Raw genomic sequence first — 115343 nt, 5'->3', positions numbered from 1 at the left:
TTTGTTCGTAATATTATTTGTGATATCGTTGGCTATGATAAGGTAGAAAAAGCTTCGGCAGACAAAGAAGAATTATATAAAGTAATCAAACCAGGATTAGATTATCTTAATGAAATCAAACCTTATTTATGGCAAGCAGGAAAAACCTATCCAACGACGACTGCAGAGTTAGATCAAATGTTTGCTGCGGGTCAAATTGATATGAGTTACAGCTATGCTCAAATGCATGTAGCTGAAAAACGTAGCGATAATGAATTCAACGACACAACCGAATCATTCTTATTTGATAAAGGTACAATCGCAAATCAGAGTTATTTAGCAATTGCCGATACGTCGAAAGTAAAAGCAGGAGCATTGTTATTAGTAAATGAGATGACTAGTGAATCAGCACAACTTAAAAAAGCGGAAGCAAAATATGGGTATAGTATCCCACCGTTTGATTCTGAAAAACTTTCTGATACGACTAATCAGAAACTGACGGATTTGTACAAAAATCAGGGGGTACTTTCATTAGAAGAAATGCAAGAAAAGCAAATACCCGAAGTGCAAGCAGAAAAAATTCCAGTCATTGAAGCTTTGTGGAAAGAACATGTGTTAAATGAATAAAAAACAGCTGTTGGTAGTTCCTTATTTATTATTGAACGGCGTTATAATTTGTGTAGCGCTGTTCAAAGGACTACAAGTAAGTTTTGGGTACTATCCGTTGATTGGATTGCGTGAGGTAACATTTAATTATTTCAAGCAGGTCTTAACGACCGCCTACTTTCAAAAGTCGTTAGGTTATAGTTGCTATCTAGCACTGACCGCGACTTTTTTGTCATTGGTCTTCGGAGTAGGACTGGCTTTTTTATTGCTGAACACGAATTCTAGTTTTCTACACAAAGTGATTAGTCTTCCCATTTCATTGCCGCACATTATTGTGGCATTGTTAGCCTTACAATTATTCAGCCAAACGGGTATTATTTCTCGTTTTTTTTATCAAATAGGTTGGATAAAGGAGATTGGCCAATTTCCGTTGCTAATTCATGATGTTAAAGGTTATGGAATACTATTTGTCTTTTTATATAAGGAAATACCGTATGTAGCAATTACGACTTTAGCTATTTTAAAGCAGCTCCAATTTGGCTATATTGATGTAGCCAAAAACTTAGGAGCATCGCACGTAAGAATTTTAACGACAATTATCTTACCGCTGATTCAAAAAACGGTTTGTTCGCTATTTGTTATTCTGTTTTGTTTTACATTCGCTTCATTTGAAGTGCCATTTTTATTAGGAAGTCCTAGCTATGAGACGGTTGCGATGACAGCATATGATTTATTTACACAAGCAGATCTAGCAACAAGACCGCAAGCATTTGCATTAAACCTCGTGATGTCTGGTGTTTGTCTACTCGTCAGCGTTTTGTTATTTGGGATCAGTCGTCTATTACCAGGAGGGAGAAGTACTCAATGAAAATGGGAAAAAGAATTTCTTTTATTTTCTTAGCTATCATTGCTTTACTGATTATTCTTCCGCTAAGTTTGTTGTTCTTTTGGTCATTTAATGGGAAATGGATGTATCCAACTGTATTTCCAGAACAATATACGTTAAAAGTATTGCATCAAATGATTTCAGAGACTAATTTTTTTCCAGCAATTTTAAATACACTAGTCATTGCGTTAGGAGCAACTATCGGTAGTTTGCTAATTGCATTACCAGCAGCTCGTTATTTTGCTTTTCAAAAAAAATGGTCGCAGCGCTTTGTGGAAATTTTGATCTACTTACCATTGATTTTACCAACCATTGCTATTACAACGTCAAGCCAAATTTTATTTTTGCGATTTCATTTGACGGGTAGTTTTAGCGGTATTATATTGATTCATATTTATTTTTGCTTACCATACGCCATGCAGATTTTGTTAGAAAGTTATCGGAAAATGGGGGAAGGGTATAGCATAACGGCATATACTTTAGGCGCTGGAAGTTTGCGAACTTTTAGGTTGGTAACCTGGCCGTTATTACGGCCAGGGATCATTACCTCAGCTTCATTAGTATTTATTGTGTCATGTAGCCAATATCTGCCAACCTTTTTTATTGGGGGTGGGCGAATCGTTACTTTACCATTGCTTCTTTTGCCTTATGCTAATAATGGTCGCTTAGGAATTGCTTCGGCATATAGCTTGATTTTTTTGGGTTGTACAATAGTCGGAGTCTTTATACTAAAAATGATGATTGGAGGAATGAATCATGGGCGTAAGTATTCGTAATCTATCACTTCATTACGGAAAAAAGGAGATTTTAAATAATTTGTCCTTTGATATTTTTGACGGAGAAGTTATCGCACTATTTGGTCCTTCAGGAGTAGGAAAGACTAGTTTGTTAAAAATGATTGCTGGGATCCAACCCGTAAAAAAAGGAACGATTCAATTTAATAATGATTGTGCACAGTCAGATGCAGTCTTAGTTTTCCAAGATTTTTGGTTATTTCCACATATGACAGTCAGTGAAAACATTGCTTTCGGATTGAAAGCACGTAAAATTTCAAAATCAGTGATTACTCAAAAAATTGCTCAAATGATGGGTGCTTTTGATTTACAAGGAGTAGAAAATCAATATCCAGATCAATTATCCGGGGGACAAAAACAACGCGTGGCACTCGCACGAGCGATTGCTTTAGAGCCCAAATTATTACTTTTAGATGAACCATTTGCCAATTTAGATAGTCACTTGAAAGATTCGATGCGGCAATATTTGATTGAATTAAAGAAGAAGTATCAATTTGGAATCATCATGGTGACCCATGATCGTGAAGAAGCTTTTCACTTAGCAGATCGGATGATTATGCTTTTAGATGGTCAGATTAAACAAGATGCCCCCCCTAAAGTAATCTATCGTTATCCTAAAAGCCAACAGATAGCAAACGCAATCGGAGAATATAATTTTGTTAAAGGAACTAGCAAAAATAATTCCTTCTATTTAAATGGTAAAGAAATAAAAGTCTTAAATCCAGAAGAAATCAGTGATCGATCAATGCTTTATATTCCTTCAAATACAAAAATAAAATTCGTGGAAGAAGGTATCTCCTGTAAAATAAATTCAATTGATTGGACACCCAATGGACAAAGAGTGTATGCAGAAATTGCAGGAATTGGATGTTTACTAACAAATTTTTCTTCGCAACCAATCTCAAAAGAAGTCGCAATTCAATTTGAAGAACCGCTTTTAGTGGTGAATCCATGATCTCAATTATTATTCCAACTTTAAATGAAGAAAAAACAATTGTACAACTACTCGATCAATTTGAAAGTATGACGACTTCAGTGCCTTATGAATTGATTATTGTTGATGGTGGAAGCACTGATCAAACTGTTTCGTTAGCGAAACAATACGGCCAAGTATATCAGTTGTTCAATGCAAATCGTGGTGCTCAACTTTCTTATGGGGTAACAAAAAGTTCTGGAGAGATCTTATGGTTTTTACATAGCGATAGTGTGATCGAATCAACGAAAGATCTATTAGCGATTATTGAAAAATGCTTTAGCGATTCAATTTATAGTGCAGCTTTTTTTAAGTTGAAATTTGATTCAGCTGAATTTTTTTATCGCTATTTAGCTGAGACATCTACTTTGAGAGCCCTTTTTTTAGGATTGATTTTTGGTGACCAGGGGTTAGTAACTACTCAGAAAAATTATGAAAAAGCAGGCGGCTTTGAACCTGTTCCCTTAATGGAAGATTGGCGATTTAGCCGTCGCTTAAGAAAAATCGGAAAGTTTAAGCTGCTTCCATTCACGATTCAAACATCGAGTCGGCGCTTTAGAAAAGGTAAATTACAGACACATTTAAAAATGCATCAAATAAAATTATTATATTTGTTTGGTGTATCGCCTAAAAAATTAGCCGAGCGTTATTACAGATAAAAGGAGAGCACGATGTTAGAAAAAATCCATATGTATTTAAAGGCCTATCATTTGCTTGAAAGATTTGAGCTTTGTGAACCGATTACGGTTGAGTTTTTAGCTCAGGGTGAATACAATCAAAATTTTTTGATTTCAGATCAAACAAGGAAATTTGTTTTTCGCTTGAATTACGGTAGCCAACTTCACTTGGATAATCAGGTCCAGTATGAATACCAAGCATTGAAATGGTTAGAACGAACGAAACGGACACCTAAAGTTTATTATGTGGACGATCATAAAAATTTTTTTGACCAAGGCTTATTGATTATGGAATATTTAGCAGGTTCCCCTTTAGATTATCGAAGTGATTTGTCAGAAGCGGCGAAAATATTTGGAAAAATCCATCAACAGCCATTAGACGAGACGGCTAATCGTTTATTTGTTAAGGAAACGCAATCGATTCTTTCAGCTCGTACGACTGAATGTGAACAATTACTTGATCCGGTTTTCAAAAGCAACTATATTTCTAAATTTGCCAAGCATCAATTCGACGAAGCTTTGGATTGGTGTAAGAATAATGTGAAGCAACAGCAATTCTTTATTGATTTAAATCAGTGGTGCGTGACGAATACGGAAGTAAATTCCCATAATTTTATTATCGGCCAGCAAAGTTTTTTGATCGATTGGGAAAAACCTGTCATTAGCCACGCAGTGCAAGATATATCGCAGTTTTTAGCATCGACCACTACTTTGTGGCGCAGTAATCTTATCTTGAGTCAAACAGAAAAGGAGCAATTTATTCAAGCGTATTTGAAAGACACCCATTTTGACAATGAAACCTTTAAAGAGGCTCTACATATATATCATCCGTATTTAATGCTCCGTGCATTGTCATGGTCAGCGATGGCGTATGATAGCTATCAAACAGATACGAAGGAATTACAAAATCAAGAAATTTTTGCAAAAGTAAAAAGTTATTTGCAAAAAGATTTCTTACAGCAAGCTTTAAAGGAGCAAATTTTTGAATAAAAAAGCGTATATATTGTTCACACGTATTCCCATTCCAAACAAAGTGAAAACACGACTACAAACAAAACTTACCGGAGAAGAAGCTGCTCAAATACAATTAGAACTTTTAAAAGATGGGTTTCTTAAATTTGAAGCGTTGAAAAACAAAGGAATTGATCTTTTTTTAGCCTATTCAGATGGAGCCAAATCAAAAAGTTTTTTTGAGATTATTCCAGATGGCTTTGAGTATTTTCCGCAGCTCGGCGATACGATCGGCGACCGGATGGATCACGCAATGAAGACAATTTTTGCTAAAGGATATGAAAAAGTCGTTTTGACGGGAAGTGATATCCCTAATCTAAATCAGAAAATCATACAAGATGCATTTGATAAAATGGAAGAAGTCGTGATTGGTCCGTCTTGTGACGGCGGATATTATTTGATTGGTTCAACTTACTCAATCGATTTATCGCCGATATTTCAAACAAATATTGGCTGGGGAAAACAAAATGTTCTGCAGGAGACAATAGCTCTGATAGCTAAAAGAAAGCTGTATGTATTACCAACGTTAAAAGATATTGATTACCCTGAGGATCTGGTAGAAGCTTTAAAGTACAGCGAAAAAGATAACTATTTTTTTAATCAATGGTTGAAAGAAAATCGAGGAAGAGTGAAATGAAAAAAGTAATTTTTGATTGTGATAATACTTTTGGCTTACCAAATCATGATGTCGATGATGGCTTGACGCTGCTTTATTTATTAGGCGTTGCGGAAATTGATTTATTAGGTGTTACTCTAACTTACGGCAATAGTAATCTGGAAGTTGTAAAAAAAATGACTCAGGAATTTTGTCAAAAGCTAAACCTTTCATTTGACTATTATGCAAGAAAGCAAGCTCAATTTTTAGTGGATCAAGTAAATCGTTATCCTGGTGAGATCAGTCTTTTAGCAACGGGGGCATTGACTAATTTGGCTCAAGCACAAACGATGGATCCTACTTTTTTTAGTAAAGTTAAGGAGATTGTTTTAATGGGTGGAGTGTTGAAGCCATTAAAAGTTAATCAAACATCAGTTAATGAATTAAATTTTTCTAGCGATGCTTGTGCCACAGAAAAGGTCCTTTTAAGTCAAGCAAATCTTACAATCATGAATGGACATATGACAGCACAAGCATTTTTTTCGAAAAGTGATCTAGCAAATTTTCTTACTAAGATAAATAAAATACACTCAGTGGACTCTAGTTGGGTCAAGTTGATCTTGGAGAATTGGATAAAATGGAATAAGGTACATTTTGATTTTGCTGGATTTTGCAATTGGGATATGACAACTGCGGTATATTTAGAGCATCCTGAGTTATTCAGTGCAGAAAATTATTACTTAGCACCAAAGCAACCTGAACTTAAACAAGGAAAAATAAATATCGTAGAACATTCAGCACATTTAGTTAAAATGCCTGATCAGTTAATGAACATCATTGAATTTAATCGATTAGCGATCGATCGAATGAGCAAAGGAATTGCTAAAGGAGAAAGGAGCAATCAATGAAAAAAATTGTGGGCTTTATTTTTTTGATAGTAGTCGTTTTATTTTTAGCCAATCAGTTAGGTTTCGTTAGGTTGTTGACAGATATCGAAAATTTGCGACATATTTTAGAGGATCTTGGATGGATCGGCTATCTTTTTTTTATTTCATTATCCGTAGTTGTAGCGGTCTTTTTATTGCCAGGTCAATTCTTAGCCATCGTCGGTGGCTTGGCTTATGGTGGATTAGTGGGAGGCTGTTTAACGATTATCGGCGCTTCTTTAGGTTGTACGATTTCATTTGTTATTGGAAAATTTCTTGCGAGGGATTATATCCTACAACGCTTTAAAAATGATGCAACTTTTCAAAAAATTGAAAAAGGTGTTCAAGAAAATGGCATTTCTTTTTTGATTTTCACACGCTTAGTTCCGATATTTCCATTTGCAATCCAAAGCTATGCCTATGCTTTAACACCGATGAGTGTAAAAAAATTTAGTTTGATTTCCTTTTTGGCGATGATGCCTGCTAGTTTTACATATACGTTTATGGCTTCGGAGATCGCTACTAAAGGGATTTCTTTTTCGCTATTAATTGAATTAGCAATTGCAGGAATCTTTCTATCATTATTATCCTATCTACCTAAAAAAATTAGTCGAAAGATCAATCGCTTAGATACTGAATATAATAAAATGAAATAGCCCACCTAGATAATTATCTTAGGTGGGCTATTTCTTAGTTAATAAAAAGATAAATGACAGAGTAAACATAATAAGCTAAAAGTAGAAGGGCAATAATGCAAGAAACTTGAATGAAAAAACCACTGCGTACTGGTTTAGTTACTTTCACTTTACGAGAATTTCTGCGGCTCATTTCAACAGGCGGTGTGTTCACTTCTGTCACTTTACGTTTTGGGTTTCTTAGAAAAACAATAGCAAGTAAATCTATAAACAGCATAGCTTGTAAAATGACACTGATAATCGAAACAACTTGATCATTTTTAATAATGCGAAAAGCTAATAATATCGCCATCAATAAATCAATTAGTATAGTTAATACAACGGGCATAATAACGCTCCTTTAAATAGGTTTGGTTAACACAAAGTATTATAGCATAGAAATAATCGGATATTTTCGAAATATTTGTGAAGGTCTTAAGTAAAATTATTTATTCTTTTTTAAAACATATAAAGTCCAATATAGCAAACTAGAGATAAGTGTAAGTAATAATAATAACCCCAAACCCAATGCTCCTTCTGCTGATTGAGCATGCGTATGATTGATTAATAAGTAGATACAAATAAAAGTAGGAATCAAAGAAAGGTATAGATGGACTAGGCGTTGATCATGTCTGAATAACCAAAAATAAATAATCGTCATAAATATAAAAATAGCATAAATAACAAATGATACTAGATAGCCGACATCCATATAGTTCACTCCTTTGAAAGTATTATAGCAAAATATTAATTAGTAATAAATAACGTTTTAAAAAATGATTTTATAGTTACTTTAATTTAAAACTAAAAGCTGTTCTGCACCGCTGTTTATTATTTTGATACAAGAAAATGAGTAACCGAAATTGTTAACGGTTTAATTTAGTCGTTTAAGGTTAAATAATCTTTACTTTTAGTTAAAATTTTGTTAATTTATAAAAAGAAATGATTAAATATTTTGTAAACTATTGATAATCGCGAGAGGGAGCCCAAATGAAATATAGAAATTTATTTTATGGAATGATGATTTTGAGTGGTTTTAGTGTAACTACAGTTGTAGCCCAAGGAGAAACAGCTGATGCCTCTAATTCAAACTCTTTAGTTACTTCACAAGCAGTATCAGATAGTGATAATAATGAAGATGCAGCTACTGGTACAAGTGAGGAAATAGATAAAGTGGAATATGATGCAAATGGTAATTTACAGTTTTACCATCCAACTAGATTTGAAGATTTTACAATAGAATTACCAGCGCTAAGAGCAGCTCGATCAACTATTACAACTCAACAAGCATTCATTGATCAAGTAGCACCGTCTGCTAAATCTTTAGCTAGTGCGAATAATTTATATGCATCGGTAATGATTGCGCAAGCTATTGTTGAAAGCGGTTGGGGAAGTAGTTCATTATCCCAATCACCTAATTACAATTTATTTGGGATAAAAGGTACTTATAACGGGCAGTCAGTAACATTACAAACTCAAGAATGGAGTTCTGAGAAGGGATGGTATTATATCAACGCCCAATTTAGAAAATATCCTTCTTATAAGGAATCCTTAGCCGATAATGTAGCTGTTCTAAAAAACACATCGTTCCAAACGGGTGTTTATTACTATGCAGGTGCTTGGAAAAGTAATACTAAATCTTATAAAGATGCAACGGCTTATTTAACTGGAAGATATGCTACAGCGCCAACGTATGCATCTACGTTGAACAGTATTATTGAAACTTATAATTTAACTCAATACGATACGACATCAAGTAATTCTGTAACAGTCAAAACAAACGCAATGTATCGTTTGTACAATCCAAATAGTGGAGAACACTTTTATACGGCTAATACGACCGAACGTGATACAGTAAAAAAAGCAGGTTGGAAATATGAGGGAATAGGCTGGCAAGCACCAACTAGTGGAACACCAGTTTACCGTCTATATAATCCGAATGCGGGGGATCATCATTATACAACTTATGCGTACGAGAAAGAGAATCTGGTAAAAGCAGGTTGGAAATACGAAGGTGTAAGTTGGTATTCTGGAGGAAGTCAACCGCTGTATCGACTTTATAACCCAAATGCTAAAGCTGGATCGCATCATTACACATTATTACAATCAGAACGTGACAATTTAATAAAAGTAGGTTGGAAATACGAAGGTATTGGTTGGTATGGTCAATAAAATAAAAACTTCCTCAATGAATTTTTTCATTGAGGAAGTTTTTTTATTCTACATCGGTGATTTCTGAAATGACAAAAAAATTGTGCAATGTTTCTAATGGATGTTCATATTTTTTTCCAATGGCAGTTAAGATAGTGTGATCTGATTTTAGTACATTTTGCGTTTCGCTATACAAAACATTTGAAGGTAACTGCACCTCAAAGGCTTTTTTATCGTCTAAATTCAACGGTTTTTTAAAGAAATAACCAGCAATCTTTTTCATTAAAGCAACTCCTTATAGGATTATTTTGTTATATATTACATCAATGGTATAGGTATAACCAGAAATATGCTCTATAACGCTTGTAATTTTAAAAGAGGCGCAATAATGCGATGCAGAGTACACCCGTTACTACAATCTTCATAAGATCGTTGGTTCGAATACCAACAATTAGAGCTGGGACACAGGCAATTATCTCAGGAATTCTTAGAGTTGGGAATTGGCCCGTGTGAAATTCTAATAAGCTTTGTAGCAAAAGCGCTGTTAGAATTGTCATAGGCAAATAACTTAAAAATTCTTTTACTATTGTTGGTAAGGTAAAAGCTTTTGTTAAAATAAATGGAAGGATACGCGGAATCCAAGTAACCAGTGCACATCCTAAAATAGTGGCTAAATAATAGAAATTACTCATTTTTTATCAGCACCCCCGTTAAACAGCCCAATAAAGTTGCGAAAATAACTGACATTTCTGCAGAAAAAAAGCGCATCAATATAACCAGACTAATGCTAGTTACTAGTAAGATCTTAATCGTTTTTACTTTTTGTTTGACTAAAGGTAAGGTTACTTGGAAAAGAAACAAGCCTAAAAACATTGCGGTTAGAGAAAAATCAAGCCCAAAAATCGTCGGATCAGGAATAAAATTTCCTAATAATGCTCCAACGACGGTGGATAAAATCCACACCAAATAAGCAGTCAAATTTAATCCATGCATCCATCGACTAGTGACGTTCTCTTCTTGTGCCAAAGTAGACATTAAAACGCCATAAGATTCATCTGTTAATAATGTACCAATTCCAATGCCGTTTAATAAGGAATCTTTTTTGAAATAGCTAGCTACAGAAAGACTCATCAATAAATGTCGTAAATTAATCAGAAAAACTGTAAAGACGATCGATAAAATTGGTGCATTTAGAAGCAATAAACCGCACAAAATAAATTGTGCACTTCCGGCATAGACTAAAGTTGACATCAAGAAAATTTGCAAAATAGTTAGATTTGTTGATTTACCGACGACTCCAAGTGCAATTCCAATTCCTAAGTAACCCATGATTGTGGGAAGACAAGCCTTTACACCATCAATAAATGAAGCAGTTTTAGTTAGTCTTGTATCCATAATAATTCCTCTCATCTTTTTTTAATCATATTAGACTATAAAGAATAAAATGACAATAGGAGATGAAACAATAAAGGTATGATTGACTGCTTATTTTGAAGAAAAGACTCTTTTAAAGGTAATTAAAATAATAGATAAAGATTAATTATTGAAAAATATACGTTAAATTTTATTTATCAAAGTTAGATGAGGTATAATAAATGTAAGGGAGGCGTTTTCAATGAAAGAAAAATATAATAATATTTTGATTGCTGTGGATGGGTCACCATCTTCAACGGATGCATTTCATGAAGCATTAGATATCGCAGAAAGAAATGGATCAAAATTATTTGTACTAACCGTAGTAGATTATAAATTTTCCATCGGTGATCCCGCATTTATCAATGATGCCCTGAAATTTCATTTAAACAATGCCGAAATCGAATTAGAAAAATTGATTACTGAATCAAATATCAGTGATTTTGATTATGAGACAACAATCGATTCAGGAAATCCTAAACACAAAATCATAGACTATGCAGCTGAAAACCAAGTAGATTTAATCGTAATAGGCGCTACAGGTCAAGGTGCGGTTGAACGAGCAATTGTAGGATCGACGACGGCCCATGTAGTGAACAATGCGAAATGCAATGTTATGGTAGTGAAAGCATAAAAAAAGAACTTGCCATTAAGCAAGTTCTTTTTTTATTGGGATAGTAGGGCTCGAACCTACACTTACCTGATTCAGAGTCAGGCGCCTTACCAGTTTGGCCATATCCCACTAAGAATAGAAAAATTATAACGCTAGTTTTTCTATTCTTCAACTGTTAAGGTCTTTAATTTTTCTTACCTGCTTGCTTCAAGGCGGCTAACACAAGATTTCCGTCAGCAAAACCTAGATTGATTTTGATGATTTCTTTGTCAAAGACTAAGGTTAAGCGAATGCCATTTAGCTTTTTTTGGCCACTGATTTCTTTGCATTGATATAAGTTATATCTATAGGCTTTTTGTTTGCTCAACGCGTAAAGCATCGTGCCTGAAATACCATAGGCGGTCAAGCCTTCTTGCTTTTTTAAACTTTCATATTTATGAAATCCGATAAAGGCGAACGAGAAGTTTATTTTAGGGAAATTTTGTAGAAATTTTCCATACAATTCCAGGCCTTTTTTTTCACCAGTATTGTAATTGATTCCATATTTTTTTGTGAATTGATAAAGTTCTTTTGTTGTGTCCATAGTAACCTCGCTTAATTTATTAATCCTAGTATAAAACTTTCTTATAATGGAAACAATTCTTTATTTAGATAAGCGACGAGTATTGATAAATTCTGAGATGGCCATCGTAATCAAAAGAAAACCAAAAAGTTGGAAAAGAACCATCAGGCTGCTGAATGGATTGAATAAAAGCAAGATACCAGCAAGAGCCATCAATCCACTGTAAATTAATTGACCTGTCACGGGAAACCCATTTCTTTTCGCTGTCCAGTTTTGCCAAAAGTGGCTGATTGCAAAAATGAAAATAATAAAACCTAAAAACATTGGTAAAATACTAATGATCATTTTTGAGAAAATCAGAACGACAAAAGCGAGAACGATTCGAACAGCGCCACCCGTAGTTTCAATGCCAACATTTCCAGTATATTTTTTAACTTTCAATCCTCGAACTAACTGAGTAACACCGAAAATCAATAAATATAAAAAGATAATGTATACGACTGCTTTAAAAATACTCCGAGGTTGAAGTAAAATCGCAAAGCCAAAAATCAAATAACAGATACTTCTTAGGTAGCCATACTTTTTAATAGATTCAAAAAAATTAGACATAATTATCACTCCTTATGATTGATTTTACCTGATTGATGGCATTTTTGCGAATATAGAATAGTTTTCAATTGTAAACCGTTCCATACTTATGTATAATGCGAGTAACATTGATCCAAAAGTTAAACAAACAAATGAATGTTGGTACTGGAGGGCTTATTTATGAATGAAGAAGAAGTTGAATTAGGAAGAAATTATCGGTGTCATCCAATCGGTTTTGAAGAATGTGTCGAAGGCGAAGTCGTTTCTAAAATGACTAATTGTGCAGTCGTTCGTATCAATCAATGTGAATCAATCGATCAAGAGCAACGAGATGACAAGTCTAACATGGTTGTGGTAAAATATTCTAGTTTCGTTCCAAGTTAGAAGGGGATTCTTTTGAATATATTCACCTATTTGTTAGGAATTTTCACAATTATTTTGTATGTCTTTTTACTGTTGGCACGCAAAGATATTGTAGTTCCAATCTTTAAACGACGTAAATTAGCACCATTTTATCTTTTCTTAACCGGCTTGATTCTTTTTGTGGGCTTTAGCGGTGAACTAGACTTGAATAGTCGAGTTCAATCGATTTTAGCTGCATTGGTTATGCTGAGCTTTTTATTGGATAAAAGAGGCTTTACCGAAGATAGTTTAGTTTTATTTAGTTTAGATAATCGTGGCGTTCCATTGAGTGAAATTGAACGGGTCGTTTTATTTCAAGAGGATAGTGGTTTGATTAAACTGAATTATTTTCGAAAAAATCGTCGAGGACCTATTTTGACCTTTGATTATCCATTGACTGAATTTGTCGTCTTTCTTTCGACACATCTCAGTGAGGGAACTAAGTTAGAAATTTTAACCAAAGACGATCAAGATAAAAATGGTCGATAAAATGAGGTGGCAGAGATGTCATCTTTTTTTTCAAAAAAAAAAAGAGTTGTACCATTTGGTACGACTCTTTTATTACTTTTATTAATTAATGAAACACGCGGAAACGTTCGTCGTCAGCCAAAAATTCTTTTTCATTTGCTGCAGCTTCTTTAGAACCGAAGACTAATTGTGAGCGTAATTGCCAGTTAGCTGGGATATCCCATTCTTTTGCTACTGCATCATCGATAACTGGATTGTAATGTTGCAAGTTCGCGCCAAGACCAGCCTCATTAAATGCTGTCCAAGTGTTTGCTGTTGCGATTCCATTAGATTGTTCTGCCCAATCTGGGAAGTTATCAGCATATAAAGCGAATTGTTCTTGTAAATTTTTCACTGTATCTGTTTCTTTGAAGAATAAGACAGTACCATAAGCACCTCTGAAACCAGCAATTTTTGCTTGAGTATTAGGGAATGCTTCTGCAGGAGTCAAAGGTTTCAATGCTTCTTCAACAATGTTCCATAATTTTTCATGTGCAGCGCCGAAAAGAATAACCGCACGTGGAGATTGCGCATTAAAAGCTGTAGGACTATGTTTAACAGCGTCTTTAACTAACGTTGTGATTTCTTCTTCAGATAAATTGATGTCGCGTCCTAACGCATAGAATGAGCGACGTTCTTTTAATGATTCTAAAAATTGTGACATAATAAGTTCCACCTTTTCTTGTTTTCTTGTTGTTTACAAAAACTACTTTATCATCTTACTAAAAGTAAGGAAAGTAATATGCTCAGAAAAAGAATTTTTTTTTGAAAGGTATTGAATAACGTTCTTGAAGGTAGCGAAATTATGATAAACTATCAATAAGAAAAAGTGGAGGATTATTGATGAATATGAAAGAAATAGGAAAAAGTTTCCTTTATCTAGTCGTTTTAGCAGCAATTTTAATTGGGTTGCGACAATTTGTTTTCACTCCAGTAGTAGTGAAAGGCGACTCGATGGATCCGACATTGATTGATGGCGAGCGGGTGATCGCGTTAAAAAATACTAAAATCAAACGTTTTGATATCGTTACTTTTCCAGCGCCAGATGATGTGGGCAAAAACTATATCAAGCGGGTCATCGGACTTCCAGGAGATACCATCGAATACAAAAATGACCGCTTATATATCAATGGGGAAAAATATGATGAACCCTATTTGGATGAATACAAAAAGGAATTAACCGATAATCAGCCTTTGACCTATGATTTTGATTTAAAGGAATTATATGGTTCTGAGAAAGTTCCTGAGGGCGAATTGTTCGTTATGGGAGATAATCGTAGGATTTCAAAAGATAGTCGTATCATTGGAACAATTAAAGAAAAAGACATAATGGCCGACGTGAAATTTGTCTTTTGGCCATTAAAACGATTTGGAACCATAGACTAGCATGCTGCTAGTCTTTTTATTTTGTAGTGATCAGTGAGATTGAATTTAAATTAAATTGATCATCACTTATCGTGCTTCCTATCGGACAGACTGTTATAATAAACAGGTAACATATTTTGAAGAAATGAGGGGAAATGATGCCGTTACAATTTCTGTTAGGTGCTGGACAAAACGATGCGACAGAGCGAATGGTTCAAACTGCGCAGGCGTGGTTGGCGGAAAATTCAGCGAATCGCGTGTTTTTCTTAGTCCCCAATTATAATAAATTCGAACAGGAAATCAGTCTTTTATCAGCAATGAAAAAAAGTCGTGGTTCTAAAGAATTCAGTACGATTCAAACGCAAGTTTTTAGTTTCCAGCGTTTAGCGTGGTATTTTTTGCAAAGAGATGGACACGTGCCTGGAAATATTTTATCTGAAGCTGGAAATGCGATGATTTTGCGAAAAATTTTGCATGAGCAACGAGAAGAGCTGACGATTTTTCGTGGGGAAGTTAATAAAACGGGATTTATCCAACAACTAGTTGGCTTTTATCAAGAAATGCAAATCGGAAATGTCACTGTTTCGGATTTGGTTGAAAATGGAACCGAACAGGATCAAGTCTTAAAGTTAAAAGATCTACAAAAAGTTTTTGCAGCGTATGAAGAAGCCTTGATTGCTTATCAAGTTGCTAATGAAGACCCGTTACTATTACTCCAAAATTATTTGGTAACACAAGATCTTTCTAATTGTTTATTTATCGTGAGTGGATTTACCCGCTTTAATGCTCGCGAGCTTAGTGTCTTAAATGCGTTGATGGCTTGTGGTGAACTGTATGTTTCTTTGGAATTAGATCGACCTTACCCAAATGAAGAACCTAATCCATTAAATTTATTTGCTGATCCAGGAAAAACCTATTATCAATTAAAGCGCAGCGCGGATGCACAACAGATCCCGGTTAGAACGGATCGCTATTCACAAGAACGAAAAACGCTGTTTAATCAAATCGGAAATTTTTGGGTAAATCAAAAGCGGCTAAATTTGGCGGGAACTAATCAGATCCAAATGACGAAATATCCTACGATTGCTGAAGAAATTCGTAAGACTGGCGATGAGATCCGCCGACTGGTCAGTGTTGAAGGCTATCGCTATAAAGACATTCAAATCTTGATGCGCAATCCCCAAATTTATAACAGCGTATTGCCAGACTTGTTTCAAAAATTAGAGATTCCTTTTTATTTAGATGAGACTCAGGAGATGGCCGCCCATCCATTGATTGAATTTTTACAGGCTTTATTTTTAGTGGATACGTATAACTATCGGATCAATGATTTGTTTCGGTTATTACGAACAGAACTATTTGCACCTTTTGATTGGAGTCCGACAACGTGGTTTACTGAACAACAAGCTTATCGTGAAAAAATCGATCAGACAGAAAATGTTTGTTTAGCATATAACTTTCGGGGCAATGCTTGGACTAAAACAGCTGATTGGGAATTCGTTGATTATGATTTTGAGGCTGATGTATTCAATGACGCAAAACAATTAGAAACAACAACCAATGAGGTGCGTCGCTCCGTTCAACAAATCATTCCAGCATTTTTTAAACAAATCAAACAGGCTGAAACAGGCTTAGAAGCTGCGACGATGTTTTATCGCTTTTTAGAACAAAGCGGTGTCAAGCGACAAATCCTTTTTTGGCGCGACCAAGAAGTTGAACGAGGATCATTGGATAAAGCTCGTAATCATGAACAAACATGGCAGGCACTGTTAGATTTATTAGATGAATATGTGCTGATTTATGGCCAAGATTCTTTTGACTGGGCGGCTTTTCAAGAAATCTTTTTAGCTGGATTAATGAACTTGACTTATGGAAAAATTCCAACAGCGCTCGACCAAGTCCGGGTGAATGACTTAGAGCTCGCGCGTGTTGATCAAATGAAAATTACTTTTGCTATTGGTTTGAACAATAATGATTTTCCAGCACGTTTTGATGACAAGGGTTTATTATCGGCGGAAGAACGCTCTTCATTCAATCAACAATTGCCAGAAGGAAAGTTCTTACCTGAAAGTAATAGCTCTAAGGTCAATCGAGAACCGTTTTTAGCCTACTCTGTTTTTCTATCGGCAACGGAAAAACTTTATTTAAGTCTAGCTACAAATATCGATGGAGAAAAAAAACTAGAAGTCTCGACTTTTATACGCCAATTGAGCAGCGGCTTAAATCTTCCCATCAATGAAAGTTCTGCGCTTAAATTAGACAGTGACCCAAATGAATACCTTGGAACTATGCGGACGCTATTATCGGATTTGATTACACTAAATCGTTTAGCACAAGATGAAAATCGTGCTTTTCTCCCAGTATGGCGTGAACTACAAAAATTTATCCAAACGAGCTCATGGGCACCGATGGCTCAACGAGTATTCAAAAGTTTGCAAGATCTCAATGTACCAAGGGAATTATTGCCAGAAACGGCGGAGCGCTTATACGGTAAAAATTTGTATGTTTCTGTTTCACGAATTGAGAACTTTTACAATTGCCAATACAAATATTTTGCCAACTTCGGTTTAGGGTTGAAAGAACGAACGGTCTATGGCTTGACACCGGCTGCAGCGGGTGATTTTTACCATGAAGCATTGGATCACTTCTTCCGAATGTTGAATCAGCAAGGACTACGTTTAGCAGAATTAAATGAAGCGCAGCGCAATGAACTAGCTGATCAAGTGTTAAAAGCTATTTTTGGTGAATTGAAATTTGCGATTCTTTCTAGCTCTGCTCGGATGAATTATATTCGTTATCAATTGTCACGAACGATTCAAAAAGTAAGTTGGGGTCTGGTTCAGCAAGGGATGCGAACCAAGCTTGAGCCACAACAAACTGAGATCATTTTTGGTTCGATCGGCGGACAAAAAGGGATTCCCGGAATTAATCTCCCATTGCGTAACGGTGGAGAAGTAGCCATTCGTGGAAAAATCGACCGTTTGGATCAATTGCACGGCAATGAAAGTGATTGGTTGAGTGTAATCGATTATAAGTCAAGTCCACATAGTTTCAATGTAGCAGATGCTTACTACGGAATTGCCCTACAACTGATCACATATTTAGATGTTGCAGTGACTGATTTTAGTCAAGCCAGTGGAAAAGAAATCAAACCAGCAGGAGCCTACTATCTCCATGTTCATAATCCAGTCTTGAAAGAACCTAAAAATATAGAAAAAGAAATGTTGAAAGCCTATCAATACGATGGACTATTTACCAAAGAACCTGAGCTCTATGATCAACTGGATCAAAGTTTACAAGAAAAAGAAAGTTCTTTGCTTTTTCCTATCAAAAAGGATAGCAAAGGACAAACCGTGATGGTGCCACAATCAAAAGATAAATTCTATGATTTATCAGAAATTGATTTATTGCGTAAATACAATCGGGAAAAAATTCAGCAAGCAGGGGATCAAATTGTCTCTGGTGAGATCAAATTGAATCCCACCTATAAAGACAATCAGCGCATCGCGTGCCAGCAATGTCCATTTCGCAGTGTCTGCAAATTTGATGCGATGCTGCAAGAAAATAATTATCATCGCTTAGAAAAATTATCAAAAGAAGAAGTCTTAAAACGAATGGAGGACGAATTGCATGACAACTAATTATCCCATTCCTCCTAAAGCGCCAAATGAAATGTACACCGATTCCCAGTGGCAAGCGATTTATGATCAAGGGACTAATTTGTTAGTTTCCGCTTCAGCTGGATCAGGTAAAACAGCAGTCTTGGTCAGACGGGTGATTGAAAAAATCAAACGTCAACAATTATCAGTGGATCAATTATTAGTCGTTACCTTTACGGAAGCGGCCGCAAGTGAAACGAAAGAACGAATTCAGTCGGCATTGCAAGAAGCAATCAATGTAGAAACAGATCAAGAATTGAAAAATCATTTTACCCACCAATTAGCGTTACTGCCGACAGCGACCATTTCAACATTGCATTCGTTTTGTTCAAAAGTAATCCAACGTTTCTTTTATTTGATCGATTTAGATCCGAGTTATCGAATGTTGACAGATGACACAGAAACGATTTTGTTAAAAGAAGATGTTTGGGATGAATTACGAGAAACTTTCTACGAAGAAAATCAGGAAATTTTTTATCGTTTGACCGAGAATTTTTCGAATGATCGCAGTGATAGCGGATTGGAAGACTTGATTTTAGCAATGTATAATTTTGCGCGAGCAAATCCACAACCTTTTACGTGGTTAGATTCCTTGGTCGATAATTATCGGATTGAAAATTTAGTAGACTCAGACTTGTACAACGACTTGATCCGCCCACAAGTGCTGACAGCATTAAGTGAGACCCATCAAACGTATCAATGGATGGAATCGGCTAGTCAAGGGAGTGAGGAACTTCAAAAAATTACCGATTTAGCCAAAAATGAAGCAGCAGTCACATTAAAGCTCCAACAAGCAATGATAGAAAATCGCTTAGACGATGCATATGACATCTTTGAACAGCTAAAATTTTCGACGTATCCTTCTCCACGAAAAAAAGAAGTGAAGGAGCTTTATGGTGATGTGATCAGTGAATGTAAAAATTATCGCGATCAAGCTAAAAAAGCCCTGCAAGAAATCCAAGCAATGTATTTTTCAGTCTCACCGAAAGAACAAGTGGAACGGCTACAAGAAGCATTGCCGATCGTTAAAGAACTAGTACGAGTAGAAAAAAGTTTTATTATGTCATATTCTGCTAAAAAAAGAGAAAAAGGCATGCTGGATTTCAATGATTTGGAACATTTTACGTTGCAAATCTTGCAGACAGAAATCGAAGGGACTCGACCAGCAGAAAGCTATTATCGTCAACGCTTCACAGAAGTCTTAGTAGATGAATATCAAGATATCAATCAGTTACAAGAAACTATTTTACAAGAATTAAGTTCAGAAAAACCCGGAAATCTCTTTATGGTGGGGGATGTAAAACAGTCGATTTATGGCTTCCGTTTAGCAGATCCAACTTTATTCATCCAAAAATACCATGATTTTGCAAATGAAGAGGGCGGCAGAAGAATTATTCTGGCGGAAAATTTTCGATCACGTAAGGAAGTATTAGATTTTACTAATCTGGTTTTCACTCAATTAATGGATCAAAATGTCGGACAAATAGAATACGATCAACAGGCAGAATTAATTAATGGGTTCACGGATTTCCCGCCAGCAGAAAGATTTGAACCGGAACTATTGGTTTATCAGCAAAAAAGTGAAGTTCCAGAATGGATTGAAGACAAGGCGATGGGCGAGATCTTTATGACAGCTACTAAGATTCGTCAGTTGATCGATCAAGGTTTTGAAATCTATGATAAAAAAATGAAAGCGATGCGCCCGGTACGTTACGAAGATATCGTATTGTTAACCCCTACTAGAAGCAATAATTTAACGATTTTAGAAGTATTTAAGCAGTTAGGCATTCCATTAGCGATTAGTGATACCCAGAATTATTTTCAGTCAACAGAACTACGGATTATGATTTCATTATTGCAAATCATCGATAATCCACACCAAGATATTCCATTAGCAGCGGTCTTACGCTCGCCGATTATCGGTTTGCAAGAAGAAGCGTTGGCCCAGATTCGGCTAGCTTTGCCGCAAAAAGACTATTACCAGGCAGTCCAACTTTATAGCGAAGTTAATACAGATGAAATTGCTAAAAAATTAACTGACTTTTTAGCTCAACTAAATCAATGGCGCGAGTACGCCCGTCGAGAATCTTTATCCGATTTGTTAGTTAAAATTTATAACGAAACTGCGTATTTAGATTATGTGTTAGGGATGCCAGCAGGGCAGCAACGACATGCCAATCTTTTGGCTTTGATTGAACGAGCGAAAGATTATGAACGCAGTAGCTTCCGCGGGCTGTATCAGTTCATTCGATTTATTGAAAAAATGCAAGAAAAGGAAAAAGACCTAGGTGAGCCGCCAACCGAAGAACTGGTCGATGCTGTTCGGGTGATGACGATCCATGGAAGTAAAGGTTTAGAATTTCCAATTGTCTTTTTGATGGATATGAGTAAAAGTTTTAATTTACAAGACACACGAAAAAATTATGTGTTCGATGAACACCTAGGGCTTGGAGTGAAGCTACTTACCCCGGATGATCGAATCAGAAAAGAGACATTGCTATTCCAAACGGTCAAACAAAAAAACTTGAATAAATTATTATCTGAAGAAATGCGGAAGTTGTACGTTGCTTTGACCCGGGCGGAACAGAAGATTTACTTGGTGGGTTCTTATGACGATGAAGCAGCGGCTTTGAAAACTTGGAGCAAAGGTGCATTAAACGAACAAACTGTTTTAGATACTGGTTTACGGAGCGGACAAAAAGATAGTTATTTTGATTGGGTAGGTATGACATTATTTAGACATCCTAAAATGGTGGAGTATCAAACGGACTATGCAATCAACCAGCCAGCTCGGATAAAAAATCATCCGGCCACATTTTCAATCGATTTTGTGGAACCGCAAAAAATTGCGGAAGCAGTCCAAAATTATCTACCAGAAATAAAGACATTAGAGATACCACAAGGCGTAATCGATATTCAACCATTAAAAAAACGATTACTATTTAACTATCCTTATCCTGAAGCGACTAAGACGACCAGTTATCAATCGGTCTCAGAGTTAAAACGGCTTTATGATGATCCAGATAATCGTGAAACTTTAGAGTTAAATGAGACAAGCCAAAGACAAAATCAATATCGTTTCACAGAAACAGAGTTAGGTGAGCCGAAATTTTTAAGTACTAAAAAAGACCTTTCACCGGCAGAAATCGGAACCGCAACGCACTTAGTCATGCAGCTACTTTCACTAAAAGAAAAACCACAGAAAAAAATGATTGAAGAGCTGATAGCCGACTTAGTTGAGCGTAAGGCATTAACGGTGGAGATAGCTGAAAAAATTGCTATTGATAGTATCCTTGCTTTCTTTGATTCAGAAATCGGGAGTTATGTTATTAAAAATGCTGCCTATTTATATCGTGAGGAGCCTTTTGCGATGCTGATGCCGGCAGATCAACTTTTTACAGATTATCAAAATCAAGACGAAATCTTGGTGCATGGGATTATTGACGGCTATTTAGAATTCGAAGATCGGATTGTATTATATGATTTGAAAACGGATTACTATACAGAAAAACGCGAACCGCAATTACTTGGGCGTTATCGTGGACAACTGCATCTCTATAAAGATGCTTTAGAAAAAGCCAAAAACAAACCAGTAACAAATGCCTATTTAATCTTTCTACAAGGAAATAAAGCGATCGATTTATTAAAATCTCTTTAGTGATAGGCAGTTTATACTTATAAAAGGTAAGTGCTGTGCTATACTCTCTCTATCGAGGTGAGAATGATGGAACAAATAGAGACAATTAACTTTTCACTCTGTCCAAAATTTGAAAAAGGTTTCCAGATTTTAGGTAAAAAATGGAACGGTTTGATCATTGATGTATTATTAGAAGATGGACCAAAACGATTTGTCGATATTGCTGCAATGATTCCAGAAGTAAGCGATCGCGTTTTGACCGAACGGCTAAAAGAATTAGAAGCTGAAGGAATCGTTACTCGTGTAGTTGCTTGCGGAAGCCAAAAGCGGATGGATTATTGTTTGACAAGTAAAGGTGAGGCACTAGAAAATGTGATGAAGGAAATTCATCAATGGGGCGACACTTGGATTACTGCTGAAGAATGTAGTTGATAATTTTATTGATTTCTTGTAGTATTGGGATAGTCAATTAAATAGTTTAAAAAGCGTTGATAGAAAAGAGTAATCTTTTTTGATCTTAAAGGGAATGTCTGTCATTGACTGGAAGCAGGCTAAGAAAGAAAAAGCTGAAGTTCACTTCTGGAGCTTGTCGCAAGACCGGTAAAGCCGTTAAATCATAAGTAAGAGCGCCAAGTAATTGGCGAATTAGGATGGTATCGCGAGACCTCGTTCCTTTATGGGACGAGGTCTTTTTGTGATTTATAATTGATGAATCAATCAGAGAATAAGTGGGGAATAGCCACTTTAGCATTAAAGAAAGGAAGAAAATAATGAGTTTACAAGAGCAACTAGAAGAACTTAAAAGTCAGACGTTAGCAAAAATCGAAGCAGCGGATGTTCTTTCGACAATTGAAACGATTCGTGTAGAAACACTAGGAAAAAAAGGTCCGATCACTGAAGTATTGCGAGGTATGCGGGATCTTTCGGCAGAAGATCGCCCTAAAGTCGGTGCCTTTGCCAATGAAATTCGTGACTTATTAACTCAAGCTGTTGAAGAACGAAAAGCAGAATTGACTGAATTAGCATTAGAAAAACAATTAGCCTCAGAATCTTTAGATGTTACATTACCAGGTAAACAAGTTTCGCAGGGTACTCGTCATGTCTTGACTCAAATTATGGAAGAAATCGAAGATACTTTTGTAGGCATGGGTTATCAGGTTATTGAAGGAACCGAAATCGAATCGGATCATTACAATTTTGAACGGATGAATTTACCCAAAGACCATCCAGCTCGTGACATGCAAGATACGTTTTATATTTCTGATGAAGTATTGTTACGTACCCATACATCGCCAGTCCAAGCACGGACAATGGAAAAACATGATTTTTCAAAAGGTGCACTACGCATGATTTCACCGGGGAAAGTTTTCCGTCGCGATACAGACGACGCGACCCATAGTCACCAATTCCATCAGATTGAAGGTTTAGTTGTCGACAAAGGTATCACGATGGGTGACTTAAAAGGGACATTAGAAGTTCTATTAAAAGAATTATTTGGTGCTGACCGTAGCATCCGTCTACGTCCAAGTTATTTTCCATTTACTGAACCATCTGTGGAAGTTGATGTTAGCTGCTTTAAATGTGGTGGTAAAGGGTGTAACGTCTGCAAACATACTGGTTGGATCGAAATCCTTGGTGCCGGTATGGTCCACCCAGATGTTTTAGAAATGTCGGGCATTGATTCAAAAGAATATTCAGGTTTTGCTTTTGGATTAGGACCAGACCGTATCGCGATGCTACGATATGGCGTTAATGATATTCGAAATTTCTATTTAAACGATGTTCGTTTCTTGGAACAATTCAAGGGGGAGTAAAAAGCAATGTTAGTTTCATATAAATGGTTAAATGAATATGTCGATTTAAAAGACATTACACCAACAGAATTAGCCGATCGTCTTTCACTTACAGGGATCGAGGTCGAAGGTTTAGAGTCACCGGAAGAAGGATTAAAAAAAATCGTTGTTGGCGATGTAAAAGAATGTATTCCTCATCCTGATTCTGATCATTTATCTATCTGCCAAGTCGATATTGGTGAAGAAGAATTATCACAAATCGTTTGTGGAGCGCCTAATATCAAAGCAGGAGTAAAAGTAATCGTTGCTTTGCCTGGCTCGCGGATCGGCGGAAATGTAAAAATCAAAAAAGGCAAAATGCGTGGACAAGTTTCAAATGGGATGATTTGTTCATTACAAGAACTTGGGTACAGCGAATCAGTGATTCCAAAAGAATATGCTGAAGGTATTTATTACATGCCTGAACATGCTGTAGCAGGTGAACCAGTCTTTTCATATCTTGAAATGGATGATACGATCATTGATCTATCGATCACACCAAACCGAGCAGATGCTTTGAGCATTCGTGGTGTAGCCCATGAAGTAGCAGCAATTTACAATAAGAAAGCTAAATTTCCTTCAGTAGAACTAGAAGAAACGGCTGAACAAGCTAGTGATAAAATCAAAGTATCTGTTGAAGATAAAAATGATACACCACATTATGAAATTCGAATCATTGAGAATGTGAAAATTGGACCAAGTCCACAATGGTTACAAAATCGTTTAATGAACGAAGGCATTCGCCCAATCAGCAACGTTGTCGATATTACAAATTATATCTTGTTATTGTTCGGCCAACCGTTACATGCATTTGATTACGATAAATTAGGTAGTAAAGAAATCAGTGTTCGTCGCGCGAAACAAGATGAGCCATTTACAACTTTGGATAGCGTTGAACGTACATTAAATCCTGAAAATATCGTTATCACTAATGGGGATGTTCCAGTCGCCTTGGCCGGTGTTATGGGTGGATTGGATTCAGAGATTTCAACTGAAACAACTACTGTCGCTTTAGAAATGGCGATGTTTGATCATACATCTGTTCGCCGTACATCTCAAAGTTATAATCTACGTAGTGAAGCATCTATGCGTTTTGAAAAAGGTATCAACCAAGGGGAGATTAGTTTAGCTGGTGAAGTAGCTGCTGCAATGATCGCTGAATTAGCAGGTGGAACAGTTTTAAATGGTTCAGTTAAAGGTAGTGAAGTTCAAGCTAAAAATATCGAAGTCAGCACAAAACTCGAAAACGTCAATCGTTTCCTAGGAACAGATTTGACCCAAGATCAAGTCAACGAGATTTTTGCAGCGCTTGGTTTTAAAACAACTGTTACAGCTGGTGTAACCACTGTCAGTGTACCACCACGTCGATGGGATATTACGATCGAAGCCGATTTGATGGAAGAAATCGCTCGTATCTATGGTTATAATAATTTGCCTTCAACTTTGCCTGAAGGTCAAACCGTGGCTGGTTTCTTAACGGATTCTCAAAAAGCAACGCGTAAAGTTCGTAACTTATTAGAAGGCAGCGGTCTTTCAGAAGCCATTAGTTATGCATTGACAACTGAAGCAAAAGCACAACAGTTTTTAATTGGAGAAAGTCGTGTCACTCGTGTAGCTTGGCCGATGAGTGAAGATCGTTCGACTATGCGCTTGAATTTGATCAGCGGTTTATTAGAAGATTTATCTTATAATATTGCTCGTAAAAACAGTGATGTTGCCTTCTATGAAATTGGTCATGTGTTCTACCAAAATAATGACCCACAAAAAGATTTACCGATTGAACAAAACCATGTAGCGATGGCAGTAACTGGAAATGTTGCGGATAAATCATGGGCAGCTAAAGCTGAGCCATGTGATTACTACACGATTAAAGGAATGGTCGAAGAGTTAGTTGACGGCTTGGGCTTAACAGAAGAAATTTCTTATCGTTCAATCAAGATGACTGAAATGCATCCAGGTCAAACAGCAGGAATTTATTTAGCAGAAGAGTTAATCGGCTTTGTAGGACAAGTTCATCCTAAAACAGCTTTAAGTTACGAATTAAAAGCAACATATGTTGCTGAGTTAAACTTAGAAGCTTTAATTGGCCATGAGCAAGCACCACTCGTGTTTGAAGCAGTTTCTAAATACCCAGCTGTAAGTCGTGATATTGCTATGCTAGTCGATGAAACAAGTACAAATGCTAAAATTTCAGCAGCGATTCGTGAAGCAGCTGGTAAATTCTTAACAAATGTTCAAGTATTTGATGTTTATCAAGGAAAAAATATTGAAGCAGGTAAGAAATCAATGGCTTATAGCTTAATATTTGTAAATCCAGCAGCCACATTGACGGATGAAGAAATCAATCGTGCGATGGAAAAAGTGACTAAAAACTTAGCAGAAAAATTAGGTGCGGTCATTCGTTAATTTGAACAAATAAAAAGACTCCGGAAATTTATTCCCGGAGTCTTTTTAGTATTTGCGGGTTAATAATTGGGTAGCGACACTTGCCAAAATTTCTTTACCATCGCAATCAGGAAGTTGCTGAATTTCTTTAAGGGCTTTATGAGTTGATTTTTCTGCAAAGGCTAGCGCACCTGAGATACCATCAAACTCTGTGACATAGGAAGCTAGTTGTCTTAATTCCGTTTTGGATAACTGCTCGGGTGTTTCTAAATAGGGGCGAATAATATCGGGCTGATTATCACGGGCAATCAATAGCGGCAAGGTGAAGATCCCTTGCTGAACATCAGTCAGAATTGGTTTTTTTTCATCACCCAACTCAATTGAAAAGTTTAAAATATCATCGTAAACTTGAAAAGCCAAACCGATAGAAGAACCGATCCGCTTCGCACGCGCTTGAATGTTTTTATCACTGCCGCCAAAATAAGCTCCCTCATGACAACTTAAACGAATCAACTCAGCCGTTTTGCCATTGATATTTCGGAGGTATTCACAAAGTGTTTGATCGGGATTAAAGGTGCAAGTCATTTGCGTCAATTCGCCTTGTAAGATTTTTTTCATTGCACGGGCATTTTTTAATAAAAACGGCGTATCACTCATTGATTCTGCTAATAATTCAAAATAACTAGTATACATAAAATCGCCAGTGTAAACTGCAATATCTTTGCCGAAACGCGCTTGAATTGACAGCATCCCGCGGCGGGTCTTGGCATCGTCGATAATATCATCATGAACCAACGTAGCAGAATGCAGCAATTCCAATGAGGCTGCGATTTTTATTAGCTGATCAGTTTCTTTTTTATCGCCAAAATCAGCGAAAAGAAAGAAGAGAGCCGGACGAATCATCTTTCCTCCTGTAGAGGAAAATTTTGTGATGGCCTCTTCGATCGATGGATTATTAATAACAAGTCTTTGTGAAATTAATTCTTTCACTTCGATTAAATTTTTCTGTAATTCGGGATAGTCATTCCAGTAGTCTAACATAGGTGCTCCTTCTAACAACGTTTTCAATACTATTTTATCGTATGCTTCACAGAATGACTACTAGAATGCTTCATTAATATTTAGTGAGAACAAGCACATAGGTGATAAGCAAATCCTTTGAACTAAAACTATAAAAATAGCATAATGGATATTGAAAAGAAAATATGAGAAAGTTGGGTAGAATGAGTTTAACCGTTTTCTTGGAACTTGTGGAGTTTAAAGCGAAAACCGCAAGCGTCCTGCCTTTTTTTATTGGGATTTGTTTTAGCCTGTATAATTTTCACAGACTTCATCTAGGATTAGTTCTGTTGTTTTTCGTTGCTATGTTTATTTTTAACATGGCGGTAGACATTCTAGATAATTATAACGACTATCATCATGCGACAGAGATTCATGATTACCGAGAGAAAACCAATATCATTGGACGTGAAGAGATTGATTTAAAGTTAGTCTTTAACTTAATGGTAGGAATGATCATTGTTTCCGCTTTGATTGGAATCGGCCTGACATTTGTTGTCGGTTGGCCATTTTTGTTGATGGGGTTATTTTGTTATGGTGTGGGTATTTTTTATTCATCGGGCCCAAAACCATTGTCTAGTCTGCCGCTTGGCGAAGTTTTTTCAGGATTGACCATGGGGTTTATGATTACTTGTTTGTGTGTTTATCTAAATGCATTTGAGGTATTTCAATGGAATTTCAGAACCTTAAGTGAAATATTCTTAATCTCGTTACCGAATACATTGTGGATCGCAAACTTGATGTTGGCAAATAATATCTGTGATTTAGAAGAAGACGAAAAAAATGAACGCTTTACATTGGTCCATTATTTGGGGAAACAAGCTGCAATTGATCTATTTATCGGTATGAATGTAGCTGCTTTTCTGGCTGTGATTTTAGCAGTATTAATCGGAATCGCTCCATGGACCATGTTGGGGACTTTTTTTGTGGCGCCATTTATTTTCAAGCAAGTCCTTTTGTTTTTAGAAAAGCAGATCAAACGAGAAACATTTATTTGTGCCGTCCGAATATTGGCGGTTGGTGCAGCTGCTCAAGTTATTAGTTTTGCTATTATCTTTTTATTTTAAAAATTTATTCTTTATTATTTTAATAGGCTTTTAAAAAGCTATGGATGTATTAGGAGGAGAAAAAAATGAAAGAAATCGTTATCCTAGGTGCAGGTTATGCAGGGTTACGTGCATTACATGTACTACAAAAATCATCAGCAGATATCCATATTACTTTAGTGGATCGAAATGACTATCACTATGAAGCAACTAGTTTGCATGAAGTAGCAGCGGGGACACAACCAGATGAAAAAATTTGCTACAAAATCAAAGATGTCATCAACTCAAATAAAACCGTTTTTGTGCAAGACACGGTTGAAAAAATTGATGCGGATAAAAAAGAAGTTTATTTAGAAAATCAAAAATTAAACTATGATTATTTAATCGTGGGTCTTGGTTTCCAATCAGAATCGTTCGGTATTCCGGGAGTAAAAGAAAATGCCTTAGAAATGGTCGACGTTAAAACAGCAGACCAGGTTCATAAACATATCGTAGAACAAATGAAAAAATATAAAGAAACTAAAGATGAAGAATACCTTCGAATTGTTGTTTGTGGTGCCGGTTTTACTGGAATCGAACTAGTTGGAGCGTTTGTTGAAGGAAGCAAAAAATTTGCTGATATCGCAGGTGTGAAGCCGGAAGATATCCAGATTTATTGTGTTGAGGCAGTAGATAAAATTTTACCAATGTTTAGCGATAAGTTAGGCCAATATTGCTTGAAATACCTAAAAAAATGGGATGTTAAATTATTAACTGGCAAACCAATCAAAAAAGTTGAACCAGGTGCTGTGATTTATCAAAATTCGAAAGATAATGAAAACGATCTAGTTGCGCTCAAAGCGAAAACAATTGTTTGGACAACGGGTGTCAGCGGAAGTAAAGTTATTGGCGATTCAGGATTTGAAGAACGTCGTGGTCGTGTAATGGTAAAACCAAACTTAACGGATCCAAATCATGATGACGTGTATCTTTTAGGCGATGTATCAGCTGTAATGGACCCTTCAAGTAATCGACCATATCCAACAACTGCTCAAATTGCTTTGACAATGGGTTCTTATGCTGCAAAAGATATTTTAAATCAACTTAAAGGACAACCATCAGATCCATTTTCATTTAAATCTTTAGGTTCAGTTGCTTCGATTGGAAATACGCATGCATTTGGTGTCGTTGGAAAAACAGAAGTAACAGCTTATCCAGCATCGTTTATTAAAAAAGCAATTATGGATCGTTCGTTATTTGAAACAGGTGGTGTCAAAGAAGTTTTAGCGAAAGGCCGTTTTGATTTTTATCATTAAGCCGAATGAAAACACTCGTAAAAATTTGCGAGTGTTTTTTACTGAACGCTTTTGAAAGAGGAAAAGACGAAGGTATCAACAAATGCAACGCGGTATTTTATTAGTGAACTTAGGGACACCAGAGAGTCCTACGCCAACAGCAGTAAAAAGTTATTTAGCTGAATTTTTATCGGACCGTCGAGTGATTACTTGGCCAAGAATAATCTGGTTACCAATTTTACATGGGATTGTTCTAAATGTCCGTCCTAAAAAATCAGCAAAGCTTTATTCAAAAATCTGGCAAACAGACGGATCACCGCTCTGGATTTACACGCAAAAACAAGCAGAATTGTTACAAGAAAAAATACCTGATGCGCTAGTTCGTTTCGCAATGACCTATGGAAAACAAAAAATTGATGAAACAATCTTAGAAATGAAAGCTGCAGGGATGACGGAGCTTTTTGTTCTTCCATTGTATCCACAATATTCAGAAACGACAGTTGCCCCGATTTGTGATCAAATTGCTCAATTATATAAACACGCAGCGGATATTCCCCATCTAAAAATATCCCGTTCATTTTATGAACGAGATGAGTATATTACGCTACTTTCTTCCTATATAAAAAAACAAATGATGCAACAAAAATATGACATGCTTCTTTTTTCTTACCACGGTGTTCCAGTCTCTACAATTGAACGTGGAGATCCGTACGAGGAACAATGTCAGGCAACTACTAAAAAAGTAATGGCTAAAGTCGGAACTTTTCCTTATGCACATACCTATCAATCTAAGTTCGGTCCTAGCCAATGGCTGACACCAATGACTTGTGAGACATTGAAAGCTTTTCCGAGTCAAAATGTAAAAAGCGTTTTAGTTATTACTCCGGGATTTGTAGCAGATTGTTTAGAAACAATCGAAGAAATTGATGAAGAAAATCGAAATTATTTTATTGAAAACGGGGGAGAACGTTTCGATTATATCCGACCATTTAATGAAGACAAATCGTTTACGGACGTTCTGTATTCAATCGTAAATGCGAATGAATAAATTTATTTTGTCTAATGAAAAACGTGTACCTAATTAGGTACACGTTTTTCATTAGACAAAATAATTGATCCCCATAGCTTGTTTAACTTCTTTTAAGGTCTCAGCAGCAACGATCTGCGCCTGCTCGCTGCCTTCCTTTAACATTTGCATGATTGCTTCTGGATTCTTAGCTAATTCTTCTCTACGGGCACGAATCGGACCAAATTCAGCTTCTAAAACTTCAATCAAGTAACGTTTGATTTTGACATCACCAAGACCACCACGGCGGTAGTGTTCTTTCAGTTCAGCAATTTTTTCTTTATCTGTTCCAAATACATCTAGGTAAGTAAAGACCATGTTGCCTTCAACTTGACCTGGATCTTCGACATGAATATGATTTGGGTCGGTGTACATACTCATAACTTTTTTTGCTAAGACATCTGCAGGATCAGCGATGTAAATTCCGTTTCCTAAAGATTTGCTCATTTTTCCGTTACCATCAATACCAGGTAAACGGCCCATTCCTTTTTCAGGGAAAACGCCTTTTGGCTCTACTAACACGTCACTGTAAGTATGGTTGAAGCTTTGAACGATTTCCTGCGTTTGTTCTAGCATGGGTTTTTGATCTTCACCCACTGGAACTAGATTTGCTTTAAAAGCAGTGATATCTGATGCTTGTGAGACAGGGTAGATGAAGAAACCAGTCGGTACACTTTCACCAAATTTCTTTTGTTCGATTTCTGATTTGACAGTGGGATTGCGTCGTACGCGCCCAACACTAACTAAATTTAAGTAGTACATCGTTAGTTCTGCTAATTCGGGAATTTGTGATTGGATAAAGAGCGTAGAACGTTTTGGATCCAATCCAACGGCTAAGTAATCTAATGCCACTTGTAAGACATTTGAAGAAACCTTCTCCGGGTTTTTAGCATTGTCGGTTAAAGCTTGCATATCAGCAATCATAATAAATAATTTATTGTTCGGATCTTCTTGCATCCGTACACGATTTTTTAGGGAGCCCACATAGTGTCCTAAATGTAGTTGTCCAGTCGGACGATCTCCGGTCAAAATAATATTTTCCATTAACTCACCTTTTCATTAAAATTCTTTCAATAGTCTCTTCAAATACTACCTTTTTTTTGTAAAACTGACAACTCTTATCATGATCTTTTGCGTTAACTAATTTAAAACTAATGTTAAAAGAACTCACATCAAAATGAAAGAAATATAGAATTTTTTTGATGACATAAGTTTTTTTTCTTTACAACTTAGAAAAGCATCGCTTATAATTAAACTCTGATTGGAAAAATTAGAAAATGATAAGGATAAAAGGGGTGGTAAGACATGCCAATGGTTGAATTTAAGCATGTAGAAAAATACTATGGGAAGTTTCATGCCTTAAAAAACATTGACTTAACTTTCGAAAAAGGTGAAGTCGTAGTAGTGATCGGGCCTTCTGGTTCTGGGAAAAGTACTATGCTACGTTGCATCAATGGGTTAGAAGATATCACTTCAGGTCAGTTGTTGGTCAATGATAAAGACCTACATAGTAATGAAGTTAAACTAAAAGATATTAGAAAAAATATTGGAATGGTCTTCCAACATTTTAATCTTTACCCGAATAAAACGGCGTTAGAAAACATTACGTTAGCGCCAATCAAAGTTCTAAAGCAGTCATCGGAAGATGCAGTGAAGACAGCAGAGAAATTGCTTAATCGAGTAGACATGTTGGATAAAAAAGATTCTTATCCTTCGATGCTATCAGGCGGGCAGCAACAGCGGATCGCCATTGCTCGAGGCTTAGCGATGAATCCTGATTTACTGTTATTTGATGAGCCTACGTCTGCGCTAGATCCAGAAATGATCGGTGACGTTTTGAACGTAATGAAAAAAATTGCTCGTGATGGTATGTCGATGATCGTTGTAACGCATGAGATGGGCTTTGCCAAAGAAGTAGCCGATCGGATCATTTTCATGGCTGATGGGCAAGTCCTTGAAGATACGAGAGATGTGAAAGGCTTCTTTGAAAGACCACAAGAAGAACGAGCACAGCAATTCGTCAGCAAAGTAATTAATCATTAGGAGGCGCTATATGTCTAAACTAAAAAAAATTGTCTCTTTTTTAACCTTTGCACTACTTGTGGGAATTATTTTGTCAGGCTGTGAAGGAGAAAGTGTTGCAAATAAAAATATTGCTACGCGGATAAAAGAAGATCCGGTCATCACATGGGGAGTAAAATACGATACTCGTTTGTTCGGAATGATGAATGTCAAAACACGCGAAGTTGAAGGTTTTGATATCGATATCGCCAAAGCAATCACTAAAGAAATTCTAGGTAAAGATGGCAAAGCCGAGTTCGTTGAAGTGACTTCAAAAACACGGATTCCTTTATTGAAAAACGGGAATATCGATGCAATCATTGCAACTATGACGATCACTGAGGAACGTAAAGAACAAGTCGATTTTTCAGATATCTATTTTGATGCTGGACAATCGTTATTAGTCAAAAAAGGCAGTCCAATTAAAAGTGTCAAAGATTTGACGAGCAAGGATACTGTGCTTGCAGTTAAAGGGTCGACATCAACAATTAATATTCGTAAATATGCACCTGAGGCAAAAATTCTTGAGTTAGAAAATTATGCCGAAGCCTTTACTGCATTGCAATCAGGTCAAGGTCAAGCAATGACGACTGATAATGCTATCTTATTAGGGATGGCTGCTGAAAATAAGAACTATGAATTGACTGCTGGAACATTTACCAATGAACCATACGGAATCGCAATCAATAAAGGCCAAACAGATTTCACTGATGAAGTGAATGCGGCTTTGCGTAAAATGCATGATAACGGCACATACGATAAGATTTTTGAAAAATGGTTCCCTAAAGATGCAGCTGGACGAGCAGAGAAGGGGGCACAATTTTAATGGCACAATTATTTCAAACCTATTCAGGAGATTTTGCTAGCGGCTTTAAATACACAATTTATGCTAGTTTATTAGCATTAGTTTTTAGTTTGCTGATCGGCACATTGATGGCGATTTTTCAATTGTCACATAATCGTGTTATTAGAAATCTAGCCAAAGCTTATGTCGCATTCTTTCGTAATATTCCATTACTGATCATTGTAATGTTCTTTTATGTGATTGCACCGATGTATTTTTATAGTTTTGATGGATTTCAATCTGGAACAATTGGTCTAACGATCTATACCTCAGCGTTTATCGCCGAAACTGTTCGTTCAGGAATCCAAACAGTACCTAAGGGTCAACTAGAAGCGGGAATGTCATCAGGCTTTTCTTATGCAGAGACAATGCGCTATATCGTGTTGCCTCAGGCCTTTAAGATTGTCGTTCCACCTCTAGGAAATCAATTTATCAATTTGATTAAAAATTCTTCGATTCTAGCGATGGTTGCTGGACTTGATTTGATGTATCAAGGGGATTTAATCGCTAGCAATACGTTTAATACATTTGGTACGTATATCATCGTTGGTTGTTTCTATTTAATCTTAACGTTACCTTTGTCTTATCTAATGAATTATTTAGATAAACATTGGTCGAAGGCGTAGAAAGGGAGGAATAAAATGGATATGAGTGGTGCTTTTTCATGGGTCAATATACGATTCCTTCTCGACGGTCTTTGGGTAACGATCCAAGTTTCAATTGTTTCGATCATCTTCAGTATGATTATTGGCGGCGTGGCTGGAACAATCCGTTACAGCGGGATTCCGGTAGTTTCTAAAATCGTGGGGATGATCGTCGATATCATTCGTAATTTACCTTTACTGTTGATTATCTTTTTCACGTATTTTGCTTTACCACAAATTGGAATCCAATTAAATATATTTTGGGCAGCAGTTGCTGCATTAACGATTTTTGAATCGGCGATGCTTTCGGAGATTTTCCGGGCAGGATTAAATGCCGTGCCTAAAGGTCAAACTGAAGCAGGACTGTCCTCTGGATTGACATATGTACAAACCTTGTCAATCATTGTTTTTCCGCAGGCATTCAAATCAATGCTACCAGCTATTTTGAGTCAGTTAATTTCTTTGATCAAAGACACGTCACTAGCTGTGATCATCTCGTTACCAGAGTTGATGCATAATGCTAAAATTGTCTATGGTCAAAATACCAACTATGTCATTCCGATGTTTATCGCTATGACGGCTATGTATTTTATCGTTTGTTATCTATTATCTCTAGTTTCTAATCTATTAGAAACTAGCAAATATAATTACTAAAAAAGAAGCGTCCATTTCGGACGCTTCTTTTTTACTCTTTTTCATCTTCCGTTTTTCGCTCAGTCTCTTTCATTGCTGGATCTTCATAAACTGCTCCAGCTTGAGTCTTACCTAATTTTTCCAATAGTCCAGGTTCAGAATCTTCTTGAAGTGTATGTTTATTTTTTTCTGTTTCTTTTTCCGTTTCTTTTACTGCAGGATCTTGGTGAGAATCTCCTGCAGATGCTTTACCTAAATTTTCGGTGAGTTCTTTCTTATCCATCTTCATCCACCTTCCTTTTTATTAATTTAAGTGTAGCATCCTTTTTAACGACAACAAAAGGAAACGCTTCATTTAAATAAAGCTCTAGGGCTTGAAATATTCGCTCAAAAAGTGGAAAATAAGATGATACTTTGAATGAGATAGGATGAGCGTTTTGTCAGATGAAAGACCAATTGGATTTATTGATTCTGGCGTAGGTGGTTTGACTGTGGTCAAGGAAGCCATGCGCCAATTACCGAATGAAAAAATTATTTATCTAGGGGATACTGCCCGGTGTCCATACGGACCGCGACCTGCAGAACAAGTTATTGAGTTCACATGGCAAATGACCCGTTTTTTATTGAATGAAAATATAAAAATGCTCGTCATCGCATGCAATACGGCAACAGCTGTAGCTTTAGAAGAAATTAAAAAAAGTGTAGATATTCCAGTGATTGGTGTGATCCAGCCGGGTTCACGTGCGGCATTAAAAGCGAGTAAAAATGGCCATGTTGGAATCATTGGAACTTTAGGAACCATCAAAAGTGATTCGTATAGACTAGAGATCCAAGAAAAGGCGCCTGAAACGCAAGTCATTAGTTTAGCGTGTCCCAAATTTGTACCGATCGTTGAGAGTAATCAATTTGCAAGCTCTGTAGCAAAAAAAGTTGTTTCTTATACATTGGCGACCTTAAAAAACAAAAAAATAGATACATTGGTTTTAGGTTGTACCCATTATCCGTTGCTCCGGCCGATTATCCACCATGTAATGGGACCAGATGTCACTTTGATCGATTCGGGAGCTGAGACCGTTAGCGATGTCAGTGCATTATTGGATTATTTTGATTTAAATAATTTGAATCGTACTATAATCAAGCAGCATCAGTTTTTTACCACAGGTTCACCAAAAATGTTCAAAGACATTGCGAGTGACTGGTTAAATATTGATAGTTTAGATGTTACGCACATTGAATTAGGAGGAAAATAATTTGCGACATGATGGAAGAACGGTCCGACAGTTAAGACCAATAAAAATCGAAACCAATGTTTTTAAACATCCAGAAGGATCTGTAGTGATTTCATTTGGAGATACCAAAGTAATTTGTTCGGCGACTTTGGAAGATTCTGTTCCACCCTTTTTGCGAGGGAGTAACACAGGATGGGTGACAGCAGAGTATAGTATGTTGCCAAGAGCAACGAATACTCGTAATCGTCGAGAGAGCGCCAAAGGAAAATTGACTGGACGTACGATGGAGATCCAACGCCTGATTGGCCGTTCTTTACGTGCAGTTATTGATTTAGAAAAATTAGGCGAACGTAGTATTATTGTAGATTGTGATGTGGTTCAAGCCGATGGTGGAACTAGAACTGCTAGTATTACTGGTGGATTTGTCGCCTTACGTCTGGCTATTAATAAGTTATTAGCGAGTGGTGAATTAAAAGAAGATCCAATCAAAGAGCACTTAGCCGCTATCAGCGTAGGGATTTTACCTGACGGAACGGTGGTCACTGATTTGGATTATCAAGAAGATTCTTCAGCATCAGTGGATATGAACCTTGTTATGACCGAATCAGGCCGCTTTGTAGAAATTCAAGGCACGGGTGAAGAAGCGACATTTGATGATACTGAATTGAATTCTTTGATATTGTATGGAAAAACAGCGATTGATGAACTGATCGCTCATCAAAAAGAAGCATTGTTTGATGAAGTTGAAGCAGAAGAACAAACCATTGTGATCGCGACAAGAAACCCAGGCAAAGCCAAAGAGTTTGCCGCCTTATTTGGTAAAGAAGGCTACCAGACAAAAACACTTTTAGATTATCCTGAATTACCGGATGTGGAAGAGACTGGAACAACTTTTGAAGAAAATGCGCGGTTAAAAGCAGAAACGATTGCTCAAATTTTACAACAACCTGTTTTAGCAGATGATTCTGGTTTAGCCGTGGATGCGTTGAATGGCATGCCGGGGATTTTCTCAGCTCGTTTTGCTGGGGAACGTAAAAGTGACGCAGCAAATAATGCAAAACTATTGCATGAGCTGACGGATGTCTCTGATGAAAAACGGACAGCGCATTTCCATTGTACGTTGGTTTTTGCTGCACCACAAAAAGAAAGTTTAGTTGTTGAAGCTGATTGGAATGGCCGTATAGGTCGTATCCCTCAGGGTGAAAACGGGTTTGGTTATGATCCATTGTTTATCGTACCTGATTTTAATAAAACTTCAGCTGAATTAAGCAATGATGAAAAAAATGCGATTAGTCATCGAGGGATGGCAGTCCAAAAGTTAGAAAAGGTTTGGAAGAACTGGTTGGAGGATAACCAATGAAATATTTAGTAGTCAGTGACAATCACGGAGATCGAAATATTTTAGTAGAAATAGTGAATCGCTATGTTGGAATGGTGGACCATATGTTTCATTGTGGTGATTCTGAATTAAAAGCGAATGATGAATTGTGGGAGCATTTTACTGTGGTTACAGGAAATTGTGATTATGATCCTGAATATAAAAAAGAACAGGTCGTAACGATTGGCAAGGATGTGATCTATATGACCCATGGACACCTATCGAATGTTCGGTTTGGGCTAACAATGCTTTCTGTCCAAGCGCAAGAAGCAGGAGCGAATATCGCATTATTTGGACATATCCATCAAGCAGTCGCAGAAATGGACAAGCACATTTTATTCGTTAATCCTGGTAGTATTTCGCAACCGCGCGGACCGATTCAAATACCAAGTTATGCTATTATCGAAAGTGACGAAGAAGGTTACCAAGTAGCTTATTATAATCGTGCGCATCAACCCATTGAGGAATTGGTGGCAAGTTTCAAACGATAGTTGATAATTTTTATTAAATATTTGGATGATAACGATTTTCTTTTTAGTTATTACGATAAAATAAGTAGCTAAAGACAGATAGATGGAGGCATTATATGATTAGTCCGGCCCTTGAACAATTGATGAAAGAACATGAGGATACGATGATTATCCCTGGAGAAAATGTTGCCAACGTAATGAAAGAACACCCGTTGGAACATGCATTATTACTTTTATCTCAAGCTGGGTATTCAACGATACCAGTATTAGATCGAGAGGATCATTTTGTTGGGTTATTGAGTTTGAACGATATCGTAAAAAAAATGCTAGGAATAAAAGGTATCGACACAGCAAACTTAGAGATCTTGACAGTTGCTGATGTCATGAAAACAGAGGTAGCAGTAATGCGACCAGATGCAGAATTAGAAGATGTATTACACTTGCTAGTTGATTCTGCTTTTTTACCGGTTTTAGATGCTGAAGGGAAGTTTTGTGGCATCGTGACCAGAAGAGAAATTTTAAAAGCTGTTAATTATACGTTTCACGTATTTGATCGGAAAAATTCTGAAACGAAAGTCGTGGTTCATGCGAATTCCAATACGGTAAATTAAAAAGACCTTACGGGGTCTTTTTTTTGCTTACATACTCCATGCCAGATTGTTTGACATAAAAAAATAAGCATGCTATTTTAATAAAGTGTTAAATTGAAACGATTACGATTAAGCTCGATTAGATAACTAAACGAGGTGCAAGATGGCAAAAAAAGCTAAAATTATAAAAATGAAAAAGCAAGAAGAATTAATCGAACGTTACGCTGAAAAACGTTCAGAGCTAAAAGCAGCCGGAGATTTTGAAGGATTGGCAAAACTTCCCCGTGACTCGAATCCTAATCGTCTGAAATACCGTGACCAAACTGACGGTCGTCCAAGAGGGTACATGAGAAAATTTGGACTATCGCGGATCAAGTTTCGTGAACTAGCTCATAGCGGCCAACTCCCTGGTGTGAAAAAAGCAAGCTGGTAAAAAAATAAAAAGAAACAGCAAACTGTGGAATGTTTGCTGTTTCTTTTTATTTTCCGATGACGATCGGATCATTAGGAATGGTATAGCCATTTTCGTTTAATACTTTCACGTAAGCAGCTAAAAATTCCTCCTGTAATTTGTATTGTTTGCCATTAGTCACATACATAATTGTGCGAATAGCGTAATTACTATTGCCTAAATCCACCATTCCAAATAAATTTGGACCATCAAAAATTTCAGTTTTAAATTCTTTAGCGAGTCGTTGATTTGCGGCTTCAATTAATTGGCTTATCTTCTCGTATCCTTCATTTGGCTGGATGCGGATATCGACTTTTACTTGCATATGAGCGCGCGACAGATTACTGATAGTTGTGATGTTTCGATTGGGAATGAAGTGGACTGTTCCATCAGCAGCTTTCATTTGCAGCATTCTGATTCCGACTGAAGTAACAGTACCTTCGATCTGCAGATTAACTAAACGAATATAATCTCCTACATCGATCTGCTGTTCCATAATGATGAAAAAACCGGTGATGATATCATTAGTTAGTCCTTGAGCGCCAAGGCCAATTGCGATCCCCGCAATTCCAGCACCTGCTAATAAAGAACCGACAGGAATACCTAAAGTATCTAAAATCGAGTAAAGAAAAAAGAAAAAGACTGTATATGAAAAGATATTTAAGGAAAGATCGTGCAACGTTTCAATTCGAGTTGCATTGTCGACCATTTTTTTCTTTTGGCGTTCAAACGATTGATTTAATAAGAAGCCACCAATTTTACGTACCAAATAGAACAGAACTAGAATCGCAATGATTGTTAAGCCTTTTTGGACCATAATAGAAAGGACGCGTTCCCAATCGATCGATTGCCAATATTTTTGCCAAGCAGAGATTTTTTTTGCTGTTTGATCCACTACATTGATCGTGCTAGAATCAACAGTTTCAGCAGTTAGTAAAAACATAAATGCCTCCTAATAAATTAATAGAAATAGTGTATCAATCTTTTGCTTTTCTGTCGATAAAATCAGTAATAAAACAATTTACAGAAAATTGAAAAAAATCATGACTTTTGCAAAGGAAAGTGATAGACTAACAAATAAATAATAAGGAGATGATAAAATGGTGAATATAAAATGGGAAGAATTGGGATTTAACTATATTAAAACACCTTTCCGCTATATTTCTCATTGGAAGAACGGTCAATGGGATGAAGGGCAACTAACAGAAGATAACATGATCACCATCAATGAAGGGTCAACTAGTCTCCATTATGGACAAGAGTGTTTTGAAGGATTAAAAGCATATCGTCGAAAAGATGGGAAAATCAATTTATTCAGACCAACTGAAAATGCTAAGCGATTAAATAGAAGTGCACAACGGTTACAAATGCCAGCTGTGCCGGAAGAAATGTTTATCGATGCTGTGAAGCAAGTAGTTGCTGCAAATGAAGAGTATGTGCCACCTTATGGAACGGGTGCGACCTTGTATCTACGTCCTTATTTAATCGGAGTAGGTCCGAATATTGGAGTAAGCCCAGCGCCAGAATATTTATTTAGTGTGTTTTGTATGCCAGTCGGCCCATACTTTAAAGGTGGGTTGACACCAAGTAATTTTATTGTGTCAGAATATGATCGTGCGGCGCCATTTGGTACCGGTGCTGCAAAAGTGGGTGGGAACTACGCTGCCAGCTTATTACCTGGGCAACATGCGCATGATCGTAATTTTTCTGATTGTATTTACTTAGATCCAGCAACACATACAAAAATTGAAGAAGTCGGTTCGGCTAACTTCTTCGGTATTACTCATAGCAATCAATTTATTACACCTAAGTCGCCATCGATCCTACCAAGTATCACTAAATATTCATTACTATACTTGGCTCATGAGCGTTTTGGGATGGAAGCTATTGAAGGCGATGTTTGTTTGGATGAGTTAGATAAATTTGCTGAAGCTGGAGCCTGCGGAACTGCTGCAGTCATCTCACCAATTGCAGGTATCCAAAACGGCGATGATTTCCATGTCTTTTATAGTGAAACAGAGACTGGTCCTGTAACAAGAAAGTTATATGAAGAATTGGTTGGTATCCAATTTGGCGATGTTGAAGCGCCAAAAGGTTGGGTCGTTGAAGTAGAAACGAAAGTGAAAAGCTGATTTTTATAACAGATGATCAAAAAAAACGTCGCTAACGCGGCGTTTTTTTATGCAGTGATTTCAATTTGATTGTTTTCTGGGCCTAAAATACAACTTTCATAATAACCATCTCCAGTTGTTCGTGGCCCAGAGACGATTTTGAAACCATCATCAGCGAGGCGTTGGGTTAGTTGATCGACGGCTTTTTTTGAGCCTAAAGAAAATGCTAAGTGGGTGTAGCCGGTTAAAAATAATGCTACTTCTTTTTCAGTCATTTCAGGCCGAGACATTAGCTCTAAGCGTGCACCATCAGAAAAAGTTAAGAAATACGTGCGCAATCCGGTTTTTGGATTATGGTATTGCTGATTGCTTTTAGCGGCAAAATAAGTTTCGAAAAAGTGTTTATTTGTTTCCAAGTCATTAACATATAATGCGATATGTTCGATCTTCATTAGTAACCTCCAAAATGAATAATATGAATCCGTTATCATTATAAGCTTAACACAAAAGAAAAAGATGTGCTGAATGAAGCACATCTTTTAGCATTAACTTAAATGAACGCCTTTGTCTACATAGATCACATCGCCGATGATCCCAGTAGCTAGTGGACTAAGTAGGAAGGCACAAGAATTTCCGACTTCTTCGATAGTAACAGACACTTTATCAGGTGTTCTTTCTTCTGAAAGACTTAATAGTGATTGGTAATCTTTCACACCCGTGACAGCTAATGTTTTGATAGCTCCAGCAGAAATAGCATTTACACGAATTCCTTTTGGTGCCAATTCAGTTGCTAGGTAACGAACTTCTGCTTCTAAAGCCGCTTTTGCAATTCCCATCATATTATAGTTAGGGATCGAGCGTTCAGACCCCATGTAAGTCATGGTCACAATGCTTCCACCATCAGTCATTAAAGGTGCAGCGTATTTTGAGACCGCTAATAATGAATAAGCACTGATATCTTGGGCTAATTGGAAACCATCACGAGTGATTTCAGTAACATTCCCAGATAATTCTTCTTTGTTGGCAAAAGCAATCGAGTGGACCAAGCCGTCAACTGTTCCAAATTGTTCTTTGATTAATTCGAAGGTCGCTTTGATTTTATCATCACTTGCAACGTCAAGTTCAAACATATGCGCATCTTCGCCAACAAGTTTGACTAAATTCTTTTTCATACGTTCATTTTGGTAAGTATAAATGATTTCAGCACCTTGAGCAGCAATCGCATTGGCACATCCCCAAGCAATACTTTTTTTATTCGCAACACCAGTTACGATAATTTTTTTTCCAGTTAAAATTGACATTAAATGACACGCTCCTAAATAATAGATAAATAATATGCTATCATTATGTTGGAAAATGCTTTGATTGTCAAACTATTTTTTTCATAATTCTATTAGTCCTTGATTATAGTTGTAGAATATGATAGTTTGATAATCAAATAAAATATTCATAGAGGTGTAAAATGGAAAAAATTATGAATGTCGAAGAAATTATGGCTACGATCCCGAATCGTTTCCCTATTTACTATTTAGATGCGGTAACCGAATTTGAAGACGAAAAACATATCACTGCCGTTAAAAATTTAACAATGAATGAAGACTTTTTCCAAGGCTATTTTCCGGGAGAACCCATTATGCCAGGAACACTGATTGTCGAAGCGTTAGCGCAAGCAGGCTCCTTATTGATTTTGAAATCCGCCGCATTTGAAGGAAAAACGGCTTATATTGGCGGAATCAATAAAGCGAATTTTCTAGAATTTGTTCGTCCAGGTGATACATTATTTTTAAATTTTGATATTCAAAAAGTTAAAGGTCCTGTAGGAACAGCAAAAGCATGGGCGACAGTAGAAGATAAAACTGTAACAGAATGCGAATTTACGTTTATTGTTGGCGATAAGGAACAAAAAAAATAAAAAAACTTGCCGTGAGGCAAGTTTTTTTATTTTGGTTCTTGTAGAATTTTGATTTCAGTTACTTTTACAGGGTCGACTGGCGTAGACTTTTCACCGGAATCATTAGCTTTAACTTCACCACCGGCAATTTTATCGACGACATCCATGCCTTCGATAACTTGACCAAACACAGTATAATCGCCATCTAGACTTGGAGCGCCACCTTTTTTATAAGCATCAATTATTTTTTTAGGATAATATTGAATCGCTAGACCATCACTTACATCCTCATTATTAGTTACAATAAAGAATTGACTGCCGTTACTGTTACGGGAACTTGCTCGTGCCATTGAAAGAGCGCCACGAATATTATAAAGTTGGTTGGAATCTTCGGTTTTAAACCCTTTTTTCCAAATGCTTTCTCCACCAGTGCCATCGCCTTTAGGATCGCCACCTTGGATCATGAAGTCTTGAATCACGCGATGGAAGGGCGTGTCTTTATAATAACCATCTTTTGCATGTTTAACGAAGTTTTCAACCGCTTTAGGTGCCTGTTTAGGGAATAGTTTGATTTTGATGCTCCCTTCTGTAGTTACCATTTCTACTAGATATTCATCTTTTGAAACATCGGTACTGAGCTGAGGTAAATCTAATTTATTCAAATCTACACTAGACTCCGTTGTTTTTGTACTAGTTTCTTTTGTACTTGAAGTACTGCTACTTGTTCCACAAGCAGCCAGTAAACCAATAGATAATGCTAAGCTTGCACCTATGATTATTTTTTTGAACTGCATACATTTCTCCTTTAAAAAGTTTGTCATCTCTAATATGATAACAAATTTTTAAGGGAGTTCCTATGAAAAAAGCATGACTTTTGCTTCAAAAATGGGTAAATCACAACAAAAAAGGAGATCTAAAAGATCTCCTTTTAAAAGACAACTTCTTTTATAAGTTAGCAAATTTTTCCAATAAGCGGATCATTTGGCAAGTAAAACCATATTCATTGTCATACCAAGCAACTGTTTTAACTAATTGATAGTCCCCAGCAGAAGTTACTTCTGTTTGAGTTGGATCGAAGATAGATCCTTGAGTCGTTCCGATTACATCACCAGAAACGATTTCGCGATCATCATAGCCAAATGATGGATTATCGACAGTATGTTTTTTGATTGCTTCATTGACTTGATCAGCCGTTACTTTAGTTTTAAGGATTGAAACCAATTCAGTCAAAGAACCATCGACAACCGGCACACGTTGTGCATGTCCTTGTAATTTTCCTTGTAATTCTGGTATAACTAAACCAATCGCTTTTGCAGCACCAGTAGAATGTGGAATAGTATTATCTGCAGCTGAACGAGCAGCACGCAAGTTGCCACCTTTAACTGGGCCGTCCAATAACATTTGAGTAGAAGTATAGGCATGGACAGTTGTCATAGTTCCAACTTCAATCCCAAATTCTTCATTTAAGAAATAAGCTAATGGAGCTAGGCAGTTTGTTGTACAAGAACCCGCAGAAATAATTTTATCATTTGAATCAAGAGTATCATCATTTACATTGTAAACAATGGTTTTCATTTGTCCGGCAGGAGCAGAGATAACGACACGTTTAACACCTGCATCGATATGAGCTTGTGCTTTTTCTTCAGAAGTGTAAAAACCAGTACATTCTAAAACGATATCCACACCATTTTCTTTCACCCAAGGAATTTTACTTGCATCAGGTTCAGCGTAAACACGTGTGCTTTCACCGTCAACAACGATTGAATCTTCTGTCGCAGTAACTGTGCCAGGATAAGTACCATGTGTGGAATCAAATTGTAATAATTGTGCCAACATTGTAGGACTAGTTAAATCGTTGATTGCTACTACTTCGATATCATCTGATACTTCTTTAATACGACGGAAAGCTAAACGACCAATACGTCCAAATCCGTTAATACCTACTTTTACTGTCATAACCAAAAGTTCCTCCTTTTTTTATCAAGCAAAGAAATCTGCTTTACAATTTAATTGTGCAACGCTTCAATTTTTTTGTCAAAAGATATTACCTGATGAAATAAGGCAATCAAAATAGTTTAAAAAAAGATAAGACTTCCATTTTTTTTCAGCTTCTATCTAATAAGAATGGACTTTTCCGACTATTCTAGCTACAATATATAAGACTTTGTTTAGTGTGGAGATTCATTAGTCATAATAATAATATATATAAGGAGGACACCAAGATGTCCATGTTTTTAGATCAAGTAACAATTGATGTCAAAGCCGGTAAAGGTGGAGATGGAATGGTTGCGTTTCGTCGTGAAAAGTATGTGCCAGACGGTGGACCAGCTGGTGGTGATGGAGGCCAAGGGGGCGATGTGATTCTAGTAGTCGATGAAGGCTTACGCACATTGATGGATTTTCGTTACAATCGCCACTTTAGAGCAACACCAGGTGAAAATGGAATGAGTAAAGGAATGCACGGTCATGGAGCAGAAGATACCTATGTGAGTGTGCCACCAGGTACAACTGTTCGTGATTCAGATACTGGCGCCTTGATCGGTGATTTAATTGAAAATGGTCAAGAATTAGTTGTCGCTAAGGGAGGTCGTGGAGGTCGTGGAAATACACGCTTTGCTTCACCAAGAAACCCTGCGCCTGAACTAGCTGAAAACGGTGAGCCCGGACAAGAGCGCAATATTGAATTAGAATTGAAAGTATTAGCAGATGTTGGTTTAGTCGGTTTTCCATCGGTAGGTAAATCAACAATTCTATCTGTCATTTCATCAGCACGACCAAAAATCGGAGCCTATCATTTTACAACCTTAGTTCCTAATCTAGGAATGGTCACAACAAGTGATGGCCGTAGTTTTGCCGCAGCTGATTTACCAGGCTTGATTGAAGGAGCTTCACAAGGTGTTGGCCTAGGAACTCAATTTTTACGTCATATCGAGCGAACACGGGTCATTTTACACGTGATTGATATGAGTGGAATGGAAGGGCGCGACCCTTATGAAGATTATCAAGCGATCAATAAAGAATTAGGTACCCACAATTTACGATTATTAGAACGTCCACAAATTATTGTGGCTAATAAAATGGATATGCCGAATTCAGAAGAAAATCTAAAAGAATTCAAAGCTAAATTAAAAAAAGAAAAAACAGATGAATTCGCAGATGACATGCCAGTCTTTGCTATTTCAGCATTTACCAAGCAAGGCTTAGACAATCTGTTGAATGCTACTGCTGATCTTTTAGAAGTGACACCAGAATTCTTGTTATACGATGAAGACGTCGAAGAGGATACAGTGAATTATGGTTTCCAATCAGATGAACCAGAATTTATGATCACTCGAGAACCAGACGCTACTTGGGTATTGACTGGTGATAAACTTGAAAAAATGTTCAAAATGACCAATTTTGATCATGACGAAACAGTCATGCGTTTTGCGCGTCAATTACGTTCAATGGGCGTAGATGAGGCTTTACGTGCACGAGGTGCTAAAGATGGCGATATCGTGCGAATTGATAAATTTGAATTTGAATTTGTAGACTAACAAAAAGAAGCTAAGACAAAAGTAGGAAACTACTTTTGTCTTAGCTTCTTTTTAATTTCTATTGAAAAACATAAACATATTCTAAAAGCCAATAAATAATAAAATGTTTATTTTACTTTAAAAAGAAATATTTGATTGAAGGCGATATAAGAGACAACGCAAAAAAAAGAAAATTTTTATTAATAGAAATCAATGTTATTTATCTGAGAATAAAAAAATGAATGTTTTTGAAAATACTTAATGAAACAATGTGAACAAACGTTTAAATTACCAAAAAATGTTAGCAAATAAATGAATACAAAGCAGAAATTTAAAAATAGAATTCCTGATTTTTAGGATAATTAAAGCATAAAAGGAGTAACCAATCTAATGGAGGACTTTGTTTATTTATGCACATATTTTATTAGTTAATTTAAGAAATAATTTAAAAATTTGTTGTTTTAAAATGACAATTAAATTATTTTATTAAACAAAAGGTTTTTTAACCCAAAAAACTTACTGATAATTCTAATTGTGATTACTAAAATATAAGCTTTTTTATAGCATATGATGTTTTGCAAGTGTAATATTAGAAAGTACCAAGCGATAATTATATTATTAATTGATAAATATTCCAGACTGATATGAGTTGGATTATTATTTTTGATAGAAAAAGGGGAATAATTTAATGCAAGTATTAATTTTAACACATAATATTTTAGTAGAACGGCCACTGGTTGAAAAATTACAACGTTTGAACATTGAGGTATTGAGTTCATCAAAAATATTATCAATGCTATTAGCAGAACAAATTCCATCAGAAGTAATGGGCTATTTTGATGTGCTGATCATTAGTGAAACTGTTTCAGACCAAGAATTGTCAATAATTTTAGAAGCTGTCGGAAATAAATTTACAATTATCCGCAAAACGGATAGTTTCCCACAAGATGAAGAAAAGGCGGAATGGGAAGCTTCAGGGATCGATGAGTGGCTACTTGAAGAAGAATCACTCAGCAGCCTTAGAGAGAAATTAGCCGAAAAAACAACGAAAGATTCAATCTATTCAGTTGGTTTTGGTTTCAAAACTCAAGAAGAGCGTAGTGATTATGAAAAACGTCCATTGCCATTATGGAATTTAACGCGTTCTGAGCGCGAAATGTTAAGTACACTGATTGCTACAAAAGATGCACCAATCAGCAGAAATGACTTAGCGATTAAAATTTGGGGCGATAGCGATTCAGCGAGCCACATGACACGTCTGTCTACAATCATCAAGCATTTACGTAACAAATTAAAAATCGACGGTGTTGAATATGATGTTATTCGAACAAACTGGGGAGAAGGCTATCAACTCTCTAAAGTCTTTTTTGATCATTACGTTATCGATGATCGGATCATGGAAGAAATCAAAATAGCAAAATAAAAAAAGCAGAGCCAGTAGATAATACTTTTGGCTCTCTTTTTTTTGCGAAATGGCAAAAAATGCTAAATACCTTGCGTTTTAAACTTTTTATAGTCAAGAGAAGATAATAAAATTAGCTGATAAAAGACTCGTTCTATTTCTCAAATGCTCTTTTTATTGCTACACTTAGTTTAAAGAATAAAAGGGGCGATAAAAATGGAAAAAAGAGTAATTATTATGAATTTTGATGTGGAATCAAAGGCTTATGAAGCTTTTTCGAAAGCTAAAAAATTACACATGACCAAAGCAGTCAAAGGTGAACAGATGGCAGTCATCCATCATTCAAATGATGGCGAGCACAAGTTCCAAATCGAAGACTTCTTAGATTTTACTGGCAATAACAAAAGTTCTACTGGCGGCTTGATTGGTATGATGGTTGGAATTTTAGGAGGCCCCATCGGCGTGTTGCTTGGGTGGTTCACCGGAGGAATGATTGGTGCTACTCGGGATGCGAAAGAAATTCGTGAAGCAAATAGTGTTTTCGAATTCTTAATTGATAAAATCGGTGAAGGCGACACGGCACTACTACTCATCGCAGAAGAAGAAGACAATCGGCCTTTGAATCAGCTAATCATGATGGAACTAGGCGGCGAAATTACTCGTTTAGAATATGAAGAAGTAGAAGCCGATGTAAAAAAAGCACAAGAAATGGCAAAGAATTCAGATTCGGCGCAAAGGGAAGAAGAAAAATAAAAGTATAAATATTCTTAGAATTAGATTGCACTAACTGTGACTTTCTTCTAGAATGAAATTAATTTGATAGAAAGTCAGGGAAACTATGGAACTAGAATTTTTAGGAACTGGCGCAGGTGTTCCAGCAAAACATCGGAATGTCAGTAGCTTAGCATTGAAGTTATTAGATGAAAGAAATTCAATCTGGTTATTTGATTGCGGAGAAGGCACGCAAATGCAGATTTTAAGAACAAATATCAAACCTCGGAAAATCGAGAAAATTTTTATTACTCATTTACATGGCGATCATATCTTTGGATTACCGGGATTATTAAGTAGCCGTTCATTCCAAGGGGGAGAAGAACCAGTTGAGATATATGGCCCAGTGGGTTTAGAAAATTATGTTAAAACCTCGCTTCAAGTAACCAAGACACATCTGACTTATCCGTTAGCGTTTATTGAACTTGAAGAAGGAGTTATTTTTAAAGACAAACAATTTACGGTTGAGGCGATGTTATTTGATCATGGAATTGATAGTTTTGGTTTTCGTGTAACAGAAGCTGATCATGAGGGGACGTTGCAAGTTGAAAAATTAGCAGCGTTAGATATCCCTGCTGGACCGGTTTATGGAAAATTAAAACAAGGTCAAACAGTTACACTAAAAGATGGTCGAGTAATCAATGGCAAAGATTTTGTTGGCGAAAATAAACAAGGTCGAATCATAACGATCTTTGGCGATACTCGTTTTACAGCAAAATCTAGTGTTTTTGCCAAAGATAGCGATGTGATCGTCCATGAAAGTACCTTCAACAAAAATGAAGCAAAACTAGCGAAAGCTTATTTTCATTCGACGACACAGCAGGCTGCGACAATTGCGAAAGAAGCTCAAGCGAAACAATTGTATTTAACACATATCTCAGCCCGCTATTTAGCGAAGGAAGCGAAAGAACTCGAATTAGAAGCACAAGAAGTTTTTGCCAATACAAAAGTAGCCAAAGACTTCGATACCTTTGAAGTGCCTTTTTCATAAAAGACCATCTAAACACTCATTTTAAGCGAAAGAAGGGAAATGAATGAATTTAACCGATAAAGTAGTAGTAGTAACGGGAGGTTCAGCAGGACTGGGTGAACAAATTTGTTATGAGGCTGCAAAACAAGGGGCAATTGTCGTAACTTGTGCCCGTCGTATTAATTTGATTGGACAAGTCAAAGAAAAATGTCAGGCCTTAAGCGGCAAAGAGGCATATGCTTTCCAATTAGATATCTCAGACCCTGATAATGTCGAATCAGTACTTGGAAAAATTTCAGATGAGGTTGGCCCGATTGACATCTTAGTCAACAATGCTGGATTTGGTTTGTTTGAAGATTTTGTTGATTTTGATCTCGATGTGGCTAAAAAAATGTTCGATGTCAATGTGTTAGGCATGATGTACTTTACTCAAAAAGTAGCTATCTCAATGGTTGAAAAACAAAGTGGACATATTTTTAATGTGGCTTCAATGGCTGGAAAGATGGCAACGCCAAAATCGACAGTCTATTCAGCAACTAAATTTGCAGTTTTAGGTTTTTCAAATGCCTTACGTTTAGAATTACGACCAGCAAATGTTTATGTCACTACGATCAATCCTGGTCCAATAGCAACAGAATTTTTTGATAAAGCAGATCCAAGTGGTAGCTATTTAGATAATTTAGGAAGTATCGTCTTAGATCCTCAGAAATTGGCCAAAGTTATCGTCAACAAGATGGGTAAACCGACTCGTGAAATCAATCGTCCATTGATTATGTCAGGCGCTAGCCGTTTTTATGATCTGTTCCCGCATCTGGGTGATTTTTTAGCGAGTGGATTATTCAATAGGAAGTAGGAAAGCAAATGAGAAAACAATGGAAAGTTTTTCTCGGATTTATTTTGGTTTTAGTTATCGTGATTTTTGCACTTTCAAATAGCCAAGAAATACCTGTAAACTTTTTAGTCAAAAAAGTTTATTTATCTTTAGTATTGGTGATTATTGGTTCTGCACTAATTGGGGCAGTAGTTGTTTTTCTTACGTCCGGTGCGACACTTTTTCAACAAAGAAAAGAGATCAAAGAACTGAAAACAACGCTTCAAGAATACGAAGTCAATAATGAACAAAAATTAGCAGATGAAAAAGCTAAATTCCAGCGAGAACAAGAAAATGAACTTGCGGTGTTGAAAGCAAATTATGAGAGCTTATTAAAAGAAAAAGATCAGGCACTCGCAGCTAAATCGAACGAATCCTCTGAAAATTCTTCAACACATCCAATCGATTATTATGATTAGTAAAGAAAGACCTTGGTAGCTAAACTAAGGTCTTCTTCTCTTTCTTGTGGGAATTATTTTTGCTATACTAATACGGTTGGGAAGTGATAGTGTGAAAAAATCTAATTTTGATTGGCAAGTGATTGAAACTGAAGCCATTGATTCAACCTTTGAAACCGAATTATTAAATCAAGGATACAGCAAAACTTTTATCCGACTTTTATGGAACCGTAATATACATACCTTAGACGCTTTTACTAAATTGATGAAAGCAGATCTCGATGAACTTCATGATCCGTTTTTGATGCACGATATGGATAAAGCAGTGGATCGTATTCAAACCGCTATCATGGAAGAGCAGGAAATCTTGATTTACGGAGACTATGATGCTGACGGGATTACCAGCACATCGATTATGTTAGAAACGTTAGAAATGATCGGTGCGAACGTGCACTATGTTTTACCGAATCGTTTTATTCATGGGTATGGTCCCAATCAGGCACTTTTTGCTGAAAAAATCAACGAAGGCATTCAATTAATTATTACCGTAGACAATGGTGTAGCTGGTAATGAAGCTATCGATTATGCAAATGACCAAGGAATAGATGTGATTGTAACTGATCACCATGAAATGCCGCCAGTACTGCCGAATGCTTATTGTATTATTCACCCTCGACATCCGCAAGGACATTATCCCTTTGGTGAACTAGCAGGAGCAGGAGTTGCTTTTAAGTTAGCAACGGCATTGTTAGAAGAAGTACCATTGGAAATGTTAGATTTGGTTACGATTGGTACGGTAGCCGATTTAGTCTCTATGACAGGCGAAAATCGCAATCTAGTTAAATTAGGATTACAAGCAATCAAACAAACACAGCGTTTAGGATTGTTAGAATTATTAAAAGTGAGTGGTGTTGAACTTCAAAAAGTTGATGAGACTAGTATCGGCTTTAGTTTAGGACCGCGGTTAAACGCAATCGGACGATTAGGAGATCCCAATCCTGCTGTTGAACTAATGACAACTTTTGACGAGGAAATAGCTCATGGATTAGCAGAAAGATTGGATCAAATCAATAATGAACGCAAAACTATCGTACAGGAAATAACTGAAGAAGCTAAAGCGTTAGTTAATCCAGAAGACAAGGTTCATTTGATTGCCGGGAGCAATTGGAATCCAGGAGTCTTAGGAATCGTGGCTGGTAATATTTTAAAACAAACTGGCCATCCGACAATCGTATTAGCGATCGATGACCAAGGTGTCGCTAAAGGTTCCGGCCGTAGCGTTGAAGCGTTAGACTTGTATGCCATGCTAAATACGATGCGCTCTGAATTTACTCATTTTGGTGGTCATGCTGCAGCAGTTGGTTTAACGATGCCTTCAGCTAATTTAGTGAGATTGCAACAGTCCATGAATGAGTATATCGATAAAAACCAAATCAATTTAGATCAAGGGCCCAAATTATTAATTGATGAACATTTAGCGCTTTCTGATATTCAATTAAAATTTGTTGATGAGTTGAAAGTATTAGCGCCATTTGGTACAGACAATCCTGCACCACACTTTTTAGTCAATGGAGATGTGAATTTCTGTAAACGTATCGGCGGTGACCAGCAGCACGTTAAATTTTCATTGAAAGACGAAGGAAATCAACTCGATGCAATTGGTTTTGGCTTTGGTGATGTCGCCGAAGAATTACAACAACCGGAAACGCGTTTTGTAGGTGATTTAGAAATCAATGAATGGAACGGTCAAAAGAAAGTGCAATTACGATTGATTGATTTTGCTTCATCAGGGTTACAAATTATTGATCGTCGCGCCAAATATACGTGGCAGCAAAAACTTGAAAACGGACGTCCACTATATTTAGCTTTTCAAGAAGCGAGTCAGAAATTTTTTGCTAAAGAGTTACAAGAGACGATCACTTTATATGATGAAACCATTCTATGGCAAGATTATGATCAATTGATTGTATTAGATTGTCCAGACCGGAAAGAAGTATTGAAAGAAATAATCCGTGGTGGGAATTTTGAACGTGTATATCTTTATTTGTATAGTTCGGATGAATCGTATCTAAACGGAATGCCCAATCGCGACCAGTTTGCGAAACTGTATCAATTTTTCCATAAGCAAACAAGTGTCGATATCCGATATAAGTTAAAAATTGTTTCAAATTACTTAAGAATTCCAGAAAAATTATTAGTATTCATGATTCACGTGTTTTCTGAGCTAAAATTTGTTACAATAGACGACGGCGTTTTAAAAATGGTCGCATCCCCACAAGCTCGGGCTTTTGAAGAGAGCGAAATTTATCAAAAACGTGTGCTGCAAATAGATAGTGAAGAATTTTTGTTGATGAATGATATTCAAACTATTAGAAATTGGCTGAAAAGCTAGGAGGAAACAACCAAAATGAACTTGAAAGATTATATTGCCAGTATCCCAGACTATCCAAAAGAAGGGATCGTCTTCCGTGATATCTCACCACTAATGGCAGATGGTGAAGCTTACCGTGAAGCGACAAGACAAATCGTAAATTATGCAAAAGAAAAACAAATTGATATGGTCGTAGGACCGGAAGCACGCGGATTTATCGTGGGCTGTCCAGTAGCATTTGAATTAGGCTTAGGCTTTGCTCCAGTTCGCAAACCTGGCAAATTACCTCGTGAAGTGATCGAAGTAGAATACGAAAAAGAATATGGTACAGATACTTTGACGATTCATCGCGATGCGATCAAACCTGGCCAACGTGTATTGATCACGGATGACTTATTAGCGACTGGCGGAACAATTAAAGCGACAATTGAACTTGTAGAACAACTTGGTGGGATTGTTGTTGGTTGTGCTTTCTTAATTGAATTAGAAGAACTTCATGGTCGAGATAAAATTCAAGGATATGACATCTTAACTTTGATGGATTATTAATATAAAAAAAGAAGCCGATTCGGCTTCTTTTTTTTATATTAAGTCTACTAGTTTTTCTATTAAGCGGACTTATGGTATTGCTGATCATAGGTAACGTAATAAAAATCCTCAGCAGGTTCTTTATAATACTGCTCAACTTCCACATCTTCTTCATATTGATGTTCTGCATAGTGTTGGGTATAAGTGCGTTCATCCCATAACATGAACCATACAAGAAACAAACCAGAAAAAATGACGATCGTAGCCAAAGACCCTAACTTACCAATCAAGAAACCAAGCAACAAAACTGCGATAACTAAACCAAATCTTCTTACTGTTTTCATCAATAATCACTCCTAATAAAAATACGAACATGTGTTTGTGTTTTTATTATACGAATGTTTGTTCGATTTGTAAAGTAAAAAAATTAATCGGAAGAAACTTCCGATTAATAAATATGGTTTCGATATAGGCCAACAACTTTTCCAAGAATCGAAACGTTGTCTAAAATAATAGGGCGTAGTTCATCGTTTTCTGGTTGTAAACGAATGTGGTCCGTTTCGCGATAAAATCTTTTACAGGTTGCCTCATTTTCATCCGTCATAGCGATAACAATCTCGCCATTTGTTGCGGCAGATTGTTTTCTTACGATGACATGGTCGCCGTCATAAATACCAGCATTAATCATGCTCTCTCCTCGAATCGTCAACATGAATAGACTGCCTTCTTCGCTAGATAGGTCTGGGGGAACCGGGAAGAAGTCTGAAGCTTCTTCTACTGCTAGAATGGGTTCGCCGGCAGTGACTACTCCAAGCATCGGAATGACTTTTGGTGTTGCCCCGATTTTGTCTAAACCAGTAATAGTTAATTCGATGGCTCGTGGCTTTGTGGGGTCACGTAAAATCCAGCCTTTTTTTTCTAATCGTGAAAGATGGCCATGGACTGTAGAGGTAGAGGATAAATTTACAGCCTCTCCAATTTCTCTAACAGTAGGTGGATATCCTTTATCTTCAACGCGTTCATGAATAAAACGCAAAACTTCTAATTGTTTTGTTTCCGTTCTTTTTGCCAATGCCCGCACCTTCTTTCGTTTTTTTTAGTTTAGCATACAAAAGCAAAGAATTCAAACAAACGTTCGTATTCATTTAGGCTTTTAAGTTCGCATTTTTTATGTATAATTAGTAAGAAGAAAGAGGTGTTCAAGATGATCAATGATGAAACGATTGCACGAATCAATGAGCTAGCAAAGAAAAAGAAATCTGAAGGCTTAACAGATGCTGAAGCTAAAGAACAAAAAGTCTTGCGTGAAGAATATATTTCGTCATTTAGAAGCGGCATGCGTCATCATATCGAAGGAATGAAAGTTGTTGATCCAGAAGGAAATGACGTTACTCCTGAGAAATTAAAAGAGATTCAAAAGCAAAAGGGATTACATAATAGAAAATAATTCTTTTAGTATTTTGTGATTGTAATGTCAAAATAAATCGGTTACAATAAATCTGTATTTAAAGTATTTATGACCAAAAAGGGGGAACTATTTTGTTCGACAAAATCGATCAATTAGGTGTAAACACAATTAGAACATTAAGTATTGAAGCAATCCAAAAAGCAAACTCTGGCCATCCCGGCTTACCAATGGGAGCAGCACCAATGGCTTATGCTCTATGGACAAAACATTTGAATGTGAATCCAGCAACTTCATTAAACTGGCCAAACCGTGATCGGTTTATTTTATCTGCAGGTCATGGATCAGCAATGCTTTACAGCTTATTACATCTTTCTGGTTACCAAGTAACGATTGATGATTTAAAAAATTTCCGTCAATGGGAAAGTAAAACACCAGGGCACCCTGAATATCATCATACAGACGGTGTCGAAGCAACCTCAGGTCCTTTAGGCCAAGGTATCTCAACTTCTGTTGGTTTAGCAATGGCTGAAGCTCATTTAGCAGCTACGTATAATCGTGATGATTTCAAAGTAATTGACCACTATACTTATGCACTTTGTGGCGATGGTGACTTGATGGAAGGTGTCTCTGCTGAAGCAAGTTCAATGGCCGGACATATGAAACTTGGAAAATTGATCGTGTTGTATGATTCAAATGATATTTCTTTAGATGGACCAACTTCAAAAGCATTTACTGAAAATGTGGGAGCTCGTTATGAAGCGTATGGTTGGCAACATATTTTAGTTAAAGATGGTAATGATTTAGAAGCAATCTCTAAAGCAATCGAAGAAGCGAAAGCTGAAAAAGGTAAACCAACATTGATCGAAGTAAAAACTGTGATCGGGTATGGTTCTCCTAAACAAGGAACGTCAGCAGTCCATGGTGCACCAATTGGAGCAGATGGTATTTCAGCAGCCAAAGCAATCTACGGTTGGGAATATCCTGATTTCACAGTCCCTGAGGAAGTAGCTGCTCGCTTTAAAGCAGAAATCAACGATAAGGGTGCTAAAGCTGAATCAAATTGGGATGCAGTATTTGCTGACTATGAAAAAGCTTATCCTGAATTAGCGAAACAATTCAAACAAGCCTTTGCTGGCGAACTTCCAGAAAATTGGGAAGAGTCATTACCAGTTTATGAAGAAGGTTCTTCACAAGCAAGCCGGGTATCAAGTAAAGATGCGATTCAAGCTTTATCAAAAGCCATTCCAAATATTTGGGGCGGTTCCGCAGATTTATCAGGTTCAAATAATACAACCATGACTGATGATAAAGAATTCCAGCCTGAATCATACGAAGGTCGTAACATCTGGTTTGGTGTACGTGAATTTGCGATGGCTAGTGCGATGAACGGAATTCATTTACATGGCGGAACACGTATTTACGGTGGGACATTCTTTGTATTTACCGACTATCTACGTCCTGCAGTCCGTATGTCAGCTATCCAAGGCTTACCAGTTATCTATGTGCTTACACATGATTCTGTAGCTGTAGGTGAGGATGGACCAACCCATGAACCAATCGAACAATTAGCAAGTGTTCGCTGCATGCCTAACGTACAAGTTATCCGACCTGCTGATGGTAACGAAACTTCTGCTGCTTGGGCACAAGCGTTGAAAACAACGGATAAACCAACTATTTTAGTATTAAGCCGTCAAAACTTACCTGTTTTACCAAACAGTAAGGATTTAGCTAAAGAAGGCGTAACCAAAGGTGGTTATGTGATTTCTAAAGCAGAATCTGATACACCAGAAGGTATCTTGATTGCAACTGGTTCTGAAGTTAATCTTGCTGTACAAGCACAAAAAGAATTGAAAGCTCAAGGAAAAGACGTTTCTGTAGTATCTATTCCAAGTTTTGATTTGTTTGAATCACAAGATGCTGCTTATAAAGAATCTGTTTTACCAAAAGCTGTCAAGAAACGTGTAGCGATTGAAGCTGCTTCTCCATTTGGCTGGGAACGTTACATTGGTACAGAAGGCAAAATGATTGGAATCGATCATTTTGGTGCATCAGCGCCTGGCGATTACATTCTAGAACAATTTGGCTTTACAGTAGAAAATGTTGTAAATACATTTAACGAATTATAGCATAGTTAAAAAGACTGAGAAAAAAATTTCTCAGTTTTTTTTTTATGTATTTTTTGATTATAAAAAAAGTTCCCATAGAGAAATTTAACATTTGTGCTGAGAAAAATAATCAAAAATTGAGTCTTCAGTTATGGTGGAAAGAGTGATTTATTTCTGGATTTTTTGTTTACATAAAAAAATTATTGAAAAATAAAATAGCTTTTGCGCTTTCAAATTTTCTGTATTCAAAATAAAAGTCGTTCTTTGTGAGCAAAATAATTTATACAGGCAATAAAATCTGTTACACTATCCTTGTGCAAAAGATTGCAAACACAAATCATGATAAATGAAAGAGGGACGACAATGAAAGTAGTAGTAGTAGGATGTACCCATGCCGGCACAGCAGCCGTTAAAAATATATTAGCAAGCCACCCAGATGCAGAAGTGACGGTGTTTGAACGTAATGACAACATTTCTTTCTTATCTTGTGGAATCGCTTTATACGTTGGTGGAGTAGTAAAAGACCCTGCTGGATTATTCTATTCAAACCCTGAAGAATTGACTTCATTAGGCGCATCAGTGAACATGGAACACGATGTGACTAATATTGATACAGATAATAAAAAAGTAACAGCTAAAGATTTGAAAACCAATGAAGAAAAAGTGATCGACTATGATAAATTAGTTGTAACAACTGGTTCATGGCCTATCATTCCGCCAATCAAAGGAATCAAATCAAAAAATGTTTTATTATGTAAAAATTACAATCAAGCCAACCAAATCATTGAAAAAGCAAAAGATGCTAAAAAGGTTGTCGTAGTTGGTGGAGGTTACATTGGAATCGAATTAGTTGAAGCGTTCGCTGAAAGTGGGAAACAAGTAACATTAATTGATGGCTTATCACGTATTTTAAATAAATATTTGGACCAGCCGTTTACAGACTTGTTAGAAAAAGAATTAGTTGATCGTGGAGTAACGCTTGCTTTAGGTGAAAATGTGAATGAATTCGTAGCAGATGAAACGGGTGCGGTAACAAAAGTTGTTACGCCAAGCAATGAGTTTGATGCGGACATGGTCATTCTATGCGTGGGCTTCCGTCCCAATACTGATTTATTAAAAGACAAAGTTGATATGCTACCAAGTGGTGCAATCAAAGTAAATGAGTACATGCAATCAAGCAATCCTGACATTTTCTCTGCGGGTGATTCAACAGTCGTCCATTACAATCCAACTGGTCAACATCAATATATTCCATTAGCAACAAATGCTGTCCGTCAAGGAATGCTAGTTGGTAAAAATTTAGTTGAACAAAAAGTAAAATATCGTGGTACGCAAGGAACTTCTGGCTTATACTTATTTGGCTGGACAATTGGTTCAACTGGTTTGACAAAAGAAAGTGCCGCATTGAACGGGATCGATGTTAATGTAACAGTAATAGAAGATAATTATCGCCCAGAATTCATGCCGACCACAGAAAAAATATTGATGGAAATCGTTTCTGAAAAAGGAACAAATAAAATTTTAGGTGCACAATTCTTATCTAAATATGACATTACTCAATCAGCTAATACTTTATCTGTAGCGATTCAAAATAATATGACTTTAGAAGATTTAGCATTACAAGATTTCTTCTTCCAACCACATTTTGATCGCCCATGGAACTACTTGAATATCTTAGCTCAAGCGGCTTTAGAAGAGGCTGAATAGAAAAAAATGGGAAGCGATGCTTCCCATTTTTTTATTTGATTGACTTTTTTCTAAGTGTTGGACTTCCTATTTTTTTAGTGTAAACTAAAAATGTGAACGGAGGATTTTAAATGATTTCATTACAAGATTATTTAGCTGGAGGAGAAACCACGATTTCAAATCTGCTATTACAAAATTATACAGTGATTGGCCTGACTACTAATGAGTTTATGTTATGGCTACAATTATATTCTGCTCATCAAGCAGGAGAAGACTTTCCTAATTTGACAGTGATAGCGAAGAATATGGGACATTCGACAGAAAATATCTACAAAGGTTTGAACAGTCTAGTTGAAAAAGGATTTATACAATTAGAAACAGCCCAAGATGAACAAGGTCGCCAAAGTGATCATTATGATTGCATGCCTGCCTTTGAAAAATTATCTTTGTTAAAAGAGCAACAACGCTTCCAAGTAGAGGAAGAAAATGATTTAGCAGCTCAAAAACGGATGTTACGATCTTTTGAGCAAGAATTTGGGCGGCCACTCTCACCGATTGAATATCAAAAAATCGGCTACTGGGTAGATGAAGACCACTATTCACCAGAATTGATTCAACTGGCTTTACAGGAAGCCGTTTTAAACCAAGCTTACAATTTTAAATATATCGAAACAGTTTTACAAAGCTGGGAAAAGAAGAATATTCGATCAAAAGCTCAGGTCGAAGAAGAGCAAAGACGACGTAAAAAAGTATTGCTGCAAAAAGAAGAAAAACAACAAAGCGAAGAATTACCTAAAGTTTCTTTGTATAACTGGCTAGAAAGGAAAGACCCGGATGCTTAGCAAAGAAAAAACAATGGAAGCTATGAACCGAATGTATCAAATGTTTCCTGATGCCATCGGAGAATTACACTCAGAGTCGCCATTCCAATTATTAATTGCAGTGATTTTGAGTGCTCAAGCGACCGATGTTTCTGTCAATAAAGCGACCCCGGCACTATTTGCAGCGTATCCCACCCCTGAAGCTTTGGCGCAAGCACCGATGGAGGATGTGATCGCTAAAATCAAGACTATTGGCTTATACCGCAATAAGGCTAAAAATATTAAAGCTTGTGCACAAATGCTACTAGATGATTTTGGCGGGATCGTTCCCGAATCCCGCGAAGAATTGATCAAATTGCCGGGTGTTGGACGTAAAACAGCAAATGTAGTGTTGGGTGATGCCTTTGGCGTACCTGCAATTGCTGTGGATACTCATGTTGAGCGCGTGACTAAACGCCTTCGTATTTGTAAATTAAATGCTTCAGTGTCAGAAGTAGAAGCGACATTGATGCGGAAAATTCCAAAAGAGTTATGGATTAAGAGTCATCATACATTGATTTTTTTTGGTCGCTATCATTGTACAGCGCGCGCCCCTAAATGTAGTATTTGTCCGTTGTTGGATATCTGTCAAGATGGAAAAGACCGTTTAAAAGCCGTTCGAAATTAATTTCGAACGGCTTTTTTTAATCACTATTGTTTGATTGGTCTTGCGCCGGCGCCGGTGTTTCTTCGGCGGAAGAAGAAGGCGTTGAAGGTGTCGGCGTTTCTTCAACGGAAGAAGAAGGCGTTGAAGGTGTCGGCGTTTCTTCAACGGAAGAAGAAGGTGTTGAAGGTGTCGGTGTTTCTTCTACAGCAGAAGAGCTTGGGGGAACTTCACTGCTGCTTGACGGAACAGTAGCTGATTCAGAAACACTTGGTGTTGTCACTGTTTGCTCAGTTACAGAGCTACTAGGTTGTTGGCTGCTATAAGAACTATAGTTATTATAGTACGAACTTTGACTGGCGTAACTAGATTGGCTCGGAACAGAAGAAGCGCCTTTAACATATAATTCGTTTCCGATTCTTAACACATCACTCGGCATCGTCCAATCTTCATTAGATACATTTTGCGAGACATAACTCATTAATTCACGGTATACATCACTAGCGATCATATTAGATTGCGAAGTGATCGGTTCCATCCGATCATCATATCCCGTCCAAACAGACAAAGAATAATGAGGAGTATACCCGGTAAACATAACGTCAGGCGATACAGAATCATATTGTTGGATTTTTGCTAATTCATCGTCTGTATAGTTAGAAGTTCCGGTTTTACCCGCTTGGAAAAGATTGGCAATTTGAGCATTCGTACCAGTCCCTTTTGAAATCACATCTTTTAACACATCTGTGATCATGTAAGCTGTATAAGGTTCCATCGCTTTGGTTCCTTTGCTTTCAAATGTTTGTTCAGAGCCATCTTGATATTTGATTTTATTGATATATAGCGGCTCATTATAAGTACCACCATTAGCGAATGCCGCATAAGCTGCTGCCATCTTTTCGGTCGAGATTCCGTATTTTGAGCCATCTTGTGTTTCAGTATTACTTGAGATCGCATTGGCTTGTTGAATATTTTTATACTCGATGCCTAAATTATTTAAAAATTTGGTTACATTATCTGTACCGACTTCATTAAATAATTTGACGGCAGGGACATTTCTTGAATCATAGAGTGCTTGACGTAAGGTGATGTTTCCTTGATAGCTGTTATCCCAGTTTTTAACGGGAGTAGTAGTACCTTCATAATTATAGGCACTGTCGCTGATACGAGTTCCAGTCGATTTTTGCAAATATTCAAAAGCAGGACCGTAATCGGTGACAGGCTTAACAGTTGAACCAAAGTCACGATTAGTAGTGACTGCACGGTTTAAGCCTAAATAGACATCATCTGCAATATTTCTTCCGCCGATTTGAGCATTTACTTGACCAGTCTCGCTGTCGACTAACGTTGCAGCTACTTGTAGATTCTCATCGGGATATTGGACATATTCATCACTGTTCACAATTTTATATAATTGCTCTTGCGCACTCATATCTAAATTCGTATAGATATCTAAGCCATCCGTATAAACATCTTTACCAGTTTTTGACTCAACTTGAGTAATGACTTCTTTTACGTAATTATCAGTTACTTTACGTTCTTGGTTGTCTGTTGCTAAAGGTTGTAAGCCTTCATCAATTGGTTCTTTTACTGCTTTGTCATATTCTTCTTGAGAAATTTTTTTATTTGTCAACATAGTATAAAGGACAGTATCTCGTCGGTTTTTCGCAGCCTTTGGATGTTGATAAGGATCGTAAGAATTTGGTGCTTGTGGCATTCCGGCAAGTAGGGCTGTTTGGGCAATGCTTAAATGCTGTAATTCTTTACCGAAATATGTTTCTGCTGCTGTTTCCATTCCGTAAAGACCATTGGCCATATAGACTTTGTTAATGTAATACGTCAAAATTTCTTGTTTTGAATATTTTTTTTCTAATTTAATAGCCAACCAAGCTTCTTGTGCTTTCCGCTTGATCGTTTGATCAGAAGATTTTGTTGAGAAAAAGGATAGTTTGACTAATTGCTGGGTCAAAGTACTACCACCTTGAAGGCCGCCTTTATTTGTAATATTGTGGACTAATGAACCAGCGATTCGAACCGGGTCAACCCCATTATGTTTAAAGAAGCGTCGGTCTTCGACAGAGACGATCGCATCATCTAATTCTTGAGGAATTTTATTCGATTCGACTTTTTCTCTTTTTTCAGCCCCTAAATCTTCAAAAATATTACCATCTTTGTCGTAAAGTTTAGAAGATTGGGTAGCACCTAATTTTGCTTCGCTTAATTTTGGTGCATCTTTCGCATAGAGAAAGAAAAGCCCCATGCCAGCAAGAAGCACGACGCATAGAAAACCAACAAAGCCAACGGCTATTTTGAGACCCAAAGAGCCACCTTTTTTATTTTTTGATTTCATTTTTTTACCTGGAGTGGTCCGCTTATTCTTTTGCGAACGAGAGGTATTAGACATTTGTTTGACTCCTTTTTTCAAGATATTTTTCAACCGCAATTAGATAAGGGATCCGCGGTGCAATTTGTGGAACAATTTCGATTGCTTCATTTTCAATGACGGATAAAGGGATCGATTTCCGACTATTTTCTTGTTCGTTCCAATAGTCTATCAGTTTTTCTGCAGAAAGGAAAAAGCAACGATTTAAACTTGAAAACCATAATAAAACAAAACAAATCGCTTGTTGATTCACGCATTTCTGCATATGCGTAATTTGGTGTTGATGGAAATTCTTTAAAGGAAAAGAAGTTTTATTTTTAGTTTCCTTTGCTTCAAAATCTAAATGATAACCATGGTAGACGCCATTGTAGTCCGTTGTTGAAGGCTGTCTAAAGTAAGCCTCTTTAACGACCGCTGCACTTCTCTTAGGATAATCTACTTTGACGATTTGAAGCGGTGTTGGCTTTTTATGAACAACTGCCTTATCATGAGTTAAGTAGTACTCGTTACTCTGATTGATTGCCTCTTCAAAGTGCATACCACGATTGGCAAATGTTGTTTCTTTTTTCAGCGTTTGCTGAGCTGATTTTTTCAGGGGAAACGATTGTCCATTAGGATAATGAAAGGCCATTTTTTATCACACTCCTATCCATTATTATATCAAATTTTGTCTGAAATATTTTATTTTTAAGCGAAAGTAAGGAAAAAACAATGAAAGAAATAATAAAACGGTTGTATGTTACAGGTTATCAAAGCTATGAGCTAGGAATTTTTAGCGAAAATGACCCACGCGTACAAGTAATTAAGAATATTTTAAAAAAGGAATTAATCAATTTAATTGAAAATGGGCTTGAATGGGTAATGATCAGTGGAAATTTAGGAACTGAAATGTGGGCTGGGCAGATCATTAAAGAATTAAAAAAAGATTATCCAGAAATTTCACTGGCGATCATTCTACCTTTTAAAGAATTTGGTAGTAATTGGAAAGAACCTAACCAATTAGTATTAAATGAATTGGTACAGAGTGCTGATTTTGTTGATTCAGTTAGTCACCAAACCTATCAAAATCCGGTCCAATTTAAAAATCATGTTCATTTTCTATTGCAACACACTGATGGCGCTTTAGTTGTCTATGATTCTGAATATCCAGGTAAGAGTAAATTCTTTTTGTCAGATGTTGAACGTTTTCAAGCGGGAAATTCTTATGATTTGCTTACAATTACCATGGATGATCTAGAAAATTACTCAGACTTTGGTGATAGTGTTTGATTTCCTCAAGTATATCGGCTAGAATGTATAAGAAAGCAAATTAAGTTAAGAGCTAATGAGGTGGAAAAATGGCGAATTTAATCTATACTCCAAATAATATCTTGGAGCAAGAGTTTAAAACAAAAATGCGCGGTTACGATCCAATCGAAGTCGATGAATTTTTGGATAACGTAATCAAAGATTATGAGGCCTATAACAAAGATTTATTAATGTTGAAGGAAGAAAATGACCGTTTGAAAGCAAAAGTTGAACAACTATCCAAAGCTCAACCTGCTCCTTCACGTGTGAAAGAAGCTGCGCCTAAGAGTTCTGCAGTGACAAACTTCGACATTTTAAAACGCCTATCAAATCTTGAAAGAGAAGTATTTGGAAAGAAACTTGATCAACAAGCCAACAACCAAACAGCTTCTACTGATTTAAGTCAAAATTATACACAAGACGAAAGTGATATTGAAAAAACTCGTCAATTTTAAAACAAAAATGAGTGATGCAATTTTCGGGTGATCGCGGTTTGCTATACGCAAGCTGAGGAAAGTCCATGCTCGCACAGACTGAGATGTCTGTAGTGTTCGTGCTTAGCGAAAAAATAAGCTAAGGTACTTCTTAGGAAGTAACGGCAGAAAAAAGGGCTAAGGAGCAATCTATGCCTAAGTATTCTTGAAAGTGCCACAGTGACGAAGCATTTTGAGAAATCAAAATGGTGGAACGCGGTAAACCCCTCGAGCGAGCAACCCAAACTATGGTAGGGGCGCTTTTTCTAAGGAAATGAACGATGAAAGAGACGACATTATGTCGGAGATAGATGATTACCACGACGATTACACTTCCCTGAGTTAATCGCCGTACAAAACATGGCTTACAGAAAATTGCAGCAATTCAGGGTGTACCTTCCAACTTTGTTGTGAAGGTTTTTTTATTGAATAGAATCATTGAGGTAATGTAGGATCTTTTTTACAGAGTCAATATAGAATAAGGAGCTAATATGGAAAAACAATATAATTTGATTGCAACTGCCGCAGCGGGAATTGAGGCATTGGTAGGAAAAGAATTAAAGAATTTAGGCATTGATTGCCAAGTAGAAAATGGTCGTGCCCGTTTTAAAGGGGATTTAGAAACGATTGCCACAGCAAATCTTTGGTTACGAACAGCGGATCGTGTAAAAATTATCGTCGACGAATTTGACGCGTTCACTTTTGATGAACTGTTTGAAAAAGTCAAAGCGATCCCATGGGAAGATTTTTTGCCAATGGATGCTGAATTCCCCGTAGCCGGACGTTCAATCAAATCAAAACTTTACAGCGTGCCTGATTGTCAATCAATCACTAAAAAAGCAATTGTTGAACGATTACGCGAAGTGTACCACCGACCATCACGAGTACCATTACCTGAAACGGGCGCTTTCTTTCAGCTAGAAGTGGCACTCTTAAAAGACCATGTAGTATTGACAATCGATACGACGGGGCCAAGTCTTTTTAAACGAGGATACCGTTTAGAAAAAGGGGGCGCTCCTTTGAAAGAAAATATGGCAGCCGCTTTAGTGATGCTGACAAATTGGCGTAAAGACCGTCCATTTTATGATCCAGTTTGTGGTTCCGGTACTTTGTGTATTGAAGCAGCATTGATTGGCCATAATATCGCCCCTGGATTTAATCGTGAATTTGCTTGCGAAGCTTGGGATTGGTTTGATCCTAAAGTTTTTGAAAAAGTTCGAGCTGCAGCGGATGAAGCAGCCGATTATGATATCGAATTAGACATTGCTGGATCAGATATCAACGGTCGGATGGTCGAAATTGCTCGTGCGAATGCCGAAGAAATTGGATTAGGGGATTCAATTACTTTTACACAACGAGCAGTCAAAGATTTTAAAACCGAAAAAGATTATGGCGTCATTGTTGCTAATCCGCCTTATGGAGAACGTTTGGGCGAAGAAGAACAAGTGCGCATCTTGTATCGTGAGATGGGAGATGTCTTCCGTCCGTTAAAAACTTGGAGTAAGTATATTCTGACTAGTGACTTGGCTTTTGAAGAATTCTATGGTGCAAAAGCTACGAAAAAACGCAAACTGTATAATGGTGCGATCCGTACCGATCTATTCCAGTATTGGGGCGAAAGACCCCCAAGAAAACCTCGGACAGATGGAGAAAACTAAATTAGCTGCTGTCCGTCAATATGCTTATGAAAAATTAGGTCAAGATCGAAGTGGCCATGATTTTTATCATGTTGAGCGAGTAGCGAAGATTGCTAAGTGTTTGGCAGCTGAAGAAAAGATTACTGATACAACGCTTATCCAAACAGCAAGTTATCTTCATGATGTCATTGATGATAAAGTTGTAGAAAATGTTGACAGTGAAAAAGAAAACCTTAAAAAATTTTTAAAAAAACTCGAATTTTCTAGTGCTGATATTCAGGATATCTTTTTTATCATCGAGAATATGTCCTATTCTAAAGAACTTGAATTTGGAAAAGTTGATCTTTCAATAGAAGGAAAGATTGTTCAAGATGCTGATCGAATAGATGCATTAGGTGCAATTGGGATCTTAAGGACAGCCTATTATGGCGGTCATACGGAAAGTCCGCTTTATGATCCGAATGTAAAACCAAAAGAGTTTAAGACTAAAAAAGATTACCGTGAAAAAAGTACGGTAATCAATCATTTTTATGAAAAACTGTTTAAATTACCACTGTCGATGAATACAGCTGCAGGATTAAACGAAGCGAATAAACGGGTGGAGTTTATGAAAGAGTTTTTAAAAAGATTTTATAAAGAGTGGGAATTATAAAGAAATGTTAAGTAATATGCTTACAAATTCTCTTTGCGAGACGTTTTATTTCCAGAGTGAAGTCTTTTTTTCTATAATGTGTTCAAGTTAGGAGGAGCTTCTGAATGTTACATCGTGAAATATTGAGTCCCAAAGAAGTTTTAGACAAGATACCCAACCTAGATGAAGGGGTATTTGCCATTCGTTGTGAAATGCCATTAAAAACGTATCAAGTCATTTTATATAAGTATCAAGAAGATTTTTTCTCGATTGAAAATCCAGCATTACTTAGTGCATTGCTGGGTAAAAACGCAGCTGACTTTGGTAGTTCGGATCAACTACTAGATAAGATTGAAGTGTGTTTCGAGGATAATCATTACGAACCAACAACCAAAGAGTGGGTAACACTAGATTTAAACACGTTGAAATTGATAAATAATGTCGAAGTACAATTTTTTGATTTAGAAGAATAACAGGTTTCCTGTTATTCTTTTTTTCTAAATTGGCGAAACAAGTAGTAAAAATTAATCACGCTTAAAATAGCCCCTAATACAAGCGGAACGATCAAGCGTCCTTGGCTATAGCCAAAATTGGTAGCAAAGCTTTCTGGGGAGGTAATTTTTACTACAGACTGGCTATAATTGTAAACTTGATAACTGAAAGTTGTTAGAAAGACTGCTATTAAAGTCAATACAAATCGGCGATAGTCAGTTTTTTTCGCTTTTTTGGTAAAATAGAATATCATATAAATAATCATTAATCCGGCGGGAACGCCGAATGCAAAAAATGGGTTAAGCATAGATGGATCCTCCTTGTTAATTGTCAAATCAAGATGCATCTATTTTACCACACTCTATTAAAAATCTAGCTTGTTTTGAAAAGCTGGAGAGTAATTTAGTTAGGATGAGGGATTTTAGTTTATGAGTAGTTATGTATTTCCAATCAAAGCTGCCGTGTTGACTTTTCCGTTGCTAGCCTTACTGATCACTGCACCATTTTTAATTTATTATTATCGGAAGTATGGGCAACTCGGAAAATTACGTAGTTTGATTTTATATTCTTTTGTTTTTTACCTACTGTGTATTTACTATTTGGTGATTTTACCTTTACCAAGTATTGATGTGGTGGCTCAAATGACAGGGCCGCGATATGAATTACATTTATTTCAATCTTGGCACAATTTTTTGAATCAAACAGTTCTTCAAGTAAATAATCCAAGTACTTATTTACCGGCCATGAAACAAAGTGTCTTTTTGGAACCAGTCTTTAACATCGCGTTATTGTTTCCTTTAGGGGTCTATAGCCGCTATTACTTTAAATTATCATTACCAAAAACGATTTTGATTAGTTTAGGTGTTTCTTTATTTTTTGAATTGACTCAGTTGAGTGGGTTATATTTTATTTACCCGAGACCCTATCGACTTTTTGACGTCAATGATTTACTACACAATACGATCGGTGGAACGCTAGGCTTTTTATGTGCACCGTTATTCACTTTCTTTTTACCAACACGAAATGAATTGGATTCAGAATCTTTAGCTAAAGGTCAAAAAGTATCTTTATTACGCCGTTTTGTGGCCTTCATGATTGATTGGTTTGTGATTGGATTAGTGACGTCCTTATTGAGTCTTGTACCAAATCCGTTGCCGAATAAGTTAACCGTGTTGCTAAATTATTCTTTTGTGCCGTTTGCTTTAGAAGTAATCATTTACTTTATGATTTTTATGTATTGTTGGAACGGCCAAACGCTCGGCAAGAAAATCGTCCGAATAAAAGTCGTAGAAAAAGACCGAAATCATATTCGATTTGTTAGTTTAGTTAAACGTTATAGTGCATTTTATTTATTATTAAATGGTTTATTACAAATTTTTCAGTATACAATGACCCATTTATCTACCGATAACCACACGGTTTTCATTGCTTATGTGACATTTGGTTTTATTAGTTTAGGAATTTTACTTTTATTTCTATTCAACTTATTGTATGCTCTCATAAGAAGAAAAACCCGCCTATTCCATGATAAAGCGAGTCAAACGTATACAATTAGTACGTTAAAGAAAGAGGTAGAACATGCGAACTTTTGAATCATTCAATTTTCAACCATTTATTCTTGAGTCAATTAAGGATAAAGGTTTTACTGAACCAACTGCGGTTCAAGAAAAATTAATTCCCCTAATCAAAAAAGGGAAAAACGTAATCGGTCAATCACAAACAGGTTCCGGCAAAACGCATACATTCTTGTTACCATTAATGGATAAGGTTGATCCTAAAAAAGATGAAGTACAAATTTTGATTACAGCGCCTAGTCGTGAATTAGCAACTCAAATTTATCAAGCAGCTGTTCAAATCGCACAATTTTCACCAGAAGAAATCCGAGTGACAAACTTTGTCGGCGGAACAGATAAACAACGCCAAATAGACAAATTAGGTGCACGCCAACCTCACGTTGTTATTGGGACACCAGGACGTATTTTAGATATGATGAATGAACAGGCGTTAAAAGTTCATACGGCAAATTATTTTGTGATTGATGAAGCGGATATGACATTGGATATGGGCTTCTTACATGAAGTCGATCAAATTGCGGGACACTTGCCAAAACATTTACAAATGCTGGTTTTCTCAGCAACTATTCCAGAGAAGTTACGTCCATTCTTATTAAAATACATGGAAAATCCCGTAATTGAAGAAATTAAATCAAAAGCCGTAATCTCAGACACGATCGAGAATTGGTTATTACCAACTAAAGGAAAAGATAAAAACCGTTTGATTTATGAATTATTAACGATTGGTCAACCCTATTTAGCTATCGTTTTTGCTAATACAAAACAAAATGTCGATGAAATCAGCGACTATTTAAAAGCTAAGGGAATGAAAGTTGCTAAGATTCATGGAGGAATTACCCCGCGTGAACGTAAACGGGTGATGCGTCAAGTCCAAAACCTAGAATATCAATATGTAGTAGCAACCGATTTAGCCGCTCGTGGTATCGATATTGAAGGAGTGTCTCACGTAATCAATGCAGAGATTCCACAAGATTTAGATTTCTTTATCCATCGTGTCGGTAGAACAGGCCGGAACGGCATGTCCGGAACGGCAATCACCTTATACAGCCCAAGCGATGAAAACAGCGTAAGTATGATTGAAAATCTAGGAGTTACTTTCCAACCAAAAGAAATCAAAAATGGTGAGATCTTAGACACATATGATCGTAACCGTCGTAAAAAACGTGAAAAATCAAAAGACGAACTAGATCCGACGTTGATCGGTTTAGTTAAGAAATCGAAGAAAAAAATCAAACCGGGTTATAAGAAAAAAATTGATCGTGCAATTTCTGAATCAAATAAACAAAAACGTCGTCAATCACGTCGTCAAGAAGAACGCGGCGCTCGCAAAAATAAAAAGCGTTCAAATTCATAAATAAAAAAAGACCATGTATCCTTATTATTTGGATACGAGGTCTTTTTTCATTTCTACGCAAGGAATCCCATCTTCTTCAAAAATAGCTGATATGACTGAGTAACCATTTTTCTCGTAAAAAGCTTGCGCGGTGGTTTCTGCTGATAGCTTTGAGGTTGTGCAATTTTCATCCAACGCTCGTTTTTCAATCACGCGTAATAAATCGGTGCCTAAGCCTAAATTGCGATAATCCGGATGGACACAAAGTCGATCTGGGTTCAAACATGTTTTTTCGGTCGTTTGATAACGAACGGTCGCAATAGGGACAGTGCCATCAAAAATGACGAGATACGCTCGATCACTGGTATCAAGTCGATCGAATTCTAATGTAGGAGGAATCGATTGTTCTAAAACAAATACATGATAGCGTAGATAAAAAGCCGCAGCCTGAACAAATGGGCTGGCGTTAAAAATTTTCTCCATCTAATTCCTCATTTCTATCGGATAATGGTATAATTTTAGCATATGAATGTTGGAGGAGGCAGAAAATTTATGAACTTATTAGAACAATTGGATTGGTCGTATTGGAAACGATTGACTCCAAAAGAAAAACGCACCCTATTAAGTCAACTTTTGCTTCATTTTGTGAATCCCTTAATGAAGATCACTGATATCGAATTGAAAGATTTTGACTTGTTTGGGATAAAATGCCAAACCTTTCAATTATCTATCGACGAAGAAGAATTCGTATTTATACCAGGAAATCAACAAGCGATTTTAGGTTGGAATCTAGGAACCAAAGGCCTATCTTTATTAGAAACAGCACCTAATTCGCATGAAATCACCATCCCAAAAGAATTACGCGGTCAATACAATTTTTTTGACGTTGAATCCTTAGGGAAATTGATCGATGAAAAGACGACTAATTTACGTAAAGTTCAGATACCACCAATGTTTGTACAGCGACGTGCACTGCCAGCGGGCACGAATTATCTAGGAATTTATGATTCTGTGACTGGGGGATTTGAAGGGGAAGTAGCTCAATTTTTAACAATCGAACAAGAGATCAAAGAAGTTTTATCACCGAATCTGACACCAGCAGAAAGTTTAACGTGGACCTTTCCTAAAAATGTTTTGTCCGATGGGCAATGGTATATCGAAATGATCCCTAATTCGGATTGTTATGCAGTCTACACCCACGAGCGACATACTTATGCGAGTTTACGGAAGCAGATTCGCCGCAAGAATTTTGATCTATTGACTGAAGATCAATGGGAATATGTGAACGGAGCCGGAAGTCGGCGGTTATTTCGGTGGGGCAATGATTTAGCAGTTGCTGATCCCTCTCGGGGGAAAAATATCCAAAAACTGATGACACAGAGTAATATGTTTGGCTTGTACTTTGATACCTCAATGACTCGGTTTGAGTTAACGGAAGATCCAGGAGTCTTGAAATTGAAAAATCAACAAAATCATACGGGCATTCCAATCGTTGATTTTTTACCTTTATCAACGTATTATGCAAATGATATGATGATGCTAAAAGAGGATGAAATCTTAGCACCTAGTGAGTATCTGTATCGTAAAGCAATTTTAATCAATATCTAGTTTGACTTTTGGCATAGTTTTTTCTATACTCTAAAAAGGATATGGTTTATTCTTTAACGCCTCCACAGAAAGTACACGATTGCTGAAAGTTGTACGTTGCGAAAGATAGATTGCTCCCAAAAAATTTTGATTGAAAAATCAACGCTGCTCAGCGTTAACGAGATGAAGAGGTAATGATCAAACTATCATTGCAATCAAGGTGGTACCGCGAGTTTTCGTCCTTGACTGCAGTGGTAGTTTTTATTTTTTTGAAAAGAGGAGAATACATGAAAAAATTATCAAGCGCTGAAGTGCGCCAAATGTTCTTAGATTTCTTTAAATCAAAACAACACATGATCGAACCTAGTGCATCATTGGTTCCAGTCAATGATGCAACTTTACTATGGATCAACTCAGGTGTTGCCACAATGAAAAAATATTTTGACGGTAGTGTCGTACCAGAAAATCCACGGATTGCGAATGCACAAAAATCAATTCGGACCAATGATATCGAAAACGTTGGGAAAACTGCTCGTCACCATACTATGTTTGAAATGCTAGGGAATTTTTCAATCGGTGATTATTTCAAAGTCGAAGCAATCGAATGGGCTTGGGAATTTTTAACTTCTCCAGAATGGATCGGATTTGACCCGGATAAATTATATGTGACGGTTTATCCTGAAGATAAAGAAGCAAAACGTATTTGGCTTGAAGAAGTTGGTATTCCTGTTGATCACGTTGTTGAAATTGAAGACAACTTCTGGGATTTAGGTGCTGGTCCAAGTGGTCCGGACTCAGAAATCTTTTATGATCGCGGAGAATCATTTAATGATTTAGCAGAAGATGATCCTGAAAATTATCCTGGCGGGGAAAATGAACGTTACTTAGAAATTTGGAATCTAGTATTCTCAGAATTCAATCATACACCACAAGGGACTTATGAACCTTTACCTCATCAAAACATTGATACGGGGATGGGCTTAGAACGAATGGTTTCGATCATCCAAGATGCACCAACAAACTTTGAAACAGATTTATTTTTACCAATTATCGGTAAAGTCGAAGAATTAAGTGGGAAAAAATATGGCGTAGACAAACAATTAGATGTTTCATTCAAAGTTATCGCTGACCACATCCGTTCATTAGCTTTCGCAATCGGGGATGGCGCCCTTCCTTCAAATGAAGGCCGGGGCTATGTTTTACGTCGTTTACTACGTCGTGCAGTTATGCATGGTAAAAAATTGGGCATCGATCAAGCCTTCTTATACAAATTAGTGCCAGTAGTAGGAAACATTATGGTGAGCTATTACCCAGAAGTTAATCAACAAGAAGCCTTTATTGAAAAAGTTGTTCGAACAGAAGAAGAACGGTTCCACGAAACGATCAATGATGGTTTAACGATGCTGAACAACGTATTAGCCGAATTGAAAACAAAAAATGAAACAACTTTAGATGGTAAAGTTATCTTTAAACTATATGATACATTTGGCTTCCCGGTAGAATTAACCGAAGAAGTTGCAGAAGACGAGGGACTTAAAGTCGACCATGAAGGTTTTGAAGTGGAGATGCAAGCACAAAAAGAACGCGCACGTGCCGCACGTTCAACGGAAAAATCAATGGGCGTCCAAACAGCATTACTTGGTGATATCAAGGTTAAAAGCCAATTTGTGGGCTACGATCACTTAGAAAGCGAAAGTGAACTACTAGTGATCTTGCAAAATGATCAGTTAGTTTCTACTGTCAATGAAGGCCAGGCTCGTTTGATTTTTGCGGAAACACCGTTCTATGCTGAAATGGGTGGACAAATTGCCGATCGAGGGATCATTGTTGACCAAGCAGGTAAAATCATTGCCAATGTCACTGATGTTCAAAAAGCACCAAACGGCCAAGCGATGCATACGGTCGAAGTTCTTTCAGCTTTAAATGAAGGTGAAACATACTTTTTACAAGTTAATGCAGCCTTCCGTAATAAAGTTATCAAAAACCATACGGCAACACATGTTTTGCATAAAGCCTTAAAAGAAATTTTAGGCGATCATGCAAACCAAGCGGGTTCATTAGTAACAGACAAACACTTACGTTTCGACTTTACTCATTTTGGCCAAGTCACTGCGGATGAACTAAAAGAAATGGAAAAAATCGTTAACCAAAAAATTTGGGAAGCTATTCCTGTTGTAACGATTGAAACAGACATCGATACGGCTAAAAATATGGGTGCGATGGCACTCTTTGGTGAAAAATACGGGCACGATGTTCGGGTCGTAAATATCGGCGATTGGTCCATTGAACTTTGTGGTGGTACCCATGTCGCTAATACCGAAGATATCGGTTTGTTCAAAATCATTTCTGAATCAGGTATCGGAGCTGGCGTACGCCGGATTGAAGCTTTAACGGGCAAAGAAGCGTACGAAGCTTTCCGAGAAGAAGAAGAACAATTAGTTCAAGTAGCTCAAATCGTGAAATCACCTCAAACTAAAGAGGTCGTAAGCAAAACAGAACAATTGCAACAACAATTGCGTGAATTACAAAAAGAAAATGAGCAATTAGCGACTAAATTAGCAAATCAACAAGCAGGCGATGTCTTTAAAGACGTGAAAGAAATCAACGGCACAACTGTGATCACTGCTCAAGTTAATGTGAAAGATATGAACCAACTTCGTCAATTAGCAGATCAATGGAAACAAAAATCTTTATCTGATGTCCTTGTACTAGGTACCGTTCAAGGTGAAAAAGTAAATCTATTGGCAGCAATGAGTCCAGAAGCAAATCAAAAAGGCTTAAAAGCTGGTGATTTGATCAAAGCAATCGCACCTAAAGTAGGAGGCGGAGGCGGAGGTCGTCCAGATATGGCTCAAGCCGGAGGGAAAAATCCAGCTGGTTTAACAGATGCATTAGCAGAAGTCACTAATTGGTTGGCCTAAATAAATCAAAAAAGTAGTCGCAACGTGCGGCTACTTTTTTTTACATGAAAAACTTCACATCTGTCACAGCATGTTTCTTTCAAAGCACAGAGACATTCTGTATAATTCTAAATGAAATCATTTTGAAAAGAGGAAATCATTTGGGAATTGTTGAGCAAATCATTTGGCTAGTTTTTTTTATTAATGCGATCAGTGCGATTGTGACTGTCTTTCGCAAACCAAGAAACATCACAACGGTCTGGGCATGGCTATTAACCCTGATTTTTTTACCGGTTTTAGGTTTTTTGATCTACGCTTTTTGTGGCCGTGGTATTGATGGGGAAACGATGTATCGTTTTGAACAAGAAGATGAAAAACGTGTTAAAGAAATCAATGAAATTATTCAACATGATAATCGTCATGTTGATTACAACGCACCGGATCAATTGTATCCAGCAGCAAATGCATTAGTAAAATTCTTTAAAAATTTAGATGAATCACCTTTAGCGATTCGAAATGAAGTAGCCTTCTTTTTAAATGGAACAGATAAATTCGAACATTTATTTGTTGATTTACGAGCAGCAAAAAGTACGATTCATGTCGAATATTATGCGTTCTTTGATGACCGAATTGGGAATCGTTTCATGCGGATCTTAGAAGAAAAAGCAGCGGAAGGCGTAGAAGTTCGGATGATCTATGATCCTTGGGGGGCACCAAAAACCGATAAGAAGTTTTATGAAACTTTGATCAAAAACGGGGGAAAAGTGACGGCTTTTATTACCTCAAGAAATATTTTAGCCAAAACACGTTTAAACTATCACTTGCACCGTAAAATTGTAGTCGTCGATGGACAGATCGGTTGGACCGGGGGGTTTAATGTAGGTGATCAATATTTGGGGGAATCCAAACGTTTTGGAAATTGGCGTGATACACATGGTCGGATCGAAGGAACGGCGAGTTTTACGTTGCAAGAAATCTTTATTCGTGACTGGAATGCGTCGGTAAAAGATAAGTCTCAACGGATGAGCTATCTGCCAGAATATTTTGTTTTACCAGAAAAAGAAATTACTAAAGGGGTTGGCATGCAAATCGTAGCGGATGGCCCAGATAATGATACACAAGTTATCAAAGATGGTTTTGTGCGCTTAATTATGTCAGCAGAAAAAAGCGTTTGGATTCAAACGCCGTACTTGGTCCCTGATGAAACAATGATTTCTGCGATTTTGATTGCCGTACGATCAGGAATCGATGTTCGGATCATGATTCCCAATATGCCGGATCATCCATTTATCTATCGAGCAACCCAATATTATGCAAATTATTTACATCAACGTGGAGTAAAGATTTATCACTACGCGGATGGGTTTATCCATTCGAAAACAATGGTTGTAGATGATGAATTAGCGACTTTTGGTTCAACAAATCAAGATATTCGTAGTTATGAATTGAATTTTGAAGTCAGCAGTTTTATTTATGATCCTGAGATTGCTCAGCTGTTCAGAAAAATATTTGAAGAGGACATGAACGATTGTATTTTATTGACAGACCAAATAATTGCTGATCAATCAAGATGGCTGACGTTCAAGCAACAGTTCTCACGCTTATTATCACCGGTCTTATAATTTTTTACGTAAACCTTGGCGGGCAAGATTGTCCGCCCCTTTATTTTTTGTCTCAGGGATCCATTGCAGGACAAGTAAAGGAAAATGAGGCGCTAATTCATTAAACTCTGATAAATATGGCAAAAATTGCTTGTTTTTTGTTTGTCCTTGGTCTAAAATTTTTATTGCAGTTTTACTATCTGAATACAGCAAAACAGACTGCTCATTTAATCGATGATCAATCAAGTAACGTAAGGCATGAATGATTACGGCCAGTTCCGCTTGATGATTATTGTCTTCTGGTAAGGGAAGAGAGAGTTGTTTTTGTTTGTCTGAAATAAGCAAGATGCCACCACCACTTCTTTGTGTATTGGTTGCTGCATCCGTATAAACTTTTAGCATAAGTATCATCCTTTAATTAGAGTAGGAGCAAGTAAATGAAAAAAAAGCGTTATTTTTGGCAACCCGAATTATCCATTAGTATTATCTATTGGTCATTAACATTCATCATTCTATTTTATGGTTTGATTTTAACGCTTGAGAAGACCCATCCGTACTTGCAAGGAAATATCTTCATTGGGATCTTCATCGTCTTTTTGATCATGGGTTTTCATCGGTATCTACTTTTAGATAAGTCAGGGGTCAAAGTCCGCTATATGCGTATGTGGAGATTAGAAACCATTTCCCATGAACACATAGATTATCTCATCGTATGTAAAGATGGAATCGTGATTCAAAGAAAGGGCCTTAGTGGCGCGACCTTTCATTTTGCCATGAAGAAAAAAACGAAGAATACCTTTGTAGAAACGTTTATCGAGTATTTTCCTGAAATCGAAGTCAAAGAAATAAACGAAAAGATCAGCCGAAACTGATCCTTTCGTTTATTTTTTTTTCACATGCGCCGCTTGCATTCCGCGAGCGCCTTCGACAATCACAAATTCAACTTCGTCACCAGGCTCTAAAGTTTTAAATCCATTTTCTTCAATAGCAGTAAAGTGAACAAAAACTTCTTGGGTTTCTTCATAGCTGATAAAGCCATAACCTTTTTTTTCATCAAACCATTTGACAACGCCATTATTCATTACAAACACTCCTTTGCAATTGCTGTTTTTATTATACGTGATGGAAACAAAAAATGCGAATCTATAAGTTTGCAATCTTGAGTAGTGTTTTTCTTTCGCGAATTCGTTATAATAAAGTGAACGAATAAAAAAGTATATTTTTCTGAGTAATGTTCGGGAAAGGGAGTTTTTATGAAAACTGATATTGAAATATCTCAAGCAACGAAATTAGCACCTATTACGGAGGTCGCTGAGAAAATTGATTTAACTTTTGATGATCTGGAATTACATGGCAAATACAAAGCAAAGATCGAATTTGCTGCCTTGGATCGAATGAAAGAAAATCCAGAAGGAAAATTGATACTTGTAACTTCTATCAATCCCACTCCGGCCGGCGAGGGTAAATCTACCGTTACAGTTGGTTTAGGCGATGCACTAAACAAAATTGGAAAAAAAGCCGTAATTGCATTACGCGAACCGTCTCTAGGTCCTGTCATGGGAATCAAAGGTGGCGCTACAGGTGGTGGCTATGCTCAAGTGTTGCCAATGGAAGATATCAATCTTCATTTTACAGGTGATATGCACGCTATTACAACAGCGAACAATGCTTTATCTGCTTTATTAGATAATCATATCCATCAAGGAAACGAATTGAACATCGATGCTCGTCGAGTAATCTGGAAGCGAGCAGTTGATTTAAATGATCGCGAATTACGTTTTATTACAGTCGGTTTAGGCGGCCCAATCAACGGTGTACCAAGAGAAGATGGGTTTGATATTACAGTGGCAAGTGAAATCATGGCGATTTTATGTTTAGCTACTGGAATCACGGATTTAAAACGTCGTTTATCAAATATCGTTATTGCCTATACGTTCGAACGTGAGCCAGTTACAGTGGGTGATTTACGAGTAGAAGGTGCATTAGCTTTAGTATTAAAAGATGCGCTCAAGCCAAACTTAGTTCAAACAATTTATCAAACGCCAGCCTTTGTCCATGGTGGACCGTTTGCGAATATCGCTCATGGCTGTAATAGTATTTTAGCGACGCGAGCAGCTTTGCACAGTGGTGATTATGTTGTGACGGAAGCTGGATTCGGTGCAGATTTAGGTGCGGAGAAGTTTTTAGACATCAAAGTCCCTAATTTAGAAAAGGCCCCAGATGCGATTGTGATTGTAGCGACGATCCGAGCTTTAAAAATGCATGGCGGCGTTCCTAAAACAGAATTGAGTGCTGAAAATATTGACGCTTTGACTGCTGGTTTTAGTAATTTGGCTAAACATATCAGCAATATGCGTAAATATGGTGTACCGGTAGTTGTAGCAATCAATGAATTTATCAGTGATACTGAAAAAGAGATCACTTTACTAAAAGAATTATGCGAACAAGAAAATGTCAAAGTTGAGTTAGCCAGTGTTTGGGAAAAAGGGCCTGACGGTGGGATCGACTTGGCTAAAACAGTAGTTGAAACAATCGATACTGAAGAAAGTAATTACCATTCGATTTTTACCCATGAAGATGATGATCTAACTGAAAAAATCGAAACAATCGTTCAAGAAATCTATGGTGGGAACGATGTGATTTATACTAAAAAAGCGCAACAGCAATTAGCAAGCTTCAAAAAATATGGTTGGGATCGTTTGCCTGTTTGCATGGCAAAATCACAATATTCATTGTCGGATGACCCAAGTAAATTAGGTGCGCCAAGTGATTTTGACGTAACGATTCGCGAACTTGTACCAAAATTGGGAGCGGGATTTATTGTAGCTTTGACGGGTGATGTTATGACCATGCCTGGATTACCAAAAAAACCAGCAGCTTTAAAAATGGATGTTGATGAACAAGGAAATGCGATTGGTTTGTTTTAAATACGTTATTTTTCAAAGGGGATCTCTAACGCAGAGATTCCTTTTTTGTAGATAAGTAGCTAAAATACTGTTGGAATTTTAGTCATTTATCAAACTGCATTCCACTAACAAAGAAAAAGGAACGGGAAAATTGAACAATTGATCTTGAGACTTGAATAAAGGACGATGAAGTATTGATCTACCGTTTTTAGTGTTTCAGGCTTTCCATTGACCTTTTTTTCACTTATACTGAAACTACTGGATTTGTTACCTATCTTATGAGTTAAAAAAACTATGCAGCAAAAAAGAGCGAATAAGTTTATCTTTAAACAAAGGAGCCGGCAGGATGGGAGAACGTGCAGATATATTTTTGGGAGCATTTAATCGAATTGAAAAAGAACTTAAGCGCCAATTAGGCAATCCAATCAATATGAGTTTCAGCGAAGCTGTTCGCCGTTTATCAAAACGTAAAGACAATTTAATTGGTGAGAATGAAAATGATCTATTACAATTGGCACAATTACGTAATGCGATTGTCCACGACCAAATTTCAGAAGATTTCGTGATCGCAGAACCTAACGAATGGGCAGTCCAACAAATTGAAACTATCGAAAACAAATTATTGCGGCCCGAAAGAGTCTTGCCGCGTTTTGGGAAAAAGGTAACTGGTTTTGAGCATGATCTACCTTTAGTCGAAATCATGAAAATCATTAACGAAAAACGGTTTTCGCAATTTCCAGTCTATGATTCAGGGAAATTTATGGGATTGATCACATTACGAACGATTGGCTTTTACTTTGCGCAGGAAAGTTTATCGGGTTCAGTCAGCCTAAAAGGTCGTGTTGCCGAAGATTTGATTTCGGCAAATGGCAAACGAGTCAATTTCAAATTTGTTTCAGCCGACACGAACGTTTCTGAAGTTGAAAAAATGTTTCGAACCGAGGGTGTTTTGGAGGCAATCTTAATCACGGAACACGGAAATTCTGACGGAAATCTATTAGGAATCATTCGTCCACGTGATATTTATAGTCAAGAAGGGGAGCAATAAGGTTGTTAATTATTTATTTATTATTAAGTGCGGGAATCATCGCCCTTGATCAATGGTTCAAATGGTGGATCGTTAGTCACTACGCTTTTGGTGATAGCCAAACGATCATTCCCAATGTTTTATCGTTGACCCATATTCGTAATACAGGAGGTGCTTTTAGTCTATTTGAAGGACAACAAGTCTTTTTTATCCTGATTACGGTTGTAGCAGTCGTTGCAGTAATGTATTATTTAGTCAAACACCTAAATGAGAGTAAGTGGCTAACATTGGGTTTGAGCTTTTTCTTAGCTGGAGCGATTGGAAACTTTATTGATCGTTTTCGTTTAGGTTATGTAGTAGATATGTTCCGATTGGATTTTATCAATTTTCCGATTTTCAATATTGCGGACATGTCATTGGTTGTAGGAGTAATCATGATTTTTATTTATATTTTATTAGATGAGAGAGACAAAAAAAATGGATAATCAAATTGAAGTAATCATTAAAAATGAAAAAGGCCGGATCGACAAAGTGTTAAATGAACGTTTGGCCAATCATTCGCGTTCACAAATCCAGCAATGGATCAAAGAGCAGTGCGTATCAATCGATCACAAAGTAATCAAAGCAAATTATAAAGTTAGTTCTGGCGATAAGATCATTATTGAGATCCCAGAACCAGAAGAATTGGATTTAGTTCCTGAGAATTTAGATTTAGAGATTGTTTATGAAGATGACGATGTTGCTGTAGTAAACAAACCGCAAGGCATGGTGGTTCATCCATCTGCTGGTCATCCAAATGGCACGTTGGTCAATGGCTTACTATACCAAGTCAAAAACCTATCCACGATCAATGATGTCGTACGTCCAGGAATTGTTCATCGAATCGATAAAGATACATCGGGTTTATTGATGGTTGCAAAAAACGACCATGCGCACGAATCTTTGGCGCAACAATTAAAAGACAAGACGTCATTACGTAAATATGTCGCATTAGTGCATGGGGAAATCCCACATGAAAAAGGGCGCATTGAAGCACCAATTGGACGTTCAAAAGTCAATCGTAAAATGCAGGCAGTGATCGAAGGTGGAAAACCCGCAGTCACTCATTTTGAAGTGTTGAAACGTTTTGAAGGTTTTACTTTAATTGAATTGCAACTGGAAACGGGGCGTACACATCAAATCCGGGTTCATATGCAATACATCGGTTATCCGGTAGCTGGAGATCCTTTATACGGTCCTAAAAAGACACTCAAAGGAAATGGTCAATTCTTGCATGCCAAGTTATTAGGCTTTGAACATCCGACAACGGATGCTTCAATGGTCTTTGAAGCACCATTGCCTGAAATTTTTGAAAAAACTTTGACAACTTTACAAGAAAAAGATTGATTTCTGTTTTCGAGAATAGTATAGTGTCTGTAAGCAAGAAATAAATAACTGAATATGATCCTTTAAGAGTAGTCCCGTGAGGCTAAGAAGGAAGCAGATAGATGTTTGGACTAGGTGCGCCTAGGTGAACACTATTCATTTGACGAAGTCGATAACTTTCCTCCTACCTAATTACGGGTAGGAGTTTTTTTATTGTCAAAAATAAGGAGGAATCAGGATGTATAAAAAAGAAGTTGTAGATGAAGTAACGATGAAGCGAGCACTGACTCGGATTACTTATGAAATCATTGAACGCAATAAGGGAGTTCAAGATATTGTATTGATTGGCATCAAAACACGAGGAATCTTTATTGCTCAAAGAATTGCTGAACGCTTAAAACAACTAGAACATATCGAAGTTCCTGTTGGTGAATTAGACATAACTTTGTATCGTGACGATAAAAAAGTAGAAGAAGATGAACCAGAATTGCATTCTTCAGACATTCCATTTTCAATCGAAGGAAAAGAAGTGATCTTAGTTGATGATGTTTTGTTCACCGGCAGAACAATTCGTGCAGCACTCGATGCAGTCATCGACTTAGGAAGACCTAATCGCATCTCTCTAGCAGTTTTAGTAGACCGAGGACATCGCGAATTACCGATTCGGGCTGATTATGTTGGCAAAAATATTCCAACAGCTTTAACAGAAGAAATCATTGTTGAAGTGGAAGAAAATGATGGGCAAGATCGCATCTTGATTCAAAAAGAAGACTAAAAACTGTTTAGGAACCGGAAAGAGGAAGTTTAATGGAAAAATTTCATAATGATGACGTTGTTTTAGATATTCATGACCGACCAAGCGCAGGACACTGGGTAGGTTTAAGTATCCAACATTTATTCACGATGTTTGGTGCAACGGTTTTAGTGCCAATCTTAGTAGGAATCAATCCTAGTATCGCGTTAGTTAGTTCGGGATTAGGAACGTTGGTTTATTTAACAGTAACAAAAGGAAAAATCCCAGCATACTTAGGAAGTAGCTTCGCTTTTATCGCAGCAATGAAATTATTGATGAAATCTGATGGTTATCCAGCAGTTGCTCAAGGAGCTGTGACTTGCGGACTGGTTTACTTGATCGTATCCTTTGTAATCCGCAAAATTGGCTCGGGTTGGTTAGATAAGATTTTACCGCCAATCGTGGTGGGTCCAGTAGTAATGGTCATCGGTTTAGGCTTAGCCGGGAACGCTGCTCAAAATGCGATGTACAGCAATGGCGAATACAGTTTTAAATACGTATTGGTTGCTTTGATCACACTAGCACTGACGATTTTCTTCAATATGTTTTTAACTGGCTTCATGGGTTTGATTCCAATCTTACTAGGAATCATCGGTGGCTACATCACTGCCATGCTTTTCGGAATCATTGATTATCAACCGATCATTGAAGCAAAATGGTTAGCGATGCCAGCATTTAGTGTACCTTTTGTCAGCTACCAACCAAAAATTTATATTAGTGCGATTACAACGATGGCACCAATCGCTTTCGTAACGATGACAGAACATATTGGTCACTTGATGGTTTTAAACAAATTAACGAAACGTAACTTTTTTGATGATCCAGGTTTGGATCGTACGTTGATGGGAGACGGGTTAGCGCAAATTGTTGCTGGTTTTGTCGGTGGTCCTCCAGTAACAAGTTATGGAGAAAACATCGGCGTACTTGCTATCACGAAAGTCCATAGTGTGTTCGTCATCGGCGGGGCAGCAGTATTGGCAGTTTGCTTAGGCTTTGTTGGGAAACTAAGCGCCTTGATCTTAAGTATTCCTGGGCCAGTTATTTCAGGAATCAGCTTTGTCTTATTCGGAGTTATCGCCGCAAGCGGACTTAAAATTTTGATCGAAAACAAAATCGACTTCGACCGTAAAAAGAATTTATTGATTGCTTCTACGATCTTAGTGATCGGAATCGGAGGATTAGTTTTTGAAGCAGGTACATTCACCTTATCATCAATGGCTTTAGCAACAGTACTAGGAATCATCTTAAACTTAGTTTTACCAGAGCAAGCACGGAGCGAAAAATAACCCCCGCAGCGAACTATGAATAGGAGGAAATTTCATGATCATCCAGTCTGAGGAAATTAGTCTGAAACATTTATTAACAGTTGAAGCACTAAACGACCAAGAGGTAATGGGGCTGATTCGACGAGGGCAGCAATTTAAGAACGGTGCTCGTTGGACACCACACAAAGATCAATATTTTGTTTCAAATCTTTTCTTTGAGAACAGTACTCGAACCCACAAAAGTTTTGAAGTTGCAGAAAAAAAGCTCGGACTAGATGTGATTGATTTTGATGCCAAAACAAGCTCGGTACAAAAAGGTGAAACGCTTTACGATACTGTCTTAACCATGTCTGCCTTGGGTGTAGATGTCGCAGTCATTCGACATGGCGATGAGCATTATTACGAAGAATTGATCCAAAGTAAAACGATTCAGTGCTCAATCGTCAACGGCGGCGATGGTAGTGGCCAGCACCCGACCCAATGTTTACTAGATCTAATGACCATTTATCAAGAATTTGGACACTTCAATGGATTGAAGGTCGCGATCGTCGGTGATATCACCCATTCACGTGTTGCTAAGTCAAACATGCAAATGTTGAAACGACTTGGTGCACAAGTATATTTTTCAGGCCCAGCAGAGTGGTACGATAAAAGCTTTGATGTTTACGGAACCTATCGATCATTGGATGAATTAGTTCCAGAAGTTGATGTCATGATGCTTTTACGTGTACAACATGAACGTCATGATGGACAGGAAAGTTTTTCAAAAATAGAGTATCACAATCAATATGGGCTGACGATTGAGCGAGGGCAACACTTAAAACCGCAAGCAATCATCATGCACCCAGCACCCGTTAACCGTGACGTCGAAATTGCAGACAGTTTAGTTGAAAGTCTGCAATCAAGAATCATCTCACAAATGACAAATGGTGTTTATATTCGCATGGCCATTTTAGAAGCAATATTAAGAGGAAAATCGTAAAGGGGCAGATAAAATGAAAACATTGATTAAAAATGGGAAAATCGTAACGAAAAATAATCAGACCACGACTTGTGATCTTTGGTTAGAAGATGGGATCATTGCCGGCATCGGAAAAGATTTTTCAACGATAACATTCGATCAAGAATACGATGCAAAAAATCAATTAATCACACCAGGCTTAGTTGATGTTCATGTTCATTTACGAGAACCAGGTTTTACTTATAAAGAAACAATCAAAGATGGAACAAAAGCGGCAGCACGTGGTGGTTATACAACTGTTTGTGCTATGCCAAATCTAAATCCAGTACCCGACACAGTCGAAAAATTTGAACAAGTAAAAGCAATTATTGAGCGTGATGCTGTAGTCAAAGTCCTCCAATATGCACCCATTACAGAAGAACTTCGTAGCGAAAGATTGACCGATCAAAAAGGATTAAAAGCAGTTGGAGCTTTTGCTTTTACGAATGATGGAGTCGGTGTCCAAAGCGCAGGAACCATGTATCTCGCTATGAAAGAAGCTGCCAAAAATAAGATGGCACTAGTAGCTCATACAGAAGATGAATCTCTGCTATTCGGTGGTGTCATGCATAAAGGTGAAATCAGTGAGAAGTTACAGCTTCCTGGTATTTTAAGCGCAACCGAATCATCACAAATCGCTAGAGATTTGATTTTAGCTGAAGAAACAGGTGTTCATTATCATGTTTGTCACGTTTCGACAAAAGAAAGCGTCCGCGTGATTCGTGAAGCAAAGCAAGCCGGAGTTCATGTCACCGCCGAGGTTTCCCCACATCATTTGATTTTGATCGATGAAAACATCACCGAAGATCATGGTTATTGGAAAATGAATCCGCCATTGCGAGCCAACGAAGATCGTCAAGCATTGATCGAGGGATTACTAGATGGCACGATTGATTGCATCGCAACTGACCATGCACCTCATGGATTTGAAGAAAAAAATCAAAGTTTTCTAAAATCACCATTTGGAATTGTCGGAAGTGAAACGGCCTTTCAATTGATTTATACCCACTTTGTTGAAACAGGAAAATTCACATTGGAACAAGTCATCAATTGGATGGCGGTAAAACCAGCAGAAATATTTGGAATCAAAGCTGGGACATTGATGATTGGACAACCAGCTGATGTCACGATATTTGATTTAGAAAATGAAGAAAAAATCGACGATGAAAAATTTGCTTCATTAGGGGTGAACACACCTTTTACGGGGTGGCCAGTCAAAGGTACAACATTGATGACTTTCGTAGATGGTCAATTGGTTTATAACAAGGAGGACTAAGAGCTTGAAAAGACTTTTGATTTTAGAAGATGGAACAATATTTGAAGGTGAAAGATTCGGTGCGGAAGCAAGTGTTGTAGGAGAAGTCGTCTTCACTACCAGCATGACTGGCTATCAAGAAACAATCACGGATCAAAGTTTTAATGGACAAATCATTACATTCACTTACCCAATGGTTGGAAATTATGGTATCAACCGTGATGATTATGAATCGATTGCTCCGACATGTAAGGGAGTGGTCGTCAAAGAGCATGCGCGTCTAGCCAGTAATTGGCGAAATCAAATGACTTTAGATGAGTTTTTAAAGCGTAAAGGAATTCCAGGAATCGCAGGGATCGATACCCGTGCATTGACCAAAAAATTACGAAGTGCTGGTACGATGAAAGGCAGCATCGTAGACCCCGCTGATCAGCTTGACCATTCTTTTGATCAATTAAAAGCAACTGTTCTACCAACAAATCAAGTGGCACAAGTCTCAACTGTTACACCGTATCCAAGCCCTGGAGTGGGAAGAAATGTGGTCGTGATCGATTTTGGGTTAAAACATAGTATTTTACGCGAATTATCGCGGCGTGAATGCAACTTGACCGTCATGCCCTATAACACAGATGCACAAACGATTTTAGATCTTTGTCCCGATGGGGTAATGCTGACGAATGGCCCCGGCGACCCCAAAGATGTCCCTGAAGCTATTGAGATGATCAAACAAATTCAAGGGAAAGTCCCAATCTTCGGTATTTGTTTAGGTCATCAATTATTCGCCCTAGCAAATGGCGCAGATACTTACAAAATGAAATTTGGGCATCGCGGTCTGAACCATCCGGTAAGAGAAATTGCGACGGGAAAAATTGATTTCACTTCTCAAAATCACGGCTTTGCAGTAGCTGAAAAAACGATTGACCCTCAAAAATTGATGATCACACATGTGGAAGTCAATGATGGAACGATCGAAGGAATACGTCATCGAGATTTTCCGGCCTTTAGTGTTCAGTATCATCCCGATGCTGCACCAGGGCCACATGATGGGGTTCATTTGTTTGATGATTTTATGGAAATGATGGATGCATGGAAGGAGCAAGCATAAATGCCAAAACGTACAGATATTAAAAAGATCCTAGTTATCGGATCAGGACCGATTGTGATCGGACAAGCCGCTGAGTTTGATTACGCCGGCACACAAGCTTGCTTAGCTCTAAAAGAAGAAGGATATGAAGTTGTTTTAGTTAATTCGAATCCTGCAACAATTATGACTGATCAAGAAATTGCTGATACAGTTTATATCGAACCGATTACTTTAGAATTTGTTTCACGAATTTTACGGAAAGAGTTGCCCGATGCGATCTTACCAACTTTAGGCGGACAAACCGGCTTGAATATGGCGATGGAATTAGCTGATTCAGGGATCTTAGCTGAATTAAATATTGAATTACTTGGAACAAAATTAGCTGCAATCGATCAAGCAGAAGATCGAGATTTATTCAAACAATTAATGGAAGAATTACATCAACCAATTCCAGAATCTGAAATCGTAACCACGATAGAAGCCGCAGTAGAGTTTGCGAATAAAATCGGTTATCCGATCATTGTTCGACCGGCCTTTACATTAGGTGGAACTGGCGGTGGTATGTGCGATAACGAAGAAGAGTTGCGTATGATTGCTGAGAATGGTTTGAAACTTTCGCCTGCAACGCAATGTTTGATTGAACGGTCCATTGCCGGCTTTAAAGAAATTGAATACGAAGTGATGCGTGATTCTGTTGACAATGCCATCGTTGTTTGCAACATGGAAAATTTCGATCCCGTCGGAGTGCACACTGGAGATTCAATCGTATTCGCACCGAGTCAAACATTATCTGATTACGAATATCAAATGCTTAGAGATGCCTCACTATCCATTATTCGGGCATTAAAAATCGAGGGTGGCTGTAATGTCCAGCTTGCGCTAGATCCGCACAGCTTCAATTACTATGTGATCGAAGTAAATCCGCGAGTATCACGTTCGTCTGCGCTAGCAAGTAAGGCAACGGGGTATCCAATCGCTAAATTAGCAGCAAAAATTGCGGTCGGATTAACATTGGATGAAATGAAAAATCCTGTCACTGAAACAACTTATGCCGAATTTGAACCGGCCTTGGATTATGTAGTCGCTAAAATACCCCGTTGGCCTTTTGATAAATTCGAAAGCGGCGAACGTGTATTAGGCACACAAATGAAAGCGACCGGTGAAGTCATGGCGATTGGTCGGAATATCGAAGAATCACTCTTAAAAGCCGTCCGCTCATTAGAGATTGGGACGTATCATGCGGAACTTCCAGAATTAGCTGCGGTGACCGATGAAGCATTGACTGAAAAAATGGTCAAAGCCCAAGATGATCGATTATTTTATCTAACAGAAGCAATTCGGCGAGGATATTCGATTGAAGAAATCAACGAGCTGACAAAAGTTGATCTGTTTTTCCTAGATAAATTATTGCATATCGTTGAATTTGAAACAGCGTTAGCAAAAAACATCAATAATACTGAGTTATTAAAACAAGCAAAACAAAATGGTTTTGCTGATATCAAAATTGCTCAATTGTGGAATCGAACAATGGATGAGATCCGAGCATTTAGAACAAAACACAATATTCTTCCAGTATATAAAATGGTTGATACGTGTGCGGCAGAATTCGAATCACAAACACCATACTTCTACAGCACGTATGAATTTGAAAATGAAAGTGTCCGCAGTGAAAAGAAATCGGTGCTTGTCTTAGGATCGGGGCCAATTCGGATCGGTCAAGGTGTCGAATTCGATTATGCGACGGTTCACTCAGTCAAAGCTATCCAAGCAGCTGGTTATGAAGCAATCATCATGAATAGCAATCCGGAAACAGTATCAACAGACTTTTCAGTATCCGATAAATTATACTTCGAACCACTAACAATCGAAGACGTTTTGAACGTTGTCGAGTTAGAACAGCCAATGGGTGTTATCGTCCAGTTTGGTGGTCAAACCGCAATCAATTTGGCTGAGCCCTTAGTAAAAAATGGTGTGAAAATCTTAGGAACAACGATTGAAGATTTAGATCGAGCAGAAGATCGAGATCAGTTTGAACAAGTATTAAACAGTTTAGATATTCCACAACCACCAGGTGATACCGCTACTAGTGCCAAAGAAGCAGTCAAAATTGCTGAAAGCATCGGTTATCCCGTCTTAGTTCGCCCAAGCTATGTGTTAGGTGGGCGTGCGATGGAAATTGTTGAAAATCAAGCAGATTTAGAAGATTACATGGCTCATGCTGTTAAAGCATCTCCAGAACATCCGGTCTTAGTCGATCGTTATTTGATTGGAAAAGAATGTGAAGTCGATGCTATTTGTGACGGTGAAACAGTCTTGATTCCTGGAATCATGGAACATATCGAGCGTGCGGGAGTCCATTCAGGAGATTCGATGGCCGTATATCCACCACAGACTTTTTCGGAAGAACTGAAAGCGACGATTGAAGATTATACTCGACGCTTAGCATTAGGGATGAATTGTATCGGTATGATGAATATCCAATTCGTCATCCATAATAACGAAGTTTTTGTAATTGAAGTCAATCCACGAGCTAGTCGAACAGTTCCTTTCTTAAGTAAAATCACTAATATACCGATGGCTCAAATCGCAACAAAAGCTATCTTAGGCCAAAGTTTGAAAGAACTAGGTTATCAAGATGGTCTATATCCTGAAAGTGATTTAGTCCATGTAAAAGCACCCGTTTTCAGTTTTACGAAATTACAAAAAGTCGATACTTATTTAGGGCCGGAAATGAAATCTACTGGTGAAGTGATGGGTACAGATCGGAATTTAGCGAAAGCCTTATACAAAGCTTTTGCTGCTGCGGGATTACACCTACCTGATTTTGGTGCAGTCTTGTTCACGGTCGCTGACGAGACTAAAGAGGAAGCTTTAGCGCTAGCAAAACGCTTTAAAGAAGTTGGCTATAGCTTGATCGCCACTGCGGGGACTGCAGAATTTTTAGCAGCAAATGGACTGAATGCTAAGCGAATCGCTAAAATTTCTGAATCCGATGAGGACAATGTAATTGATCTCATTCGCAGTGGGGAAGCCCAAGTTGTGATCAATACAATGGATAAAAATCGTCAAAATGCCTCAGAAGATGGTTTTATTATCCGACGGGAGGCGGTGGAACACGGAGTTCCGTTATTCACATCGCTGGATACCGCAGACGCTATCTTACAAGTGATGGAATCACGAGCATTTTCAATTCAAGAAATTTAATTTAGACAGAGTGAAGAGTGAAGAAACCCTTCACTCTGTTGATCTATAAGGAGGCCGTTATGAAGCAAGAAATGATGACGATCGTTCGTCAAAAAGAATTAGCACCAAGAATATATGAATTAGTATTGGCCGGTGAATTGGTGAAGGAAATGAAGATGCCTGGACAATTTTTGCATATTCGCGTTCCGAGAAACGATTTGTTATTAAGACGACCAATCAGTATCAACCAATATGATCGAGAAACAGGAACGTGCACGATCATTTATCGTGTAGAAGGTGAGGGAACAAAAGTGTTCTCAGAACTTTCTGCGGGTGATTTATTGGATGTGATGGGGCCTTTAGGTCATGGATTTGAAATCAATGAATTGAAATCTGGTGATACCGCCTTTATCGTAGGTGGTGGTATTGGTGTGCCTCCGTTATACCAATTATCAAAAGAATTGAAAAAAAAGGGGGTCAATGTGATCCATTTCTTAGGATTCGGAACGAGCGAAGTCGTTTATTATGCAGAGGAATTCGAAGCATTAGCAGAAACACGTTTTTCAACTGACGATGGAACATTTGGCTTACAAGGAAATGTTGGAAATTTATTATTGGCTGAAAAAAAACAGCCAACCGCTGTTTTTGCTTGTGGAAATAACGGTTTATTGAAAACAGTCGAACAATTATATGCTGAAATTGATAATGTTCAACTGTCGTTAGAAGCACGAATGGCTTGTGGGATGGGTGCTTGCTATGCATGTGTTTGTCACGTGCCCGAAGCTGAAAATCAAAGTGTCAAAGTATGTGAAGACGGTCCTGTTTTCCAAGCTGGGGAGGTTATCTTTTAATGAGTATTGCAGTGAAACTACCAGGTTTAGATTTAAAAAATCCGATCATGCCAGCGAGTGGGTGTTTTGGTTTTGGTAAAGAGTACGCTGATTATTATGATTTAAATAAATTAGGCTCGATCATGATCAAAGCGACGACGCCTAAAGAACGGTTTGGCAATCCTACACCGAGAATCGCAGAGACAACGAGTGGGATGTTAAATGCGATCGGACTCCAAAATCCCGGGATGAAAGTCGTACTAGAAGATATTTTGCCTAGTTTAGAAAAATACTCAGAGTTGCCGATCATTGCGAATGTAGCGGGCGCTTGCGAAGAAGACTATGCCGAAGTATGTGCCAAAATCGGCGATGCACCAAATGTAAAAGCGATAGAATTAAATATCTCTTGTCCAAATGTCAAGCATGGTGGGATTGCTTTTGGGACTGATCCAGAAGTAGCCTATCGGTTGACTAAAGAAGTAAAAGCAGTGGCGAAAGTTCCAGTATATGTAAAATTGAGTCCGAATGTGACCGATATCGTGCCAATTGCTCAAGCGATTGAAAAAGGAGGGGCGGATGGGTTTACCATGATCAATACCTTGTTAGGCATGCGGATTGATTTAAAAACCAGACAACCAATCTTAGCCAATCGTACGGGAGGGTTATCTGGTCCAGCAATCAAACCCATTGCGATTCGCTTGATCAATCAAGTCTCGGCAGTCAGTGACTTACCGATTATTGGAATGGGTGGTGTCCAAACCGTCGATGATGTTTTAGAAATGTTTATGGCCGGAGCTAGTGCAGTCGCAGTTGGGACAGCCAATTTTACCGATCCGTATATCTGTCCTAAATTAATCGATGAATTGCCGATTCGAATGGCCGAACTAGGAATCGAATCTTTAGAGCAATTAAGAAAAGAAGTACGGGAGGCGCGTTAATGGAAACAAGACCTATCATTGCATTTGATTTTTCGTCAAAGGAAGAGATCGAACATTTTTTACAACAATTTCCTATAGAAGAAAAACTATTTGTAAAAATCGGTATGGAATTATTCTATCAAGAAGGTCCGGCAATCGTTCGCTTTTTACGTGCCCAAGGACATGATGTTTTTCTCGATTTAAAATTACATGATATTCCGAATACCGTGAAAAAAGCAATGCGCGGTATTGCAAAATTAGACGTAACGATTACTAATGTCCACGCTGCCGGTGGTGTCGAAATGATGGAAGCAGCAAAACAAGGATTGATTGAAGGGACGAGTAAAAATCAAATCGTACCTAAATTGATTGCTGTGACGCAACTCACTTCTACCAGTGAAAAACAAATGCATCAGGATCAACTGATCGATGTTAGCTTAAAAGAAAGTGTTTTGCATTATGCAAAATGTACGGAAAAAGCCGGACTTGAAGGGGTCGTGTGTTCAGCGCATGAAGCACCAGATATCCATCAAGTAACAAATTCTAAATTTATTTGTCTGACCCCTGGTATTCGTCCCAAAGGTACTACACTAGGAGATCAAAAACGAGTGATGACACCGACAAAAGCGCGAGCAGTAGGCTCAAACTATATTGTTGTGGGCCGTCCGATAACGCAAGCAAACAAGCCTTACCAAAGCTATTTACAAATTAAAAAAGAATGGAACGGTGAATTATAAATGATTGCAGAACAAATCGCTAAAGACTTATTATCTATCCAAGCGGTTGCTTTAAGTCCAGAGGAACCTTTTACTTGGGCAAGTGGATTGAAATCACCTATTTATTGTGATAATCGCATAACGATGAGCTATCCGAAGGTGCGCCGTGAAATCGCGCAAGGTCTAGCTGAAAAAATAAAAGCAACTTTTCCTGAAGTCGAAGTAATTGCAGGAACAGCAACAGCTGGAATCCCTCATGCCGCATGGGTAGCTGAAATTTTAGATTTACCGATGGTCTATATTCGAAGTAAAGCAAAAGACCATGGAAAAGGGAATCAGATCGAAGGGCGAATCACAAACAATCAAAAAATGGTTGTGATCGAAGATTTGATTTCAACTGGCGGCAGTGTCTTGGAAGCTGCTGCTGCTGCCAAATACGAAGGGGCTGAAGTCTTAGGCGTAGCTGCAATCTTTACTTATGAGTTATCGCAAGGAGAGCTGAACTTCGAAAAGGCCCAAATGCCATTGATCACCTTGACTAATTACTCGACATTGATCGAAAGTGCCTTAGAAGAAAAATATATTGATCAGAACCAACTTGAATTATTGAAAAAATGGCGTCAAGATCCTCAAAACTGGTTAAATTAGTTGAAAAGCATCGCTGGATGCTTTTTTTATTCCTATTTTTAGGTATACTAAAGACTGAAAAAAGTAAATTAATGTTAGATTGTTTTTAGGAGTATATTGAAAAGAGGATAGGAAATGTACGAAAAGTTTGTAAGTAATTTACGATTACGAAGATTTATAGTATTGTTATTGATTATTTTTGTTTTATTTTTAGTAAAAGATTTTATGACGCCGATTTTGCTGACGTTCATTTTTACATTGATTTCTGTAAAAATTGTCCGATTTGTTCAACGCTATATTAAGGCACCAACATTTATTATTGCTACAGTTTTATATTTGATTGAACTTATATTGGTTTATTTACTGATATCAAAATATTCTACTATTTTGATTGATCAAGTTCTTTCAACCTATAATTCGATCGTACGTTTTTATCAACACAAAGATTTTAATTCTGATTTGGTCACGAATTTTATCTCCGATTACTTTAAAAATCATAATTGGCAAGATAAAGTAGAGAGCGGCGCGGGGATCATCTTAGAACAATTACAAAATGTCGGGCGTTTGGCGATTGCATTCGTGATGTCATTCATTTTGAGTTTTTTCTTTATGATCGAAAAGGAAAAAACGATTTTATTCTCACGTAATTTTCTGCACAGTACGTATAAGTGGTTTTTCCAAGATGTATATTATTACGCTAAAGTATTCGTAGAGACATTTGGCGTAGTCGTTGAAGTCCAGTTATTGATTGCAGTAGTAAATACTGTTGTAACGACAATTGGGTTAGGGTTGATTGGATTTACACAATTACCGACTTTAGCTATCATGATTTTCTTTTTAAGCTTGATCCCAGTAGCAGGGGTGATTTTTTCATGTGTTCCGTTGACGTTGATTGCTTACTCAACGGGTGGTGTGCAGACCGTTGCTTACGTATTGATCTTGATCGTTGTCGTTCACTGTATTGAAGCGTATATTTTGAATCCTAAATTCATGTCTAGTCGAACAAAATTGCCGATTTTTTATACCTTTGTCATTTTACTATTCAGTGAAAAATTTTTAGGTGTTTGGGGCTTAATTGTAGGAATCCCCATCTTTAATTTCTTCTTGGAAATCTTAGGGGTTAAAATTACGACCGCAAAAACAAAAAAAGCTAAAAAAACGGAACAGCCAGATTAGGCTGTTCCGTTTTTTCGTAATTGTTCAATGAGGGTTTCTTCCGGTGTTACAAAAAGTGTTTTTTGATTTTCGTAAATGACGAAGCCCGGTTTAGCGCCATTAGGTTTATGGATATGTTTGACTGGTACATAATCGACCGGCACCTGAGCAGACTGTCTAAATTTTGAGAAGTAGGCAGCTAATTCAGCAGCTTCTAATAATGTTTCTTCGCTTGGTTGATCATTTTTAACAATCACGTGAGAACCTGGAATATTTTTAGCATGTAGCCAAATATCCGATTTACGTGCTTGTTTCAAGGTCAATTGATCATTCTGCAAATTATTTTTTCCTACTAAAATCTCAGTACCGTCACTTGCTACAAAACGTTCCGGTTTAGAAGGAGCGTGTTTTCGATTTTTCTTTGCTCTCTTTTGTTTTAAGTAGCCACTGGCAACAAGTTCCTCTTTGATCACTTCGATATCCATCGGCCCAGCAATCTCTAATTGAGCAAGAATCGATTCGAGATAAGCAATCTCATCTTTTGCTTCCGTAATTTGATCATAAATCAATTTGACCGCATTTTTTAGTTTTTGATATTTTTGAAAATACTTTTGTGCATTTTGATTCGGTGTCAATGCTGGATTCAAATTGATTGTAATGGGTGCATTTTCTTCATAGTAGTTTTGTAATTCAACACTTGTTGCACCTCGGGGAACTTGGGTCATAAAGGTCGTCAACAACTCCCCGTCACGACGGAAGTCTTCAGCGTTCTCAGAATCTTTTAGTGTTTTTTCACGTTTAGCTAGTTTTGTTTGATTTCGTTTGATTTCATTATCAACTTTGCGAATCAATTCATTACCTAATTGTTTGACGCGGTCTTTTTCTGCCTTTTCGCCATAAAAAGCATCTAACAACGTACTTAATGTCGCGTAGTTTTTTTTCTGTTCAAATGTTTCGAAAGCCAGTGGTGCAAAAAATTCTTTCTGCTTTTTAAGCCCGAGTGTCGGAGTTACTTGGTCTTTCAGGTCAGTGAAAAAATCAGACCAGACGGCCATTTTTTGATTAGGATGCTGAGCTAATCGAGTAGCCAGTTCATCAGCAGTATCTCTGCCAAAGCCTTGGAAATGTTGTTGAAGGTATCGACTATCTAAGACATCCGCGGTTGAGAGCAGCGTGAATAATTGCTCTTTTGATATGGTGAATGGATCAATTTGGGATTGCTTTGGTGGTTCGATATACTCGCTGCCAGGCAAAATCGAACGATACGTATTTTGCGAGTGGCCTACATGTTTAATTGCATCCAAAATTTTTCCAGTTTGTTTATTCAATAAAACAATCGTTGAATGGCGTCCCATTAATTCAACAATCAAAACGATATCTTGCAGATCACCTAATTCGTCACGTTTACTAAAAGTAAAATGAACGACCCGATCATTTTCGACTTGATGAATGTCTTCTAAAATTGCGCCTTCTAAGTGTTTGCGCAACATCATCACAAAATTTGGCGGGTTATCAGGATTTGTATAAGCAATTTCGGTTAATTGGATTCGGGCATAACTTGGGTGAGCAGATAGTAATAAACGCTGGTTTTTCCCACGAGCTCTAATAACCAAAACGACTTCATGATCGTAAGGTTGGTGGATCTTAGATATTCTTCCGGTAACAAGTTGAGCATTTAATTCTCGTACCATTGCATGGGTAAAAATTCCATCAAAGGACATTTTTTATCCCTCATTTCTATTCATAATAGGTCTATTATACCCAAAAAAAGACTAGCGACCAAGTAAGCCGCTAGTAAATAATCAGATATTCAAATTTTCTTTGTAATTATGCAGCTGATCTAAGAGCTGAAGCAATAATTGCTCCGCTTCGTTTGGCAAGCGATCGTAGCCGTCATTTTCACTTTTTCGTGATTGGACGAACGCTAAACGTGCTTCTAAGCGTGTCATAAGTAATAAAAGATAGTGATGACTATCGAAGTCTGGTTCATATCGATCAATTGGTAAATAACTGATTTGTTTTAAAGGTCCAAAAGGCTTGAACTCCGCTACTCCAGTAATTATTTTTTCAATACTAGTTAATGTTTCTTCAGGCGTGATATCTTGACCTTTGTATTCACCGGTATTTAAGATGTAGCAATCGGTTGTTTGTTTTTCAAATAAAGCTTTAAAATCCTGATAATCTTCTTGCAAAGGATAACAACGGAAAGGATTGGCAAATGGCTCGATCACTAACTGATTATTGACTTCACCGATCACATTTTCTGCAGTGGAACGTTTGGTTGCTAATGTGGCACCAAAAACCGCAGCTAGAGCAGGGTCGGTAATTTTTATCAAAGGAGGGAGGCTATCATCTTTCATGATCCAGAATAGTCCATCGATTTTTTCTGCAATATGATCCACTCGATTTGGTGTGGCATAACGACTTTTGATACTACGACCATTACCGTTTCGAATGTCTTCAGTCACTAAGACTTTTTTATTTTCTTCGTCTAAAGTTACACCGACATTTTGTGCCGTGACGATATACTTGATTGCTTCACTTGCCATAGGATAATCTTGGGTTTTATCAAAGTAAGCTGGTTCTAATGCTGTAGTTGAGCCGTTTTGTTTTGAAATAACAAATGCATCATCATGGAGTACCTGGACTTGTCCTTGGCCATTTTTAGGTTTTGCCAAGGTGATGGTTGATTTTCCAGAGCCGGATAAGCCAAATGCCGCCATAGTATAAGAACTGTCGCTCAATAAATAGCGTTTCATGCCGCCGTGACAAGCGATGAAACCGTTCCGATGAGCAGTGGCCCAAGCCAGTGTCAATGTCGCTTTTTTTAATTCTCCGAAGTAACGCAAGCCTAAAATCGCAGCGCAATTGTGTAGCGGGTCGATGATAACAAGCCCGTCTGGAAAATCAGGATGCTGCCAATCTGGATCAGCAAAAATAAAAATATCGCCAGTATCGATCATGTTCGATTGTTGATAAAATAATTGTTTAGCATCGCTGATTTGAAAATTCAGTAAATAGGAATAGAGGTTGGGACTATAATCTTCTGGGACCATCAAATGCGACTTAATCGTAAATGATTTATCTAAGCCAACGATCACTTCACCAGAATAAAAGGTCTTTTTTCTTGCTTGAAATATGGCTTCTCTAAGAAGCTCACTATAAAAATTTTGGTTATTGCCTTTTTGGCCGATAATTCTTCGAGCAGCAGCGGTACGACCGACAATCTTCCCATCATTCGTTACTAACACTTTAGCATCGGTAGGGAGTTGAAGTTCATTGGTAAAGGCCACGTCTAAATCGGTGGTGATTGTCCCTGGATTGGCTTTGGCTAAAGCATAAGCGTCGGTCAGATGTCGAATCTTGGTTACATTGTCTGCATAAAAAGCGGTCTCAATCACACTGCGAATGTTAGAGAATAATGGATTTTTTTGAGTGATATCGTTACGTGGGATACGTTCAATGCTGCTCATTTTTAGTCCTCCTTGAAATAGCATTTTTTATTATAATAACATTAAAATGAAACGCTAACAAATAAATAAAAAAAACACATTTATCAAAATGATAAAAAATAAAATGGATTATTTATTATATGGATAGCGCTTCTATATAAAAAATAATATAATGATAAAAAAGGAGGGCGGACTATGCAAAAACATTTACTAATACTAAAAGAAAATATGACTGAATTTTGGCATAAGACATTAGAGGCTTTGCTAGAATATAAACAACGAACAATTGTAATTTCAATTAGCTTAGTCTTTATCACCTTACTTTTTTCGGCTTCCGTTGTCTTTGCACAAAAAACGATTCGGCAAGATCAATTGAATGGCTTAGTATTTAATTCGGTGAAGTCAGACTATTTGTTGCCGCTGAATTATAATGAACTTGATAAGAAGATCCAATCAACAAAAGCCGTTTCGATCATGTTTAGTCAACCCCGCGGCACCTCCTATAAAAAAGTCCTTTCACTACTCGAAGATCCGAATCAAAAGTCAATGTTGAATCGCAAGTTTTATTTTTATCCAATCGTTTACGATGAAAAGCTGATTGCCCAAAAGTATAAAATCGATCCAGATAAAGTTACGTTTATTTTTTTTCAAAAAGGGAAAGAAAAAAATCGATTCGTCGTAGAGAGTCTCAATGATGTCAATCATGAATTTGTTCCTGAATTGAATCGCTTACCAATGTGGCAACTGAATCAGCCATCTAATTAATTAAAAATAAATAAACTTTCTTTAATAAAAAGTGTTGACACTTGATTTTTTTTCAGATAAAATTACCCCAACATCAAAAAAGGAGTGACATTCATGGGACATTTGAACTTATCTATCAATCAATTGAATAGCTGGCAAAACTGGCGTAGATAAGTTGTATTTATGAATTCACTCATAGATACAACGTTTAGACAACTTCTAAATTTTGTATCTATGCTGGGTATATTTTTTATGCTTATTCCCGCATAGAGATCATCTATGCGGTTTTTGTTTTTTAGACAACTACCGTGATACTTTAGGTAGTTGTCTTTTTGTATATAAAAAAACAAAAATTTGGGGGAAATTAAAATGAAAAACAAAGGAATTATTGGATCAATCATCGCTTTAGCAATTGTATTAATTGGGGTTTTTGCTTATCAAATGGGAACTCGTCAAACAACAGCTACCACAGATACAGAAAAAATAAAAACAGTCGGTATTTTACAATATGTCAGTCACTCATCATTGGATCAAATCAAAAAAGGGGTGATTGCTGGTTTGAAAGACAAAGGTTATACAGAAGGCGAAAATCTAAAAATCGAATTTTTAAATGGCCAGGCTGATCAAAGTAAATTAAACAGTATGAGCCAACAATTATTAGATAAAAAATCAGATGTTCTAGTTGGAATTGCGACACCAGCTGCGAAAGCTTTAGCAAATGCAACGACGGATACGCCAATTATCATGGGGGCTATCAGTGATCCAGTTGGTTCTGGTTTAGTCAAAGACTTAAAAAATCCCGGTGGGAATGTTACCGGTGTGAACAATTTGACTCCGGTCGGACAACAAATCGATATGGCAAAAGAATTGTTCCCAAATGCTAAAGCAATGGGGATTGTGTATTCGTCATCAGAAGAAAATTCAAAATCACAAGTCGAGACAGCCGAACAAAAAGCGAAAGAAGCAAGGTATGCAGTCAAAAAATTTGCGATTTCATCAAGTAATGATCTTGCAGCAGTTACCCAACAAGCTTGTCAAGAATCAGATTTCTTATATATCCCACAAGACAACACGATCGCAAGTGCTTTTCAAACATTGATCAGTGAATCTGACAAAACGAAAACACCAGTCTTTGTATCCGTTGATAATATGGTTAAAGAAGGTGGTATCGCAACAGTGGGTCAAAATCAATATAAGTTAGGTGTGGAAACAGGGAAAATGGCAGCAGATGTGTTAAGCGGAAAATCCAAGCCAGCGGATACACCAGTGAACGTCATTGATTATGGCGATATGATCATCAATGAAGAAAAAGCCAAAGAATTAGGGATCACGATTCCAGATTCAATTAAAGAAAAAGCAGAAGTAGTTAAAGGAGAGTAATCAGATGGTAATTTCAGCTATAGGACAAGGATTTTTATGGGGGATCTTAGGGTTAGGGATTTTCATGACGTACCGGATTCTAAATTTCCCAGATATGACAACAGAAGGATCGTTCCCGTTGGGCGGTGCAGTCTGTGTAACGGCGATCACGCATGGTATTTCACCTGTGCTAGCGACACTGTTAGGAATCGTTGCAGGAATGTGCGCAGGGTTTATTACAGGGATGCTTTACACTAAAGGTAAAATCCCAGTCATTTTAGCTGGAATTTTAGTTATGTCAGGATTGAATTCAGTGATGTTGTTTATCATGCAAACGCCAAACCTTTCATTATTGAAACAACCAAAGATCCAAGACTTTTTTACTAATTTAAATTTACCTGATTACTATGACGTTGTTTTACTAGGTCTCTTAGCAGTTGTGATCATCATTGCATTACTGTTGTTCTTCTTTTTTACCGACTTCGGTCAAGCGTATATCGCAACTGGAGATAACGAGAATATGGCTCGTTCAATCGGGATCAATACTGATCGAATGAAAGTCATCGGATTGACGTTATCAAATGGTGTGATTGCATTAGCAGGAGCTTTGATTGCACAAAATGATGGCTATGCAGATGTCGGCAAAGGTGTTGGGGTCATCGTGATTGGTTTAGCTTCAATCATTATTGGTGAAGTGCTTTATGGGGAAGTTACTTTCGCCGAACGATTGATCGCCATCGTCTTAGGAAGTATCATTTATCAATTATTGATTTTAGCTATTATCAAAGTCGGATTAGATACAACGTATTTAAAAATCTTCTCATCGATCATTTTAGCATTATGCTTGATGATCCCTCGATTGAAAGAAGCGTTACATTTAAAAACAGGATTAGAAAAGGAGTAACCACATGAATGCATTAGAAGTTAAAAAAGCGAATAAGACGATTCGTAATGGAATCAGTGATCAAAGAAAAATACTGAATAATGTTGATTTGACGATTGCTCCGGGAGAATTTGTAACAGTGCTGGGAGGAAACGGTGCTGGAAAAAGTACGCTGTTCAATAGTGTTTCCGGTAATCTCCAACTGGACAGCGGAACTGTTTCTGTGATGGGAAAAGATTTAACCAAACTTTCTGAAGAACAACGAGCTTCATCGATCGCTCGTGTCTTTCAAGACCCTAAGATGGGGACAGCACCACGGCTGACTGTCGCTGAAAATCTTGGGTTGGCTGAGAAAAGAGGACAAAAACGGCGTTTGAAACAACGCCAGTTGAATCAAAAAAAAGAGCTGTATCGTGCGCTTTGTCAGCAAGTTGGCAACGGTTTAGAAAATCATTTAGATACTCCAACCGGTTTTTTGTCTGGTGGACAGCGTCAAGCCTTGAGTTTATTGATGGCAACGATCACCAAACCAGATTTACTGTTATTAGATGAACACACTGCAGCTTTAGATCCAAAAACAGCGAAGCAATTGATGGAACTCACGAATCAACGAATCAAAGAAGAAAAGTTAACTAGTTTAATGGTCACGCATAAAATGGAGGATGCTCTTCATTATGGTGATCGAGTGATCGTGATGGAAAAAGGCGAAATCATTCGAGACATTCGTGGAGAAGAAAAACAGCGGATGACGCTAGCAGATTTATTCCTACTTTTTGAGACAAACGAGACCGCAGCTGAAGTGATATGAAATTTTTTTCAGAAAAATTCAAAAAATAGATTGACTTATAAAATAAAGAGTCCTATACTAAGTTCAATCTTAAAACAGTTTGGAGCGATTTTTTATGAATATGAAAAATAATACGCACACACAACTGAATAATTATTACTTTAGCTATTTTAGATAGGTTTGTATTCATGATTCATGGATGCAGACGACACGCGTTTGTATCTATGATGGCTAAGGATTTTAAGTATGACTTAATGCCACATAGATGAGAATCTATAGTGGCTTTTTTCTTTGGTATTTTTTGGGGAATGAGGTTCATTGTAGGTTTTCTACAATGGACCTTTTTTCGTATTTAAAAATGGCAACGAATATTTTACTTGAAGGAGTGAGACAAGATGGAAAATGAAATAACTGGAAAGACACGGTTAGCTGGACTTTATGCTTTGCCAGCGCGACATAGCTTTTCTCCGATGATGCATACGACATCATTTCAAGAAACGGGAGTCGATGCAGTGTATCTTAGTTTTGATGTTCCACCAGAAAAGTTAGGAACCAGTATTCAAGCAATTCGGGATTTAGAAATGTTAGGCGTTAATTTATCAATGCCGCATAAGATGGCAGCTGTGCAATATGTTGACGAACTGAGCCAAGCAGCAAGACTTATCGGAGCAATCAATACGATCGTTAACCAAGATGGAAAGTTAATCGGCCATACCACCGATGGCATTGGTTGTATGGAAAGTTTGAAACAAAATCAAATCAATGTTATCGGAAATAAAATCACGATCATCGGAGCTGGTGGTGCAGCGACTGCTATCATTACTCAAGCAGCAATTGATGGTGTTGCAGCAATCGATGTCTTTAACATCAAAGATGATTTTTATCAAAAGGTTGAACCTAAACTGACTGAGATCGCCAAGGAAACACAATGTAAGATCGAGTTACATGATTTAGCCAATGAACAACGATTAGCCGAATCCTTAGCTGCTAGTTGCCTACTGATTAATGCTACTAGCATTGGAATGGCACCAAACACCGATCAAATCCCATTACCCGATGTTAAATTATTACGAAAAGATTTAGCGGTTTTTGATGTGATTTATCACCCAGGTGAGACTCAATTGCTTCATGAAGCAAAAAAGGTTGGTGCGAAAGCTGTTAATGGCTTAGGTATGCTTTTATATCAAGGAGCTGCAGCTTTTGAATTATGGACAGGTAAAAAAATGCCAACTGAATTGATCCAGCCCTTATTAGAAAAAGAAATCAAAAAATAAAATATGAAGGAAGTTATTATTATGATCTTAATTATTAAAAAAGGCATCAAAGAAGCAGAATTAGCACCAATCTTAACCCGCATCGAAGAAGAAGGTTTAGGCGTACAAATCAATCATGGAAAAGATCGTTTAGTTTTAGGTTTGCTTGGTGATCCCGAAATCATCCAAAATGTGCCATTCCAACGGTACAGTGTGGTAGAACGAGCGGTCCCAATCTCAAATACTTACAAATTAACTTCAAGAGAATTCCACCCACAAGACACAGTCGTTGATGTCGATGGTGTAAAAATCGGTGACGGAAGTTTTGTAACGATGGCTGGACCATGTTCGGTTGAAGGCGAAGAACAAATCATGGAAACCGCTCGAATGGCGAAAGCTGGTGGAGCAACAATCTTACGTGGTGGGGCCTACAAACCTCGTACTTCACCATACGCTTTCCAAGGATTAGGTGAAGAAGGATTGAAAATCATGCGTAAGGCAGCTGATGCATACGGGTTGAAAGTAATCACTGAAGTAATGGATGAAGCGCATATTGACGTTGTTTGCGAATACGCGGATATTATCCAAATCGGTGCACGCAATATGCAAAATTTCCGCTTATTAGAAGCTGTCGGTAAAACAGGTAAACCAATTGGCTTGAAACGTGGGATTTCTGGAACAATCCAAGAATGGTTGAACGCAGCAGAATACATTGCTGTCCAAGGAAACTCAAAAATTATTTTCATCGAACGCGGTATTCGCACATACGAAACAGCAACCCGCAATACATTCGATTTGAGTGCCGTCCCATTGATCAAAAAATTAAGCCATTTCCCAATTATTGTTGACCCAAGTCATGGTACTGGTGTTTGGGATCTAGTAGGACCGATGGCTAGAGCAGGTGTGGCAAGTGGCGCTGATGGTATGATCGTTGAGATTCATCCAGATCCATTACATGCATGGTCTGATGGAGAACAATCATTAAATGAAAAGAATTACTTAAAAATGATGGAAGAAGTTAACATCCTTGTTGATGCGATGAAGAAAATCACTGCATTATCTGAAGAACCATCACTTGCATAAAACAGGAGGCGGGTTTCATGGAAATTGTTTTACCAGAAAAAAGTTATGAAATCATTGTAAAACGTCATGGATTAGATTTTGTCGGTAAATGGATTGCTTCACTTTGGCAAGATAAAAAAATCGCCATCATTAGTGATGAAAATGTGTATCCGATTTATGGCGAAAAAATCAAAAAACAATTGACTCAGTATGAAGTTTGTCATTTTTCTGTTCCAGCCGGTGAAAAAAGTAAATCCTTAGATATGGCTAGTAAACTTTATGAGTTTCTAGCCGATCAAGGCTTTACCCGTAGTGATGCGGTCATTGCATTAGGTGGTGGCGTAGTTGGAGATTTAGCAGCCTTTGTTGCTTCTACTTATATGCGTGGAATCGCATTCGTTCAAATACCAACTTCTCTATTAGCACAAGTTGATTCTAGCATCGGTGGCAAAACAGCTGTGAATTCAACAAAAGCGAAGAACATGATCGGAACTTTTGCGCAACCAGATGGTGTATTGATTGATCCAGAAACATTAAATTCTTTACCAGAAATACGTGTTCGTGAAGGCATCGCTGAAATCATTAAATGCGGAGCGATTGCTGATCAATCATTATGGCAAGACCTTGAGAAACTAACAGGAATCCAAGATCTATTAGATCATAGTGAAACGATCATTACAAAAGCGCTGAATGTAAAGAAAACCGTAGTTGAAGAAGATCAGTTTGATAACGGTTCACGTTTAGTATTGAATTTTGGACATACGATTGGCCACGCGATTGAAAATACGGCCGGTTATGGAAAAATCAGTCACGGAGAGGCTGTTGCGATCGGAATGGTAAAAATTTCTCATACAGCTGAAATAAAAGGTCTTTCACCAAAAGGAATTACTCAACAAATTATCAAGATGAATCAAAAGTATGGGTTACCAATTGTCTATACACCTTGGACGACAGAAACCTTTTACCAAGCAATCACGCATGATAAAAAAGCACGCGGTGATTTATTAAATATCATTTTATTGGAAAAAATCGGTAAAGCAAAAATCGAAAAAATAAAAATGACTGAATTTCGAGACTTTTTAGTAGGAGGGGAATAGCTATGCGCTACTTAACAGCTGGAGAATCACATGGACCAGAATTAACGGCAATCATCGAGGGCGTTCCAGCAGGATTAACACTTTCGATTGATGAAATCAACCAAGAATTAGCTCGGAGACAAGGCGGTTACGGCCGCGGCGGTCGAATGAAAATCGAAAAAGACCAAGTTCGCATTACGTCGGGTGTGCGCCACGGAAAAACAATTGGTGCACCGATCACTATGATCGTTCAAAACCGGGACTGGAAAAATTGGCAAAAAGTGATGTCAGTTGAAGCAGGTCCTGAAAAAGACCAGCAGTTGAGAAGAGTCTCAAAGCCGCGTCCAGGGCATGCTGATTTAGTTGGCGGGATGAAATACCATCATCGTGACTTACGAAATGTTTTAGAACGCTCTTCTGCAAGAGAGACAACGATGCGCGTGGCTATCGGAGCAATTGCTAAACAAATTTTAGCAGCTATCGACATTGATATTGCAAGTCATGTGGTGATTCTTGGCGGGCTAAAAGCTGAGATTCCGGAGCATCTGAGTGTCCAAGAAATTAAAACAAAGGTTCAACAATCAGAAGTAAATATGGTCGATCTAACGATTGAAGATTCAGTTAAGGAATTAATCGATCAAACCAAAAAAGCGGGCGATACTATCGGAGGTGTCGTAGAAGTTCGGACAGATAATGTACCTGCCGGATTAGGGAGTTATGTCCAATGGGATCGTAAACTAGATGGTAAAATTGCTCAAATCATGATGAGTATCAATGCGTTTAAAGGCGTCGAATTTGGAATTGGTTTTGAAGCGGCCCGTCAGCCGGGATCAAAAGTGATGGATGAAATCGTTTGGGAAGACGGCTACTCGAGAACGAGTAATCATCTAGGTGGATTTGAAGGTGGTATGACGAATGGAGAACAAATCATTGTTCGTGGTGTAATGAAACCTATCCCGACCTTATACAAGCCATTGATGAGTGTTGATATCGATACAAAAGAGCCTTACAAAGCGAGTGTTGAACGTTCGGATAGTACCGCAGTTCCAGCAGCATCCGTCGTAGCTGAACATGTCGTCGCGACCGTTTTGGCAGAAGAAATCTTAGATCAATTTCCAGCGGATACGATTGAAGATTTACAAAGAGCGATTCAACAATACCGTGAGGACATCAAAAACTTTTAGAACAGGAGTGTGCGTCTATGAAGAAAAAAGTATTTGTTTTAGGACTAGGATTAATAGGCGCCTCCCTTTGTCGAGCAATTAAAAATCCGTCAATCGAGTTATTTGGTTGGGATCATTCAGAAGAAACAAGAGCAATCGCGCTTGAGGTCGGGTTAGTTGATCAAATTACTTCAATAAGAGAAGCTAGCCAAATGGACGTTATCATTTTAGCAGTTCCTGTTTTAGCTAGTTTGAATTATTTACAAGAATTGGCTAAGTTACCGCTAAAATCTTCAGTAATCGTTACCGATACAGGTAGTACTAAAAATGAAGTGATGAAAATAGCAAAAAAGCTCCCTTTTACATTCGTTGGGGGGCATCCAATGGCAGGATCGCATAAATCTGGTGTGAAAGCAGGAAATCCCAATCTTTTTGAGGAGGCCTATTATATTTTGACGCCTCTGAAAGAGAGCGATGCTACACCATTGATCGAACTGCTTAATCCAACGAGAGCTAAATTTGTCGTGATCGAACCAGCAGCTCACGATGAAATCGTTGGTATGCTCAGTCATCTACCACACATCGTGGCAGCCGGTTTGGTACGGATGAGCGATCATCTATCAGAGAAACATCCACGTGCGACTCAATTAGCGGCAGGCGGTTTTCGTGATATCACAAGAATTGCTTCATCTGATCCGCAAATGTGGACCGATATCTTATTGACCAATCGCTCAACACTGCTAAATTTGATTGAAGAGTGGCAAAATCAAATGAATCAAATCAAAAGGAGCTTGCTCGCTGAAGACCAATCTGAGATCTATGCTTTTTTTGATCAAGCAAAACGATCAAGAGATCAATTACCAGTTAAAGACCGTGGAGCAATCCCGGCATTTTACGATCTATATGTAGACATTCCTGATATTGTCGGAGCGATAGCTAAGGTTATGACAATTTTAAGTGAGGCAAAGATCTCGATCATCAATTTAAAAATCCAAGAAACCCGGGAAGATATTTTCGGCGTGTTAGAGTTATCATTTAAAAACCAGATTGATTTAGAAAAAGGTCAGCAAATGATCGAAAACGCAGACTTTCATTGTCGGAGAAGGAGTTGAGCAAATGGAACTATTGAAAACGCAACAAGGATTACAGGGTGAATTGACTGTTCCGGCAGATAAATCAATCTCTCATCGAAGTATTATGTTTGGTGCAATCAGCCAAGGGACTACGACTGTTCATAATTTTTTACGAGCAGAGGATTGCTTGAGTACAGTTGCTGTTTTTAAAGCATTAGGTGTGGAAATCAAAGACGATGGGCAGACGATTACAGTAGAAGGAGCAGGCTTCTCTGGCCTAAAAGGTCCAACAGATAGGTTGGATGCCGGCAATTCTGGAACAACGATGCGCTTAGTTTTAGGTATTTTAGCGGGACGCCCATTCGATTCCCAAATCGCAGGCGATGTTTCATTGAATCGTCGGCCAATGGAACGCGTGATGGGACCGTTGCGAAAGATGGGTGCAGAACTACAAGGAACAAAAAATAGTGAATTTCCACCTATTACTATTAAAGGCCAGCCGCTTTCAGCGATTACTTATGAAATGCCGATTGCTAGTGCTCAAGTTAAATCAGCCATTATTTTTGCCGCGTTGCAAGCCAACGGTGAAACAACTATTATCGAAAAAGAAAAGTCACGCAATCATACAGAAGAAATGATCAAACAATTCGGCGGGGCTATTACAGTTGAAGATAAAAAAATCATTCTATCAGGAAATCAGCAGCTAGTAGGCCAAAGTGTTACTGTTCCGGGAGATATTTCATCAGCCGCTTTTTATTTGGTGGCCGCATCGATGATAAAAGGTAGTAAGTTGTTATTAAAACATGTGGGGATCAATCCAACACGTACGGGTATTCTAGATGTACTAGCTGAAATGGGGGCGAATATTAATGAACAATCACGGGACGAAAAAAATCAAGCCGCTGATTTATTAGTGCAAGCCGCTGATTTAACGGCTTGTGAGATTAGTGGAGCGATCATCCCTCGCTTGATTGATGAATTGCCAATCATTGCTCTAGCGGCAACACAAGCTAAGGGAACCACCATTATTCGGGATGCACAAGAACTGAAAGTCAAAGAAACCAATCGGATTGATGCTACTGCAGAAGAACTTAATAAATTAGGCGCAGCAATCGAACCAACGGAAGACGGATTGATCATTCATGGGCCAACACCTTTACATGGTGGAGTCGTTGATAGTCATGGAGATCATCGCATTGGGATGATGCTTCAGATCGCAGCACTCTTAACTTCGGAATCTGTCGAACTGACTAACCCAGAAGCAATCAATATCTCTTATCCTGACTTTTTCAACGATTTGAGTCAACTAGTAGAGGAGAATGTCTAATGGAATCAATTGTATTAATCGGATTTATGGGAGCCGGAAAAACAACTGTCAGCAGAGCATTAGCTGCTAGCACACACACAGAGGTTGTAGATATGGATGATGTATTAGTAAAGCGCATCGGCCAACCAATCAACGATTATTTTGAAGAACATGGCGAAGCCGCTTTTCGCGAGCATGAAACGGCACTATTAAAAGAAGCCTTGACCAATGATTCAATCATCGCTACCGGTGGTGGAGTGATTTTACAACCAGAAAATCAAAAAGTCTTAGCAGATAAATTAGTTGTTTACTTGAAAGCAGATGCAAATACATTGGTTCATCGTATCCGTGAAGATAAAGTGAATATGCGTCCATTAGCAATCAAAAATGATGATGGAGATTTAAAACGCTTATTCTTTTCAAGAGAAAAACTATATGAAAAATTAGCTAAGATTACAGTCGATACTTCGGAAAAGTCGCCTAAAGAGATTGTTGAAGAAATCATTCAGCAGGTAGCTTCCTAATGGGCGTAGGTTATCTAGGTCCTAAAGGCTCGTTCACCTATGCGGCGGCCCATCAATTTTTCTCGACTGAAATTTTGATACCTTATGAGTCTTTGACATCGTTACTTGAGGCACAGCGTCGCCAAGAAATCGATCATTGTGTCGTTCCGATTGAAAATGCGATCGAAGGATCGGTGTTACCGACGCTAGATCTGATTTTCAAGACATTACCGATTATTCAAGCAGAAATCGTTCTCCCAATTCAGCAGCAATTGATGGTCCACCCGGTTCATCAGGCTGATTGGGAAAAAACGAAATTGATTTGTAGCCATCAACAAGCATTGGCGCAATCACAAAATTTTATTTTGGAACATTTTCCAACTGTTGATATCGAACAGACTGGTTCGACAGCTTTGGGTGCGCAAAAAGTTGCTGAACATCCTGAAGAAAATTATGCAGCGATCGGCTCGCGAGAAGCGGCGGCGCAATTTGGCTTAGTAATCGTTCAAGAAGATATCCAATCGATCGAGACGAATGAAACGCGTTTTTGGGTTTTAGGGGATCAGCCGATTCAAAGTAATTTAATTTTAGAAAAACGCAAAGCAACAATTTTATTTGATCTGGCGCATGACCATCCAGGAGCCCTTTATAAAGGATTGGCTGTTTTTGCTGAAGAAAAAATCAATCTAACAAAGATCGAATCACGAACCCGTAAAACAAAATTGGGTGAATATTTCTTCATCATTGACTTAGAAGTTCCAACAGAGACTAAATTAGTTAGGGTATTGCAGCAGTTAAGCCAGCAAGATTTTACGGTAAAATTAATTGGTAATTATCCAACGTATTTACAAAGAAATTAGAGAATCTTAGTAATTAAGGTTTTCTAATTTTTTTTGATAAAAATAAGACAAAAACAGTAGGATTTGCTATTTTTATTACTATACATAGAGATGAAGGTAAAGAGGTGCATCATGAGTAGTCGGATGGACAAATATAAAAAGATTCATGAAGAAAGTCAAAAGGAAGAAAAACAGCCTTTTGGCTTTCGACGTGAAATAAAGAAAAAAGTGCAATCATCTAATAATACAACTAACAATCCCGAAGAATTATTAGACCATGAATCAGAATCGGTAGAGAATTTTTATTATGAAGATCAAGCTTCACAGACGAATAGTCCAAAGAAATCATTGAATATAAAGCGACCACGATTTCATTTTCCATTTAAGCGAAGAGCGAAAAATCCTTACGAACAAAAACCGAAGCGTAAGAGAAGCTGGAAAAGGATTATTCTTACTATTTTAGTTATTCTATTTGCGTATTCGATTGTAGCGTTCGGCGTGGGCAATTTTGCGGCGAAACACGATTCCAGTATGCCGGCGATCGAAACACAGGAATTTAGTGGTGTTACTTCGGAAGATGGTACAAAGAACATCTTACTTTTAGGAAGCGACACGCGTGACAATATCAGTGGGCGTTCGGACTCAATGATGGTTTTACAAGTAGATGGAAAAGGCAAACCTAAATTGGTTTCTTTTATGCGCGATATGTATGTCGATATTCCTGGGGTTGGACAAAATAAATTAAATGCTGCCTATGCCTATGGTGGAGCAGATTTGGTTCGGCAAACATTAAAAGAAAATTTTGGAATTGATTGTCGGTATTATGCGATGGTCGATTTCCAAACGTTTGAAAAAGGAGTCGATGCTCTTTTTCCTAATGGAGTGAAAATCGATGCTGAAAAAGACATGAGTTCTTACATCGATGAACCAATTTCTAAAGGTGTGCAACAGATGAATGGACACACATTACTAAATTATGCGCGTTTCAGGATGGATGAAGAAGGAGATTTTGGTCGTGTTCGCCGTCAGCAACAAGTCATGCAAGCTGTTTTCAGTCAATTGAAGAATCCATTAGTATTACTGCGCGGTCCGTATGCAGCTGGGAAAATATGGGGATACTTATCTAGTGATATGCCAAACACGTTTGTCTTGGGCAATCTCTTTAATTTTGCAAAAGCAGTCGGAGGAATTGAACGATTAACATTGCCGATTGATGGGTCTTGGTCATATATCGATACAGATAACGCGGGTAGTGCTTTAGCTATCGATACAAGCCAAAATGCTCAAGCAGTTAAAGAGTTTTTAGCAAAGTAATCGAGTTTTCATTTCCATGAAACTTGTAATATGCTATATTATACTTATTGTAAATTTGATTGAAACGAGGAACTAATTATGAAATTAGCGATCGTGACAGATAGCACCGCTTATCTGAATGAACGCACACGTAACCACAAAGATTTGTTTGTGATCCCAATTCCAGTCATCATCGATGGCGAGCCTTTTGAAGAAGGGTTGGATATTGGTTACGAAGAGTTTTATCACAAGCTAAAAGATAGTAAAAATTTCCCTAAGACATCTCAACCTGTTTTAGGCGAAGTCTATGAATTGTATCGCTCGATCAAGGAACAAGGGTATGATACTGTAATCAGTATTCATTTATCTGAAGGTATCTCAGGTTTTGTTCGTACATTAACGGCGATCAAAGAAGATATTGAAGGATTAAACGTAATTCCCTATGATTCAAAAATCACAAGTGTCCCAATGGGGTATATGGTTGAAAAAGCACTAGAGATGAGCGATCAAGGCGCAACCTTAGAAGAAGTATTGACCGCAGTCGACGAAATTCGTGATACAACACATGCATACATCATTGTTGATGATCTAGATAACCTTGTTCGTGGAGGACGTCTAACCAACGGTGCAGCAATTATTGGCGGCTTATTAAAAATCAAACCTATCTTAACCTTTGAGACTGGTAAAATTGTTTTATTTGAAAAGATTCGTTCATTAAAAAAAGCGTTGCAACGGACCGAAGATATCATTGAAGAACATCGTCAAGAAAACAATGAAGAATTACGAATTTACGTGATACATGGAAATAATCCGGAGTTAGCGCAACAAGAAGTCGAAAAATTAAGTCAAAAATATCCGAATGCAACGATTGACGTTGGCACATTTGGTCCAGTTATCGGGACACATTTAGGTGATAAAGCCATTGCTTTAGGTGTAGCGAAGTAATCCTCAACTCACTAAGTTTCTTAGTGAGTTTTTGTTTGCAAAAAAATAGAGAATTTCGTATCCTTGCTTCATTAGTAATTTAGTAAATGACTAAATTAGTAAAGGTGATTGATTAAATAAGTAAATATAGGTAGGGAGGAACTTATTATGAAGATTCCGACAAATTTAAAACATAAACCGGTATTTTTAGTAGAAGACTATGACAAAATTGATGGACATCATGCTTGGAATAGCGATGCAAAAGGATTGACCCTGGGACTTGCCCAATGGAATGACCGAGGACAAGTCGATATTTCAGGAAAAGTTTGGCGTCATACAGGAGAGAAATGGTCGCGTCAGTCAGAAGAATTGCCAATCACTCGTATCCTTGATTTAGCGATCTTAGTGGCTCAATCAAGCATTTATCTCCAAGACGCGTATCGTTATGAAAAATTTTATGATCCAGAAAATCCAACTGTTGAGATCCTTGGTTTACAAGGCGGACGAATGACAGTAGAAGTAGATACCGAAAATCCTAAAATCGATGAAGACATTATTTTATTTAATGATACGATGAATAAGGATGGCGATTTAATCGCACAACGTTATCGGACATTAAAACGTCTATTAGACGAATTAGGATATTAGACGAAAGAGGGGATTAAGATGGATAAACCCTTTGTAGTAACGGGGGGACGTAGATTTACTAAAATAGAAGAGCAGATGATTTGGCAAAAGCCAACGAGCCATAAAACAAGTAAAGAAGAATTGAGAATCGCTGCTGAAATAAAAATGAATTGGCTAGATCCTGAAATGAAGGTGATGAATGTATTACTGGAAGGAGATGCTGGATCGGGGAAGACGCAATTAGCACGGGCACTGTCGGCAGATCTACAACTTCCTTATACTAAAGTCACTTGTTTTGCTGATATGGATAAAACAGATATCTTTGGAGCGTTGCTTCCAATTGTCAAAACAGATAATGAGGAAGACCATGAATTATTAGAAGCTATTTACCAAGCAGATTCTTTGCAGGCAGTACTTGGAGTAATCGAAAATCATTTTCAAATCGATGCCAATCAAGCAAAGATTCGCTTCCAACAATTAATCAAACGGATTGATCAAGAAGATGAGGCAACCACTGTAGAGTATAAGTTCTATCCTTCAGAAATCGTTCGGGCGATGCAAAAAGGTTATTTATTGGAAATACAGGAACCCACGGTCATTCGTGATGCATCGGTTTTAGTAGCACTAAATTCGGCTTTAGAACCAAATGGGCTACTAAATATACCGACAGGAATCATTCGTCGTCATCCTGATTGTGTTGTAATCGTAACAACGAATCGAAATTATCAAGGGAACCGTCCGCTAAATGAATCTTTACGCGATCGCATGCAACATGCAGAAAAAATGGATCTACCATCGGTTGATGTAATGATTGAACGAGCAATTGCTAAAACAACTTATGAAGATCGTGACTATCTTGAAGTAATGGCATTGATCATTCGCTTACTAGATGAGACAGCAAAAGTTAATGCCATCAAAGGTGTAGCAGGAATGCGTTCTTATTTCTTTTGGGTCAATAGCTTAAAGCAGGGTCAAGATCCTCTAGAGACGATCTTCCCTAAAGTCCTATATAAATTGACCACAGATGAAAATGAATTAAAGATTTTACAAGATGCATTAGAAGAAAGTCGTTTATTAACGAAGTTACAGCAATTAAAGAATCAGCAAAAAATGCAGCAAGGTCGGAAAATTAGCCAAGCAGAGGCTGATGACCGTAATATTTTCGAAGAGTCCGAAGAAGCTACTTTAGTGAGTGAACCGAATCAATCGATTTCAGAAGACGTGTCTGAAACGAACGAGCAACTAGCAGAAGAAGACCCAGTGAAAGAAACTACAAGAGGAGAGAATACAGCAATCGATGAAGCTGCTGAGCGTGGAGATGCGGAGGCTCAAAGTACATCTGCATCAATGGATGAGCAAGAAAAAGTTGGTTCAGCGATGTCTCTGGATGAAATGACTGAAATGGATAAAACCAAACGTAAAGAATTAAACCGAGAAATCCGAGCGACATTAAAAGAAACAATCCATGCAAAAGAAGGAACGATCTTGCATCGACCAACAATTGATGAGTCAGCTATTGCAGATGGTAAAAAATTGACTCAAATCGTTCAGCCCGAAGTAGCTAGTTTAAGCCGTGTGATCAATGACTTATTAGCTAAGGAAGTTAGTACTGATTATGCTACAGGTAAATATTACGGAGCTAAATTTAATCCTAGCCGTGTAGCGTATGGGGATTTAAGAAATTTTGACAAGAAAAATCCACCGAATGAACAGCCATCTTTAGCATTAGCGGTCCGTGTTGATGAATCAGGCTCGATGTTGAAAGAGGACCGAATTCAAAATGCGAAATTAGCAGCAGTAGCCTTAAGTCTTTTTGCCGAACAGACAAAGATTCCGTTAATGTTATATGGAGATTCTGCAGATCTTAGCCAACGAGAGAAAACATCGATTTATTCCTATAAAGAATTCGAGGATGGTTATGATTTCTTAGCAGCTAAAATATCCACCATGAAACCGCGGCAAAATAATCGTGATGGCGTCCCATTAAAATTATTGGCTGAAAAATTAAGTCAGCAAACTGCGGATACAAAAGTATTATTATCTATCAGTGATGGACAACCAAAAGCATTACCAGATTATACGGGGAGCAAAGCGCAAGCAGACATCCAACAAGTACTGGACGACTACGAACGCAAAGGAATTCTTTTTATCGCATGTGCAATTGGTGATGATAAAGATCAATTACGCTCTCTATACGGAGAAGGGCACTTTGTCGATATTTCAGATATCTCAAAATTGTCTGAACAACTTTTACAATTAATTGCTCGCTTTGTTTAAAGAACGTGCAAAAAAAGCCAGGCTTCATTAGCCTGGCTTTTTTCTATTTAATAAGTAGCACGAGGACCACCAATGTATTTAGGGCGACTACGTAATGCAGTAACATGTGCAGCACCTAACTCTTTGATCGAAGGGCGTACAGGAACTTGCACATATTTGACATGCATACCAATCGAAGTATCACCGATATCGATTCCGGCTTGGGCAACGATATGTTCGACTTCGACAGG

At 37.6% G+C, this 115343-nt stretch carries 115 protein-coding genes, 1 tRNA gene, 1 other RNA gene and 1 other annotated feature (2 of these 118 cut by a window edge); of the genes, 89 read left to right on the top strand and 28 right to left on the bottom strand.

All coding sequences use genetic code 11. The features are described from left to right. The 9 genes in view from RV04_RS03100 to RV04_RS03060 are tightly spaced (at most 12 nt apart) and all read left to right on the top strand, a layout consistent with a single transcriptional unit that may run on beyond the window. On the top strand, positions 1-606 hold the 3' portion of the coding sequence (locus RV04_RS03100; protein WP_071857009.1) for an ABC transporter substrate-binding protein. It extends 642 nt beyond the left edge of the window; only the last 606 of its 1248 coding nucleotides appear in the window; its start codon lies off the left edge, out of view; the stop codon is at positions 604-606. After that, on the top strand, positions 599-1453 hold the full coding sequence (locus tag RV04_RS03095) for an ABC transporter permease (protein WP_071857008.1): 855 nt from the start codon (positions 599-601) through the stop codon (positions 1451-1453). Before RV04_RS03100 ends, RV04_RS03095 begins: the two co-directional genes overlap by 8 nt. Beyond that, positions 1450-2247 (top strand): ABC transporter permease, encoded by a 798-nt coding sequence (locus tag RV04_RS03090; RefSeq protein WP_084405499.1) that lies wholly within the window; start codon positions 1450-1452, stop codon positions 2245-2247. The genes RV04_RS03095 and RV04_RS03090 overlap by 4 nt, the downstream gene beginning before the upstream one ends. Next, the gene (locus tag RV04_RS03085; protein WP_071857007.1) at positions 2228-3220 is read left to right on the top strand and encodes an ABC transporter ATP-binding protein; all 993 of its coding nucleotides are present in this window, start codon (positions 2228-2230) and stop codon (positions 3218-3220) included. Before RV04_RS03090 ends, RV04_RS03085 begins: the two co-directional genes overlap by 20 nt. Further along, positions 3217-3897 carry a TIGR04283 family arsenosugar biosynthesis glycosyltransferase gene (locus tag RV04_RS03080; protein ID WP_071857006.1) on the top strand — a complete coding sequence of 227 codons (681 nt, stop codon included), beginning with the start codon at positions 3217-3219 and terminating at the stop codon, positions 3895-3897. Before RV04_RS03085 ends, RV04_RS03080 begins: the two co-directional genes overlap by 4 nt. A gap of 12 nt (positions 3898-3909) precedes the next feature. Beyond that, on the top strand, positions 3910-4905 hold the full coding sequence (locus RV04_RS03075) for an aminoglycoside phosphotransferase family protein (protein WP_071857005.1): 996 nt from the start codon (positions 3910-3912) through the stop codon (positions 4903-4905). Then, positions 4898-5563: a TIGR04282 family arsenosugar biosynthesis glycosyltransferase gene (locus RV04_RS03070; RefSeq protein WP_071857004.1), complete on the top strand. Its 666-nt coding sequence runs from the start codon at positions 4898-4900 to the stop codon at positions 5561-5563. Before RV04_RS03075 ends, RV04_RS03070 begins: the two co-directional genes overlap by 8 nt. Beyond that, the gene (locus tag RV04_RS03065) at positions 5560-6429 is read left to right on the top strand and encodes a nucleoside hydrolase (protein WP_071857003.1); all 870 of its coding nucleotides are present in this window, start codon (positions 5560-5562) and stop codon (positions 6427-6429) included. Before RV04_RS03070 ends, RV04_RS03065 begins: the two co-directional genes overlap by 4 nt. Beyond that, positions 6426-7103, top strand: a complete 678-nt coding sequence (locus tag RV04_RS03060) for a TVP38/TMEM64 family protein (protein ID WP_071857002.1) — start codon at positions 6426-6428, stop codon at positions 7101-7103. The genes RV04_RS03065 and RV04_RS03060 overlap by 4 nt, the downstream gene beginning before the upstream one ends. 34 nt (positions 7104-7137) lie before the next feature. On the opposite strand, the gene RV04_RS03055 is transcribed toward RV04_RS03060, so the two are convergent. Both RV04_RS03055 and RV04_RS03050 read right to left on the bottom strand, forming a co-directional pair. After that, a complete protein-coding gene (locus RV04_RS03055; protein ID WP_071857001.1) occupies positions 7138-7470 on the bottom strand; it encodes a hypothetical protein in 333 nt (110 codons plus the stop codon). Positions 7471-7566: 96 nt separating this feature from the next. Beyond that, complete coding sequence (locus RV04_RS03050; protein WP_071857000.1) at positions 7567-7833, bottom strand: hypothetical protein; 267 nt, start codon at positions 7831-7833, stop codon at positions 7567-7569. Positions 7834-8111: 278 nt separating this feature from the next. On the opposite strand from RV04_RS03050, the gene RV04_RS03045 reads away from it, so the two are divergent. Further along, positions 8112-9293, top strand: a complete 1182-nt coding sequence (locus RV04_RS03045; RefSeq protein WP_071856999.1) for a glycoside hydrolase family 73 protein — start codon at positions 8112-8114, stop codon at positions 9291-9293. A 43-nt stretch (positions 9294-9336) separates the two neighbouring features. Here the strand turns inward: RV04_RS03045 and RV04_RS03040 are convergent, their stop codons facing one another. The 3 genes from RV04_RS03040 to RV04_RS03030 all read right to left on the bottom strand — a co-directional run bounded on the left by RV04_RS03040 (position 9337) and on the right by RV04_RS03030 (position 10667). Next, complete coding sequence (locus tag RV04_RS03040) at positions 9337-9555, bottom strand: hypothetical protein (protein ID WP_071856998.1); 219 nt, start codon at positions 9553-9555, stop codon at positions 9337-9339. Between the two features lie 88 nt (positions 9556-9643). Further along, on the bottom strand, positions 9644-9964 hold the full coding sequence (locus RV04_RS03035) for an AzlD domain-containing protein (RefSeq protein WP_071856997.1): 321 nt from the start codon (positions 9962-9964) through the stop codon (positions 9644-9646). Further along, the gene (locus tag RV04_RS03030) at positions 9957-10667 is read right to left on the bottom strand and encodes an AzlC family ABC transporter permease (RefSeq protein ID WP_071856996.1); all 711 of its coding nucleotides are present in this window, start codon (positions 10665-10667) and stop codon (positions 9957-9959) included. Before RV04_RS03030 ends, RV04_RS03035 begins: the two co-directional genes overlap by 8 nt. A 220-nt stretch (positions 10668-10887) precedes the next feature. On the opposite strand from RV04_RS03030, the gene RV04_RS03025 reads away from it, so the two are divergent. Then, complete coding sequence (locus RV04_RS03025; RefSeq protein ID WP_071856995.1) at positions 10888-11319, top strand: universal stress protein; 432 nt, start codon at positions 10888-10890, stop codon at positions 11317-11319. Positions 11320-11354: 35 nt separating this feature from the next. Here RV04_RS03025 and RV04_RS03020 read toward each other — a convergent pair. From RV04_RS03020 to RV04_RS03010, 3 genes are all read right to left on the bottom strand, one after another. Further along, positions 11355-11427 (bottom strand) — tRNA-Gln (locus RV04_RS03020). A 55-nt stretch (positions 11428-11482) separates the two neighbouring features. Then, positions 11483-11881 carry a hypothetical protein gene (locus tag RV04_RS03015; RefSeq protein WP_071856994.1) on the bottom strand — a complete coding sequence of 133 codons (399 nt, stop codon included), beginning with the start codon at positions 11879-11881 and terminating at the stop codon, positions 11483-11485. A gap of 60 nt (positions 11882-11941) precedes the next feature. Beyond that, entirely contained in the window at positions 11942-12469 is a 528-nt protein-coding gene (locus RV04_RS03010; RefSeq protein WP_071856993.1) for an HdeD family acid-resistance protein, read from the bottom strand. 159 nt (positions 12470-12628) lie between these two features. Between RV04_RS03010 and RV04_RS03005 the strand changes: the two genes are divergently transcribed. Continuing rightward, positions 12629-12832, top strand: a complete 204-nt coding sequence (locus RV04_RS03005; protein ID WP_071856992.1) for a hypothetical protein — start codon at positions 12629-12631, stop codon at positions 12830-12832. A gap of 12 nt (positions 12833-12844) precedes the next feature. Further along, the gene (locus RV04_RS03000) at positions 12845-13339 is read left to right on the top strand and encodes a hypothetical protein (RefSeq protein WP_071856991.1); all 495 of its coding nucleotides are present in this window, start codon (positions 12845-12847) and stop codon (positions 13337-13339) included. 85 nt (positions 13340-13424) lie between these two features. Here the strand turns inward: RV04_RS03000 and RV04_RS02995 are convergent, their stop codons facing one another. After that, on the bottom strand, positions 13425-14021 hold the full coding sequence (locus RV04_RS02995; RefSeq protein ID WP_071856990.1) for a nitroreductase family protein: 597 nt from the start codon (positions 14019-14021) through the stop codon (positions 13425-13427). 179 nt (positions 14022-14200) lie between these two features. On the opposite strand from RV04_RS02995, the gene lepB reads away from it, so the two are divergent. From lepB to pheT, 6 genes are all read left to right on the top strand, one after another. Beyond that, a complete protein-coding gene (lepB, locus tag RV04_RS02990; protein ID WP_071856989.1) occupies positions 14201-14743 on the top strand; it encodes a signal peptidase I in 543 nt (180 codons plus the stop codon). Between the two features lie 137 nt (positions 14744-14880). Further along, positions 14881-18363 carry a PD-(D/E)XK nuclease family protein gene (locus tag RV04_RS02985; RefSeq protein ID WP_071856988.1) on the top strand — a complete coding sequence of 1161 codons (3483 nt, stop codon included), beginning with the start codon at positions 14881-14883 and terminating at the stop codon, positions 18361-18363. Beyond that, complete coding sequence (gene addA / locus RV04_RS02980) at positions 18353-22039, top strand: helicase-exonuclease AddAB subunit AddA (RefSeq protein WP_071856987.1); 3687 nt, start codon at positions 18353-18355, stop codon at positions 22037-22039. Before RV04_RS02985 ends, addA begins: the two co-directional genes overlap by 11 nt. Positions 22040-22105: 66 nt before the next feature. Continuing rightward, positions 22106-22450 carry a winged helix-turn-helix transcriptional regulator gene (locus RV04_RS02975; protein WP_071856986.1) on the top strand — a complete coding sequence of 115 codons (345 nt, stop codon included), beginning with the start codon at positions 22106-22108 and terminating at the stop codon, positions 22448-22450. 47 nt (positions 22451-22497) lie between these two features. Next, positions 22498-22695 (top strand) — a binding site (T-box leader). Between the two features lie 93 nt (positions 22696-22788). Next, the gene (pheS, locus tag RV04_RS02970; RefSeq protein ID WP_071856985.1) at positions 22789-23832 is read left to right on the top strand and encodes a phenylalanine--tRNA ligase subunit alpha; all 1044 of its coding nucleotides are present in this window, start codon (positions 22789-22791) and stop codon (positions 23830-23832) included. A 6-nt stretch (positions 23833-23838) separates the two neighbouring features. Then, a complete protein-coding gene (gene pheT / locus RV04_RS02965) occupies positions 23839-26256 on the top strand; it encodes a phenylalanine--tRNA ligase subunit beta (protein ID WP_071856984.1) in 2418 nt (805 codons plus the stop codon). A gap of 45 nt (positions 26257-26301) precedes the next feature. On the opposite strand, the gene RV04_RS02960 is transcribed toward pheT, so the two are convergent. Next, on the bottom strand, positions 26302-27276 hold the full coding sequence (locus RV04_RS02960; protein ID WP_071856983.1) for a polyprenyl synthetase family protein: 975 nt from the start codon (positions 27274-27276) through the stop codon (positions 26302-26304). A 182-nt stretch (positions 27277-27458) separates the two neighbouring features. Between RV04_RS02960 and RV04_RS02955 the strand changes: the two genes are divergently transcribed. The 3 genes from RV04_RS02955 (at position 27459) to hemH (ending at position 30662) form a co-directional block, all read left to right on the top strand. Beyond that, a complete protein-coding gene (locus RV04_RS02955) occupies positions 27459-28361 on the top strand; it encodes a prenyltransferase (RefSeq protein ID WP_071856982.1) in 903 nt (300 codons plus the stop codon). A gap of 65 nt (positions 28362-28426) precedes the next feature. Next, entirely contained in the window at positions 28427-29635 is a 1209-nt protein-coding gene (locus RV04_RS02950; protein ID WP_071856981.1) for an NAD(P)/FAD-dependent oxidoreductase, read from the top strand. Between the two features lie 82 nt (positions 29636-29717). Further along, positions 29718-30662 carry a ferrochelatase gene (gene hemH / locus RV04_RS02945; protein ID WP_071856980.1) on the top strand — a complete coding sequence of 315 codons (945 nt, stop codon included), beginning with the start codon at positions 29718-29720 and terminating at the stop codon, positions 30660-30662. 51 nt (positions 30663-30713) lie between these two features. Here the strand turns inward: hemH and trpS are convergent, their stop codons facing one another. Next, positions 30714-31724 (bottom strand): tryptophan--tRNA ligase, encoded by a 1011-nt coding sequence (trpS, locus tag RV04_RS02940; protein WP_071856979.1) that lies wholly within the window; start codon positions 31722-31724, stop codon positions 30714-30716. A gap of 261 nt (positions 31725-31985) precedes the next feature. On the opposite strand from trpS, the gene RV04_RS02935 reads away from it, so the two are divergent. From RV04_RS02935 to RV04_RS02920, 4 genes are read left to right on the top strand one after another with little or no spacing between them, the layout of a single operon-like run. Continuing rightward, positions 31986-32723, top strand: a complete 738-nt coding sequence (locus RV04_RS02935; protein WP_071856978.1) for an amino acid ABC transporter ATP-binding protein — start codon at positions 31986-31988, stop codon at positions 32721-32723. A gap of 10 nt (positions 32724-32733) precedes the next feature. Further along, entirely contained in the window at positions 32734-33567 is an 834-nt protein-coding gene (locus RV04_RS02930; RefSeq protein ID WP_071856977.1) for a transporter substrate-binding domain-containing protein, read from the top strand. Further along, a complete protein-coding gene (locus RV04_RS02925; RefSeq protein ID WP_071856976.1) occupies positions 33567-34211 on the top strand; it encodes an amino acid ABC transporter permease in 645 nt (214 codons plus the stop codon). Before RV04_RS02930 ends, RV04_RS02925 begins: the two co-directional genes overlap by 1 nt. Positions 34212-34226: 15 nt before the next feature. Then, positions 34227-34883, top strand: a complete 657-nt coding sequence (locus tag RV04_RS02920; protein ID WP_071856975.1) for an amino acid ABC transporter permease — start codon at positions 34227-34229, stop codon at positions 34881-34883. Positions 34884-34914: 31 nt separating this feature from the next. Here RV04_RS02920 and RV04_RS02915 read toward each other — a convergent pair whose 3' ends face one another. After that, a complete protein-coding gene (locus RV04_RS02915) occupies positions 34915-35145 on the bottom strand; it encodes a hypothetical protein (RefSeq protein ID WP_071856974.1) in 231 nt (76 codons plus the stop codon). Positions 35146-35290: 145 nt separating this feature from the next. Between RV04_RS02915 and racE the strand changes: the two genes are divergently transcribed. The 5 genes from racE to rpsN all read left to right on the top strand — a co-directional run bounded on the left by racE (position 35291) and on the right by rpsN (position 38962). After that, positions 35291-36112, top strand: a complete 822-nt coding sequence (gene racE, locus RV04_RS02910) for a glutamate racemase (RefSeq protein ID WP_071856973.1) — start codon at positions 35291-35293, stop codon at positions 36110-36112. A gap of 1 nt (position 36113) precedes the next feature. Then, positions 36114-37451: a ribonuclease PH gene (rph, locus tag RV04_RS02905; RefSeq protein WP_071856972.1), complete on the top strand. Its 1338-nt coding sequence runs from the start codon at positions 36114-36116 to the stop codon at positions 37449-37451. Continuing rightward, positions 37448-37960, top strand: coding sequence for a metallophosphoesterase (locus RV04_RS02900; RefSeq protein ID WP_071856971.1), 513 nt, complete (start codon positions 37448-37450; stop codon positions 37958-37960). The genes rph and RV04_RS02900 overlap by 4 nt, the downstream gene beginning before the upstream one ends. 95 nt (positions 37961-38055) lie before the next feature. After that, positions 38056-38550 (top strand): cyclic-di-AMP-binding protein CbpB, encoded by a 495-nt coding sequence (gene cbpB / locus RV04_RS02895; RefSeq protein ID WP_071856970.1) that lies wholly within the window; start codon positions 38056-38058, stop codon positions 38548-38550. 142 nt (positions 38551-38692) lie between these two features. Then, positions 38693-38962, top strand: coding sequence for a 30S ribosomal protein S14 (gene rpsN, locus RV04_RS02890; RefSeq protein ID WP_071856969.1), 270 nt, complete (start codon positions 38693-38695; stop codon positions 38960-38962). 46 nt (positions 38963-39008) lie between these two features. Here the strand turns inward: rpsN and RV04_RS02885 are convergent, their stop codons facing one another. After that, a complete protein-coding gene (locus RV04_RS02885) occupies positions 39009-39923 on the bottom strand; it encodes a mechanosensitive ion channel family protein (RefSeq protein WP_071856968.1) in 915 nt (304 codons plus the stop codon). Between the two features lie 157 nt (positions 39924-40080). Here RV04_RS02885 and RV04_RS02880 point away from each other — a divergent pair, with 157 nt between their 5' ends. Next, positions 40081-41112 (top strand): branched-chain amino acid aminotransferase, encoded by a 1032-nt coding sequence (locus tag RV04_RS02880; protein ID WP_071856967.1) that lies wholly within the window; start codon positions 40081-40083, stop codon positions 41110-41112. Between the two features lie 47 nt (positions 41113-41159). Here RV04_RS02880 and RV04_RS02875 read toward each other — a convergent pair whose 3' ends face one another. Together RV04_RS02875 and fabI are read right to left on the bottom strand one after the other, a co-directional pair. Further along, the gene (locus RV04_RS02875; RefSeq protein WP_071856966.1) at positions 41160-41543 is read right to left on the bottom strand and encodes a VOC family protein; all 384 of its coding nucleotides are present in this window, start codon (positions 41541-41543) and stop codon (positions 41160-41162) included. A 93-nt stretch (positions 41544-41636) separates the two neighbouring features. Continuing rightward, positions 41637-42392 carry an enoyl-ACP reductase FabI gene (gene fabI / locus RV04_RS02870; protein WP_071856965.1) on the bottom strand — a complete coding sequence of 252 codons (756 nt, stop codon included), beginning with the start codon at positions 42390-42392 and terminating at the stop codon, positions 41637-41639. A 161-nt stretch (positions 42393-42553) separates the two neighbouring features. Between fabI and fabZ the strand changes: the two genes are divergently transcribed. After that, a complete protein-coding gene (gene fabZ / locus RV04_RS02865; protein ID WP_071856964.1) occupies positions 42554-43003 on the top strand; it encodes a 3-hydroxyacyl-ACP dehydratase FabZ in 450 nt (149 codons plus the stop codon). Between the two features lie 26 nt (positions 43004-43029). On the opposite strand, the gene RV04_RS02860 is transcribed toward fabZ, so the two are convergent. Next, positions 43030-43776: a peptidylprolyl isomerase gene (locus RV04_RS02860; protein WP_071856963.1), complete on the bottom strand. Its 747-nt coding sequence runs from the start codon at positions 43774-43776 to the stop codon at positions 43030-43032. A gap of 151 nt (positions 43777-43927) precedes the next feature. Beyond that, entirely contained in the window at positions 43928-44938 is a 1011-nt protein-coding gene (gene gap, locus RV04_RS02855) for a type I glyceraldehyde-3-phosphate dehydrogenase (RefSeq protein ID WP_071856962.1), read from the bottom strand. A 266-nt stretch (positions 44939-45204) separates the two neighbouring features. Here gap and obgE point away from each other — a divergent pair, with 266 nt between their 5' ends. The 8 genes from obgE to RV04_RS02815 all read left to right on the top strand — a co-directional run bounded on the left by obgE (position 45205) and on the right by RV04_RS02815 (position 53829). Continuing rightward, positions 45205-46518 (top strand): GTPase ObgE, encoded by a 1314-nt coding sequence (gene obgE, locus RV04_RS02850; protein WP_071856961.1) that lies wholly within the window; start codon positions 45205-45207, stop codon positions 46516-46518. 667 nt (positions 46519-47185) lie between these two features. Further along, complete coding sequence (locus tag RV04_RS02845; protein ID WP_071856960.1) at positions 47186-47920, top strand: winged helix-turn-helix domain-containing protein; 735 nt, start codon at positions 47186-47188, stop codon at positions 47918-47920. Between the two features lie 195 nt (positions 47921-48115). After that, positions 48116-48652: a DUF456 domain-containing protein gene (locus tag RV04_RS02840; RefSeq protein ID WP_071856959.1), complete on the top strand. Its 537-nt coding sequence runs from the start codon at positions 48116-48118 to the stop codon at positions 48650-48652. Positions 48653-48737: 85 nt separating this feature from the next. Further along, complete coding sequence (gene rnz / locus RV04_RS02835) at positions 48738-49661, top strand: ribonuclease Z (protein WP_071856958.1); 924 nt, start codon at positions 48738-48740, stop codon at positions 49659-49661. A 43-nt stretch (positions 49662-49704) separates the two neighbouring features. Then, positions 49705-50493, top strand: coding sequence for an SDR family NAD(P)-dependent oxidoreductase (locus RV04_RS02830; protein ID WP_071856957.1), 789 nt, complete (start codon positions 49705-49707; stop codon positions 50491-50493). 8 nt (positions 50494-50501) lie between these two features. Beyond that, entirely contained in the window at positions 50502-50930 is a 429-nt protein-coding gene (locus RV04_RS02825) for a LapA family protein (RefSeq protein WP_071856956.1), read from the top strand. A 91-nt stretch (positions 50931-51021) separates the two neighbouring features. Continuing rightward, on the top strand, positions 51022-53301 hold the full coding sequence (gene recJ / locus RV04_RS02820; RefSeq protein ID WP_071856955.1) for a single-stranded-DNA-specific exonuclease RecJ: 2280 nt from the start codon (positions 51022-51024) through the stop codon (positions 53299-53301). Between the two features lie 15 nt (positions 53302-53316). Continuing rightward, positions 53317-53829, top strand: a complete 513-nt coding sequence (locus RV04_RS02815; protein WP_071856954.1) for an adenine phosphoribosyltransferase — start codon at positions 53317-53319, stop codon at positions 53827-53829. Between the two features lie 59 nt (positions 53830-53888). On the opposite strand, the gene RV04_RS02810 is transcribed toward RV04_RS02815, so the two are convergent. Both RV04_RS02810 and lexA read right to left on the bottom strand, forming a co-directional pair. Continuing rightward, entirely contained in the window at positions 53889-54152 is a 264-nt protein-coding gene (locus tag RV04_RS02810) for a hypothetical protein (RefSeq protein ID WP_071856953.1), read from the bottom strand. A gap of 104 nt (positions 54153-54256) precedes the next feature. After that, on the bottom strand, positions 54257-54880 hold the full coding sequence (lexA, locus tag RV04_RS02805) for a transcriptional repressor LexA (RefSeq protein ID WP_071856952.1): 624 nt from the start codon (positions 54878-54880) through the stop codon (positions 54257-54259). A gap of 132 nt (positions 54881-55012) precedes the next feature. Between lexA and RV04_RS02800 the strand changes: the two genes are divergently transcribed. The 5 genes from RV04_RS02800 to nth all read left to right on the top strand — a co-directional run bounded on the left by RV04_RS02800 (position 55013) and on the right by nth (position 60495). Next, the gene (locus RV04_RS02800) at positions 55013-55255 is read left to right on the top strand and encodes a DUF896 family protein (protein WP_071856951.1); all 243 of its coding nucleotides are present in this window, start codon (positions 55013-55015) and stop codon (positions 55253-55255) included. Between the two features lie 92 nt (positions 55256-55347). Continuing rightward, positions 55348-57342, top strand: a complete 1995-nt coding sequence (gene tkt, locus RV04_RS02795) for a transketolase (RefSeq protein ID WP_071856950.1) — start codon at positions 55348-55350, stop codon at positions 57340-57342. 342 nt (positions 57343-57684) lie between these two features. After that, on the top strand, positions 57685-59028 hold the full coding sequence (locus RV04_RS02790) for an FAD-dependent oxidoreductase (RefSeq protein WP_071856949.1): 1344 nt from the start codon (positions 57685-57687) through the stop codon (positions 59026-59028). 110 nt (positions 59029-59138) lie between these two features. Beyond that, the gene (locus RV04_RS02785) at positions 59139-59849 is read left to right on the top strand and encodes a DnaD domain protein (RefSeq protein WP_071856948.1); all 711 of its coding nucleotides are present in this window, start codon (positions 59139-59141) and stop codon (positions 59847-59849) included. Further along, positions 59842-60495: an endonuclease III gene (nth, locus tag RV04_RS02780; protein ID WP_071856947.1), complete on the top strand. Its 654-nt coding sequence runs from the start codon at positions 59842-59844 to the stop codon at positions 60493-60495. Before RV04_RS02785 ends, nth begins: the two co-directional genes overlap by 8 nt. Positions 60496-60511: 16 nt before the next feature. On the opposite strand, the gene RV04_RS02775 is transcribed toward nth, so the two are convergent. Both RV04_RS02775 and recU read right to left on the bottom strand, forming a co-directional pair. Further along, positions 60512-62875, bottom strand: coding sequence for a PBP1A family penicillin-binding protein (locus RV04_RS02775; RefSeq protein ID WP_071856946.1), 2364 nt, complete (start codon positions 62873-62875; stop codon positions 60512-60514). Further along, on the bottom strand, positions 62868-63485 hold the full coding sequence (gene recU, locus RV04_RS02770) for a Holliday junction resolvase RecU (protein WP_071856945.1): 618 nt from the start codon (positions 63483-63485) through the stop codon (positions 62868-62870). The genes RV04_RS02775 and recU overlap by 8 nt, the downstream gene beginning before the upstream one ends. 80 nt (positions 63486-63565) lie before the next feature. On the opposite strand from recU, the gene RV04_RS02765 reads away from it, so the two are divergent. The 6 genes from RV04_RS02765 to RV04_RS02740 all read left to right on the top strand — a co-directional run bounded on the left by RV04_RS02765 (position 63566) and on the right by RV04_RS02740 (position 67355). Next, the gene (locus RV04_RS02765; protein WP_071856944.1) at positions 63566-64123 is read left to right on the top strand and encodes an SLOG family protein; all 558 of its coding nucleotides are present in this window, start codon (positions 63566-63568) and stop codon (positions 64121-64123) included. Between the two features lie 68 nt (positions 64124-64191). After that, on the top strand, positions 64192-64596 hold the full coding sequence (gpsB, locus tag RV04_RS02760; protein WP_071856943.1) for a cell division regulator GpsB: 405 nt from the start codon (positions 64192-64194) through the stop codon (positions 64594-64596). A 19-nt stretch (positions 64597-64615) separates the two neighbouring features. Further along, positions 64616-64987, top strand: an RNA gene (gene rnpB / locus RV04_RS02755) — RNase P RNA component class B. 118 nt (positions 64988-65105) lie between these two features. Continuing rightward, positions 65106-66272 (top strand): THUMP domain-containing class I SAM-dependent RNA methyltransferase, encoded by a 1167-nt coding sequence (locus RV04_RS02750; RefSeq protein ID WP_071856942.1) that lies wholly within the window; start codon positions 65106-65108, stop codon positions 66270-66272. Further along, positions 66259-66903 carry an HD domain-containing protein gene (locus RV04_RS02745; protein WP_071856941.1) on the top strand — a complete coding sequence of 215 codons (645 nt, stop codon included), beginning with the start codon at positions 66259-66261 and terminating at the stop codon, positions 66901-66903. Before RV04_RS02750 ends, RV04_RS02745 begins: the two co-directional genes overlap by 14 nt. A gap of 104 nt (positions 66904-67007) precedes the next feature. Continuing rightward, entirely contained in the window at positions 67008-67355 is a 348-nt protein-coding gene (locus RV04_RS02740) for a hypothetical protein (RefSeq protein ID WP_071856940.1), read from the top strand. 11 nt (positions 67356-67366) lie between these two features. Here the strand turns inward: RV04_RS02740 and RV04_RS02735 are convergent, their stop codons facing one another. Next, entirely contained in the window at positions 67367-67681 is a 315-nt protein-coding gene (locus tag RV04_RS02735; protein WP_071856939.1) for a hypothetical protein, read from the bottom strand. A gap of 121 nt (positions 67682-67802) precedes the next feature. Here RV04_RS02735 and RV04_RS02730 point away from each other — a divergent pair, with 121 nt between their 5' ends. Continuing rightward, a complete protein-coding gene (locus tag RV04_RS02730; RefSeq protein ID WP_071856938.1) occupies positions 67803-68966 on the top strand; it encodes a VanZ family protein in 1164 nt (387 codons plus the stop codon). Further along, a complete protein-coding gene (locus RV04_RS02725; protein WP_071856937.1) occupies positions 68953-70302 on the top strand; it encodes a DEAD/DEAH box helicase in 1350 nt (449 codons plus the stop codon). The genes RV04_RS02730 and RV04_RS02725 overlap by 14 nt, the downstream gene beginning before the upstream one ends. Positions 70303-70326: 24 nt before the next feature. Here the strand turns inward: RV04_RS02725 and RV04_RS02720 are convergent, their stop codons facing one another. Next, positions 70327-70764 (bottom strand): GNAT family N-acetyltransferase, encoded by a 438-nt coding sequence (locus RV04_RS02720; protein WP_071856936.1) that lies wholly within the window; start codon positions 70762-70764, stop codon positions 70327-70329. A 69-nt stretch (positions 70765-70833) separates the two neighbouring features. Between RV04_RS02720 and RV04_RS02715 the strand changes: the two genes are divergently transcribed. The 3 genes from RV04_RS02715 to cls all read left to right on the top strand — a co-directional run bounded on the left by RV04_RS02715 (position 70834) and on the right by cls (position 76390). Further along, a complete protein-coding gene (locus RV04_RS02715) occupies positions 70834-71889 on the top strand; it encodes a DUF7278 family profilin-like fold-containing protein (protein ID WP_071856935.1) in 1056 nt (351 codons plus the stop codon). Positions 71890-72155: 266 nt separating this feature from the next. Further along, positions 72156-74789, top strand: a complete 2634-nt coding sequence (gene alaS, locus RV04_RS02710; RefSeq protein WP_071856934.1) for an alanine--tRNA ligase — start codon at positions 72156-72158, stop codon at positions 74787-74789. Between the two features lie 140 nt (positions 74790-74929). Continuing rightward, complete coding sequence (cls, locus tag RV04_RS02705; RefSeq protein ID WP_084405497.1) at positions 74930-76390, top strand: cardiolipin synthase; 1461 nt, start codon at positions 74930-74932, stop codon at positions 76388-76390. Here the strand turns inward: cls and RV04_RS02700 are convergent. Continuing rightward, positions 76385-76771 (bottom strand): ribonuclease HI family protein, encoded by a 387-nt coding sequence (locus RV04_RS02700; protein WP_071856933.1) that lies wholly within the window; start codon positions 76769-76771, stop codon positions 76385-76387. The genes cls and RV04_RS02700 overlap by 6 nt on opposite strands. Before the next feature lie 35 nt (positions 76772-76806). On the opposite strand from RV04_RS02700, the gene RV04_RS02695 reads away from it, so the two are divergent. After that, positions 76807-77241 (top strand): EbsA family protein, encoded by a 435-nt coding sequence (locus tag RV04_RS02695; protein WP_071856932.1) that lies wholly within the window; start codon positions 76807-76809, stop codon positions 77239-77241. Between the two features lie 9 nt (positions 77242-77250). Here the strand turns inward: RV04_RS02695 and RV04_RS02690 are convergent, their stop codons facing one another. Further along, positions 77251-77451 (bottom strand): cold shock domain-containing protein, encoded by a 201-nt coding sequence (locus RV04_RS02690; protein ID WP_071856931.1) that lies wholly within the window; start codon positions 77449-77451, stop codon positions 77251-77253. Positions 77452-77622: 171 nt separating this feature from the next. Here RV04_RS02690 and RV04_RS02685 point away from each other — a divergent pair, with 171 nt between their 5' ends. The 15 genes from RV04_RS02685 to RV04_RS02620 all read left to right on the top strand — a co-directional run bounded on the left by RV04_RS02685 (position 77623) and on the right by RV04_RS02620 (position 94513). Next, complete coding sequence (locus RV04_RS02685; RefSeq protein WP_071856930.1) at positions 77623-79296, top strand: formate--tetrahydrofolate ligase; 1674 nt, start codon at positions 77623-77625, stop codon at positions 79294-79296. A 325-nt stretch (positions 79297-79621) separates the two neighbouring features. Then, on the top strand, positions 79622-80323 hold the full coding sequence (locus RV04_RS02680) for a CBS domain-containing protein (protein WP_071856929.1): 702 nt from the start codon (positions 79622-79624) through the stop codon (positions 80321-80323). A 2-nt stretch (positions 80324-80325) separates the two neighbouring features. Next, a complete protein-coding gene (lspA, locus tag RV04_RS02675) occupies positions 80326-80787 on the top strand; it encodes a signal peptidase II (protein WP_071856928.1) in 462 nt (153 codons plus the stop codon). After that, positions 80780-81688 carry an RluA family pseudouridine synthase gene (locus RV04_RS02670; RefSeq protein WP_071857167.1) on the top strand — a complete coding sequence of 303 codons (909 nt, stop codon included), beginning with the start codon at positions 80780-80782 and terminating at the stop codon, positions 81686-81688. The genes lspA and RV04_RS02670 overlap by 8 nt, the downstream gene beginning before the upstream one ends. 217 nt (positions 81689-81905) lie before the next feature. Then, positions 81906-82442 (top strand): bifunctional pyr operon transcriptional regulator/uracil phosphoribosyltransferase PyrR, encoded by a 537-nt coding sequence (gene pyrR, locus RV04_RS02665; RefSeq protein ID WP_071856927.1) that lies wholly within the window; start codon positions 81906-81908, stop codon positions 82440-82442. Between the two features lie 32 nt (positions 82443-82474). Continuing rightward, a complete protein-coding gene (locus RV04_RS02660; protein ID WP_071856926.1) occupies positions 82475-83746 on the top strand; it encodes a solute carrier family 23 protein in 1272 nt (423 codons plus the stop codon). Between the two features lie 34 nt (positions 83747-83780). Beyond that, a complete protein-coding gene (locus RV04_RS02655; protein ID WP_071856925.1) occupies positions 83781-84707 on the top strand; it encodes an aspartate carbamoyltransferase catalytic subunit in 927 nt (308 codons plus the stop codon). Positions 84708-84720: 13 nt separating this feature from the next. After that, on the top strand, positions 84721-86001 hold the full coding sequence (locus RV04_RS02650; protein ID WP_071856924.1) for a dihydroorotase: 1281 nt from the start codon (positions 84721-84723) through the stop codon (positions 85999-86001). Positions 86002-86005: 4 nt separating this feature from the next. Continuing rightward, entirely contained in the window at positions 86006-87085 is a 1080-nt protein-coding gene (locus tag RV04_RS13070; protein WP_143139482.1) for a carbamoyl phosphate synthase small subunit, read from the top strand. Further along, on the top strand, positions 87086-90268 hold the full coding sequence (gene carB, locus RV04_RS02645) for a carbamoyl-phosphate synthase large subunit (RefSeq protein ID WP_143139481.1): 3183 nt from the start codon (positions 87086-87088) through the stop codon (positions 90266-90268). Between the two features lie 59 nt (positions 90269-90327). Then, positions 90328-91098, top strand: a complete 771-nt coding sequence (locus tag RV04_RS02640; protein WP_071856923.1) for a dihydroorotate dehydrogenase electron transfer subunit — start codon at positions 90328-90330, stop codon at positions 91096-91098. After that, a complete protein-coding gene (locus tag RV04_RS02635; RefSeq protein WP_071856922.1) occupies positions 91098-92015 on the top strand; it encodes a dihydroorotate dehydrogenase in 918 nt (305 codons plus the stop codon). Before RV04_RS02640 ends, RV04_RS02635 begins: the two co-directional genes overlap by 1 nt. Beyond that, on the top strand, positions 92015-92731 hold the full coding sequence (pyrF, locus tag RV04_RS13445) for an orotidine-5'-phosphate decarboxylase (RefSeq protein WP_071856921.1): 717 nt from the start codon (positions 92015-92017) through the stop codon (positions 92729-92731). The genes RV04_RS02635 and pyrF overlap by 1 nt, the downstream gene beginning before the upstream one ends. Further along, positions 92732-93358: an orotate phosphoribosyltransferase gene (gene pyrE / locus RV04_RS13440; protein ID WP_071856920.1), complete on the top strand. Its 627-nt coding sequence runs from the start codon at positions 92732-92734 to the stop codon at positions 93356-93358. A gap of 114 nt (positions 93359-93472) precedes the next feature. Further along, entirely contained in the window at positions 93473-94513 is a 1041-nt protein-coding gene (locus RV04_RS02620) for an AI-2E family transporter (protein ID WP_071856919.1), read from the top strand. On the opposite strand, the gene efbA is transcribed toward RV04_RS02620, so the two are convergent. Together efbA and RV04_RS02610 are read right to left on the bottom strand one after the other, a co-directional pair. Then, positions 94510-96213, bottom strand: coding sequence for a fibronectin-binding protein EfbA (efbA, locus tag RV04_RS02615; RefSeq protein ID WP_071856918.1), 1704 nt, complete (start codon positions 96211-96213; stop codon positions 94510-94512). The genes RV04_RS02620 and efbA overlap by 4 nt on opposite strands. 81 nt (positions 96214-96294) lie before the next feature. Then, positions 96295-97965, bottom strand: a complete 1671-nt coding sequence (locus tag RV04_RS02610) for a phosphoenolpyruvate carboxykinase (ATP) (RefSeq protein WP_071856917.1) — start codon at positions 97963-97965, stop codon at positions 96295-96297. 174 nt (positions 97966-98139) lie between these two features. On the opposite strand from RV04_RS02610, the gene RV04_RS02605 reads away from it, so the two are divergent. The 16 genes from RV04_RS02605 (at position 98140) to RV04_RS02530 (ending at position 115113) form a co-directional block, all read left to right on the top strand. Continuing rightward, positions 98140-98709 (top strand): hypothetical protein, encoded by a 570-nt coding sequence (locus RV04_RS02605; RefSeq protein WP_071856916.1) that lies wholly within the window; start codon positions 98140-98142, stop codon positions 98707-98709. Between the two features lie 348 nt (positions 98710-99057). Continuing rightward, positions 99058-100068 (top strand): tryptophan ABC transporter substrate-binding protein, encoded by a 1011-nt coding sequence (gene trpX, locus RV04_RS02600; RefSeq protein ID WP_071856915.1) that lies wholly within the window; start codon positions 99058-99060, stop codon positions 100066-100068. Positions 100069-100072: 4 nt separating this feature from the next. Continuing rightward, positions 100073-100951 carry an ABC transporter permease gene (locus RV04_RS02595; RefSeq protein WP_071856914.1) on the top strand — a complete coding sequence of 293 codons (879 nt, stop codon included), beginning with the start codon at positions 100073-100075 and terminating at the stop codon, positions 100949-100951. A 4-nt stretch (positions 100952-100955) separates the two neighbouring features. After that, on the top strand, positions 100956-101738 hold the full coding sequence (locus RV04_RS02590) for an ABC transporter ATP-binding protein (protein WP_071856913.1): 783 nt from the start codon (positions 100956-100958) through the stop codon (positions 101736-101738). A 374-nt stretch (positions 101739-102112) separates the two neighbouring features. After that, positions 102113-102991, top strand: coding sequence for a shikimate dehydrogenase (locus RV04_RS02585; RefSeq protein ID WP_071856912.1), 879 nt, complete (start codon positions 102113-102115; stop codon positions 102989-102991). A 21-nt stretch (positions 102992-103012) separates the two neighbouring features. Next, complete coding sequence (gene aroF / locus RV04_RS02580) at positions 103013-104053, top strand: 3-deoxy-7-phosphoheptulonate synthase (protein ID WP_071856911.1); 1041 nt, start codon at positions 103013-103015, stop codon at positions 104051-104053. Positions 104054-104070: 17 nt separating this feature from the next. Further along, on the top strand, positions 104071-105129 hold the full coding sequence (gene aroB / locus RV04_RS02575; RefSeq protein ID WP_071856910.1) for a 3-dehydroquinate synthase: 1059 nt from the start codon (positions 104071-104073) through the stop codon (positions 105127-105129). Between the two features lie 2 nt (positions 105130-105131). Beyond that, entirely contained in the window at positions 105132-106292 is a 1161-nt protein-coding gene (aroC, locus tag RV04_RS02570; protein ID WP_071856909.1) for a chorismate synthase, read from the top strand. A gap of 17 nt (positions 106293-106309) precedes the next feature. Next, positions 106310-107383, top strand: a complete 1074-nt coding sequence (locus tag RV04_RS02565; protein WP_071856908.1) for a prephenate dehydrogenase — start codon at positions 106310-106312, stop codon at positions 107381-107383. Between the two features lie 4 nt (positions 107384-107387). Beyond that, positions 107388-108671: a 3-phosphoshikimate 1-carboxyvinyltransferase gene (gene aroA / locus RV04_RS02560; protein WP_071856907.1), complete on the top strand. Its 1284-nt coding sequence runs from the start codon at positions 107388-107390 to the stop codon at positions 108669-108671. Further along, positions 108671-109174 (top strand): shikimate kinase, encoded by a 504-nt coding sequence (locus tag RV04_RS02555; protein WP_071856906.1) that lies wholly within the window; start codon positions 108671-108673, stop codon positions 109172-109174. Before aroA ends, RV04_RS02555 begins: the two co-directional genes overlap by 1 nt. Next, the gene (gene pheA / locus RV04_RS02550; protein WP_071856905.1) at positions 109174-110013 is read left to right on the top strand and encodes a prephenate dehydratase; all 840 of its coding nucleotides are present in this window, start codon (positions 109174-109176) and stop codon (positions 110011-110013) included. The genes RV04_RS02555 and pheA overlap by 1 nt, the downstream gene beginning before the upstream one ends. A gap of 111 nt (positions 110014-110124) precedes the next feature. Next, the gene (locus tag RV04_RS02545) at positions 110125-111306 is read left to right on the top strand and encodes an LCP family protein (protein ID WP_084405496.1); all 1182 of its coding nucleotides are present in this window, start codon (positions 110125-110127) and stop codon (positions 111304-111306) included. Between the two features lie 78 nt (positions 111307-111384). Beyond that, the gene (locus tag RV04_RS02540; protein WP_071856904.1) at positions 111385-112230 is read left to right on the top strand and encodes a DegV family protein; all 846 of its coding nucleotides are present in this window, start codon (positions 111385-111387) and stop codon (positions 112228-112230) included. A 147-nt stretch (positions 112231-112377) separates the two neighbouring features. Further along, the gene (locus RV04_RS02535) at positions 112378-112857 is read left to right on the top strand and encodes a DUF6530 family protein (protein WP_071856903.1); all 480 of its coding nucleotides are present in this window, start codon (positions 112378-112380) and stop codon (positions 112855-112857) included. 18 nt (positions 112858-112875) lie between these two features. Beyond that, positions 112876-115113: an AAA family ATPase gene (locus tag RV04_RS02530; protein ID WP_071856902.1), complete on the top strand. Its 2238-nt coding sequence runs from the start codon at positions 112876-112878 to the stop codon at positions 115111-115113. Positions 115114-115160: 47 nt separating this feature from the next. Here the strand turns inward: RV04_RS02530 and RV04_RS02525 are convergent, their stop codons facing one another. Then, on the bottom strand, positions 115161-115343 hold the 3' portion of the coding sequence (locus RV04_RS02525; RefSeq protein WP_071856901.1) for a TIGR01440 family protein. 357 nt of this gene lie beyond the right edge of the window; 183 of the gene's 540 nt are visible here — the last part of the coding sequence; its start codon lies off the right edge, out of view; the stop codon is at positions 115161-115163.

Source organism: Enterococcus hermanniensis, assembly GCF_001885945.1.
In the GTDB taxonomy this organism is placed as follows: domain Bacteria; phylum Bacillota; class Bacilli; order Lactobacillales; family Enterococcaceae; genus Enterococcus_A; species Enterococcus_A hermanniensis.
Note: the sequence above shows the minus strand (reverse complement) of the source record. Positions and strands in the feature narration are given on the sequence as shown.

Coding starts and splice junctions, on each gene's coding strand:
- pheA (WP_071856905.1), top strand. CDS start 109,174: ATGGGCGTAGGTTATCTAGGTCCTAAAGGCTCGTTCACCTATGCGGCG.
- aroB (WP_071856910.1), top strand. CDS start 104,071: ATGGAAATTGTTTTACCAGAAAAAAGTTATGAAATCATTGTAAAACGT.
- pyrF (WP_071856921.1), top strand. CDS start 92,015: ATGGAAACAAGACCTATCATTGCATTTGATTTTTCGTCAAAGGAAGAG.
- fabZ (WP_071856964.1), top strand. CDS start 42,554: ATGGAAAAAATTATGAATGTCGAAGAAATTATGGCTACGATCCCGAAT.
- gap (WP_071856962.1), bottom strand. CDS start 44,938: ATGACAGTAAAAGTAGGTATTAACGGATTTGGACGTATTGGTCGTTTA.
- RV04_RS03035 (WP_071856997.1), bottom strand. CDS start 9,964: ATGAGTAATTTCTATTATTTAGCCACTATTTTAGGATGTGCACTGGTT.
- RV04_RS02830 (WP_071856957.1), top strand. CDS start 49,705: ATGAATTTAACCGATAAAGTAGTAGTAGTAACGGGAGGTTCAGCAGGA.
- RV04_RS03040 (WP_071856998.1), bottom strand. CDS start 9,555: ATGAAAAAGATTGCTGGTTATTTCTTTAAAAAACCGTTGAATTTAGAC.
- trpS (WP_071856979.1), bottom strand. CDS start 31,724: ATGGAAAATATTATTTTGACCGGAGATCGTCCGACTGGACAACTACAT.
- addA (WP_071856987.1), top strand. CDS start 18,353: ATGACAACTAATTATCCCATTCCTCCTAAAGCGCCAAATGAAATGTAC.
- RV04_RS02750 (WP_071856942.1), top strand. CDS start 65,106: ATGGAAAAACAATATAATTTGATTGCAACTGCCGCAGCGGGAATTGAG.
- cbpB (WP_071856970.1), top strand. CDS start 38,056: ATGATTAGTCCGGCCCTTGAACAATTGATGAAAGAACATGAGGATACG.
- RV04_RS02955 (WP_071856982.1), top strand. CDS start 27,459: ATGAGTTTAACCGTTTTCTTGGAACTTGTGGAGTTTAAAGCGAAAACC.
- trpX (WP_071856915.1), top strand. CDS start 99,058: ATGAAAAACAAAGGAATTATTGGATCAATCATCGCTTTAGCAATTGTA.
- RV04_RS03065 (WP_071857003.1), top strand. CDS start 5,560: ATGAAAAAAGTAATTTTTGATTGTGATAATACTTTTGGCTTACCAAAT.
- RV04_RS03060 (WP_071857002.1), top strand. CDS start 6,426: ATGAAAAAAATTGTGGGCTTTATTTTTTTGATAGTAGTCGTTTTATTT.
- RV04_RS02745 (WP_071856941.1), top strand. CDS start 66,259: ATGGAGAAAACTAAATTAGCTGCTGTCCGTCAATATGCTTATGAAAAA.
- fabI (WP_071856965.1), bottom strand. CDS start 42,392: ATGTCAATTTTAACTGGAAAAAAAATTATCGTAACTGGTGTTGCGAAT.
- RV04_RS03010 (WP_071856993.1), bottom strand. CDS start 12,469: ATGTCTAATTTTTTTGAATCTATTAAAAAGTATGGCTACCTAAGAAGT.
- RV04_RS02995 (WP_071856990.1), bottom strand. CDS start 14,021: ATGTCACAATTTTTAGAATCATTAAAAGAACGTCGCTCATTCTATGCG.
- RV04_RS02985 (WP_071856988.1), top strand. CDS start 14,881: ATGCCGTTACAATTTCTGTTAGGTGCTGGACAAAACGATGCGACAGAG.
- RV04_RS02595 (WP_071856914.1), top strand. CDS start 100,073: ATGGTAATTTCAGCTATAGGACAAGGATTTTTATGGGGGATCTTAGGG.
- RV04_RS02885 (WP_071856968.1), bottom strand. CDS start 39,923: ATGTTTTTACTAACTGCTGAAACTGTTGATTCTAGCACGATCAATGTA.
- RV04_RS02810 (WP_071856953.1), bottom strand. CDS start 54,152: ATGAAAACAGTAAGAAGATTTGGTTTAGTTATCGCAGTTTTGTTGCTT.
- RV04_RS03025 (WP_071856995.1), top strand. CDS start 10,888: ATGAAAGAAAAATATAATAATATTTTGATTGCTGTGGATGGGTCACCA.
- lepB (WP_071856989.1), top strand. CDS start 14,201: ATGAATATGAAAGAAATAGGAAAAAGTTTCCTTTATCTAGTCGTTTTA.
- RV04_RS03075 (WP_071857005.1), top strand. CDS start 3,910: ATGTTAGAAAAAATCCATATGTATTTAAAGGCCTATCATTTGCTTGAA.
- aroF (WP_071856911.1), top strand. CDS start 103,013: ATGATCTTAATTATTAAAAAAGGCATCAAAGAAGCAGAATTAGCACCA.
- pheT (WP_071856984.1), top strand. CDS start 23,839: ATGTTAGTTTCATATAAATGGTTAAATGAATATGTCGATTTAAAAGAC.
- RV04_RS02785 (WP_071856948.1), top strand. CDS start 59,139: ATGATTTCATTACAAGATTATTTAGCTGGAGGAGAAACCACGATTTCA.
- RV04_RS03005 (WP_071856992.1), top strand. CDS start 12,629: ATGAATGAAGAAGAAGTTGAATTAGGAAGAAATTATCGGTGTCATCCA.
- RV04_RS02585 (WP_071856912.1), top strand. CDS start 102,113: ATGGAAAATGAAATAACTGGAAAGACACGGTTAGCTGGACTTTATGCT.
- RV04_RS02925 (WP_071856976.1), top strand. CDS start 33,567: ATGGCACAATTATTTCAAACCTATTCAGGAGATTTTGCTAGCGGCTTT.
- RV04_RS02555 (WP_071856906.1), top strand. CDS start 108,671: ATGGAATCAATTGTATTAATCGGATTTATGGGAGCCGGAAAAACAACT.
- RV04_RS03015 (WP_071856994.1), bottom strand. CDS start 11,881: ATGGACACAACAAAAGAACTTTATCAATTCACAAAAAAATATGGAATC.
- RV04_RS02610 (WP_071856917.1), bottom strand. CDS start 97,965: ATGAGCAGCATTGAACGTATCCCACGTAACGATATCACTCAAAAAAAT.
- RV04_RS02590 (WP_071856913.1), top strand. CDS start 100,956: ATGAATGCATTAGAAGTTAAAAAAGCGAATAAGACGATTCGTAATGGA.
- aroA (WP_071856907.1), top strand. CDS start 107,388: ATGGAACTATTGAAAACGCAACAAGGATTACAGGGTGAATTGACTGTT.
- RV04_RS02740 (WP_071856940.1), top strand. CDS start 67,008: ATGTTACATCGTGAAATATTGAGTCCCAAAGAAGTTTTAGACAAGATA.
- RV04_RS02900 (WP_071856971.1), top strand. CDS start 37,448: ATGAAATATTTAGTAGTCAGTGACAATCACGGAGATCGAAATATTTTA.
- RV04_RS03080 (WP_071857006.1), top strand. CDS start 3,217: ATGATCTCAATTATTATTCCAACTTTAAATGAAGAAAAAACAATTGTA.
- RV04_RS02530 (WP_071856902.1), top strand. CDS start 112,876: ATGGATAAACCCTTTGTAGTAACGGGGGGACGTAGATTTACTAAAATA.
- RV04_RS02935 (WP_071856978.1), top strand. CDS start 31,986: ATGCCAATGGTTGAATTTAAGCATGTAGAAAAATACTATGGGAAGTTT.
- RV04_RS02875 (WP_071856966.1), bottom strand. CDS start 41,543: ATGAAGATCGAACATATCGCATTATATGTTAATGACTTGGAAACAAAT.
- RV04_RS02690 (WP_071856931.1), bottom strand. CDS start 77,451: ATGAATAATGGCGTTGTCAAATGGTTTGATGAAAAAAAAGGTTATGGC.
- RV04_RS02860 (WP_071856963.1), bottom strand. CDS start 43,776: ATGCAGTTCAAAAAAATAATCATAGGTGCAAGCTTAGCATTATCTATT.
- RV04_RS02775 (WP_071856946.1), bottom strand. CDS start 62,875: ATGTCTAATACCTCTCGTTCGCAAAAGAATAAGCGGACCACTCCAGGT.
- RV04_RS02620 (WP_071856919.1), top strand. CDS start 93,473: ATGTACGAAAAGTTTGTAAGTAATTTACGATTACGAAGATTTATAGTA.
- obgE (WP_071856961.1), top strand. CDS start 45,205: ATGTCCATGTTTTTAGATCAAGTAACAATTGATGTCAAAGCCGGTAAA.
- RV04_RS02950 (WP_071856981.1), top strand. CDS start 28,427: ATGAAAGAAATCGTTATCCTAGGTGCAGGTTATGCAGGGTTACGTGCA.
- recU (WP_071856945.1), bottom strand. CDS start 63,485: ATGGCCTTTCATTATCCTAATGGACAATCGTTTCCCCTGAAAAAATCA.
- RV04_RS02730 (WP_071856938.1), top strand. CDS start 67,803: ATGAGTAGTTATGTATTTCCAATCAAAGCTGCCGTGTTGACTTTTCCG.
- racE (WP_071856973.1), top strand. CDS start 35,291: ATGAGCGTTTTGTCAGATGAAAGACCAATTGGATTTATTGATTCTGGC.
- RV04_RS02655 (WP_071856925.1), top strand. CDS start 83,781: ATGATCATCCAGTCTGAGGAAATTAGTCTGAAACATTTATTAACAGTT.
- RV04_RS02685 (WP_071856930.1), top strand. CDS start 77,623: ATGAAAACTGATATTGAAATATCTCAAGCAACGAAATTAGCACCTATT.
- RV04_RS03095 (WP_071857008.1), top strand. CDS start 599: ATGAATAAAAAACAGCTGTTGGTAGTTCCTTATTTATTATTGAACGGC.
- RV04_RS02535 (WP_071856903.1), top strand. CDS start 112,378: ATGAAGATTCCGACAAATTTAAAACATAAACCGGTATTTTTAGTAGAA.
- RV04_RS02765 (WP_071856944.1), top strand. CDS start 63,566: ATGAAAGAAATAATAAAACGGTTGTATGTTACAGGTTATCAAAGCTAT.
- nth (WP_071856947.1), top strand. CDS start 59,842: ATGCTTAGCAAAGAAAAAACAATGGAAGCTATGAACCGAATGTATCAA.
- RV04_RS02680 (WP_071856929.1), top strand. CDS start 79,622: ATGGGAGAACGTGCAGATATATTTTTGGGAGCATTTAATCGAATTGAA.
- rpsN (WP_071856969.1), top strand. CDS start 38,693: ATGGCAAAAAAAGCTAAAATTATAAAAATGAAAAAGCAAGAAGAATTA.
- RV04_RS02545 (WP_084405496.1), top strand. CDS start 110,125: ATGAGTAGTCGGATGGACAAATATAAAAAGATTCATGAAGAAAGTCAA.
- alaS (WP_071856934.1), top strand. CDS start 72,156: ATGAAAAAATTATCAAGCGCTGAAGTGCGCCAAATGTTCTTAGATTTC.
- aroC (WP_071856909.1), top strand. CDS start 105,132: ATGCGCTACTTAACAGCTGGAGAATCACATGGACCAGAATTAACGGCA.
- RV04_RS02790 (WP_071856949.1), top strand. CDS start 57,685: ATGAAAGTAGTAGTAGTAGGATGTACCCATGCCGGCACAGCAGCCGTT.
- RV04_RS02930 (WP_071856977.1), top strand. CDS start 32,734: ATGTCTAAACTAAAAAAAATTGTCTCTTTTTTAACCTTTGCACTACTT.
- pyrE (WP_071856920.1), top strand. CDS start 92,732: ATGATTGCAGAACAAATCGCTAAAGACTTATTATCTATCCAAGCGGTT.
- RV04_RS02915 (WP_071856974.1), bottom strand. CDS start 35,145: ATGGATAAGAAAGAACTCACCGAAAATTTAGGTAAAGCATCTGCAGGA.
- hemH (WP_071856980.1), top strand. CDS start 29,718: ATGCAACGCGGTATTTTATTAGTGAACTTAGGGACACCAGAGAGTCCT.
- RV04_RS02800 (WP_071856951.1), top strand. CDS start 55,013: ATGATCAATGATGAAACGATTGCACGAATCAATGAGCTAGCAAAGAAA.
- RV04_RS03045 (WP_071856999.1), top strand. CDS start 8,112: ATGAAATATAGAAATTTATTTTATGGAATGATGATTTTGAGTGGTTTT.
- RV04_RS02815 (WP_071856954.1), top strand. CDS start 53,317: ATGAACTTGAAAGATTATATTGCCAGTATCCCAGACTATCCAAAAGAA.
- RV04_RS02735 (WP_071856939.1), bottom strand. CDS start 67,681: ATGCTTAACCCATTTTTTGCATTCGGCGTTCCCGCCGGATTAATGATT.
- RV04_RS02720 (WP_071856936.1), bottom strand. CDS start 70,764: ATGGAGAAAATTTTTAACGCCAGCCCATTTGTTCAGGCTGCGGCTTTT.
- RV04_RS02565 (WP_071856908.1), top strand. CDS start 106,310: ATGAAGAAAAAAGTATTTGTTTTAGGACTAGGATTAATAGGCGCCTCC.
- RV04_RS03050 (WP_071857000.1), bottom strand. CDS start 7,833: ATGGATGTCGGCTATCTAGTATCATTTGTTATTTATGCTATTTTTATA.
- RV04_RS02640 (WP_071856923.1), top strand. CDS start 90,328: ATGAAGCAAGAAATGATGACGATCGTTCGTCAAAAAGAATTAGCACCA.
- RV04_RS02880 (WP_071856967.1), top strand. CDS start 40,081: ATGGTGAATATAAAATGGGAAGAATTGGGATTTAACTATATTAAAACA.
- RV04_RS02635 (WP_071856922.1), top strand. CDS start 91,098: ATGAGTATTGCAGTGAAACTACCAGGTTTAGATTTAAAAAATCCGATC.
- RV04_RS02845 (WP_071856960.1), top strand. CDS start 47,186: ATGCAAGTATTAATTTTAACACATAATATTTTAGTAGAACGGCCACTG.
- RV04_RS02660 (WP_071856926.1), top strand. CDS start 82,475: ATGGAAAAATTTCATAATGATGACGTTGTTTTAGATATTCATGACCGA.
- RV04_RS03090 (WP_084405499.1), top strand. CDS start 1,450: ATGAAAATGGGAAAAAGAATTTCTTTTATTTTCTTAGCTATCATTGCT.
- RV04_RS02540 (WP_071856904.1), top strand. CDS start 111,385: ATGAAATTAGCGATCGTGACAGATAGCACCGCTTATCTGAATGAACGC.
- pyrR (WP_071856927.1), top strand. CDS start 81,906: ATGTATAAAAAAGAAGTTGTAGATGAAGTAACGATGAAGCGAGCACTG.
- RV04_RS02840 (WP_071856959.1), top strand. CDS start 48,116: ATGGAAAAAAGAGTAATTATTATGAATTTTGATGTGGAATCAAAGGCT.
- RV04_RS02605 (WP_071856916.1), top strand. CDS start 98,140: ATGCAAAAACATTTACTAATACTAAAAGAAAATATGACTGAATTTTGG.
- RV04_RS03085 (WP_071857007.1), top strand. CDS start 2,228: ATGGGCGTAAGTATTCGTAATCTATCACTTCATTACGGAAAAAAGGAG.
- RV04_RS03030 (WP_071856996.1), bottom strand. CDS start 10,667: ATGGATACAAGACTAACTAAAACTGCTTCATTTATTGATGGTGTAAAG.
- RV04_RS02670 (WP_071857167.1), top strand. CDS start 80,780: ATGGATAATCAAATTGAAGTAATCATTAAAAATGAAAAAGGCCGGATC.
- RV04_RS02695 (WP_071856932.1), top strand. CDS start 76,807: ATGAAAAAAAAGCGTTATTTTTGGCAACCCGAATTATCCATTAGTATT.
- RV04_RS02920 (WP_071856975.1), top strand. CDS start 34,227: ATGGATATGAGTGGTGCTTTTTCATGGGTCAATATACGATTCCTTCTC.
- RV04_RS02825 (WP_071856956.1), top strand. CDS start 50,502: ATGAGAAAACAATGGAAAGTTTTTCTCGGATTTATTTTGGTTTTAGTT.
- RV04_RS02725 (WP_071856937.1), top strand. CDS start 68,953: ATGCGAACTTTTGAATCATTCAATTTTCAACCATTTATTCTTGAGTCA.
- RV04_RS02715 (WP_071856935.1), top strand. CDS start 70,834: ATGAACTTATTAGAACAATTGGATTGGTCGTATTGGAAACGATTGACT.
- RV04_RS02975 (WP_071856986.1), top strand. CDS start 22,106: ATGGAACAAATAGAGACAATTAACTTTTCACTCTGTCCAAAATTTGAA.
- pheS (WP_071856985.1), top strand. CDS start 22,789: ATGAGTTTACAAGAGCAACTAGAAGAACTTAAAAGTCAGACGTTAGCA.
- RV04_RS02700 (WP_071856933.1), bottom strand. CDS start 76,771: ATGCTAAAAGTTTATACGGATGCAGCAACCAATACACAAAGAAGTGGT.
- gpsB (WP_071856943.1), top strand. CDS start 64,192: ATGGCGAATTTAATCTATACTCCAAATAATATCTTGGAGCAAGAGTTT.
- RV04_RS02960 (WP_071856983.1), bottom strand. CDS start 27,276: ATGTTAGACTACTGGAATGACTATCCCGAATTACAGAAAAATTTAATC.
- efbA (WP_071856918.1), bottom strand. CDS start 96,213: ATGTCCTTTGATGGAATTTTTACCCATGCAATGGTACGAGAATTAAAT.
- RV04_RS02650 (WP_071856924.1), top strand. CDS start 84,721: ATGAAAACATTGATTAAAAATGGGAAAATCGTAACGAAAAATAATCAG.
- RV04_RS03055 (WP_071857001.1), bottom strand. CDS start 7,470: ATGCCCGTTGTATTAACTATACTAATTGATTTATTGATGGCGATATTA.
- rnz (WP_071856958.1), top strand. CDS start 48,738: ATGGAACTAGAATTTTTAGGAACTGGCGCAGGTGTTCCAGCAAAACAT.
- carB (WP_143139481.1), top strand. CDS start 87,086: ATGCCAAAACGTACAGATATTAAAAAGATCCTAGTTATCGGATCAGGA.